Here is an 89,309-nt window from a genome sequence, read left to right as displayed (position 1 = left end):
GCACCGCACCCGACGCGGCCGCCCCGGCCGCCTCGCCCGGCACCGCGCCGGCCGGCCTGGCGGAGGCCGGGCGCGGCGCGACGGTGGCGCTCGCCCACGCCGCCTCGGCGCTGAACGCCGTGCCCACGCTGCTCGGCGAGGGCGCCAACATCGGCTCGAACTCCTTCGTCGTCAGCGGCCAGCACACCGCCTCCGGCAAGCCGCTGCTGGCCAACGACCCCCACCTGAGCCTCAGCGCCCCGGGCGTGTGGTACCAGGTGGGCCTGCACTGCACCGCCAAGCGGCCGGACTGCACCTTCGACGTCGCCGGCTTCAGCTTCTCGGGCATGCCGGGCATCGTCATCGGCCAAAACGCCGACCTCGCCTGGGGACTGACCAACCAGGGCACCGACGTCATGGACCTCACCCTGGAGCGCATCTACGAGGACGGCACCTACCTGCGCGACGGCGCACGCGTCCCCCTCGAGCAGCGGCGCGAGACCATCGACGTCAACGGCGGCGACCCGGTCACCCTGACGGTGAGCAGCACCGCGCACGGCCCCATCGTCTCCGAGGTGCTGCCGAGCACCGGCGTGGCCGGCACCGTGCCGGTGCCCGAGGGGGCCCCGCCCGCGGGGTTCTCCGGCTACGCCGTCGCCCTGCAGTGGACGGCGCTGACGCCGGGGCGGACGGCGGAGGCCGTCTTCGCGCTCAACCGCGCCGCCACCCCCGAGGACGTCGCCGCCGCGGCGGCCCTGCTCGAGGCGCCGGCGCAGAACATCCTCTACGCCACCGCCCGCGGCGACATCGGCTACCAGTCCTCCGGCCGCACCCCGGTGCGCGCCGCGGTGCCGGGCGCGCCCGTGCCCTCCGACGGGTCCTGGCCCCGGCCGGGCTGGGACTCGCGCTACGACTGGCAGGGGTTCGTCGCCCCGCAGGACATGCCGGCCGTGCGCAACCCCGCCGCCGGGTTCATCGTCGCCGCGAACCAGGCGGTGACCGCCGCCGGCCAGGGGCCCTTCCTCACCACCGACTGGGACGAGGGCTACCGCGCCGGGCGCATCCGCCAGCTGATCGAGCAGCGCCTGGACGAGGGCAAGCGCTTCGACGTCCCCGCGATGAACACGATCATGACCGACGACGCCAGCCCCTTCGGCCCCGTGGTCGTCCCGGCGCTGCTCCAGGTCGACGTCGACGACGACTTCGTCGCCCAGGCCGTCGACGAGCTGCGGTCCTGGTCGGCCGAGGGGTTCCCGACGAACACCGACTCCCCGGGCGCCGCCTACTTCAACGCCGTGTGGTCGGCGCTGCTGCAGCTAACCTTCGCCGACGACCTGCCGGCGTCCCAGGCCCCCGACGGCGGGGCCCGGTGGCTGCGGGTGGTCCAGCTCCTGCTCGAGGACCCGCAGAACCCCTGGTGGGACGACCGCACGACGGTCAACGTCGTCGAGGGCCGCGACGAGATCCTGCGCCAGGCGCTGGTCTCCGCCCGCCACCAGCTGACCAACTCCATGGGCAAGAACCCGAAGGACTGGACCTGGGGCCACGTGCACCAGCTGCGCCTGCAGCACCCGGTGCTCGGCGGGGCCACGGTGCCCGAGCCGGTGCGCCGGCTGGTCAACCCGGCCCCCATCGGCGTGCCGGGCGGCAGCGCGGTGGTCAACGCCATGAGCTACAACGCCGCCGCCCGCGACGAGCTCGGCCGGCCCGACTTCTCCGTCACCGCTGGCCCGTCGATGCGGATGGTCGTCGACCTCGCCGACCGGGACGCCTCGACCTGGGTGGCCGGGCCGGGCAACTCCGGGCACCCCGGGTCGCCGCACTACACCGACCAGCTGCGCGCCTGGGCGCGGGGGGAGACCTTCCCCTGGGCGTTCAGCCGGGACGCGGTGGAGCAGGCGGGCACCGAGACGCTCACGCTGGAGCCCGCGGAGGACCGGTAGGTCGCTCAGCGCTCGGTGGCGTCGTCCTCGAAGGAGGCCACCTCGTCCGCCTGCTCGGCCAGCGCCTGGGTCTGGAAGACCGACTTCTCGAGAAGGAACCACTCCTCGGGCGTCATCACGGCCGTCACGGGCTCGTCGTGCGGGGCCACCGGCAGCAGCACGTCGTGGACGAGCTCCTCGCCGTAGACCATCGCGAAGACCGGGATGCCGGGGCGGGCGTGGCGCAGCACCCGGTCGTACCAGCCGCCGCCCTGGCCGAGCCGGGTGCCGGCGGCGTCGATGGCGAGGGCGGGGGCGATGACGACGTCGGCCTCGGCGATGGCCTCGGCCGGCAGCACGTCGCCGGAGGGTTCCGGGGGGCGGCCCGGCGCGCGGACCTGCAGGTCGTCGGTGCCGTGGTAGACCCCCCACGTGCGGGCCAGCCCCGGCCCGAGCACCGGCAGCAGCACCCGGATCCCGGCCCGGCGCAGCGCCTCGAGCACCTCCAGGCTGTTCGGCTCGGTGCCCTGGGAGACGTAGGCCGCCACGCACCGGGCGTCGCCGATCGCCTCCAGCGCGTGGTCGGCGAAGGCGCGGGCGGCCGCCAGCCGCTCCTTCTCCGGCCGCTGGGCGCGGGCCTCGCGCACCAGCTGGCGGAGCATCTGCTTGGCGTCCTCCGCCTCGTAGCCGTCGGTGCGGGGCAGGGAAAGCTGCGGACGCTGCATGCCGCCAGTTTCCCAGCCGGGCCCGCGACGGACCCTCGAACGGCTGGCATTCCGCCCGGAGCGGACAACCTTGACGACGCCACTCCACGGCCGCGGTCCGCAGCGCGCACCACGGCGCCGGGCCGATAATGTCGGCCCCATGGCAGCCAACACCTCTCCCGCGTCCGCGCCCGTTCGGAAGGCGGTGGTCCCGGTCGCCGGCCTGGGCACCCGCTTCGTCCCCGCCACCAAGGCCATCCCCAAGGAGATGCTGCCGGTGGTGGACAAGCCGGCGATCCAGTACGTCGTGGAGGAGATCGCCGCCGCCGGCATCGACGACGCCGTCATGGTCACCGGCCGGGGCAAGGGCGCCATCGAGGACCACTTCGATTCCGCGCCGGAGCTCGAGGGCAAGCTCGAGGCCAAGGGCGACGACGCGCGCCTGGCCGCGGTGCAGGCCTCCACCGGCCTGGCGCACCTGCACTTCGTGCGCCAGGGTGAGCCCAAGGGGCTCGGCCACGCCGTGCTGCAGGGCAAGGACCACGTGGCGGGGGAGCCCTTCGCCGTCCTGCTCGGCGACGACCTCATCGACGAGCGCGAGACCCTGCTCAAGGACATGATCGCCGTGCGCGAGCGGCTCGGCGGGTCCGTCATCGCCCTGCTCGAGGTCGACCCGGCCCAGATCAACCTCTACGGCTGCGCCGCGGTCGAGCCGGTCGAGGGCGCTGCCGGCATCGGCTCGCTCGGCGAGGGCGACGTCGTCCAGGTCACCGAGCTGGTCGAGAAGCCCGCCGTGGACGAGGCGCCCTCCAACCTCGCCGTCATCGGCCGCTACGTGCTCGACCCGGCCGTCTTCGCCGTGCTCGAGCAGACGCCCCCGGGGCGCGGCGGCGAGATCCAGCTGACCGACGCGCTGCAGACCCTCGCGCGGATGGACCCGGCCGAGGGCGGCGGGGTGTACGGGGTGGTCTTCCGCGGCCGCCGCTACGACACCGGCGACAAGCTCGACTACCTCAAGGCCGTCGTGCGGCTGGCCGTCGACCGCGAGGACCTCGGCCCGGACTTCGGTGCCTGGCTGGAGAGCTTCGTCGCCGGCCGCCACGTCGAGCTCGGCTCCGACGCCGGCGCCGCCGGCCGCGCCGCCGAGCCGAGCCCGGGCACGCCGAGCGCCCGGTGAGAAGCGTCCAGGAGCACCTCGCCGCGTGCCTGGCGGCCGTGGGGCCGCTGCCGCCGCTGGACGTGGTGCTCCCCGACGCCGTCGGCTGCATCCTCGCCGAGGACGTCGTGGCCGGCGGGGACCTGCCGGTGGCGGACCTCGCCGGCCTCGACGGGTACGCGGTGCGGGCCGCCGACGTCGTCGAGGCCCGGCCGGACCGGCCGGTCACCCTGCACGTGACCGACGAGCTGCGCGCCGGGCAGGTCGACCAGCTGCGCCTGGTGGGCAGCGCCGCGGTGCGCATCGCCTCCGGTGCGCCCATGCCGATCGAGGCCGACGCCGTCGTGCCGGTGGAGCAGACCGACTTCGGCACCGCCGAGGTCGCCGTGCGCACCGCCGTCCTCAGCGGCGAGAACGTGCGCCGGCGCGCCGAGGACCTGCGTGCCGGGGAGGTGGTGCTGCCCGCTGGGGAGCGCGTGGGCGCCCGCCAGGTGGCCCTGCTCGCCGCCGTCGGGCGCGGGCGGGTCGCCGTGCACCCGCGCCCGCGGGTGGTCATCGTCTCCGTCGGCGACGAGCTGGTCGAGCCCGGCCGGCCGGCCCAGCCCGGGCAGGTCTTCGACGCCAACGGCCACGCCCTGGCCACCGCCGTCCAGGACGCCGGGGCGGCGACGTTCCGGGTGGCGGCGGTGCCGGACGAGCGGCGCGCCCTGCGCGAGACGCTCGAGGACCAGCTCGTGCGCGCCGACCTCGTCATCACCACCGGCGGGCTGAGCTACGGCGCCAACGACACGGTCAAGGAGGTCCTCGCGCCGCTGGGCACGGTCCGGTTCGACAACGTCGCCATGTGGCCCGGGCGCCAGCTCGGCGTCGGGCACATCGGCGAGGGCACCCCGATCTTCTGCCTGCCCGGCGACCCGGTCTCGGTGCAGGTGGCGTTCGAGGCGTTTGTGCGCCCGGCGCTGCGCACCATGGCCGGCTACGCCGAGCTGTACCGGCCCTCGGTGGCCGCCGAGGTGACCGGCGGCTGGTACTCGCCCTACGGGCGGCGCGAGTTCGTGCGCGCGCACGTGACCGGCACCCCGGCGGAGGGGTACCGGGCCGAGCCGGTCGGGGCCCCGGCGTCGCTGCTGCTGTCCGCGCTGGCCCGGTCCAACGCCTTCGCCGTCGTGCCCGAGGACGTCACCGACGTGCGGGCCGGCGACCGGCTGCACTGCCTCCTGCTCGACTCGTGAGCGCCGACGCCTGGCCGGTGCGCTGGCCCCTCACCCTGGCCGAGGACCGGCTGGTGCTGCGCCCGCTGCGCCGCCGCGACCGCGACACCTGGGACCTGCTGCGCCAGCAGAACGCCGCGTGGCTCGAGCGCTGGGAGGCCACCTCGCCCACCGGGGCGCCGCCGACGTCGTTTGGTGCCTACGTGCGGGCGCTGAACCATCAGGCCCGGCAGGGGCGGTCGCTACCCTTCGTCGTCGAGCTCGACGGGGAGATGGTGGGCCAGCTGACGGTCTCCTCCATCACCCGCGGGTCCTTCTGCTCGGCGTCGGTGGGGTACTGGGTGAGCCAGCACGTGGCCGGCCGGGGCGTCATGCCCACGGCGGTGGCCATGGCCTGCGACTACTGCTGGTTCGAGGCGGGGCTGCACCGCATCGAGATCAACATCCGGCCCGAGAACCACCCGTCCCGGCGGGTGGTGGAAAAGCTCGGCTTCCGCGACGAGGGACTGCGGCTGCGGTTCCTGCACATCCAGGGCGAGTGGCGCGACCACCGCTCCTACGCCCTGACCGCCGAGGAGGTCCCCGGCGGGCTGCTGCGGCGCTGGCGCGAGCGGGGCGGCGGGGTCCGGTAGCACCCGCCGTGCTCTATCACCGAAGCCGCTGGTCAGCACCCCGGGAGGCATGGGGCGCCCTCGTGCCCGAAACGTAAGCAGACACGCCGCAAAGGGTCACGTTTCGCGCGGCACGGCGCACCTAGCGTTGAGCCGTGGAGCTTCAGGGATACGTGGTCACCGCGCTGGCCCTGATGCTCTTGTGCTACCTGCTGCCCCAGCTCGTCCGCAGCCGGCAGCTCCTGCTCGACTCCCGCGTGGAGGACCGGTTCTCCGGCGACCTGCGGGTCCTGGCCACCGCCGGGGCCGGCGCGCCGGGGGCGGCCTCCGCCGGCCACGCACCGCACCACGGCCAGCCCGCGGCGCGGCCGTACCTGCACGATCCTGCCCGACGACCGGAGGCACCCGCCGTGAACAGGCCTCACGCCCGCACCGAGCGTCCCAGCGACGACGCCCGGGCGCTGGCGGCCGCCCGCGCCGCCCGCGCGGCTCGCGTCTCCCGCCGGGCGGCCGCCATCCGCCGGCGCCAGATCCTCACCACCGTGCTGCTGGTGCTCGCGGTGGGCGCGTGGGTCGCCGTGGCGCTCAAGGTCCTGCCCTGGCCGGTCGCGGCGGCGCCGACGCTGCTGCTGGTCACCGTGCTCGAGCTCGGCCGGCGCACCGCCGTCAAGGCCCGCGCCCACGACCGGCGTGACCGCGCCGAGATGGCCCGACTGGAGGAGCGGCTGCGCGCCCTCTCCGCCCGCGAGGGCGACGGCGCCCCCCGGCAGCCGCGTCCCGTCGCCCGCCCGGCGGGCCGGCCCTCTGCACGTGCGACGACTCCCGCCCGCGCTGCGGCGTCCCGGGCGACGGCCCGCCCGGACGTGGTCACGCCGGCTCGCACGGCTGCGGTGTTGTCGGAGGACGACGACGTCGCCGCCGCCCCTCCGGCCGCCGTCTCACCGGCTGTAGCCGGATCGCCCGGTGCGGCCGTGTCTCCGGCGGATGCAGTCTCGCCCGCCGTCGCGGTCTCTCCGGCCACCGTCGTCTCGCCGATGTCGCCGCCGTCGGCCCTCTCCGCCGCCTCGCCCGCCGTGGCAGCGTCGCCCGCCTCGCCCGCCGTGGCAGCGTCGCCCGCGACCGCCGCCGCGTCGGCTGCCTCTCCGGCCGAGGTCGCCGTCCCCGCGGTCGACGGCGAGGCCGAGGCCCCGGTAGCCAGCCCGTGGACGCCGGTGCCGGTGCCCGTCCCCACCTACACGCTCAAGCCCGCCGCGCCGCGCCGCGACGTCGCCCCGTACGTCGATGCGCCGTCCGAGGCCACCGTGGCCGTGCCTCAGCGGCCCACCACGGCCTCGCCCGCCGCCGCGGCGGCCGCGCTGACGGAGCCCGTGGCCGTCACGCTCGACCTGGACGCCGTGCTCGCGCGGCGACGCGCCGCGGGGGAGTGAGTGGCGAACGCCACCTCGAGCCTGCCCGTTCCGATTTCACACGGCGGGGCGAGCCGGTGCTAAACTCGTCGTGCTCGCGTTGAGCGGGCGATGGGGCTATGGCGCAGTTGGTAGCGCGTCTCGTTCGCAATGAGAAGGTCGGGGGTTCGAATCCCCCTAGCTCCACTCCTTGAAGGCCGTTGGTTCGGGTGAAAGCCCAGATCAGCGGCCTTCGGCATTCCCGGGAGTCCTCGACAGAGAGGACGTCGAGACCCGTGATTCCACGCGAGATTCCACGCGTACCTGTATCACCGCTGCTCAGCGATGCCCACGAACGACCACCGTCGCTGGTGGTCGGTGCGCACCTGACGGTCATGAGCGAGAAGAAGGAACCCCCACTCGACCGCACCCCGATGTGGACGCTCGACGAGCTGTGCGCGAAGCTCCACACCACTCCCGCCACCGTGCACACCTGGCGTAAACGAGGCACCGCCCCCAAGGCGTACCGCATCGGTCGGCACCTCCTCTTCGAGGAGGCCGACGTCCGCGCCTGGCTGGAGACCCGAGCCGCGACGCCGGACCACAAGTCACGGTCCGGCACCGATTCGGGGTGGTGACCGGGATGGCTCACGACAGGCTCGGGCCGGGCGAGCACGGCGAGATCTTCATCTCGCGGCACAAGAGCGGGTCGTACCAGGCGCGTGTGCGCATTCGCCTGCTCAACGGCGAGGTCACCCAGGTCTCCCGGAACCGGAAGAGCGGGTCGGCTGCGCGCTTGGCGGTGCAGGCCGAAATCGACACCTTGCTCAACGCGCCCAGGGGCTCGGCTCAGCTCAAACCGGACAGCAGGGTCGGCCTGGCTGCCCGCCAGTGGATCGATGACCTGCGGCTGCAATCAACCTGGCCCAATCCGCCTCGGCGCCCACAGACAGTCGACGAGTATGAGCGGCTGTTGGGTACGCACCTGATCCCGAAGCTGAGCAAGTATCGGCTGAACGAGCTGACGACGGCGGTCTGCCAGGACTGGGTCAACTCGATCATCGAGGCGGGCAAGTCGGGACCACACGACATGGTGGTGACGGCTGCACAGGCACGCGGCGCGTTCAAGGCGGTGCTCGACCGCGCGATCGTGCACGACGCCCTGCGGTACAACCCCATGGACAAGACAACTACCCCGAAGCGCAAGGTGCCCGATCCGAAAGCCATGACGGTGACCGACGTCTATCGCCTCCGGAAGGCGGTCCGCGACTGGGAGTGCGCGCGTGTCGGGCGACCCGGCCCGCGCCCCACTGGACACGTCCCCGCAGCAATCGACGTGATGCTCGGCACTGGGCTGCGAATCGGTGAGGTCCTCGCGCTCAACTGGGGGGAGGTCAACCTGAGCCGTGACGGGCTTCCGACCATCGCCGTGGACGCGACCCTCGTCGACATCAAAGGACAGGGCACGGTCCGCCAGGAGATGCCGAAGACCGATGCCGGCAGGCGGACCATCATCATCCCGCAGTTCACGGTCGAGTCCCTGGAGGCGATCCGACCGCCGGTCACCCAGCCGGATACGCCAGTGTTCCCATCGCGGCAGCTCAGGGCTGGTCGCGCATCGATGAAGCCACAGACACCCCACAACGTTCGCCGGTCCCTCCGTGCCGCGCTCGAGATCGCGAACATGACGGGCGAGGTCCATCCGCACCTGCTGCGATCGACCGTCGCGACCTTTGTCGCGCGAGAGCGGGGGATGGCCGACGCCGCCGCCCTGCTCGGGCACAAGGTCAACGGTGGGGTCACGGCCCGGCACTACATCGAGCGGCTGCGGCTTGCACCCGACACCTCCGCCGTGCTGCAGGCCATGGTCGAGATCGGCGAGGAGGCAGCAGCCAAGGAGACCGACCGATCCAAGACGCGCACCGCCGATCCCGGCGCCGGTGCGCCGTCGGCCACCGCCGAGAAGGTGGCGGTGGTCGACGAGGACTCTGGGTGGTGACGGCGGTCTTTCCGTCACAGGCCGGACGCAGGACCTTGGACATCATGGCCGGGCCCATGCCAACCGGATAGGCCGATCCCGGGGTACGTGACAGGCCCCGAGCGAAGTCGTTGTCCGCGGGACAGGTACCGGTCAACATCGTTGACCGCGTTCGGCCGGATGCCGTGGGACGGGGCAGGCTCTCGTGCCGGCGTCATCGTCAGCCCGTTGTGCAGCGCCTCCGCGGTGAGTTGCTCGAAGGCCGCGCGCAGCTCGACGGCGAATCGGTTGCGGTCGCCGGTGAGGGCCAGGTTCGTCGGTGGCGGTGACGTCGGGTCATAGGTGGCCCGGCCGAGCATGCGGTCGGGCCGGGTGTCGAAGTAGGTGTTGATGGTTACCCTTGCCCCGTCGAGATTGATACCGGGCGCCGTCTCGAAGTTGGCCCCACGTTGGGGCTCTCCCGGATGGCGACGACGGAACAGGAGCAGGTCGGTGGGCAGGTCGGTGCCGGGTTGGTGCCGGTGCGCTCCCGACGGCAGGCGAACGGCGCCGACGAGGTCGGCCATGGACGCGATCTCCCGCCGTGCAATGCTGACGGGGTCATCCATCAGGTCGTGCGAGGCGAGCAGTGCACTGAGCCCGCCGGGGCGGGTGCCACGCACGGTGAGAATCGCCAGGGCGACCTGGTCGGCACGCCGGGCGACAATGTTCGACGGGTCGCGCAGCGTGACGTCGTTTACCGGCATGGAGGTGATCGCGAGGTCAATCTCATCGGGCCCCTGCCAGCCCGGGTGCACGTTGAGTGGCCGAACTGGGGCGTGGTCAGGTCCGACGACCGCTGTCCCGGAGGCGCCGCCGGGCCACCGTCCGGGTGCCAGGCCGAGAAATGTCGCGGCGTCCTCTCCTCCTGCCAGCACCCGCCCTGAGGTGAAGCCGAGGGTGCGAAAGGCCGTCCACAGCTCACGCGCGATCGCGGCGTGAGCAGCGGCCGGGCTGGTACTGCGGTGCTCGCGCAGCGCGGCGAGATCGGCTGCCCGGCGCAGGTCCCGCGAAGGCCGGGTGCTCATGCCTCGCCTCCGTGCTGGTAGCGGTTTTGGATAGTGGCGTGCCGGGCGTGCTGTCGGGCGCGGGCACGGTCGGCGATGTCGTCGGCGACGAACCTCGCGAAGTCCTCATCGCGGTTGGTGATGACTCGCTCTTCCGGAATGTCGGCCGGCTCGTCTCCGGGCCAGGTCGTAGTCCGGGTGGGGCGGTCGCGGTCCAGGCGGGTGCCGGAGGTGGCCACCCACTCGCGTAGTCGGTTGCGGGCGTCCGCGAAGTCGCGGTGCCAGGCCATCGGGGCCGACGGGGACGCGTCCGACTCGTAGCATGCGAGCCAGTGGGTGTGAAGCGCGGACAACTCCCAGACCAACTCGTCGTGGCGGTGCCATAGCGGCGGGATCACGGTCGGCGGCAGTCCGTACGTGTTGCGCAGCCAGTTGACCCATACGTTCAGGTCTAGCCACGCGATCTGTGCCGTCTCCGGGGACAGAAGATTCCAGTTGATCGGGCGGAGCGGCTCCTCGCCCTCCTCCATGGGCAGGGCCGGGCCCGACATCGGTCCGCCCGATCCGGTGGCGAGCAGGTCTAGCCCGTCCTCGGGCAGCAGTGTTGGTTGGCCGGCGAACGGCCAACCAACACCCTCGGGGATTCCTTCGCTCATGGCGATCACCGCCCTGTGACCGCGCTCGACAGGTTGAGCGTGTCCGCCCGCATACGGGGGCGCTCGACGACATACCGGGTGCGGACGGCGTCGTGCCCGACGTGGTAGGCAACAAACAGCTCCCGCTGTCTTGCGATTCCGTCCACGTTGGGCTGGTCCATGCGAACGGCACCGGCGGCGATGACCTTGTCACCCTTCCTGAACCGCGCGAACAGCTCCTGGGCGACTTCGTCGAACGTGACCAGCGTGCAGTACGTGGCCTTGAGCGGCGTGTATCCACCATCGGGGTTGCGCCGCCAGTGCGGCAGCCGCACCCGAACCTGCACACGAGTCCCGCCCCGAGCCGTGGGCTTGGGACGCGGGATCGGGTCGGCGACGAACCCGACCAGGCACTGCTTGATGGGGATGGACATGGCGGCTCCCTATGTCAGCGGCACCCTTGGACGGGTACCGCGCTTACGGACTAGGTGTGAGCTGCCCGCCGGCCGCGACCGCGACCCCGGCGGCCTGGAGACAAGCCGAGTGCCTGGAGCAGGCAAGGGGCGAGGGCGTGACGCCTCTAGGCACGTGAATGCGCCTTGCTCGCACCGTCGTCGAAAACCTCGAGCCCCAGTTGGCGTTGTCACCTGTCCGTCCCTTGGCGCAGCGTGTTCTCGACCGCACGTCGTTCGGCCGCGAGCTGGTCCGCATCGGCTCTGGCGGTCCAGGGGCGCATTCGGGTGATCATCGGCGAGGCTGCCCGCAGGAGGGTGAGCGCGGTCCCGAACGGCATCGTTCGGATCGCCTCGGGCGGCATGACGGGCACCCGGCGTGTGGACCGCTGCACGGAACGGGAGCCGCCGTCGCCCACCGATACCGTGTCTGTGCGCTCGTCGCGCTCTCCGATGAGGGCGGACAGGTCTTGCAGGTCGCGGGCCACGGCGCCGCCGCCGAGCACGATCTTGACGATCGCGGCGTCCCACATGGTGCCGGCCCTCTGGTCACCCCACTTGCCGCGGGCCTGGGCGAGGGACTGCAGGACGGCCATGGGCGTGATCCCGGTGCCGCCGCCGTCGGACATCAGGTCAGGCAGGGACGGGATGGGGGCGAGGTTGCCGATCTCGTCCAGGGCAAGCAGGAGCGGCGGGTCCAGGCGCGCGCCCGGTGAGCGGGCGGCGAGTCGCTTGGCGGTCTCGACGAGGTCTTCGATGAATGCGGCGACGAGCGGCCCGGCGGCTCCGGCGCCGGCGGAGGTGGCCAACAGGTAGAGGGTGCCGTTGTCTCGCAGGAAGGTCACGGGGTCGAACTGCTCACCGCGGGATGGTGAGACGGCGTCCATCACACGCGGGTCGGCCAGGGACCGCAGCGCCAGTGAGACCCCCATCCAGACGGAGTCGCGGGTGCGGGGGTCGGCGTGGATCGTCGATTCCAGCGCGTCCGACCAGCCGGGCGCGGCGTCCGGATGGGAGGAGAGGATAGCGACGGCGTCGGCCGCGGCGGACGGGGACAGGGACCAGGCGAACAGCTCGCGGGCTCCGTATCCGCCGAGCGCCGCAGCGTGCAGGAGTTGTTCGAGCGCGGCGGCGGTCTTGCCTTCCCAGAAGCCGCCGGATTCGACTCCGCCCGTCGACAACCCAGTGGACGATGCGAGTCCTTGGGCGCGGGTCATTGCCGTCTGCGGGGACTGGCACCCGCGCACGGGGGACCAGCGCAGTCCGGCGGTGATGCCCTCAGCCAGATGCTGGGGGTCGAAGACGGCGACGGGACCAACTCGGCGGCGGGCGGTGATGGTGGTGGTGAGGTTGTCCGGGCGGGTGGAGGTCGTGATGACGGCTCCCGGCGCGTCAAGGATCGCATTGATGACGATGTGCAGGCCTTTGCCGGAGCGGGGCGGGCCGAGCAACAGCATCGAGTCCTCGACCGAGGCCCATACCTCCTTGCCCTGGCATCGTCCGAGGAAGTAGCCGATCTCGTGCGGTTCGGGCCGCTCGAGCGAGGGCCGGAGGTTCTTCGATTTGGCCAAGTGCGCCTTGGCCGAGGCGATCCTGACTACCTCCCGAGGGGTGGCCGTCCCCGGCACCTGCCGCGCGTCCTTGATCGGCGCGCGCAGGAATCCGATGAGCTTCCATATGACCCAGACGGTGACGGCGAGCAGCACCACCATGAGGCCAACCACAACCCAGAAGACGAGCCGGTTGAGCCCCGGAGCGTCGAGCGCGCTGGCGGGGTCCCCCGGATGGAGCAGAACCCGGACGCCGGCCTCCGCCCCGCCGCCCGGTGGGGCGGTGCGGGTGAGGAGCGCGGCCACGGTGCCCGCCACGCGGAGCAGACCAGCCAGGCCCGCGAGCAGGACCACGGCGATCAGGCCGAGGTTGGTCAGTTCATCGCCAGCGCTGCGCGCCCCGACCTGGCTGCTCATGCGGGACCCCAGCCGGTCTCGTCGCGGGGGTCGGAGACGACGATCGTGCCGGACGTCTGCCCGAACAGGACCAGCGGTCTGGGAGCTCGCGCGAGCAGCGATGGCGGCATGCGCAAAGACGCGTGTCCGTGAGCGTCGGCGTGCTGGGTCGAGACGACCACGGCCACGCTGACCTGCTCGCCAGGCAGGAACCCGGATCCGAGGACGCCGAACCCGAACGGAGGCGCGGCCGGTCCAGCAGTGCCCGGGGCCGCTGACTGCGCGATCGGCGCATCCTTGCGCTGCGGGGAAGCGGCAGGAGTGGGCGGGGTGACGATGTCGGTGAACGGCTGGGTGCCGTCCTGGCTGACCTCGACGCGGATGGGGCAATTCAGCTCGGCGGCGATGCCGTCGACGACGCGCTGCAGGTCTTTGGCGCGCAGCGGCCGGGTCGTCTCGGGCGCCTGCACCGGGGATCCGTCCACGGTGACGTCCAGGTGCCCGGTGGCGTCGATACGGGCGAGGACGTGCGGCAACACCACCGGCACTTTCGTCTGCGGGCGCCTCACAACGTCACCACCTGACGTGATGGTGGTGCCGGCCTCGCGCCGGTGCGCTGCGAGGGCTGCGGAACCTGCTGCAGGCCGGGGGGTGCGCCGTCGGCGACTTGAAGCGTGTCGAGCCGGTCGAGAATCTGAACTGCCATCGCCCGCACGCGGGAGGCCGTGGAGGCCACCAGCTCTAGCGGACTTCGTCCCTTGACGCTGTTCGCCCAGCCGGCCACGTAGGGGACCGTGTACTGCGAGCTGTCGACGCCGTGGGCGGCGAGCGTCATCAGCGCGACGCTCTCGGCCTCGACCTCCGCGATCCCGCGATGGCTCGGACCGTCCTCACTGGCCCCCTGCAACACGTGCCCCAGCTCGTGGGCGAGGGTCTTGCAGCGAGCCAGCTCGTCCATGTTCTCGCGGATCGAGACGATCTTCGTGGCGAAGTTCGTCAGCCCGTTCGCCCCGCCGATCGTGGCCGCATCCGGCACGTGGCTAAGCCGGTACCCCTGGTTCAAGACCTGGGATACGAGCCCGTCCCACAGGCCTTCGGGGGCCTGTCCTTCTAGGAGCTGGGGCACGGGCAGCAGTGGGATCGGGTCGCCCTCAGTCTGGGAGACGTCCCAGACATAGGTCGGACGGACGTTGACGAGTCTTGACTTGAGGGTTTCGCCGTCGGGGGGGCCTTTGCCTCGTTCCAACCGCCGCCACGACCCGGGGTTAGCAGGGTCATCCGATACGTATCTAGCGGTGACCGGCGCGAGGATCATGTACCCGGCCTGGCCCTTGACCACGTGCCGGCCCAGCCTCTGCCACTGGCGATAGCCGGCGACGTAGGTCGGCGTCGCACTGGGCACGCGGCCGGAGTCATAGGCGTCGTTGTGGGCCAGCCAGATCAGCAGCGTGTTGTTGAAACTGTGTGAGCGGAAACGTGCGGCGAACTCGATCGCGCGCTGGAACTCCGCCCCATTCATCAGGGCGCTCAGGGCATCGGCCAGCTTGGCCCGCGCTTCGTCGAGCTTCGCCTCCCGGGCGGCCACCTTGTCCGCGCCCGAGATCGACTTGCGGTACATCGTCTTCCCTCCCTTGCGAGCGATCTTCTGCAAGGGAGGTGTGTTGGGCGCCCCGAGCGGTCGGAATCCTGGGTTCAAGCGCACGGTGGTTGTTTCGAACGAGCGTTCGAGGGTGGCGGTATCGTGGTTCGCATGTCAGTCGAGCAGGTGCCGCTGAGCGAGCAGGCATACAGCCTCGGGCCCGCCCAGTACGGCACGCCGGTCCGCCCGGCGGGGGAGCCGCTGCCGATCACCGCGTGGATCCACACTCGGAAGGGTCACCAGCTCGTCGACGGCGTAGCGCTGGCCTGGACAGAGAAGGCGGTCCGGGTGCGCTACGTCGACGGCCACGGCCGCGAAGGATTCGCCTGGGTCTGGGCCAACGCCGTCACCCGAAGATTGCCGAGCGTGGGGGCGTGAACTGCCGGTTGTGGTAGCAGCCCCGCGTGCTCGGGCGCGAACCGTCCGGTCTTAAGCTCGATGGTGGCGTCGTAGCCTGGCGCGTGCTCGCTCGGATCACAGTCCCCGGGCACGCCGGCCAGTCTCGAACAGTCTCTCCTCGTCAGGATGGAGTTGGTGCTGGGCGAGAAACGACCGGTCCCGGATGCGCCAGAGCCCCTGCCCAACGCCGAGGGTGGGCAGCAGGGACACCTCGGTGCGATTCAGCCCGAGAGCGGCGGCGGTGGGGCCGAGCTGGTCGGTCTCCTGGCGGTAGATGATCCGGGTCTCCGCGTTCGCAAGCAGGCTAGAGGCCAGGGCGCGGTTGGCGGTGCCGAGGTCGCCAACGTTGTCGAGGTCGGACAGCTTGTGAAACACGAGCATGTTCGCGATGCCGTAGTGCCGCGCCAGGCGCCAGTGGGCGTCCATGCGCCGCAGCAGTGCGGGGTGCTGCATGAGCCGCCAGGCCTCGTCGTAGACGACCCACCGTTGCCCACCGTCGGGGTCGAGCAGGGCCGCTTCCATCCACGCTGACGCGCAGGTCATGAGCACCGAGATAAGCGTGGAGTTCTCCGTGACCCGCGACAGGTCCAGGGAGATCATCGGCAGGCCCGGGTCGAACGCGACGGTCGAGGGGCCGTCGAAGAGTCCGGCGAGGTCCCCTGCCACGAGGCGGCGCAGTGCGTGGCCGGCGTGTCGGCCGTCCTCGCTCAGGCGCCCCTCCAGGTCGTCTCGGCTATCCGGGTGGAGCAGGTGGGCGACGACGTCGGGCAGGACCGGCACGTCTCTCGCGCGGAGGGTGGCGCTCAGGGCGGTGTCGATCGCGGTGTGCTCGAGCGGAGTGAGGCGTCGCTCCAGCACGGTTTCGGCGAGGGCACCGAGCAGGTCGCGGCGTCGAGCGCCGACCTGTGCCGCCCAGGTGTGGTCGTCGATCCCCGCGGGGCGGTGGCCTTCGTCGAGGGGGTTGAGCCGGTGGGTCATGCCGTGGCCCAGCTTGATCGCGCGTCCCCCGACGGCCTCGGCGACCGGAGTGTGCTCGCCCTTGGGGTCGCCAGGCACGTACACGCGCCGCCCGAACGGGATGGACCGGGTGTACAGGGACTTGGCCAGCGCGGACTTGCCGGAGCCGACGATCCCGGCCAGGACCACGTTGGGGGCGGTGAGGAGGCCCCGGGAGTACAGCACCCAGGGGTCGTAGACGAACGAGGAGCCGGAGTAGAGGTCCTGTCCGACGAAGACTCCGTCGGCGCCGAGGCCGCCCTCGGCCAGGAACGGGTATGCGCCAGCCCAGGTGGCCGACGTGTCCTGGTGTCGGGGCATCCGCAGCCGACCTGGCGTGCGCAGCCCAGCCGGGCCGGGCTCGCCAGCGGCGGGCAGGAGCACTGTGGAGCGTCGTTCGGCCAGCTCGGCTTCCCGCTTGGCCTTAGCCTGGGCGGCACGCTCGGCCCGGTCGCGCGCCGCCACCTGTGCGGCCGCTCGGCGCCGGGCCTTCCGCAGCCGGCGGCGCTCTCCGTCGGGAGAGACCAGAACCGCCGCGTGCAGCCGCTGCCGGCTCACAGGGAGTGTCCGGGGCCGTCCGGGCGGCGGCTCACGCGCCGGAACGCCTCCTCTAGCGACACCGGCTCCTGCGGATCCCGTCGGGAGGCCGGAACCGACGCCCCCTCCCGACTCGGCTCGATCCGCTCGGGCCACCGGATTGCACCAGAGTGTTGAGCTGCCACGTCCAGGTGCGCCTCGACCTGCCCGAGCAGCCGGGCGGCCTGGCGCAGCTCGGCGGCGGCTGCCAGGGCGTGCCTCCGCCCGGTGGCCGGGCTGTCGTTCTCACCGCGTGCCTTGTCGCAGGCGTCGCGGTGCACGGAGGAAACCTGGTCGAGCACCTGCTCGAGACGGCAGGCGGTCGAAAGCAGCTCAGTCACCACGTCGTAGGAGTCAGCAAGCCTGTCGCCGAAGGCTCGCGTCGCGTGCGCCAGCGCCCTCGCGGCCTCCGCCGCCTCCTGTGCCGAGCGGACAGGGTTGTCGTAGTCGGGCATAAGGCCTCCTCAGCCGAGCCGGTGGTCATCTGGCAGGTGTGACACCTTCTCCACCCCTGCGGGCGGGGCAGTCGGCACGATGGCGAGATTCGGTCCGCAACCAGCGCGGGACCGAACCGCAGAGCACAGGCATGACCGCCGGGGCCACTGCGGGTCCGGGCGGCGGGTCACAATGGCCGGCACAAGGGAAGGGCTGCGGCGGTGAATGCTTGGGCCTGCTGACCCCAGAGGCGGCGGGTCTCGCAGGAGGCCTGGATCGCTGCCTGCTCCACGGCTGCGACCGCGTGCTCGAGCTCCTCGGGATCGGAGGCGGTGACGGTGATGAGCGCGGTGGTACGCAGGATGCTGTGCCCTGCCGTCAGGTCTGCTTCCTGCTGGAGCACGTCGGCGTACGCGGCGGTCTGGCGGGCGTCTTCGATCTGGCCGAGGCGTGCTCGTTGGGCGGCGTCGGAGAGGTACTCGGTCTTCTTCTTGCGGATGTCACGGGCGGCGGCGTCGACGCGGACGGGCGTGAACCTCAGGGTGAACGTGCGCCGCACCCCTGCGGCCAGGAGTAGCGGGGCGAGGAAGCCGGGATACACGTGCGAGCGAGGCCACTCGGAGATCCATAGCACGGCGTGGTAGGCGGAGTCTGAGCGCAGCGATCCCCACGACTCGGTAACGGCGACCGGCCCTGCGGTGGCCAGGTCACGGCCGAGGGACCCGTGCCGTTCGAGGGCTGCGCCGACGCTCGGGTCGTAGGCGGCGCGGAGGATGAGGGCGAGGTCGCCGGGCTCGAGCATTCCGGACGGTGCGAGATTGGCAGCCCGCAGGGCAGCGGTGAGGTTGTCGACCTCCTGCCGGAGCACCGCGGCCGCCCCCCGCGTGCCGCCGCCTGCGGCGCGGACGGCTCGGCTGGCCGTGTCCAGGTCGAGGGCGAGCGAGATAGTGGTGGCGTGTCGTTCGCCGGCGGGGCCAGCGTTGTCAACGAGTTCACCGTAGGTGCGTGCGGCCCAGGATCCGTCGTCGTGACCATGGGACTGCCACCAGTCGGCCAGGGACTTACCTGAGTCGGGAAGTGTCCGCTCGAGCACCTGGACGCCGGCGAGGTGCCCGGACCTGCAAGCCGCGGCCAGGACCGTGCCCCAGCCCGTGACGCGCCGCTGCTGCTCAGCCGGATCGAGCAGCACGAACGCGGGGTGCGAAATGCCGAGGATCGCGGTGAGTGTGTTCGCGTGCGGGTCGTGCACGAACACCGCCCCGGTCGTGGCGTCGACCTGCTGCCGCAGACCGGCTGCGTCCCCAGGCAAGGCGAGTGTCCCGGCGGGGCGCGGCTTACCGATCCGCGCGCGGTACTGGAGCTGGTCGGTCGCCGCACGGCCTCCCCACCGGGTCCCGAGCGCCAGCCACTCGACCAGCGGCCGTCCGCCCACCCGTGTCCATGTGAGTGCGGCCCCGACAACGAGGAGCGGTAGGACGAAAGCAATGGCCGTTCCGCCCGACACGAACGCGACGGCGACCACGATGATTGTGGTGCCGACGACGGCCAGCTGCGGGCCGGACAGTCCCAGCAGGACGCCGCGCCGGGGGAGCCGGGAGAACTTCACCGGGGCCAGCTCGGGTTCGGGTGCCGTGGTCATCGAGACCCTCCGGGATGCGGTGTGGACTCTTGGGGGGAGTTCGGTCCGTGCTGGTGCTCGACGGCTCCTGCGACCGCGGCGCCGGCCCTGGGTCCGGCGGTGGCCGCCTTGTGCGCGATGGAGGCTCCCGCCACGGCGAGTCCTGCACCGGCCGCTGCAGCCCCCGCCCCGGCCGCCCCACCGCCAGCGCCCGCGCCGCCAGACGCTGCACGTGCGGCGCCCGCGCCTCCGGACGCCGTTGACGCGGGGGTGGGCGGTGTCGCCGTGGGCGCCGCGCCCTTACTGGGAGCCGGTGGGCGCCCACCGCCCCCCGATGTGCTGGCGCCTGGGCCGCCCATGTCGAGCACCTTGGCAGGCTTGCGGGCCAGGAGGGAGGTCGGGACCGGCAGGGGACGGTTGAGGGCGTGCTTGGCCTCTTGTTCGGCACTCATCGCGTGGTACATGTCGAAGCCCATAAAGTTGATGGCCTTGTAGGTCAGGTACGGGGCGAACCCGGCCACGAGCAGCAGCACCACGCCGGCGAGCGGGTCGGCCAGTGACTGCACGTCGGCGTCGATCGGTGACGCGACCTGAGCGGTGGCGAGCAGGAACACCACGACGATCACGAGCTTGGACACGATCAGCGCGACCACGAACGAGGCCCACCGGCCGACCCAGCCGCGTGTGGCGTCCCAGGTCGCTCCGGCCAGCGCGACGGGCGCGAACACGACGGCGATGAGCAGCAAGGCCTTGCGCACCAGCAACGAGAGCCACACGATGAACGCGGCCCCGGCGGTCAGGCCGCCGATGAACAGGGTGAGCAGGATCGCGACCCCCGGCCCGCCCGCGGTGGTCAGCAGCAGGGATGCGGTGAGCAGGTTGAGCCGGTCGCCCATCTCGCTCATGGTGGTGCCGGTCGCGTGCACGATCCCGATGCAGAGCCGGTCGGTGATCTCGAGGCAGGCGGCGACCAGCGCGAGCACGACGAACGACCCGAGAACAGACTTCGCCAGCCCGAGCGCTGCCCGGGACAGTGCGGCCGGTTCGCGGCGGACCATGCCGCCGATGACTTGCAGCAGGAAGAAGCCGAGCATCACGAACACCGCGATGCCGAACACGATTGCGTAGACCGACCGGAAGTGCCCGGTGGTCACGTCGACAAACGTGGTGGTCTCGAACAGGGCCCAGACGGACTCGATCAGGACGGCCGCCACTCCCGCGACGGCGGAAGCGAGCCACTCGAACCCGGCGGCCAGCGCGGTGGCCGCACCGTCGCCCGCCGCCGAGCAGATCGTGGTGATGCCCGGCAGGTCGCACACGCTCATCTCGCCCACGTCCCTTCCGCCCAGTCAGACGGCCTGGCCGACGTTCCAGAAGAAGTTGACGAGCGCGACCGACGCGCCGCACACGATGGCGGTGCCGAAGGCGACCAGGACGCCGGTCTTGCCGCGACCGGCGAGGTGGGGGTTCGAGGAGTGGGAGCCGAACGCCCAGACGACCGCGGAGATGATCAGGGCCAGGACGGCAAGGATCAGCCCGATGGTCATGCCGGCGCCGACGATGGTGCGCAGCTGCTCGATGCCGGGCAGGCCTGTGGAGTTCGGGGTCACCGAGATGCCCGCGTAGACGGCGGGGATGGTAAGGGTGGGCATGGTGCGTGCTCCTAACTCGGGGCGGGTCAGAGGGTGGAGCCGGTGTGCACGAGCCAGTTGGTCCATGCGAGGGCCCCGCCGATCAGGGCGGCACCGCCGAGGGCGACCAGGACGCCGGCCCTGGCTCGCGCGGCGGAGTGCCAGGCACCGGACAAGGAGGCGATCGCCCACGTGAGCGCGCAGACTATGAGCATCCCGACGGCGGCGATCAGCCCGATCGTCAGCAGCGCGCCGATGATTTGGCTGAGCTGGTCGCTGGCCGCGACGGCGTCGAAGTCTGGTCTGACGGTCTGGGCTCGGGTCATGGGGTTACCTCCGTTGTCGGGCATGTCGGCGCGGCGGCGCGTGCGAGCGCCGGCTGGGTCCGCTCGGCTGCGCCGGTGAGCCAGGGTTCGGGATCGAAGGGCGAGCCTGCGTCCCCGCCCGGGTGGACCTGGAAGTGCAGGTGTGGTCCGGTGGAGTTGCCGGTCGAGCCGACGTCGCCGATGTGCTGTCCGGCGGCGACATGGTCTCCGACCGCGACGTGGGTGCCGCCGTCGCGCAGGTGTCGGTATGCGGTGACCGCCGGGGTGCCGTTGATGGTGTGCGCGATCTGGATGGAGTTGGCGCCTCCGGCCGTGCGGCCAGTGAAGACCACGCGGCCGTCTGCGACGGCGAGGATCGGGGTCCCAGACGCGGCGGCGTAGTCGACACCCGCATGGAGTTCGTAGACGCCGGTGACGGGGTTGACCCGCATCCCGAACCCGGAAGTCCGCTGCCACGTCCCGGCTGGGAGCGGGAACACGACCCGGGCGGTGGCCGGCGGCGCCGGGGCAGGCATGTCCGCGGGGACTGCGGATCCCGCCCTTGCGCTGGTCTGGGTGAGGGCGTCGAGGATTGCGACGGCGACCGGCTCGAAGGCGGCGTATCGATCTGGATAAGCAGACACCTCGACGGCCTGCGCCGCAGCACCTTTGGGCAGCTGCTCCCAACCTCGGACGTCGAGCAACCCGCGCGGGCTGCCGTTGTTGGGGCCGGTCGGACCGCCGTAGAACGCCGTGGCCTGATAGGTCGGGTCCATCAGCTCGCCCACCGAGCCCCACCCGGCGGCCGGCCGCATCTGGAACAGGCCGAGGGAGTCGTGGTCGGAACCGTCCCCGTCGTGCGGGAACGTGGCCGATGCGGAGTAAGCGGTGGTGTTGGCGAGCATGCGCAGTCGCGACTCAGTGAGCGCCGCCATGAGCGCCACCAGGATCCCGTCGCGGCCGACGCCCTCGGTGCGCGCCCCGATCGTGATGATCGTGGCCGCGTGAGTGAGCTGGACCCGGTTGAGGCGCACCAGTTGGCCGTCGGCGGCGCGCGCGACCAGCCCGTCGGGCACCTGCACAACCGCCGGCCCTGTGGGGCACCAGGTCCCGGCCGTGCGGCCGAGGACCAGCACGAGACCGGCCAGGACGGCGCTGGGGCCGATGAGGACCGCGACAAGGCCGACGACGATCGGAATGCGATGCATGAGTCCCGCCTCCATCACCGCAGCGGCCTGTCGAGCTGCGACAGGCGCAATAGCCGGCAGTCGGGATAGCTTGGAGCACACACCATGAACACCGTCATGGCGACCTCGTGTGTGCTGGAGATAGGGCGGGAGTCCCAGACCTCTGACCGGTGCCGGACGCCGCTCACCGTCAGCGCGGTCGTGCCCGGGGCGAACGATCCCTCCGGGGCATGTGCCACGACCTCGCCCCACCGCGCGGGGACGGCGACGTCGGCGACGTCCAGCCACTGCCGGGTGGCGTATTGGCGTAGGTGCTCCCACGCTGCCGCGGAGGGCAGGTAGCCGCTGAGGTCGGCAACCAGGCCCGGGGTCTCGACGCCAGTGGGGTCGGCGACCTCGATCACCGGGACCATGTAGTCGCCCGGAGCCAGTCCGCTGGTCGTGTCCCAAGCGAAGACCATCTTGGCGACTGATCGGGCGAACGCGCGCGGGTCGGCCGTTGCCGGGACGATCGCGATGTCCTCAACGCCAATCGCGGGGGTGCGGTCGGACGCCGTGGGGGCTGCGGCGGTGGGTGACGGGGGAGGAGTCGTCGTGCCCGCGGGTGCCGTTGTGTCTTGGTGCGTGACTGCGAACCCGTAGACCGTCGTCGCGACGACCGCGACCCCCAGAACGACGAGCAGCACGACGGGGATCCGCCGCCGGGTGCGTGCGCTAGGCCTGGTGACCATGACTGTCCCTACGCCGTGCTCGAGGCGGTGGCTTTGCGGGCTGCGACGACGTCGTCGATGAACCTGGCAGAGTCGGCGAGCACGCGCAGCACCATCGCCACCTCGTCGTCGCTCAGCGCATCGGCAACCTGGTGGACGTCGTAGTGGGCGGTCCACCCGTCCAGCTCCCGCCACGCCAGGACCAGGGCCTTGGGGCTGCGCAGCACCTTCTGTTGGGGCCGGGCCGCGGTGGAGACCAGCTCGATGCGGCGTGCTCGCTCTGACTTGGCCTTCTCAAGCGCCTGGCGGGAGAGCTCGGCGATCTCGTCCGGTGTGGGTGGGATCGGCGGTGTGACTGGCGCAACGGGGTGCTGTGCCGCCTGATCTCCGGCCCGGATGGTGTTCATCACGCGGAGGTAGGCGGGTGCGACTGGCCCGCCGGCGTCGATGTCGTCGAGCGCGGCCTCAGCCAGGCGACGGATATGTAGTGGGCGGTCCTCGTCCTCCATGACGGCACGGATCTTGAGGATCCGCTCGAGCCGCTGCGAGGAGTCCTCTCCGGTGACCATGGTGGCTGCCTGGGTCGCGGTCTTGGTCTCGTGCCTGCCTGGGCTGTCCGGTGGGCGTGAGTCACGCCCACCGTTCACTTCCCCGACGTCGCTGTCGCCTCCGAAGCGCGAGGCTTCCTGCCGCCGTCGCGCATCCTCCGCTAGGTGCTCTTTCAGCTCCCGGTACAACGTCGCGGCCTCCAGCGGGGACAGGGGTTTGCGCAGCGCGTTCTCGTCCTGTTGGGCCAGCAGCGAGGTGAGGGTGTCGGAGATGTTGGAGCGCACCCACACCCTCGTCGTGCGCCACCTGAGCTTGCGGATTGCTTCCAGGCGTCGTCGCCCACACACGAGCAACCCGGACGGGGTGACGGTGATCGGCTGCAGCAGTCCGAGCCGGGTGATCGAATCCATCAGTGGCTGGAGGTCACCAAGGTCCTGACGATGCCGAATCCCGACCTGGATGACCTCCACGAGCATCTCGCGGGTGAGAAAGTCCTTCTCAGGCATGGGATGCCTCCAGGTAGCCCGGGGCGGTGTCCACGAGAGCGCGCATGAGGCGGGCGTCGGCAGTGAGTTCCTCAAGTGGGCATCCGGCGGCCAGGCGCAGCAGCAGTCCGCGGCCCGCCGCAGTCCATTCCAGATCGGGGTTTGGATTGCCCAGCACCGCCGACAACAGCGCGGTCCAGCGGCGCTGGTCCAGGTCGAGCAGGACGGCGGTCTGGTGGTCGTGACGGAGGTACTCGTGCGCACGTCGCCGGGAGCCGGTCTCCGCCAGACGAGAGCAGACATGGCCGATCGCCGTACGGGCCAGGTCCCGTGGCCAGCCCGCGGTGACGAATAGCTCGACGGCGGCCCTGGACGCTCCCAGCAGCTCGAGAAGCTCCGCGTCGAGCTCGGGAAACACGTTCTCCGCCGGGCTGTGAAGGGCCGGGTGGTACACGGCCATGCCGTGCTCAGCGAACCGCTGCGCGTCATGCAGCTCGGACCTCATGAGGTGCCGAGCCCGGGAGACCTCGCACAACAGCCCATGCGCGCGGTCCTCCGCCATGAGGGTGACCTTGACCGCCCGCGTGACTACGCCCCACGGGTCGGTGGCCCAGCGGGTGGCCGGGGCGAGCATCGCCTCGAATGCCGCCGCGGCGGCGTCCAGCGGTTCCGCGCGGTACTTGCGGGCCAGCGGTCGATAGCGGTCCATGCAATGCCGCATGAGCTCGGCCGCCTCGTCGTCGTGCCGCCAGGCTCCGCGTCCGGCCCGGTGCAGCCGGAGCAGGAGGGTGCGCAGTCCCTCGGCGGTGACGAACGCGTGCTGCTGGGTGTTGGTCGACGCGGCGGTCATGACAACGTCAGCCCTTCGGTGGTCTGTGTTGGCGGTGTCGTCGGAGCCGGCGCGGTGTCAAGCTTGCGTCGTTCCTTTCGTGCGGCCAGCGTGCGGCGCACGGTGTCAGGGGCGTGGAACGGGGCGCGAGCCGTTGCGCGCGCCATGGCGACCTGGAGGTCGAGCCCGCGTCCGATGCCCCACCCGAGTGCGTGGTTCGCAGCGGTGGGTAGCTCGGACGGGTGGACCCATTCGACCCGGGTGCGGCCGGGTACTGCCGCGGCGATTTGCTCCGGCGTCCTGCCGTGTTCTTCAGCTCCCGGTCGTGACGGGTCGTCGTGCACGGCCATCGCCGGCGGGATGGACGCACCCTGCGGTGTCGCAATTGCTGGCGGATTCGGGGCAGCCGGTTCCGCGTCGAAGGGGTCGTGGGCGCTCATAACGTCACCGTCTCGGGTGGGAAAGGACGGCGGCCCTCGCCGCCCGTCGGTTGGGTGATGAGCGGAGAGGTGTGCTTGAACGCCGACTTGATCGTGGCGGCGATCTCCCGCTCGCCGAGTCCGGCCTGCAGTGCGGCCGGGCCGAGCAGTCCAGAGGTGGAGGCGTGGTCATGGCCCTCCTCGACCATCCGGCACGCGGCCCAGAACAGAGCGTCGTTCCGGCCGCCCTCTGGCTGCGCAGCGAGCCATGAGGCGAGCCGTTCCGGTGGCCGGGTGCCCACGGGTGCGGACCGGGCGGGACTTGGCGGCCGGGGCGGCTCGAGGAATGACCGCAAGGCACCGGCGTCGACCGGACGCGGTGCCTGCTGCGCGACGGCGGCAAGCACGTACAGGCGCGCGGTGCCGTCGACGAACACACGCGACGGTGGGGCGATGACGTACCCGCCGTCGCCGCGGAAGTCCACGTGAGTGCCCGGCGAAGCCCACGAGCGCTGCTCGGTCCCCCCTGGGTGCGGGTAGTAGGCATGTAGCCCGCCGGACGGGGTGCGTACCATCCACGCCCACCCGGTCGCTAACTGGGCGCTGAGCGCTCGCCTGAAGGCACGGAAGCCGGAGCCCGAGGCCTTGGCGTCGACGTCTACGACGTCAACGCCGGACACTGTCCCGGTCGGCAGGCCGAGGTTCGCGTCGGGCCAGCGCCGCCACCACACGGCCACCTGTCCGGCGTCCGGTGAAGCATCGAGAAACCCGCGCCGCGTCAGCGGCTGCTTGGCGCCCGAGACGCACGGGAACACGGGAACGCCTGCGCGTGCCAGGTCGAGTGCAGCGGACGCCGGCGATGGCGCACGGGCGGCGACGACCATCGCCTCTGGGGCCCAGTGTGCGGGGGCGATCTGGCTGTCCATGCCCTCACGCTGGCGAAGACCTGTACCTCATTCCGTCCCCCCAGACCGCGTCCCCCCAGCGTCCCCTTCGAGGGGGCGCAGCATCTATGCACGTCAAGGACGTCCCCCAAGTCGGCCGGGAGCGAGGGATGTCGCGGGCGGGAGGTGAGAGCTTCCCCGGAACGCTATGAGCAGGGGCATGGCAGCTGCGATCAGCGGGAGCCCTCTCAAGCCGGTTGCAGGCAGTCCTGGCATCTCCCAAGACAGGCCGTGTCAGCGTCGCCGTCACCCGGGGTTGGCCGCCGCGCTGGACTACATGCGCGACGGCATGGACACCCTCGTGGTGTGGAAGCTCGACCGGCCCGGCCGGTCCACCAAGGACATCCTCCACGGTCGCGGACAAGCTCAGTGACCGCGGGATCGGCCTGCGACGTAGGGCGCAGCGGTGTGCTGCGTCCGACGATGCGCAGCTGGCCCCCGATGATCAGGCCGGCGACGATCGCTCGGGGGCGCTCCAGCGGGCCCATGACGGCGGCACAGATGACGTCGATGGTCTCGCGGTGCTTGACCTTGAGCCAGGCGTGGCTGCCGCCGAGGTAGGGCTGAGCTGCGCCTTCGGCGATGAGGCCCTCGATTCCCGCAACGGCCTCGTTGAACCACTGCGGGGTCGGTGGTGGTGGGGGAGAGGCCAGTGGTGGCTTCCAACCAGCGGCGAGCTGCTCGAGCTCCTCGCGGCGCCGGGTGAAGGCTAGGTCGCGGGCGTCCGTGCCGGCGACGGCGGGGACGTCGAAGGCGACGTAAGGCGGCGGGCTGGCGGCGCGCCACCTGGGTCACGGCGCGGCCTGAGGTGGCGAGCCGCTCACAGTTCGTCTGCAGAAGCGGCCGGGCGGGTCCACGAATAGTTCCACGTTCCACGTGCACGCCCCGCGCCCGACCGCGCGGGGCGCGACCCCTGCGGGTCAGTGAGTTGCCAGTGTCCCGGCCCTGGACGACGCGAACGCCGCGTACTCCTCGAGCAGCGCCGCATCGTCGACGGCGCCGAGGTCGACGACGTCGGCCAGGGCAGCCGCCTGGATGAGCCGCTTGACGGGGACCTCGAGCTTTTTGCCGGTCTTGGTGTGCGGGATGGCCCGCATCACCACGATCTCGTCCGGCAGGTACCGCGCCGAGAGGTTCGCACGGATCGCGCGTTCGATGGCGGCCTTGGCCGCCTCCTCGGTGACGCCGTCGGGAATCGCCACGAAGAGCGGCAGGTAGTAACCCTCCGCGCCGATCTCCGCACCGACGACCATTGCCTCGGTGACCTCCGGCAGCGCCTCGACGACGGCGTAGATGTCCGCGGACCCGAGCCTGATGCCGTTGCGGTTCAGCGTCGAGTCCGAGCGGCCGAGGATGAGGATGCCCTTCTCGGAGATCTCGATGAAGTCGCCGTGCCGCCACACGCCGGGGAACGTCTCGAAGTAGCTGCCGTGGTATCGCGATCCATCGGTGTCGCCCCACAGGTACAGCGGCATTGACGGCATCGGTACCGTGACGACGAGCTCGCCCTTGCCGGTGGTCGGCTGCCCGGACTCGTCCCAGGACTCAACCCGGGCGCCGAGCGCCGGCGCCTGGATGTACCCAACCCGCACCGGTTCGGTCGGCGCGCCGCCCACGAAGCAGCCGGCGATGTCGGTGCCGCCGCTCATCGAGACCAGCCACACGTCGCCGACGTTGCCGTAGATCCAGCGGAACCCGTCCGCGGAGAGGGGCGAACCGGTCACCTGGATCTCGCGCAGCGCCTGCAGGTCGTGGTCGCGCTGCGGCACCAGGTCGGACTTGGCACAGGCATGGACGAACCCGGCCCCTAGGCCGAGCACCGCGGCGCGCGTCTGCGCCGCGACCTCCCAGACGCGATCGAGCGAGGGGAAGGTCGGGTTCCCATCGACGAGGACCGGCGTGGCGCCGACCCCCATCGCGCTGATGAGCGAGTTCCACACGACCCAGCTCGTGGAGGCGACGGAGAAGAACCGGTCGCCGGCACGCAGATCGCCCCCGAGCAGGAGCATCTTGAGCTCCTCGAGCAGGGCGCCGCCGTGGCCGTGGACGATGCCCTTCGGAACGCCGGTCGTGCCCGAGGAGAACAGCACCCACAGCGGGTGGCTGAACTCCACGTCGACGAACTCCGGCTCCACCGGCTCCGCGACGACGTCCTCCCACGCGACGCCCGGGACCGCCGTGCTCGGCATCGGGATCGAGGGGGAGTGCCTCGTCACCCAGACGACCTCCTCGACGGTGGGCAGCTGCTGCAGGATCTCGTCGAGTTCCGCCCGCCGGTCGCGGTCCTTTCCGGCCAGCCGGTAGCCCGGGGCTGCTAGTACGGCCTTCGGTTCGAGCTGCGCGAAGCGCGAGACGATGGCACCGGGGCCGAACTCCGGTGAGCACACCGACCACACCGCCCCGAGCGACGCCGCGGCGAGAAGCCCGACGACGGCCTCAGGGACGTTTGGCAGGACCGCGACCACCCGGTCGCCCGCACCGACGCCGAGCGAGCGGAGGTGGGCCGCGAGGGCACCCACCTGCGTCCGCAGCTCGTCGAAGGAGATCTCGTCCGTGGTGCCGTCCTCGGACACCGCAATCATCGCCGTGCCGTCGCGGCCCGCAAGCATGTGCCGGGCGAAGTTGAGTGTGCGGCCCGGGAACCATCGGGTCGCCGGCATCGGCTCGCCGTTGCGGGCCGGGCCGGGCTCGCCGCCGAGCTGAACGCCCGCAAACTCCATAAAGGATGTCCAGAACGCGTCCGGGTCCTCCACGCTCCACTCCCACAGCGCCTGGTAGCCCTCGGCGAGCGGGACGCCACGGGCGCGGACGAACGCGGCGAACCGCTCGGTTTGGGTGTCGGCGAGCGTGGCCGGGTCGGGCCGCCAGATGATCTCGCCGTCCGCGGCCGCAAGGTCGACGATCACGCCGGCTCCGGCGTCTTGGCGCCTGACCGCCGCGCGGCGATCTGGGCGGGGCTGATCGGGTCGGTCCCGTAGAGCACGAACATCATGCGGGCGACCTTGTCGGTGCGGTTCGACCATGCGTGAGCGGTGGCACGTTGGATCGCGACGTCCCCGGCGCGCAGCGTCACCTCGCCCTCGTCGACGAGGAGAGTGATCTCCCCCTCGAGGACGACGGCGTAGTCGATCGACTCCGTGCGGTGGAACCAGAAGTGCTTGCCGTCGCTGTGCTCGCTGCCGGCCTCGCGCTCCTCCTGGCCCTGGATCTCCTCGAAGACGGCGTCGCCGGCGTTCTGCGGGTAGGCCGCGTCCGGCGGGAAGTCCGCGATCCGCACGATGGTCTCGCCCACGGCGGGGAAGTTGAACTGCCGGCCGGCGGGTGCGGCGTCCTCGTCGGTCACATGGTCGACGGTGCCTGAGGGCGTGAACCACGCGACGGTGGCGCCGAAGCCCGGAATCGTCTCGGAGCTGAAGGAGTTGGGGGCGTCGGCGTCGTCGAACAGGATGACGGCACGGCCGGCGTCGTCATGACCGGTCACAACGCGGCGGACAGGCTTGCGCGAAGTCATGATCAGTCCTCCTCGAAGGGGAACGGCTGCGGGGTGGGCCACCAGCCGGGCTCTTCCTTCTCCGTGGCGATCGGGCTGCGCAGCACGCCGACCTTCTCGAGCTCGAGCTCAAGGACGTCACCGGGCTGGAGGAACTTCTGCAGCTCGGCGCCGGCGCCGAACGCCATCGTCCCGGAGCCGATGAGGTCACCCGGCTGAAGGCCGTCGAACTGGGACACGTACGAGACCGTCTCCTCCGGCGTCCAGATGAAGTCCTCAACCTTGGTGTCGGACCAAATCTCTCCGTTGACGCGCACCTGGCCGGTGAGGCCGATGATCGAGTCGATCTCGTCCAGCGTGACGATCCACGGGCCGATGCCGTAGGCGAAGTCCTTCGAGTGCTGGGCGCCCATGCCGATCGGGTTCTCGAGGACCTGGACGTCGCGCAGCGACCAGTCGTTGAAGATCGTGATGCCAAAGACGTGGTCGAACGCCTCCTCCGGCGCGAGGTTCCGCCCCGGCTTGCCGATGACGTAGCCGATCTCGAGCTCGTAGTCGAGCTTTTCAGTGATGCTCGGGTAGGGGATCGTCTCGTTCGTGCCGTAGAGGGTCGCCGTCGAGCCCTTGAAGAAGCCCGGCCGCTCGTACACGGCGCGCGTCGGCTTCGACTTCATGACATTGCCGAAGAAGTTCTTGATGTGGCCGTTGAACGTCAGGCTGTCGCGCAGCACCGGCGGCTTGATCGCCGCACGGAAGTCCGCGTCCCCGAGCGGGAGCGATGCATCGTCGGCCGCGTCCAGCGCCTTGTGCGCGGCCTCGAGGAAGAAGTCTCCGCTCGATACGCCCTGGGTCAGGTCACGGAAGGTCGCGTGGGCGAGGTGGCGCGAGCCCTCGACGGTGGCGCCGCCCTTCTGCAGCGCGAGCGCGTAGGCCTTCTTCAGGTCAATGACCCGGTCATGCTCCGGCTCGGCCGCGACTACGCGGATCTCCTCACCGTCAGGACCGCTGACGGCGATGCGTCCCAGCTTCATTGGTGGACCCTCCTTGGGTTGTTCAGCCTCGTCCATACGATACGCGCAGTATCGAATGACCTGCGCGACGCGCTGAGCTGAGCGTCGCGCCCGCGCCTCCTCGGGTGCGCGGTGACAGCATACGAGACGGATAGTATCGAATGGAAGCGTGTGCTTGCGGGAGGCGTTTGCGCGAGGCGGCCCCGGACTGACCGCGTGCGCGACACGGCCGGTCGCTCGTACGCGGGGATCGCTGAATGCCACGCGAGGGAGCCGTGAGGCTCACGCCCCACGGCTCCCTCGCAGTTGCTGCGCTATGTCACATGAAGGCGTGTGCCCCACCGTCGACGACGATGTTCGTGCCCGTCACCCATGCCGCCTCGTCGGAGGCGAGGTAGAGACCGGCGTACGCGACGGCGATCGGATCGCCGGGCTTGCCGGTGATCGTCCGCTCGACGATGGGCGCTACGGGGGCGTTCTCGCCGAGCGCCTCGTACATCGCGAGGATGGGAGGCGTGCCCATGACCCCCGGGCTCACCGAGTTCACACGGATCCCGTGGGCGACGCCCTCCGCGGCGAGCTGCCGGGTCAGCGCCAGCACCGCTCCCTTCGCGGCGGAGTGCGCCGCTTGGGGGAGCGCGCGGGCGCCCTGGATGCCGGCGACGGAGCCGATGTTGACGATCGCGCCGCCCACCTTCGCCAGGTGCGGCCACGCGAGATGGCAGGCGCGCCAGACAAGGTGCAGCTCGTTGTCGATCGTGAAGAGGTAGTCCTCGTCGCTCTGCGCCGCGAAGGGAGCGAAGCGGGGCATGCTGGCGTTGTTGTAGAGCACGTCGATCCTGCCGTGCTTCTCCGCGGCCTCGGCGACCCAGCGCTCGACGTCCTCCCGGCGGCCCAAATCCACGGGGACGCTCGAGTCGATGGCGCCGCCGGCGGCCTCGACGAGGCGGACCGTCTCGGCCGCACCCTCCGCGTTGAGGTCGCACCCGACCACCATCGCGCCCTCGCTGGCGAAGAGCTGAGCGGTGACGCGCCCCATCCCGCCCCCGATGCCGGTGAGCAGCACGACCTTTCCCGCAAGTCGACCCTGTGCCATGACTCTTGGTTTTCCTTCCACTTCGTCCGCGATGACGAGGGCATCGAATCACCGGCGGTACCTGCCGCCGTCCCGTCGTGCAGGGCCTGCACGACTCTGTGCACGGGCTGCACGACCGGCCACGAGGGCCGAGCGGCCCGCGTACAACGGGCAGCACCACTCCCACTTCAACGAAGAGATCGAGGAGAACGATGACTGACGTCACCCAGTCCACCCGACCGGTCCCGCCCGGCGTTACCGAGGCCGAGCTCGACCGTGCGTTCGCGGCGTTCTCCGCGGCGATCGGTGCCGAGAAGGTGGCCACCGATGCCGAGTCGCTGCAGGACTTTCAGGACCCGTACCAGGTGCCCGGCATGGCCACGAATGTGCCGTCCGGCGTCGTCAGCCCCACGTCCGTCGAGGACGTGCAGGCGATCGTGCGGATCGCGAACGAGCACCGTGTCCCGCTGTGGCCGATCGGCCGGGGCAAGAACAACGGCTACGGCGGTGCCGCGCCGCAGGTGCGCGGTTCGGTGATGCTGTCGTTCAAGAACATGAACAAGGTGCTCGAGATCAATGACGAGCTCGGCTACGCGATCGTCGAGCCGGGCGTGAGCTGGTTCGACCTGCACGATGCGATCAAGGCCGGCGGCCACGACCTCGTCGCCTCCATCGTCGACATCGGCTGGGGCGGCGTCGTGTCCAACACTCTCGAGCACGGCCTCACCTACATGCCCTATTCCATCGACCAGGCGTCGCACTGCGGCTTCGAGGTGGTGCTTCCCGACGGCGACCTCCTCCGCACGGGCTCGGGCGCGATGGACAACAACCCGACCTGGCCGCTGTACAAGCGCGGCCTCGGTCCGACGTCGACCGAGCTGTTCATGCAGTCCAACTACGGCATCGTCACGAAGATGGGCTACTGGCTGATGCCCAAGCCCGAGATCTACATGCCGCTGTGGCTGCGCCTGTGGGACGACACGCAGCTGCCCGCCGTGATCGACGCGCTGCGCGAGCTCATGCTCGCCGGCACGATCGACATGCGCCCGCAGCTGTCGAACACCCTCATCATGGCGTCGATGCTGACCACCCGCGCCGAGTGGTACGACGGCCCCGGCCCCATGCCCGAGGAGGTCATCGACAAGATCGCCAAGGAGCTCGGGCTCGGGCGCTGGATGATGCGGTTCGCGCTGTATGGCGACGAGGCCGTGGTGGACCACAACTACGCCAAGCTCAGGGAGCGCTTCCTGCGGATCCCCGGCGTCGACCTGACGGGTGAGAAGCACGGCGCCGACGAGTGGGAGAACCTCCCCAACCCGCACGAACGGGTCCAGATCGGTGTTCCCAGCCTCGACCTCTACAAGATGGCCTCGTGGTCCGGTGGCGACGAGGGCGGCCACGTCGACTTCTCTCCGGTGATCCCGCTCACGGCTCAGCACGCGCAGGCCGCGCAGAAGCTGATGAGCGAGATGTGCGCCGAGGCCGGGCTCGACTACCTGGGCGGCATGCTCCCGATCAACGCCCGGGCGACCACGTTCATCAACGTCATCCCCTTCGACACCAAGAACCCGGAGCAGGTGGAGAAGGCGTACTCGGCGGCGAAGACGATGGTCGCCAAGGCGGGCAAGATGGGCTACGGCGAGTACCGGGCACACCTGTCGTTCATGGACCTTGCCGCCCACCAGTTCGGGTTCAACAACCACGCTCAGCGCAGGTTCAACGAGGCGATCAAGGACACCCTCGACCCGAACGGGATCATCGCCCCCGGCAAGTCGGGCATCTGGGGCACCCGGCTGCGCCAGGAAGGTTTCCCGATCGTGGATGAGCGTTTCCCGCTCGACTAAGACGAGCCGCGCCAAGAGGCCCTTGCCCCTTCAGTGGGGCAAGGGCCTCGTGCCGTAACGGCGGGCTGGCCCTATGCGCCGGCGCGCACGTCCCGCGGCGACCGGCCGTGGGCCCGCCGGAAAGCACGGCTGAAGCTGGCGGCGTCCCGGTAGCCCCAGCGTGAGGCGACGTGCGCGATCGACGACTCGCCCGACTCGCGCAGCTCCTGCGCGGCACGCTCCATGCGCTGCTCGCGGATCCAGGCGGACACGCCGGTGCCTGCCTCGGCGAACACCTTGTGCACGTAGCGGGTGGAGACGAAGTGTGCCCGGGCGATCTGCTCGGGACCGAGGCCAGGGTCGTGAAGGTTCTCGAGCGCGTAGCGGCGCATCCGCGTCAGGAACGCCTCTGTGCGCGCGCCCCGGTCCTGCGAGAGCTCCTCGGCGTCGTCGTCACCGCAGAGCATGCGGAGCATCGTGCCGAGCATGTCCGACAGCCCCTCGCGCTCCTGCTCGGACAGGGTGCCGGCCTCAGCCGCCTGGGCGAACGCTGCCAGGAACGGCACCGCCATGCGGACCATCGGCCTGCGCCGCTGCGGCATCGGCGTGGCTGTCGCGCGGGCGATGTGGTCCGCCCCGGCGCCGAGGAACCACTTCGGGATGGAGAAGACGGCGACGTCGAGCCCGTCACGCGCCTCGAAGGCCGAGGGCCGTGAGGTGTCGTGGAATCCGATGTCGCCTGGCCCGAGCACCCAGGACCGCTCATCCTGCTCGATCCGGCACGCCCCGTGACGGAGCAGGTAGAGCAGGAGGTAGTCCGGGTCGGTCGCGGCGACCATCCGAGCCGTCCTCGTGATGCGGTGGGGAACGCCGCGGATGGAGTGCACCGCGATCGGGCCGACGTCACCGCCGGTGAGCCGGGCCGCGAACGGATGGTCGTCCGGGGGCTGGAGGGACGCCGGGAAGAAGTGCTCGGCGATGCCCGCCGACCAGTAGTCCGGGCGGTCCGACGGCGTGACCGTTCGAGTGTCGAGCAGGGTGCTCATCGTCCACACACCCCTGTGTCTGGTTCTGAGAGTGCCTTTAGGGGCGGGCCCGATCGTATCGGGCTCGCCCGGTGGTGGTGATGGTCGGTCCGGCTCAGAGCCGGTCACGCAGCCGCCGGCCGCGCCCGTAGGCGAGCACCACCAGGATGATCGCGATGCCGTAGAGGATGCGGGTGTCACCCTCGCCCAGGCCGAGCCCGGCGAGGATCGTCGTGAGGCCGGTCAGCGTCAGGGCTCCCAGCACGGTGCGCAGGAAGTCTCCCTGCGCGGTGCCGAGCGCCGTGCCACCCACGAGTACGGCCGCGAGCCCCGAGTAGAAGTAGGGGTCTCCGGTCGAGAGCGAGGCTCCGAAGGTGAACCCGGCGATCAGCATCCCGGTCAACCCGGTGCAGGCAGCCCCAAAGGCGAACGTGCCGATCCACACCCGCGCGGTGCGGACCCCGAGGCCCTCGGCGGCGCGCGGGTTGGCCCCCGTCGCGTAGAGGCGGCGCCCCGCGGGGGTGTGCGCGAGGAAGAGCCACGTGCCGACGACGGCGAGCACGGTCAGCGCCACCACGGGCGGGAAGGGCAACCCGAACGTCCGTCCCATGACGGCCGTCCAGCTGCCGAGGCTCGCGGGCGGCATGCCGAGGATGTTCGCCTTCGTGGCAATGAGCACCCCGCCGGTCAGCACGGCCGACATGCCGAGGGTGACCACCAGTGACTGCACCTTGAGGTAGTGGCAGATGGCGCCGCTGAGCGCGCCGGCCGCGCCGCAGACGGCGACGACGAACAGTGCGACCAGCCACAGCGGCCATCCGTGCGTGCCGCCGAGCACGACGGTCGCCACGGCTCCGACGGTGATGTATCCGGGGATGGCGAGATCGAGCCCGCCGATGATGATGACGAGCGTCTGCCCGAGCGAGGCGAGGGCCAGCAGACAAGCGATGACCGACATCGCCTTGAGGGAGGAGGGGGAGGCGAAGCCGTCCATCTGAATCGTCCCCCAGGCGAAGACGGCCGCCAGGACGACGAGCTGCACCACGGGGAGGCGTCGCAGCACCGAGGTCCGCACCGAGGGTCTCACCGTCGTGGCTGGGGATGTCACTGTCGCAGTCATGGGTTCCACCTACCGCTTCCTCGTAGCCAGACCGGAGAGCACGACACCGGCAACCAGGAGCAGGCCGTAGACGAACTGGACGTAGCTCGTGGGCACGCCGGCGCCGGCCAAGAGTTCCTGGAGCAGGTAGATCGCCGACGCTCCCAGGACGGATCCCAACATCCCGCCGATCCCACCCAGGAGCGAGGTGCCCCCGAGGGAGACCGCGGCGAGCGCGACCAGGGAGTAGGTCGTGGCGAGCGACGGCGCCGAGGTCTGGATCACCGCCGTCAGGGCGATCCCGGCGATCGCCGCGAAGAGACCGGCAAGGGCGTAGGCGCCGATGCGGACCTTAGCGACCGGGACACCGGCGGAGAAGGCGGCGACGTCGTCGCCGCCGACGGACTTCAGCGTCGACACGTACCGCAGCCGCCACAGCACCAGCCAGACGACGAGCGCGGCCCCGATGGTGATGAGCGCGCCGGGGACCGGCCCGACCATGCCCGACAGCTTGCTCGTCCAGTTGCCCGTGGCGGGCACCGGGTTCGGCGAGATCTTCAGGGCGATGCCGCTGAGGACGAAGAACGTCGCCAGGGTCGCGATCACCGGCTGCAGCCGGCCGAACACGACGAGAACGCCGTTGAGGACACCGATCGCCACCCCGACGACCAGCACGATCGGCAAGGTCACCCAGATGGAGGTCCACCCGTTCGCGAAGAGCACGGCGGCCAGCAGGCAGTTGGTCAGCGTGGCGGTGGGGCCGACCGAGATGTCGATGCCGCCCCCGCCGGCGAGGATCGGCACGGTGGACGCGAGGGCCACCAGCACGAACGGCGCCAGCGTGCCCAGCAGGGTGGGCCAATAGCTCGGCTCCAGGATGGAGCGCTGCACCGTGGCGTTCGCGATCAGCAGCACCACCACCAGCCCGGCCGCGAATACCCAGGTGTGCCTCGTCGCGATCGCGGGGAGCCGCTTCCGGGCCACGCGGGTGCGCCTCGCCGTGCGCGTGCCGTCGTCCTTCACCGGAATCATGCGCGTGTCCTTCGTCAGGGTCATGGGACGACCGCCCCGAAGTAGGCGCTCACGATGGCCTCGCGGGTGATCTCGTCCCGGGACAGGTCGGCGCTGATCGTGCGGTCCTCGAACACGAGCACCCGATCGGCGAGGTTGACGAGCTCGTCGACCTCGGTCGACAGCAGCACCACCCCGAGGCCACGGCGGAGGAGGTCGTCGATGAGCGCGTAGATGTCGTTCTTGGCGTTCTGGTCGATCCCCCGCGTGGGGTCGTTGAGCAGCAGGACGGTGGGATCGTCGGCCAGGGCCCGGGAGATGATCACCTTTTGCTGGTTGCCTCCCGACAGCGTCGTGATCCCGTCGGTGGCGTGGCCCATCTTCAGCCGCAGGCGTTCGCCGTGGGCCCCGAGGCGGGCACGGGTGCGTCGCGGGCGGATGACGCCCGCGACGGTGTCGCGGGCGAGCGTGGGCAGGGCGAAGTTCTCGGCGATGCTGAGCTGCTCGAAGATGCCCTCGGCGCGCCGCTCTCGCGGCACGTAGGAGACCGGGCCGGCCGCCTGCGCGGTGCGCAGCGACTTCAGGAACTCGTCCTGGCCCTGACCCTCGAGCCCGGCCAGCCCGACGACCTCGCCGGCGTGGAGCGTGAACAGCGGGGTCTCGAGCACGACGTCAGAGCTCACGCATCCGGTCCGGCGCCCGGAGGCCTTGGTCGTCCCCGACATCAGGTGGACGAGCTCGTCCGCGGTGGTCGAACCTGCATCCAGTCGGGCGGTGACGGTCTCGCCTGACCGCATGACGGTGAACACGTCCGAGATGGCGAACACCTCGTCCATGCGGTGCGAGATGAACAGCACGCTCGTCCCCGCCGCGCTGAGCTCACGCACCATGTCGAAGAGGCGGTCGCGGGTTGCCACGTCGAGCGCCGAGGTCGATTCGTCCAGGATCAGCAGACGAGGCTCGCTCACGAGTGAACGGGCGATACAGGCGGCCTGCCGCTCCGAGAGCGACAGGCTCTCGATGGGAGCGTCGACGTCGACCGGCGCGCCCACGAGCGTTTCGAGCAGGTGTGCCGCACGCGCTCGTCGCTCGGCCTTCCCCACGTGCGAGACCTTGGTTCCCAGCCACACGTTCTCGGCGATCGTCTGCCCGGGCACCGTGAGGACCTCTTGGAACACGGTCGCGACGCCGAGGGCGCGGGCCTGTGCCGGCGATTGCACGGCGCCTGCTGGGCGGCCGTCGATCAGCAGCTCGCCCTCGTCCGGGCGGTGCACTCCCGACAGCAGCTTCACGAGGGTTGACTTGCCCGACCCGTTCTCTCCCATGACGGTATGGACCTCGCCGGCGTGGACCTCGAGGTCCACGCCGGCGAGGGCGCGAGTCGCGCCGAAGGTCTTGGTGACGCCTCGGACTACGACCCGCGGCACCGTGACGTTCTCCGTCACTGGGCCGCTCGGTTGAAGAACTGGTCGAGGACGTCCGGCTCCATGAAGGTGTCGTCGGGGAACCACGCGTCGTCGCTGCCGTTAACGGTCCAGCCCTCCTGGTACACCTTGTCCAGGTTGGTGTTGTCAATGGGCTTGAGCTCGGTGAGGATCGTGCTGACCTTGGGCCCGTCACCGCTGAGGGTGCGCAGCGCGACATCGGCGGCCACCCGGCCGATCGCCTCGTCGGGGACCGAGCCTCCGAACTCCTTGTAGGTGTCCTGGTTCTCGTAGGCGTAGGCGATGCTGCCCTGGGTGGAGCCGAGGTCGGCGATCGCGGGCACCGGGCGGCCGAGCTGCTCGAACGCCTGGATGACGCCGGGGGTCATGACGCCCGCCTGGAACACGGCGGCGATCTCGCCCGGGTGCGTCGACAGGAACTGCAGCACGGCCGCCTGGGTGGCGGCGGTGGAGAAGTTGCCGGTCACCTCGCCGGCCTGCTTGATGTCGGGGCACAGCGCGAGCACGGACTCGAAGGCGGCGAACGCGTTGGTGTCGCTGGTGATGCCCGGAATTCCGTGCACCATGAGGGCGTCACCCTTGCCACCGATGCTCGCGGCGACGTTGGCGCTGATCTTCGCGGCGGCGAGCCAGTCGTTCTGGCTGATGCCGATCGCGGACTTCGTCGGCACGGGCAGCCACGGGGTGACCGTCGGGATGCCCGCCTCGGCGGCTGCCTCGATGGGCTCGATGAACGGTTCGGCCGCCAGCGGCATGAGGATGATCAGGTCCGGCTTCTGCGCCACGGCCTGGTTGAACTGCTGCAGCTGGCCCGGGACGTCGGTGGGGTCCTTGGGGGCGAGGTCGGCGACCACGTTGACGTTGCCGGACGCCTCCAGGGTGTCCATGAGGCCCTTGTGCGTGTTGCTCACGAAGGTGTTCATCGGTGGCTGCCAGAGCACGGCGACGTCCCACGGGCCGTCGTCACTGGGCTTCCAGTCCGCCCACGCACTGGCCTGCACCGGCTGGGGGAAACCGTTGTAGGAGGCCTGCAGCTCGGCCGGCAGTGCGGCGACGACCCCGTCGGGGTCCTGAGGGGCGATCTCCGGCACGCTTCCGCACTGCCCCTCGGCGGCAGGGGCGGCGGAAGCCGCAGGGGACGTGCTTCCGGCTCCCGACGGTGCTGGCTCCGCGGTGCCGCCGCTGCATGCGGCGAGGGTGAGCGAAAGGGCGAGGACGCCGGCGCCGGCGCCGAGCGCACGCAGGCGCTGAGTTCGACATGACTTCATTGACATGTGCTCCGTTCAGAGGGTGAGCATACGATACGCACCGTACCGCGTCGTACGAGACGCACCGTACTGGTTTGTGCCGGGGGATGTCTAGGGCCTCCATGGCTGGGATGCGACGAGGGGTGACGTCTTAGCCCTGACAGCGCGGGCGACGCCCGCCGTGAGGGCCGTCTGTCTCTGCGCGTGATGTCCCACTGACGCCCCAGGCACCGCGCCAAGACAAGAGTTGAGGCGGGCCCGCACCAGAAGGTACGGGCCCGCCTCGGCTCTGTGGTGTGTCAGTGCAAGGTGACAGGCTCCGTGATGAGCGCTGCTGAGAACGCCGGGTCGGTGAACCGCAGCTCGTCAGGTGCGACAACCTGCTTGTAATAGTCGCACGAGAACTCGGCGGTGAGCGCCTCGGGGGACTCGAACGTGATCGCCCCGACGCCGTCGTACCGCGTTCGTGCGAACCGTGCCGGAGGTGCGATCGGAGCCGGTGTGTTCTCGAGGCTGACGAGCCGGTCCTTCGTCTCCGGGCCACCAAGTGCGAGCTGGGCGTGCTGACTGGTCCAATGGTCGGCGAAGTCGGCAAATCGCATTCGCCGCAGGGCGACCGGCAGGACGAGGAGACGGACCGGTGCCGCGTCGACCGCGAGCTCGCGCTCCCAGATCAGCTCCGGGGCGCCGCCGATCGCCGCCGGCGGTTCGGCGAGGAGCTCGAGGTGGTCCGGGAGCCAGCGGTCCGCGAACTGTCGAGAGACCACCCAGTCGGCGGCGTCGTTCTTCCGCTCCCACCAGGTCTCGATGGCGGCATCGAACGGTGCTGCCTGCGCGGCCTTGATCGGGGAGGCGCCGGCGAGTGGCCGGTCGAAGGTGTGCCCCACCATCCCGGCGGCCCGGAGCGGATGCTTCTCCTCGAGGTTCAGCCAGGCGTCCGTGAAGTCCTCCGGGGCCAGCCCGTCACGCGCCTTGAGGAGGATCGTGAGCTTGTAGGCGATGCCGGTCACGTCAGCGCTTCCGCTTCGTTGCCAGGCGCGCGGCCTTGTCCGCCAGCCCCATCAGCACGGGGTTGCCCGCCGCCCAGACGGCCAGGTTCTGCCCCAGGTTCGCCTGCTTGGCGTGCGGGTCCTCGCGACCCATCTCCGGATTCTTGTGGCAGTGCACCGGGACGTTGAGCATGAGCCGGCGCATGCAGGAGTTGGCCTGGTCGCACCACACGATCTCCGACTCCCGACCCTCGACGACCTTGGTGGGGTAGTCGGGGTCGGCGAGCAGCTGCCGCGCGAGCATCGTCGCGTCGGCGTGCCCGGCTGCGATGGCCGTGGCGGCCTGCTGCGGGTCCGGTGTGCTGGACAGGAACAGCCGGACGCCGTCCCCGACGGCCTTGCGGAACGCCTGCGGCTCGCCGTGGGCGAGCATGTTGCCCGACGGCGTGGGCAGGTTCTCGCGAAGCGACTCGTAGTTGCCGTCGCTGAGCGCGATGTAGTCGACGCCGCCGGGCACGATGTGGGCGGCCACCTCGGCCCACCCTTCCGGCCCCTGGCCGCCGGGCATGTGGTCGTTCACGCTCATGCGAACGCCGATCGGGAAGTCGGGGCCGACCTCGGCCCGGACCGCGGCGACGGCGTCACGCAGGGCACGTGCCCGGTTCTCGGCGGAGCCGCCGTACTCGTCGGTCCGCTGGTTCGCCAGCGGCGAGAGGAACGACGAGTAGAAGTAGCACATGTGCGCGCCGATCTCGAGGCCGTCGAAGCCGGCGGCCTTGGCGCGTCGGGCCGCGGCGACGACGTCGGCCTCGATCCCCTTGATCTCTGCGACCGTGGCCTCGTGCGGCGGCGGGGTGATGCGGCCGCCGGGGACGTAGACGTGGTCGGGCAGCCCGGCCACGCCCAGGTTGACCGGCTTCGGGCTGGCTGCCGAGATCTGGTGGCCGTCCCGGGGAACGCCCATCCTGCCGAAACTGGGGAAGAGCTGGGCGAAGACCGGCGTGTCGTACTCGTGCACCGCGTCCGTGAGGCGCTTGAGGTCGGCGACGAACTCGTCCTTGTCGAAGCGAAGGTTGGGGGAGAACGGCGACTCCCGCCAGGCACGTTCCGTCGCCACCGAGCCGCCGACGATGATGAGCCCGACGCCACCGGCGGCGCGGCGCTTGAAGAACGCGATCGTCTGGGCGCTCGGGCGGCCGTCCTCCGTGGGGCGCAGCACCGACATCGGCCCGAGGACGATGCGGTTCTTGATCGGCAGCTTGTTGATCGTGAACTCGGAACCGAGCACCTCGCGGGCGCTACGGGCAGTGGTCACATCCATTCCTTCTCCTCGTTGAGTGTGGCCCGTGGGTGCCGGGCATTAAGACAAGAAATACGATACGGGACGGACCGTATTTGTGGTGCTCGGGCTGGTGCCAATGAGGCGTCGAGGATGCCGTCGAGTCCGGCGTATCCCAGGGGCAGGAGGTCGAGTTGGGCGCGCAGCGCCTCGACGAGCGAGAGGCCGGCGGCGTCGACCGCGATCGAGCGCGGGCGGGTACGCCACGCGTCAGCAGCCGAGCGTCCCGGGAACCCGTGGCGCTCGAGAAGGGCAATGCCGTCGGCGACGGTCATCGACTCGGTCGCCATGACCGCCGCGCGGAGCACCTCGAGGTACGCGCGGAGCTCGGCCGTCTCGTGCGGCGAACGCCGCGCTCGGACAACGACGCCCTGACCTGGCAGCGCGGGGAACGCCTCGTTGGCCGACGCGAGTCGAACCATCCCCGCCTGGTCCGCGAGCGCGTCGAGCGGGGGGCCGAGGAGCGTCGCGTCGGCGCGGCCGCCGAGGAGCGCGTCGAAGCGCTCCTTGACGCCGCCGGTCTCGACGTACCTCGCGCTGACACCTGCGCGCGCCAGGAGGGTGCGGGCGACGATCGCGAAGCCGTTGGTGAGCGCGTCGACGGCGAAGGTGGCGCCGTCGAGGTCGGCGAGGGTGCGGTGGTCGGGGCTGGCGTACACGCTCAGCACGGTGGTCTGCTCGACCTGCGCGACGATCCTCAGGTCCGCCCCGAGGTGGTTCCACACGAAGACGTTGTCCATCGCGGTCACCGCGACGTCGACGGTGTCCGACCGGAGCCCGGCGAGCTGCTCGGCGCTGGAGCGTGTCGGCCGCGACTCGATGTCGAGGCCGGCGGCGGCGAGCAGGCCGAGCTCCTCCGCGACGAGCAGGGGGACCGGTGGGACGAAGAAGAGCTGGCGGATCGTCACGCCGACACCGTGTCCGGGCGGGATGCCTGCCACGGCGGCAGGACCCCGCTCGGCCCGCGAACAACGTTCCGCTGCCGGCCCAGGCCGGTGATCGTCGACTCCATGACGTCGCCGTGGCGCAGGAACCGCTTCCAGTGGGAGCCGTTGCCGGCGGGCGAGCCGGTGATCAGCAGGTCGCCGGGCTGCAGGATCGCCACCGATGATGCGTAGGAGATCAGGCTCGGGACGTCGAACGCCAGGCCCGCCGTCGTCGCGTCCTGCATCAGCTGGCCGTTGAGCCGGAGCTGGATGCGCAGGTCGGCCGGGTCGGGGACGAACCGCGCCGGGACCAGGACGGGACCGGTCGGGAAGAAGGTCGGCTGGTTCTTGGCACGGAACCAGTCCGTGCCGATCTTCGCCATGTCGTCGCGCGGGACGAGCGTGCGGGCCGTGAGGTCGTTGACGATCGTGTAGCCCGCCACGTGGTCGAGGGCGTCCTCGACGGCGACACGGTGTGCGGTCCGGCCGATGACAACGCCGAGCTCGAGCTCCCAGTCGACGTCCGCGCCGACATCGGGCAGCTGCACGTCGTCGTAGGCCCCGCTCACGGCGGACGGTATCCCGGTCCAGACGTACGGGTCACCGGTGCGGATCCGGGCGTCGATCTCCGCGGCCGCGTCCTCGCGAAGCTCGGCGGCCGAGGCGCCGTCCCTGCCCAGCTTGTGCGCGACGCTCATCTCGATGATGTGGTCGCGGTAGTTCGCCCCGGCGGCCAGGATCGGTCCGACCGGCTGCACCGGGGGCAGCACCCGCAGCCGCCCGGCGGCGCCGAGCGCCTCGAGCGGCTGCGGGGCGCCCGTTGGTGCGGCGAGGTAGGCCGCGAGCCGGTCGAGGTGCGCCTCCCAGTCGGAGAACAGCTCCGAGGTGACGGAGACCGCGGGCAGCGCGGATCGCAGGTCGTGGAGCTCGTCGCCCTGAACCAGGCCCGGGACCACGGCACCATCGAGCACGAAGGTACCGATCGCGAACCGCGTCATCGCCATGCCTCTCTCCTCGTGCCTTGGAATCAGACCGGCGGTGCGACGAAGAGGCCGGTGTCCGGGTCGTTGAACATCTCCTTGGTGATGAACTCGTCCATGTCGCCGCCGGTGCCCCACTGGTCGGAGGTCTCCGGCTCCTGCACGTCGAAGATGTGCGGGTGCCAGCTGTCCTCGTCGATGGTCTCGAGCTCGGTGGTCATCTCCATCGTGTTCCCGTTGGGGTCGATGAAGTACGTGAACGTGTTGTCACCGGCGGCATGCCGCCCGGGGCCCCAGATCTTCCGGTAGCCGGCGCGGATCATGCGCCCGCTGCCGCGCATGTACTCGTCGAGGCCGCGCAGCTCGAACGAGGCGTGCTGCAGGGAGGCGTGCGGACCGCGGGCGATGGCCATCGAGTGGTGCTGGGAGTTGCAGCGCATGAAGTAGAACAGGTCGCCGACGTGCGGGTGGTTGAGCGTGTCGGAGAGGCGGAAGCCGAGGTGCTTCTCGTACCAGGCTCGCATCGTCTCCGGCGCGTTCGAGTTCAGCACGACGTGCGAGAGCCGGACCGGGATCGCCTCGCGTTCCTCGATCTTGCGGTGCTGGCGCACCTCGACGTCGGTCGAGACCTCTATGGTGCGGCCCTCGAGGTCGAAGAAACGGAAGCCGTACCCGCCGCCCAGGGTCTTGAGGTCGGTGGGCTCGGAGACCAGCTGGACGCCGGCGCGGCCGAGGTCCTGGGCGAGCGTGTCGACGGCCTGCCGGTCGGCGGCGCCGAAGGCGACGAGGTCGAGGCGCTTGTCGGCAGACCGGCGCACGCGCGTCACGTACTGCTCCGGGGACCCCTCGGCCGCGAAGTAGACGACGTCGCCGTCGTCGTGCTGGACGGTCAGGCCCCAGTGGTTCTTGTAGAACTCGACCTGCTTCTCGAAATCAGGCACCGCGATGTCGAAGTGCCGGATGTGGGTGATCGGGCTGAAAGCCATGGCGTGCTCCTAACGCGTTTCAGCGGTGACGGTGGTGGTCTGCGTGGCGATAACGGGGGTGGCTCGCGCGACGGAGGGGATCTTGTGCACCAGGCGGTCGAGATCGTCCGCGGTGTCTCCGACGCCGAGGATGTAGTGGTCGGGCCGGATGACAGCGGCCTTGGCTCCGACCGACGCGAGGAGCTGGCCGACCTTGAGCGGGTCGAGCAGCGTGACGACGTCGCCGTCGTCGTCGAGCGCGGCCTTGGTCGGGGCGGGCAGCTGGTGGTAGATCCCGCGGTCGGCGACGACGAGGAAGTGCGTCCCGACCATGTCGTCAAGGCGGGTGCCGTCCACGAGGATCGGCTGCATGCCGAGCTTCCCGGCGCGCTCGTCCCTGTCGCCCTCGTGCAGGCCGGGGCCGAGGGCGGGGGAGGTGGGGACGGCGCTGGCGGTGGGGTTCGCCCTGATGAACTCGTCGCGCCCCTCGGCGACCTTGGGGTCGGTGGTCTGGATGATGACTGCCTGGTTCGCGGCGGTCTCCACCCAGAAGGTGGCGTGCGGCTTGCGCTCGCTCTCGTAAGTGTCGAGCAGCTCATCGCCGGCGAGGCCGCGCTTGACGAGCTCGAGCTTCCAGGCGAGGTTCGCGACGTCGCGCAGCCCCGCGCACAGGCCCTGACCGAAGAGCGGCGGCGCCTGGTGGGCCGCGTCGCCCGCGAGGAAGACGTTCCCGCTGCGCCACTGCTGAGCGATCCGCCCGCGGAAGGTGTAGATCGCCTGCCGGTCCGGCGCGAACTTGTCCGCCGGCAGGGCGCCGCGGCTGATGCGCTCGACGGCGGCGGGCGTGACGATCTCGTTCGGGTCGTCGTCGGGCATGAGCATGAACTCCATGCGCACCCGCGTGCCGGGCAGCCGCAGCCAGAGCGCCGGCCGGGTGTGTCGGCCGAACTGAATCATGTCGGCCGCGTAACCGGGCGCGCCGACGAGCTGTCCGTCGACGACGAGCCACTGGGCGTCCTCGCCGTACTTGTCGTTCTGAATCCCGAGGCTCTGGCGGATCCCCGACCGGGCCCCGTCGGCGGCGATCACCCAGCGGGCGCGCACTGTCTGCGCCGTGCCGTCCTTCGCCACCGCGGTGACCTCGACGCCGCCGTCGACGTTCCGGAGGTTCGTCACGCTCACGCCACAACGGAGCTCGACGCCCGGAGTCTCGTCGACGACCCCGCGGATGAGGCGCTCGACGTCGGGCTGGTGGAAGCTGATGTGGTCGTTCCACGCCTGGTCGCCGAAGTGGTCGGTCGAGGCGTGGACGAGGACCTCGCCGGACTCGTTGATGACCTCGACATGCTTCATCGGGATCGTCACGGCCGCGAACTTCTCGGCGATGCCCAGACCCTGCAGCGTGCGCATGGTCTCGCCGTCGAAGTGCACCGCGCGAGCGGTCGGCCACATCTCCTCGTCCTTCTCCAGGCCCACTGCGGTCAGGCCCAGGCGGCCCACGAGGGCAAGTGCGGTCGCTCCGACGGGGCCACCCCCGATGACGACGACATCGACGTCGGTATTCACCAACACTCCTTCGTGTTCAGTACGTGTCGTATCGGATGCTACGACCGCGGGCATCTCCGCTGCAAGACACCATCCACGAAGTTCCGTTATGAGGGAATCGCGTTTTGGGTATCGCCGTCATGAGGATTTCGAATGACCTCGACGACGCGCTCGAGGACGTGACGCAGCCAGACGTGCTCCGCGTCGTAGGCGTGATCCGGATGCCACCAGAACGCGTCGCGAACGGGGGCGAGGTCCAGCGGTGGCACGACGGCCTGGAGTCGCGGCTCCAGCCGAACTGCCATGCGTGCGAACCCTTCGGGAACGAGGGCGACCCGATCGGTTCCGACGATGAGGGTCGGCATGACAAAGAAGTGGGGGGTGACCGCGGCGATCGAGATGTCGATGCCGCGGAACTGCAGCTGCTGCCTGGCCGGCCCCATGCCCTCGCGTGGTGCGAGATTGTGGACCCATGGGCGCGTCAGCAGCTCGTCGGCGGTCGGTCTGTCGCTGAGGCCGGACGCCGCGTCGACGAGGCACACCCATGCTTCGGTGGCCAGGTCGAGGCGCGGCTGATCGGTGACGTATCCGTGCGGCAAGATCGCGCCGTCGATGGTCTGGAGGGAATCGGGGAGGGCGTTCACCAGTGCCGCGTCGACGGTAGGGAACTCGAGCCGCACGTTCGGCGCCTCCCGCTCGACGATGCGCGTCAGTGAGGGCGCGATGCGGGCAATCGTGTAGTCGATGCCGGCGATCGCGAACGACCGGGTGCTCGTCACCGGATCAAACCGGGACTGCAGCCTGAATATCTGTTCCGTCTCGGCGATTGCCTGAGGCAGGGCGTGGAGGAGGCGCTCGGCGAGCGGCGTCAGGTCGTGCCGATTGCCTCGACGGACGAGCAGCGGGTCGCCGTAGTGCCGACGTAGCTTGGCGAGCGCGATCGACATGGCCGACTGCGAGACGTGCAGGCGTTCGGCGGCCCTCGTCACGTTCCGCTCTTCGAGGAGGGCACGTAGCGGGCGCAACAAGTTGTAGTCGGTGGCCGCCATGGCCTCAGTCACCCTCGCTCTCCGCAGAATCGTCTGGTGTGGCGGCAAGCGTCTCAGAGGCCACCGGAGGTGCGGGTGACGGCACGCTCTTGCGAGACGTTTCGTATCGGATACGCTGTGCCGCATGGTGGGCCGCAGCGAAGAGAGCCGTCAAGCGATCCTGAAGTCGACGCTGAAGCTTCTCGGCGTCGGTAACCGGCGCGGCACGACGATCCAGAAGCTCACGATCGAGGCGATCGCCAAGCAGGCCGGCGTCAGCAAGTCGACGATCTACCGCTGGTGGGACAACAAGGCGGCCGTCGTGATCGACGCGTTCGTCAGCGAGTACCTCACGCACACGCCCGTGCGCGAGGATGTCCCGTTCGAAGAGGCGCTCCGGGACCACGTGGCGGCCGTCGTGCACCAGTACGCCGGGCTCGACGGCAAGCTCGTCGCCCAGCTGATCGCGGAGGCCCAGTACGACCCGGCCGCGATGCAGGAGTTCCACAACAGGTTCTGGCTCGGGCGTCGCGCGGCCGTCGAGGCACTGATCCGACGCGGTATCGACGAGGGCGTCTTGCGGTCGGACGTCGAGCCGGGGATGCTCGCGAATCTCGCCTACGCCCCGATCTACCTGCGGCTGCTCCTGCACGACGGGCCCCTGGACGACAAGTTCGCGGGCGAGATCGTCGAGCTTGCGCTGCACGGCATCGGACTCCGGGCACACGCTCTCGAAGGTTCCTAGGCGGGTTGAGCCCGTCAGCCCGCGCGCGCGGCCTTGAGCGTGCGACCGGTGCCGCGGAAGATCGCAACCCTCCGGTCACCGGCGTGGACCATCACGTCGACGATCACGCGCCGGCCGTCCTGGAAGTAGACGTTCGCGTGGGCGACGAGATCCTCGCCCACGTGGCTCGGCGCGAGGTAGGTGATCTGCGCGTCCGTCGTCGCTACCCCCTCGAGCACGGAGTTGGCCGCGAACGCGAAGGCGGTGTCGGCCAGGGCGAAGACGTAGCCGCCCTGGGCGATCCCGTGACCGTTGGCCATCTCGGGCCGCACCGTGAGCGTGGCGACCGCCTCGCCCTCGGACGCCTCGACGATGGTGATGCCGAGGGTCTTGAGGCTGGTGTCCCCGGCCATGAGCTGCTGGGCGGACGCGGAGACGGTCACGACACGCGCTCCAGCACGAGGGCCATGCCCTGACCGCCGCCGACGCACAGCGTGGCGAGGCCCACGGTCTTGTCGTTGACCTGGAGGCTGCGCGCGAGGGTGCCCACCAGGCGGGCGCCGGTCATCCCGAAGGGGTGGCCGAGCGCGATGGCTCCGCCCTGCGGGTTGACCCGCTCGGGATCGGCACCGAGCTCTCGCACGACCGGCACCACCTGGGCGGCGAACGCCTCGTTGAGCTCGATGATGTCGATGTCGTCGATGGACAGGCCCAGCCGCCGCAGCAGGCGGCCAGAGGCCTCGACCGGACCGAGGCCCATGATCTCGGGGGACAGGGCGCTCGCGGCGCTGCCGAGGATCCGAGCGAGCGGGGGGATCCCGAGCTCCTGCGCGCGTCGCCCGCTCATCACGACGAGGGCTGAGGCGCCGTCGTTGAGCGGGCTCGCGTTGCCCGCCGTGACCGTGCCGTCGGGCCGGAACACCGGGGACAGGCCGGCGAGGGCCTCGCGCGTGGTGGAGGGCCGGGGCCCGTCGTCCGCCGCCACGACGGTGCCGTCGTCGCGGGTGTACGGGGCGATCTCGCCCGCGAAGTACCCCCGCTCGATCGCCTTCGCGGCCGCCTGCTGCGACTTGAGCGCCCACTCGTCCTGGTCCGGCCGGGTCGTGCCGGTCAGGCCGGCGACGAACTCCGCCGTCTTGCCCATGGTGATGTAGACATCGGGCGTCCCGCCGTCTTCGCGCGGGTCGTGCCAGGCGGTGCCCGACTCGAAGAGGCGGTCCGCCCGGGCGGCCGACTCTTCGGACCCGGGATACAGGCGGGTCGAGATCGGCGGTTGGTTGGACGTCGACTCGACGCCGCCGACCAGGTAGGCGTCGCCGTCGCCCGCCTTGATCGCCTGTGCGGCCATCGCCGTCGCCTGCAGGGAGGAGGCGCAGAAGCGGTTCACGGACGCCGAGGGCAGGAAGTCCATGCCGGCGAGCACGGCCACGCGGCGCCCGATGTTGTCGCCCTGCATCCCCTCGGGCACGGCGCAGCCCATGTAGAAGTCGCCCAGCTCGCGCGGGTCGAGCTGGGGAACCTGCGCGAGCGTGGCCCCGACGGCCGTGAGCGCAAGGTCCTCGGGACGCTCCTCAGCGAGCGAGCCCTTGCGGGCCCGGCCGATCGGGGTGCGCTGGTAGGCGACGACGACGGCGTCGTTCGGCGCCAGATGGTGGTTGGCCACGGCGTGTGCCTTTCAGGTTCGGTGGGGCGGCGGCGAGGGGCCAGCTCCCGCTAACGGGACCGGCCCCTCGCGCGCCGTGCTGGGGTGGGTCAGGCGGGGATCCGACCGCGCACGAACTCCTCGTCCGGGGCGTCGGTGACGGGCAGGCCGGAGGCGATGAGCGCGGCGCGTGCCTGCTTCATGAGGCGGTCCGGCAGGCGCCCGGCCGGGCCGCGCAGCGCTCCGCCGTTGAAACCGGCGAGCCACTCCTGGTACTTCCAGCCGGTGCGGTTGATGACGGTCGTGCCGACGGACGAGCCGGTGAGGATGGCGACGTTGGCGGCGCGGGCGGGCGCGACCTGCCACCACAGCTCCATCGCCTCCTCCCACCTGCCGTTCCGGGCGAGGTTGAAGGCGCGGGGGAAGTAGTCGGAGGTCCAGTTGGTGTTGCTGGTGCCGGAGAACTGGAAGTCGAGCACCGACATCAGCGGGATCGTCTCGCTCTCGATTGGGCAGCTGATGATCACCTCGCCGTTGAAGTGGTGGTACATCTCCATGATCCCGCCGATGGTGGGGTAGCCCTGCTCGGCCTTGATCGCGACGATGTTCGGGATCTCGTCGAGCACCTTGCGCACCCACTTGACCGGCATGCCGGCCGGGTGAATGCGCTCGAAGCCCCAGGCGGGCAGGCCGAAGAGCATCACGCCGAGGTCCGTGGAGTCGCAGAGGGTCTTGGTGTAGTCGAAGACCTGGTCGAGGCTCGTCGGCCAGTACGACGTGGGGTAGGAGAGCAGGACGGAGTCGACGCCCGCCTTCTCCGCGAGCTTGAGCGCCGCGAGGTTCTCCTCGAGCGTGTTGAACGAGCAGTGGAAGAACAGCTGAAAGTCCGGGCCGCCGACCTCACGGGCGACGGCGGTGATCCGCGCGTTCTCCTCGGGCGTGACGTTCAGCTCGGTGACCAGCAGCGTCCCGGCGAAGCCGAGCTCCTTGAGCTTGAGGATGTCGTGCGCGATCGCCTTCTCGTTGATGCCCGAGAAGTCGGCCGTGTAGGAGGGCATGGTGACGGCGATGCAGCCGTTCCAGTTCTGCTTGGCCCAGTCACGGGCCTCGCTCTTCGTGTACTCCACCATGGTGCTGTTGTTCCTCACTTCTTGGTTGTGACGATGCTGACGGGCAGCTCGTAGCCGAAGCCCTCGTTGCGGGCGCGGTCGTAGAGCATCTCGGCGACGACGATGTCCTGGAGGCCGGAGCCGGTGGACTTGTAGATCCGGATGCCCGCGTCGAGGTCGATGGGGACCTCGCCGAGCAGCACCGCGGACAGCGGGACGACGAGCGTGTCGACGTCGACGCCCTCGTGGCGTGCGGCGATGAGGTCGCCGCTGCCGTGCACGACCTCCTCCGGTGCGTCGGCGACGACGACCGCCGCGCGCGCGATGAGGTCGGCCGGCAGCTCGCGCTGCGCGGGCGTGGTCGACCCGATCGAGACGACGGTGGCGTTCGCGCCGATCCACCCGGCCTGCACCGTCGGCGACTCGTCACGTGAGCGGGCCGCGCACAGGATCAGATCGGCGCCCTCGGCCGCCGCCTGCGCGGACGCGACGGCGGTGACCGGGGCGTCCAGCAGGGCGTCGAAGTCCCGGGCGAAGGCCTCGCGGTTGGCCGGCGTGGGGCTGAACACGCGCACCTCGGCAAACTCGCGCAGCGTCGCCAGGGCGGTGAGGTGCGAGCGAGCCTCGAAGCCCGAGCCGATCACGCCCACGACCAGCGGGCGCGCCGGCGTGATGGCCTCTGTGCCCACCGCCGTCGTCGCCGCTGTGCGCAGGCCGGTGACACGGTTGCCGTCGACGAGGGCGAGCAGGTCGGCGCTCTCCTTGTCGAAGAGGGAGATCAGGTAGCTCACCCGCAGCTCGTCCCCGAACGACCCGACGATCGACTTCGTGCCGAACACCTTGCCCTCCTCGGGGACCGAGGGCATGACGCGAATCCACTCGCGGGGACTCTGCGCGAAGATTCGGCCCGGCGTGCGCTCGGCGCTCTCGGGCTTGGAGTATGCAGCCCGGATCGCGTCGATCGCGTGGGTCCAGCTGGACAGCGCCTCGACGTCCTTGTCGGTGAGGAACAGCGGCGGGCTGGCCGGGAGTCGGCCGTCAGAACTCATGGTGCGGGCACTCCTTCGAAGGTGGGGGTGGAGACCGAGGCCAGCGTCCGGGCGAGCAGGCCGTGCTCGGGGGTCGCGTGGCGGGACTGGACCAGCTGCGCGATGTGGCGCCGGGTGGCCTCCCCGGCCGACGCCGAGTCGCCGCGCTCGCAGGCGTCGAGGATCTCTCGGTGCTGTGAGTCGGCGCCGCTGCCGCGGACGTCGCTGTGCAGCCGCAGGCGGTCGGCCTCGGCTCCGAGCTGGTCGATCAGGCGCAGCAGCACGGGGGTGCCCGCGGCCGCGTAGATGATCCGGTGGAACTCGCGGTTGAGCGTGTTGAACCGGCCGAGCGAGAAATCGGGCGCGTCGGTCGCCTCGTCGAGCTCGACGAGGATGGCCCGCATCCGGGCGAGCTCGAGCGCCGTCAACCGGGGCGCGCCCAGCTCGGCGGCGAGCCCTTCGAGAGCCACCCGCAGCGCCGTGACCTCGTCGAGGTTCTCCTCGCTGAGCGCCGCGACGACCGAGCCCCGGTAGGGGAGTCGTTCGACGAGCCCGAGCGACTCGAGCTGGAGCACCGCCTCGCGAACCGGGGTCCTGCTGACGCTGAACTCCCGGGCGATGGCCTCGATGTCGAGCTTCTCGCCGGGGGCAAGGGTGCCGTCGACGATCCGCGCATGCAGGATGCCGAGCACCTCATCGGTCATCCTGCGCGCGCTGCGCAAGCCCTTCGTTTCGCCCATCGGACCTCCTCGTCGCCGTGAGACTAGCTGAGAATATCCGATATGCAAAACGCTACGTTTCGAATAGCATCGGCGCGGCAACCCCCACTCGACGAGGAGAAACCCCATGGCACTGGCAACCGTGAACCCGACCACCGGGGCGACGGAGACGATCATCGAACCGCACTCGCCCGAAGAGGTTGAGCAACGCATCGCCCAGTCCGCGGCCGCAGCCCGCACGCTCCGGACGACGACGTTCGCCCAGCGCGCGGCGTGGATGAACGCAGCGGCCGACATCCTGGACGACCAGGCCGAGGGGCTCGGCGAGCTCATCACCGTGGAGATGGGCAAGCCCATCGCGCAGTCCGTCGCCGAGGTCGGCAAGAGCGCGAGGTCCATGCGCTTCTACGCCGAGAACGCCGAGACGTTCCTCGCGGACCAGCCGCTCGACGACCCGTCGAAGGTGGGTGCCTCGCGAGCCTGGACGCGGTACGAGCCGCTCGGTCCGGTGCTCGCCGTCATGCCGTGGAACTACCCGCTGTGGCAGGTCATCCGCTTCGCCGCGCCGGCGCTCATGGCGGGCAACACGGGTCTGCTCAAGCACGCCTCGAACGTGCCACAGGCGGCGATGTTCCTCGACTCGCTGTTCGAGCGGGCCGGCTTCCCCAAGGGGTCGTTCCGCACGCTCCTCATCGGCTCGGCCGAGGTTGCCGCCGTGATCGAGGACCGGCGGGTGAAGGCGGTGACGCTGACCGGGTCCGAGCCCGCCGGCCGTTCGGTTGCCGCGACCGCCGGCAAGTCCATCAAGAAGGCCGTTCTCGAGCTCGGCGGCTCGGACCCGTTCATCGTCCTGCCCAGCGCCGACCTCACGACCGCCTTGGAGACCGCGGTGCGCGCACGTATCAGCAACAACGGTCAGTCGTGCATCGCCGGCAAGCGCTTCATCGTGCACGCCGACGTCTACGACGCGTTCGTCGCTGAGTTCACCGAGCGCATGTCCCGGCTCGTCGTCGGCAACCCGCTCCTGCCCGAGACCGAGGTCGGGCCGCTTGCCACCCGCGCGGGCCGGGACGAGCTTGCCGAGCTTGTCGACGACGCGCGAGCGAAGGGCGCCAACGTGCTCACCGGCGGCTTCATCCCGGAGGACAGCGGCTACTTCTATGCGCCCACGGTCATCGAGAACATCCCCGACGACGCCCGCCTCGTCCTGGAGGAGGCCTTCGGTCCGGTTGCGTCCGTCTACCGTGCGAAGGACAACGCCGACGCGCTGCGGATCGCCAACCAGACGACGTTCGGCTTGTCGAGCTCGGTGTGGACGAATGACCCGGACGAGGAGGCGTGGTTCACCGCGAACCTCGACGCCGGCGCCGTGTTCATCAACGGAATGACCGTTTCCTACCAGGAGCTGCCGTTCGGCGGCATCAAGGACTCCGGTTTCGGCCGTGAGCTTGCTGCCGTGGGAATCCGGGAGTTCTGCAACCTCAAGACGGTCTGGAAGGCCTGAGCCTTCCCGCGCTTCAGCCGCGGCAGTTGTGCCCTGGCGGTCCGCGCTGAGCGGATTGCCAGGGCACCGCATGGCGCGCCGCCGCACCCAGCGGCCAAGAGTGCGCTGGGTCCAACTGCCGCCGCGGGCGCGGCCCGCGGAGGGAGAGCACTGCGACGGATGCCCGCTGGCCAAGCGGCCTGCGCAGCAGCCCGGCCACCAGTGCTCGATTAACGACGGTCTTGTCTTGGTTCGTCTGTTGTAGCGCGGGGCGGGCCGTGTCGAACTGGGAACGGCCGGCGCGGCCGGGGGTACCGCGACATGCCGTGGCGTGTGCCGGGTCGCTGCGCTTCGTCGGGGCGTAGGCAACGCGTCCGAGAGGGGCCCATGTCGTCTGGCGTTTCACCTGTTGGTCGGTCTGCCCCTTTGACGGTGAGGTTTGCTGTTTGATGCGCCCGGGTTGTGAACCGCGGCATCGGGCAGAGATGTCGCCTCCGTTTCAGTGCAGAAGAGGAGAGTGTTTGATGCGCATCGGCATCCCCCGCGAGTCGCGGCCCGGCGAGACGCTGGTGGCCGCGACGGCGGTGACGGCAGGGCAGCTGGCGAAGCTCGGGTACGACGTGGTGGTCGAGGCCGGGGCCGGCCGGGCCGCGGACCAGCCCGACAGCGCGTTCCGCGACGCCGGGATCGCCGTCGTTGACGCGGGCGAGGTGTGGTCGAGCGACGTGGTGGTCAAGGTCAACGCCCCGACCGAGGCGGAGATCGCCCGTCTGCGGTCCGGTGCGACGGTGATCGGCCTGATGGCGCCGGCGCGTAGTCCCGAGCTGGTCGAGCAGCTGCGGGCGGCCGGCGTGACCGCGCTGGCGATGGACGCGGTGCCGCGCATCTCGCGCGCCCAGTCGATGGACGTCCTGTCCAGCATGGCGAACGTCGCGGGCTATCGGGCGGTAATCGAGGCCGCGCACGAGTTCGGCAGGCTGTTCACCGGCCAGGTCACCGCGGCGGGCAAGGTCCCACCGGCGCGGGTATTCGTGGTCGGGGCGGGGGTGGCGGGGCTGGCCGCGATCGGGGCGGCCGGTGCGCTGGGGGCGGTGGTGCGGGCCTTCGATGTGCGCCCGGAGGTGGCCGAGCAGGTGGAGTCGATGGGCGCGCAGTTCGTGACCGTCGAGATGGAGCAGGAGGTCTCCACCGATGGCTACGCGAAGGAGATGACCGCCGCGCAGGCGGCGGCCACCGCCGTGATGTACGACGAGGAGGCGCGGGCGGCCGACATCGTCATCACCACAGCGCTGATCCCGGGCCGCCCGGCGCCGCGACTGATCACGGCCGAGACGGTGGACGGCATGCGCCCGGGGTCGGTGATCGTGGACATGGCCGCGGCCTCCGGCGGCAACGTCGAAGGAACCGTCGCCGACGAGAAGGTCGTGACCGACAACCAGGTGACGATCCTGGGCTACACCGACCTCGCCGGCCGCCTCGCCGCCCAGACCAGCCAGCTCTACGGCACCAACGTCGTCAACCTGTTCAAGCTGCTCACCCCGGGCAAGGACGGTCGGATCGTCCTGGACCTGGACGACGTGGTCCAGCGGGGCATCACCGTCACCCGCGACGGGGAGATGCTGTGGCCGCCCCCGCCGGTCCAGGTCTCCGCCGCCCCCGCGGCGCCGCCGCCCGACAAGACCGCGCCGACCACCGAGATCGAGCCCGCCGCCCGCAAGTCCCCGCCGGACCCCCGGCGGCGGCTGTACGCCGCGGGGCTGGCCGCCGCGGCCTTCGCCGCCGTGGCGACGGCCGCCCCGCCGGCGTTCCTGAGCCACTTCACGGTCTTCGCCCTGGCGGTGGTTGTGGGGTACTACGTGATCTCCAAGGTCCACCACGCCCTGCACACCCCGCTGATGAGCGAGACGAACGCGATCTCCGGGATCATCGTCGTCGGCGGGATCTTGCAGGTCGGCAGCGACAACCCGGTCGTCGCGGCGCTGGCGGTCGTCGCGGTGCTGGTGGCCTCGATCAACATCTTCGGCGGCTTCTTCGTGACGCTGCGCATGCTCGACATGTTCCAGAAGGGCTGACCCGTGACCGATCTCCTCGCCTCCGCGCGCCTGACCGGCCTGGCCCAGGCGGCCTACATCATCGCCGGGGTCCTGTTCATCCTGGCCCTGGCCGGCCTGTCGAAGCACGAGACCGCCAAGCGCGGCAACGTCTTCGGCATGAGCGGCATGGCCCTCGCCCTGGCCGCGACGGTCGTGCTCGCGCTGCGCCAGACCTCCCTGCCGGGCTTCTCCTCCTCCGTGCCGCTCACGGTGCTGCTGATCGCCGCGCCGATGGCGGTCGGTGCGGTCATCGGCATCTGGCGGGCGCGCACGGTCGAGATGACCGGCATGCCCGAGCTGATCGCGATGCTGCACAGCTTCGTGGGCCTGGCCGCGGTGCTGGTGGGCTACAACTCCTTCCTCGCGGCCGGGCAGGCCACCGGCGCCGAGGCCAGCGGGATGGAGAGCATCCACGCCGTCGAGGTGTTCCTCGGCGTCTTCATCGGCGCCGTCACGCTGACCGGATCGGCCGTGGCCTACCTCAAGCTCAGCGCGAAGATGAACTCCGCGCCGCTAGTGCTGCCGGGACGGCACTGGCTCAACCTGGCCGTGCTGCTGGTCTCCGCCGGCCTGCTGGTCTGGTTCGTCCTCGACGACTCCGCCGCCGCGATCGTCCCCCTTGCGGTGATGACGGTGCTCGCGCTGCTGCTCGGCTTCCACCTCGTCGCCGCGATTGGCGGCGGCGACATGCCGGTGGTCGTCTCGATGCTCAACTCCTACTCCGGCTGGGCGGCGGCCGCGGCCGGCTTCATGCTGAGCAACGACCTGCTGATCATCACCGGGTCCCTGGTCGGGTCCTCCGGTGCGATCCTCAGCTACATCATGTGCAAGGCGATGAACCGCTCCTTCGTGAGCGTCATCGCCGGCGGCTTCGGCTCCGACGGGGCCGTCACCGGGGAGGCCCGCGACTACGGCGAGCACCGCGAGGTCCAGGCCAACGAGGTCGCCCAGCTGCTCGCCAACGCGAAGTCGGTCGTGATCACGCCGGGCTACGGCATGGCGGTGGCCCAGGCGCAGTACCCCGTTGCCGAGATGACCCGCAAGCTGCGCGAGAGGGGCGTCGACGTCCGCTTCGGGATCCACCCCGTCGCCGGGCGCCTGCCCGGGCACATGAACGTCCTGCTCGCCGAGGCCAAGGTGCCCTACGACATCGTCCTGGAGATGGAGGAGATCAACGACGACTTCGGCGCCACCGACGTCGTGCTCGTCATCGGCGCCAACGACACCGTCAACCCCGCCGCCCTGGAGGAGCCCGGCTCCCCGATCGCCGGCATGCCGGTCCTCGAGGTTTGGAACGCCAAAGAGGTCATCGTCTTCAAGCGCTCCATGGCCACCGGCTACGCCGGCGTCCAGAACCCCCTGTTCTTCAAGGACAACACCCGCATGCTCTTCGGCGACGCAAAGGAACGCGTCGAGGACATCGTCAAAGCCGTCTAGCTCACGTACAGACAACCCGATCGTTCGCCGGTTATCTGCCCAGCGGCTGCCCTGGGCAGGAACCCGGAAGTCTGATCGTCGCCCTCCGCTGGGTGGCTTTCCGGCCGGTGGCTGCGCACGACCTCCTCGGCGACATCGCCGGACATGAGGTTTCCAGGTTGGAGCCGTCCGTCAGCGCTGCGAGCATGAGCATCGGCAGTGCGGTGCCGACGTAGGCGAAGGCTAGGGTGTAGCCGGTGTAGCCGGTGGAGGCGATGTGGTCGCGGCCCACCCGCATGCCCCGGGAGAACAGCCGGCGTCGCGGCGATTCGCTGCGGAGCCCGCTGTCAGTTAGGGCGGCGCCGTGTGCCGGCCCAATCCCACCGGGAGCTTGCGTCACGCGTGTGTGTGGAGGTCGCGGGACCGGGGCGGTCGTCGTCGCTGCGCCTTGTGATGGCGTCGCGATAGAGCGCTTGGGCTGCCTCCTGGTTGCCTTCGCGGAGGAGTATCTCGACCTGGTGAAGGACGGGGTTCTCGTCGTGGGGTGACGCTTTGCGCGCGACCTCGACCGCCCACCTGGCAGTGACCAGGTCGTCGCCGCGCAGGGCGTCCGCCGCGACGATGCACGCGACGTCGACGACCGCTGCAGCGATGGTGAGGTCGAGTCGGCTGCCCTCGAAGACCCACATCCATCCCTTGGTGTCGGCGTGCTCGAACGGCTGACCGGTAATGAGCTTCAGAGCGGTGCGCAAGTCATTGATCCCCCTTTCGCCTCGTGCTTCGCCACGGGCCCGCAGCCGCCGGAACAGATCGAGGTCGACCAGGACGTCCTCGACGACGTACACCGGCACCCCTCGTTCTCTTGCGGCCTCACTCTTGTCAGCCGGCGGCATGTGTGCGGCGCCCGTACGGATGTTGGTGCCGAGCCACTTGCGGAGAACGGACATGTGGCCGCGTACCCGGTCAGGGTTGATGTCGAGGGCGTTAGATACCTGATCGGTCGTCGCGCCGCGTTCACCGCGCAGGGCGAGGTACGCCAGCGCTCCGGTGTACAGGCCGGGCCGCTTCGCGATCGGGGTCGGGTCCTCTTTGGTCCTGGCCTTGACGGGCCCGAGCAACCACACTCGTGGCCTGTGGATGGTCTTGTCGAACCAGTCGGCTACGTCGTCGTCGAGTCCTGGGTCGGTCTCCTCGACCTTGGCGGTGGTCTCTGGCGGGGCGACGGGAGCGAGAGCGGCGACGTCGTCGGTGGTGATGGGAGAGGCCTCCGCGTAATCCGTGGCGGCGGCAGCGAGCAGGGAGCCAGGCCCGGCCGGCTCCGCAGGGTCATCCGGCCGCGGGCTGACGAATTCCGCTCGCAGAGACCCGCCGACATCGACGAGGGCGCCGGGCCCTTCGGCGGCGCTCTCATCCACCGGATACGGGACGTTGGCGGTGTGGTCGTCGAGGTCGTCGACCAGCTCGACGACCGCGGCGATGGAGGTGGCCTCGCCTGCGGACAGGCCGGTGGCCCGCACTTCCAGCCCCAGCGACGGAACGCGGAGCCGGCCGTGGTCGGTCAGCACGATCTCCGCGTACCCGTCGCGAGGCGGCCCGCCCAGGACGACCAGCACGCCGGCTGGCCGGGTGGGATGGTGGGCGAGGTGCTGGGCGAAGGTGCGCACGCCCTCGTCCGCGCTGTGCTCGGCGCCGGTGAGCAGGACGTGGAACCGGTCGGGGTCGAAGCCGGGGGCCCGCGCGGGATCGACCTCATCGTTAACCCATGTAAGAAACGTCGTGTCGTCATCCACGCGGTGGAGGTAATCGGCAGACGGCATCGCCTGCCCGGGGTCGAGGACTCCGTAGGCGTCGACGTCGCAGATCTTGGCCCAGGGGCTGAGGGCGATCTCAGCGGCGAGGTGGCGCGCGAAGGCCTCGACCCGGTCGGCGGGCCCGGTGAGGGTGATGCGCCGCAGCTGCTCGAGGTTGAGCAGCCACACGTGACCGTCGGCGTCGTCGCCGACCGTCACCAGCAGCGGTGCGGGCGGCCAGTGTTCGGTGTCGAGTTGCTGTGCGTGCAGGGGAGCGGTCCACGTGCGTCCGGTCCCGGCCCACGGACCGGGCAGGTCGCCGTCGTCGGCGAGGCGCAGCGTCGCCGTGGTGTCGGTGAGCTCGACGGCAGTGATGCGGGGGAAGGACGTCAGGCCGGGGTAGGACGTGGACAGCTCACCGAGCATGGCCTGCAGGCGCTGTACCCGCCCGGCTGCGTCGGCCCCGGCGAGGTGGATGGACTTGTCGGTGTCGACAAGCTCGGGCGGAAGCGGCGCGATGGCGTAGCCGGGTTTGCGTAGTCGGAGTCGGGTGCGGCGCCGCGCTCGCACCGTGAGGTAAAGGCTGCCGGCAAGGATGGCCCCGGCTCCGGTCAATCCGGGCAGCAGCCAGGCGGGTCGCTGGTCGTCCTCTTCGACATCCGGGTCCTCCTCGGGGGCTTCGGCGTCCGCGACGTCGTGGCGGAGGGGCCCGGCGGTCGGTGCGGGCTCAGAGGGCTGCACGTCGGGGACGGGCGCCGGCTCGGCCTCACGTTCGGCGGCGTCAGCGGGTGCTTTCGGGGCCGTGGGCTCCTGCACCGGTGGAGCCTGTTCAGTGGCGGGGGGAGTGGTAGGCATGGCGGCTGGGTAGGTGATGACCCACCCCGGCCGGATGAGGTCGGGGTCCGACAGCTGGTCGCCGTCGGGCTGAATGGTGTGCTTGGACTCTTCGAGGAGTTCGGGCCACCGGTCCGCGTCGCTGAGGAGGTCTGCCGCGATCTGGGAAAGTGTGTCGCCGGGCTGGACGACGTACGCCCCGTCGGGCGCCGTCTGGATCGGGCGAGTGTCGGGGACCTGGAGGACCGTGCCGGGCAGGATGAAGCCGGGGTCGCGCTCGAGGAGCTCGGTGTTGAGCGCCACCAGCTCGTGGTAACGGCGTCCGTCGCCGAGGAGGTTCTTGGCGATCTTCCACAGGCTGTCCCCCTGCCGGACGGTGTACGGCACCGTGGCGGGCTCTGCAAGCGGCGGTGCCGGCTCCGCCGCGGCCGCGGTGGGCACGGCCGCAGCTGGGCGCATGGCCGGCTGCTCGCGGGCTGCCGGGGCGAGCGGCGCCTGGGCCACGACAGTGGCGTGGGCCGGTGCCGCCGTGAGCGGGGCGAGGGTGGGAACTGTGGCGAACAGAAGTGCTGCAACATCGAGCAGCTTGACGGCGACCCCATTGGAGAGCGCGAACCCGCGAACCTGTGGGGCGCGAATCCCGCGCGCCCGGGCCATCGCTTCGGCGATGAGGCCCCAGGCGAGGTACGCCCATCCCAGCCAGGCGACGATCGACAGCAGCAGCACGAGCAGGGTGCCGTCGTCGGCCATCCGTATGCGGAACCGGACCGAGCTCCAGTCGGCGGTCCACGGCGTCGCCCCGACGTGCAGGAGCAGAGCGGGCACGCCGGCCATGAGGGCGCAGATGATGAGCAGGGCGGCCAGTCCGATCAGGCGGCGTCGCAGGATCGTCATCTCTCGTCGCCTCCCAGGGTGCGGACCAGGCGGGCGCTGGCCGTGCTCGTGACCTCGAGGGCGTCGATGCCGATGATCCCGAGAAACACGGTGCGGTAGGTGTCGGTGACGGAGACGGTCACTGTGGTGTCGGTAGCAGTCACAGCCCCCGTGGCGTCCTTGGCGGCCAGGTACTCCTCGGCCCCGGCGACGGCGGCACCCGGGTCGACGGTCAGCGCCCGACCTTGGATCGCGGCCGAGGCGACGACCTGCTGCCCGCCCGCGCGAGCGGCCTGCGCCGCGACGTCCTGCGCGCGCTGCAGGGCATGGACGCGCCCGCCCAAGTCGACGGCCAGCCCTGCGCACAGGATCATCACCACCGAGCCGAGAGCGAGCCATGCGCTGATGGAGCCGCGCTCGCCGTCGCCCGCCCATCTAGATCTCCGATGGGTCATTGGCGTGTCCTCCAGACGTCCAGCGGGCTGGACATAGTGGCCCGGACGGCATGGCTGCCCGGGACGCCCGGAACCGACACGTCGGCCAGGTCCACGTGGCAGACGACAGTCACGGCTACCTCGCTCGCGGTGCCGATGGCCGTGGCGAACGCCGAGGTGTCTACGGACACGTCGACGGCCGCGCACTTGAGTGCCTGGTTGGCCAGGGAGACTTCCGCAGCCTGTTGTGCACTGGCTCCGGCCTCGGCGGCGGTGCGGGCGAGGGACGCGGATCGAGCGGCGGCGTCCGCTGCGGTCTGCACCGTCTGGTGAGTGACCGCCACTCGCCCGGCGAAGATGATCAGCCCGATGAACAGCATGAAGGCGGGCACGCCGATGGAGGCCTCGACGGACGCGGAGCCGCGCTCGCCGGGCCCGTCACGGGTGTACCAGCGTCGTAGCCGTCTCACGGTGCGGTGATCCTCTCGACCGGGATCGAGGCGGACTGGCGCACGGTGGGTGCCCAGCCGGGCAGGACGGACAGGGCGTTGCCCTCGACCCACACGGTCGCGGTGGTTGCCGACCGGTCACCCCACGCGGTCACGCTGGTGAGCACGTCGTCTCCGCCGGCGTCGGCGACGAAGCCGCCGGCCGTGGCGAGGCCGTCGGCGAGCGTGCCGTTCTCCAAGGCGGCCGCCGTCGCGCCCTGGGTGGCCGCGGCGATGGCGACCGAGCGTGCGTGGTAGTACAGCGCTGCCTGCACACCCAGGAACATCAGCACGAACAGCGCGGGCAGCACGACGACCATCTCGACCGAGGCCGAGCCGCGCTCGTCCGCCCACCGCCGCGGATGAGGGCGTAGCCCCTTAGCCAATCTTGGCGGCCTGGTTCTGCACATAGGTCGTGATAGCAAGGACGACGATGCCGACGATGGCGATGACGGCCACCGCCCACAGCACGTGCTCGACGGTGACCGAGCCGCGCTCGCGTTCCGGGTCGTGCACGGGTGGGTCAGTGAACCGGCGGTAGGCGAGAGGGGCCAGTGTGACGAGGGTGATCCACAGTCGGGTCATGATCGGTGTCCTTTGCTTCCAGTGGTTTCCTTCGGTGGTGGGTGTTCGGCGGGGCCCGCGGGCGGGGCCTCGTCGGGACGGTCAGGAGGCGGTGAGGATGCGGAGCAGTGCGGGCGCGACGAGCAAGGCCATGAAGACGACGCCGAGCAGAGAGCCGGGGATCGACATGCGTTCGACGGTGGCGTTGGCCTCGGCCAGCTCCTCGCCGAGCATCGCCGTGCGGATCGCGGTGGCGCGGGCGCGCAGGGAGTCGTAGGCGGCCGAGCCCTGCTCGCCGGAGAGGCGCATGATGTCGGCGAGGTCGGCCAGGTCGGGCAGGGCGAGCTCGTCGGCCAGCTCGCGCAGCGCGTCCCAGGGCGGAACTCCGGACCAGCGCGAGTGCATCAGCTCGGAGCTGATGCGGGTGAAGACCCAGGACTGGGAGACGGCGGCGGCCTGCTCCATGGACTGGCGCACGCCGGCGCCGCTGGTCCGTTCGAGCGCAACCAGGTCGACGTACGCTCCGAGCGCCCGGCGAAACTCGGAGCGTGCCTTCCTGGCGTCGTCCACGGCGTTGTAGTTCGGGATGAAGAACATGAGTGCGGCCAGCCCGAGCGAGGCGACGAATCCGAGCTGGAACGGCAGCCGGGCGCCCGCGGCGGTGAACACCAGGTTCAGCACGACAGGGATGGCCAGGCCGAGGGCGGCGAACGTGAGCTTGTCGCCGTAGAACTTCGCCAGCGGGATCTGCAGCAGCTTCAGCTCACGCTGCGGTGTGCGGACCCACATGCCTGGAGGCAAGGTCCGCAGGGCCCACTGCCCGAGCCGCTCCGTCCGGGTCGGGTCGGGTTCGAGGGCGCCCCACTGCGTGGGGACATACGGCTTGGGCGTCAGCCGGGCGACGGCGTCAACCGGGTCCGGTCTCGGGGGCAGCAGCCGCAAGACGGCGAGGGCAAGCCCGAGGGAGATCAACGATCCGGCGACGATCGCGCCGAGCAGCGTGGCGCTCATGGTCTGACTCCCGTCGCGAGGAACCGCGGTGGTGGCTTGCCGGTGGCCATCGCACGCAGCCTGATCAGCAGGGCGACGTAAGCGGCGAGCAGGACCGCGAGGATCACCTGCCCGAGTGGGGTCGCGTACGGGGTGACGTAGTCGCCGGAGAAGGTGAGCACCCCGAGCACCGCGACGGAGATGATCGTGACCCAGCGTGCCGTCGCCCTCGGCTTGGCGCGGTCGGCCTCGACCTGGCGCCGGGCGCGCACGTCGGCCTCGACTGACTCCGCCAAGGAGGTGAGCACGGCGGCCAGGCCGGCTCCGCGGCGCCGGGCGCCGAGGATGAGGTTCGCGGCGATCAGGTCACCGGTGGCGTCGTCGAGCTCGTCGGCGAACGCACGCAAGGCGTCCTCGGTGCGCCAACGAGACTGCAGGCGGGCCACGAGCCGGTTCAGCTCCGGCGCGATCGCTTCGGGCGCGGAACGCAAGGTGGCGGCCAAGGCGTGCTCGAGCCCGAGCCCCACGGTCAGCACCCCAGACAGCGAACGCGTCCATTCCGCCATCGCCTCGAGCCGCATGATCTGCGATCTCGCTTCCGACGTCGACAACAGCGTGGGCAGCCCGACGACAGCGAGCGGGACACCGACCAGGGCAAGCACCCACCCGGTGAGCGCCCACACCACCACCCCACCGGCCAGGCCCGCGAGCAACAGCAACCGCGTGCGGCGCGAGGTTCGAGAAAGACGCGCGAACCGGCCGGACGCCAGCTTCGCCCGGTCCTGGCGGAATCGCTCGAGCGCGAAGAAGACCAGCGTGACCAGGCCGTAGGCGATCAGCGCTCCGGAGATCGCGAAACCGACAAGGCGCATCTCAGGTCACCCCCCGGCGACCGATCTGCTCGGCCTGGGCGAGGTAGCCGGCGAGGTCGAACCCGTGCCTGGCCAGCGCTCGGTACTCGTCCGGCAGCGTGTGCGGGACCGCAGCCCCGTCCGGGCCGGGGGCGAACACGTGCGTGGCGGCGTACCCCGTCACGACCTCTCCGGGCGTCACGGCGACGATCTCAGCCACGCGCCGGCGCCGCCGCGGGGTGCCGTCGGTGTCGGTGTAGTCCTCCAGGTCCAGGTGGACGATGACGTCCACGGCGGCGGCGAGCTTGCTGGTGGCCAGGTCGTGGGTGACGTGCCGGCCGGCCTCCATCGCGCAGGTGACGAGCTTGCGGATCGCTGCCACGGCGTCCGAGGCGTGAGTGGTGGAGATAGAGCCGGTGCCCGACTCCATCGCCTTGAGCATCGTCCAGATCTCCTTGCCCCGGACCTCGCCGACGATCTGGCGGGAGAGGTTGAACCGGAAGGAGTCGTGCAGGGCGTCGTCGAGCGTGAACTCTCCGGCCTGCGATCCGTCGGCTGCGCGTTCGCCGGCTCCCGGCCGGGCCTCCCAGGAATGCACGTTCTGCTCTCGACCGGCCAGCTGGTCCAGGTGCAGCTCACGCTCGGTCTCGAACGTGCCGATCTCCTCGCTGGCGGGGATCTGCGCGCACAAGGCCCGCACCAGGGTTGTCTTGCCCGCGCCCTGGGCGCCGGAGACCACGATGGACTTGCGGGCTGCGACCGCAGCGGCCAGGAACGACGCCGCGACGGGGGACAGGGTGCCGCTGACCACGAGATCGTCGAGCGAGATGTCCAGCAGCCTGTGGCGGCGGATCACGATGAAGGGACGTGGCACGACCCAGGCGGTGGCGGCCAGGCGTGCGCCGCCGTCGAGCTGCAGGTGCAGGGAGGGCTGCGCCTCGGAGAAGCCCCGGGCCCCGTGCTGGGCGCGCGAGCCGAGGAAGGAGAGGAACTCGATCAGCTCCTCGTCGCTGCCTGCCACCGGTGGGCCCGGCACCTTCGTGCCGTCGGTCAGCTCCAGGCGCACCTGGTCGTGGCCGGTGACCATGATGTTCTCCACCCGGTCGTCGTCCACCAGCGGCTGCAACCGGCCCAGGCGGAACAGCGCATCGAACACGGCCGTCGCGGTTGCCCGCTGCCGGGGGAACGACCATGCCGGGCGCCCCGCGGTGGAGTCTTCGGCCATCGTCTGTTCGATCAGGTCGAGCACGATCGCCCGGCCGAGCTCCTCGCGCTCCTCGCGCGACAGCTCACCGCGGTCGGACGACACCGCTGCGGTCAGCTGAGCCGAGGCGCGCGAGCGCAGGCCGGCCACGACGGTCCAGTCGAGGAGCTCCGGCGCGTCGGCCGGATGGTCGCTTCCCGGCATCCAGCGGTTCGATGCGGCCGAGGTCTGCCGCGTCAAGCGCGGCGGGAGCGATGCCGCGGACACGTCCGGGGCCGCCGACAGGTACGGGATCGCGCCGGCGCCGGGACGGCGGCGCGGCTCGACGTCGTCGCCGATCGCGGTGGTCGGGACTCGGGTGTCGGTCACCGGGCGGCCTCCTCGGCCAGGGCGGCACGCCGCCGCGAGACGGTGGCGCCGATGGCCTCGGCAGCGGCGCGTAGGGACCGCACGTACCCGCCGTTCTCGAATCGGCGTGGTGCGGGCTCGCCGCGGTGGTAGACGGCTGCGGCCTCGGCGTCGTCGGCGACCTTGGCTACGACACGCAGCCCGAGGACCTTGGAGACCTCGGCGGTCGAGTACGGGTTACCGGCCCCGACGACGAGGAGCCCTGGTTCACGCCAGGGTGCTGCCTCCTTGCGCAGCGCCGCTGCCCAGGAGCGCGAGCCGGCCATCGACGGTAGGTGCGAGCGCACGACGAGCAGCGTCAGATCGGCCAGCACCACCAGTGCCTGCGGCCAACCGGGCAGGCCGAGCCGCCCGGCGTCGACGATGACGTCCTGTCCGGTGGACTGCAGGTCGTCGAGCACCGGCGACAGCCGGCCCCACAGGTCACCGAGGCCGGCGGCCTGCTGGTGGGCGGTCGTCCCAGCGAGAAAGGAGACGTTGGTGCCGTCGATAGGGCGGACCGCATCCCGCAGCGAGTCCGCCAGGTCCAGCGGGGAGCGGGCGAGCTCGACCGTGCCGGCCTCGTACTGACGCATGCCCTGGTAGAAACCGGCCAGTACCCCGGACCCGCCGGTGGGGTCAGCGTCGACGAGCAGGACGGGGCGCGGCCATAGCAGGGCGAGGCCGAGCGCCGTCGTCGTCACTCCGGGAGAACCGGACGCCGAGCACAGCGTGATGACCGCCATGGCCGCTCACCGTTCCCGGTTCTCGAGCACGACGGCGACGTTCCCGGTCGCCGCCTGCGCCGCCAGCACGGCGGCGTCGGCGGCCGGGACAAGCAGGTCGACGACGACCGACCCGGGCTGCGAGCCCGCGGTGACGCCCGCGACCTCGGCCGAGGTCGTGTCCGGGACCCCTTCCACCTTGCCGGACGGCCCTGGGGTGACCACGACCCGGACCCGATCGCCGACCAGCAGCGGCGTGCCCGGCGCCTTGCCGCCAGCCAGCTCAACACCGACCAGTGTCATGGCTTCCCGGGTGGTCGAGAATGGGGCCGCCGCCTCGCGGGTCAGGATTGCCCCCTTCGCGACGTCGAGCGAAAGCCGCTGCCCGGCCAGGGCCTCAAGGTCATCGGCCGGGACCGGGTCGAGCGCGGGGTCGACGCTGAGCTTGACGAGCATGAAGTCCTCGGCCGTGAGCTCCTCGCCACGGTGCAGGCTGTCCTTGGCGACCAGGACCGATGTCGTCGTCGACATCGACGACCACGTCGCCGCACCCAAGATTCCGCCGACCGCCACCGCGACGACGGACACTGCCGTCTGCCAGGGTCTGCGCCTGGCCCGTGGAGGCACCGGCGCTCGCCTCGCCGCCGGCGGCGTCTCCGTCGTGCTGCTTCGAGAAGTTGTGCTGGTCACGCGTCCCTCCCCTCGGTGAAGTGCCCGTCAACTCGTCACGAGCACCTGCGCCTCGCCGACCGTGATCTGCGTGGAACGGGACAGCCCGTCCATGCGGATCGTTCCGGCCTGGCCTGCCCCTTCCCACGTGATGACCCAGTCCGACGTCGCGGTCACCGTGAACTTCCGGTTCGGTTGGCCCGCGCTCGTCTGGTCATAGACGTGCCCACAGTCAGGCGATGCCTGGCCGCCGCGCGACGGGGCGTAGGGGGTGCCCTTGGTCGTGCACACCACCTGGTTGCCGTCCCCCATGTCCCACACGATCTTGTGCACCCTGGCTGTGGCCGTCACCGTGATGCCGGCGGCCGAGGCCGACGCCGTCACCGGGCCGAACGTGTGCTCGTCGGACCCGGCAACCCACATCCACACCGGCATGCCCACCACCCCGACCGAGTCGGCTCCGGGCTCGGGTGCGATGCCGATGTCAATCGCCCGCAGCTCCATCTGGTCTATCGCCAGCTCGGCGACCGCTCGAGGTGACGGGCCCGAACCCGAAGCCTCCGGCGGCGTCAGCAGCCACAGGTGCACGGAGTAGTCCGTGTACGGCTGCCAGCACTCGTAGATCTGGCCACCCTCGGACGGGTCGTGGCCCTGCCACATGGGGGCACCCGGCGCCGGCTGCGGGTCCAGCACGCGGATGTAGCAGTTGTGGGCGTTGCTCCAGTAGCCGGCGTCATCCGTGCACGGCACTGGGCCCGGCGGTGGGCTGGTGACACCCTGCTTCCTCGGGTCCCAGTAGCAGGCAGAGCCGGAGCCGGTGTCCTCGGGCCCGTCGACCGGTGCGACGTCCGGCGGGGCCGGGGCCTCGACCCAGACGAGGCACACACCGCTACGAGGCGAGTGCGTGGTGCAGACCGGCTCCGCCTGAGCCGTCCCCTGGGACACGACGGTCAGGCCCGCCGCGGCGAGCAGAAGTGTGGCGACCCACGTCAACCGGCGGCGCATGGCGGTCGCTCGAGATCCTGGCTTGAGGACACCCGCCAGCCGCCCGTGGGGTTCGAGTCCCCGTCGCGATTGACGACGATGTGGCGGATCCAGCCAAACTCGGGCCGGTCCGGAGTCACGGTCGAGGCGCCGCTGGCGTCAACGATGTCGACGGCGGAGACGTCGAAGCAGACGTCAACCTCGACGGTCGGCGGGTCGGCGCTGAGGTTCGCGCCCTGGACGACCAGCTCGGCGATCCGGGTGTCGCCCGTTTGGTGCAGGGCATCTGACCGTTCGGTCTCGTACAACCGCTGCTGTGAGCTGAGCTCGACGCCCTCCGCGTACTCCTCCAGCCGGCTCAGTGGCTGGCGCGGGTCCTGGCCGAGCTCGTCAAGCAGGCCGTAATAGTCGCGGACGAGCCGCTCGACGGACGTGGCCGCGGCCTCCGAGCCGCTCGTCGGGCTCGGGGATTGAGACACGCTTGGTGACGTCGCTCTTGAGGCACTCGGTGACGGGCTGGCGGTCCTCGACGGTGCTGGTCCGGGGTCACTCGTGCACGCCGGTACGGCGGCGAGGACCAGCATCGCCGCCACCGAGACGCCAAGTCTTTCTCGGAACCGCATACGCCCTCCGCCGTCCAGAGGGAACACCGTTAGTCCCCCGGAGACGCGAACGACTCCGCGCCGCGGTGCCCGCGTGGAGTCGTGCTGCCCCATGTATCCCATAACGCTCCTTCCCGCCGCAGGCGTTTGGTTTCCCGACTGTGGCTCCGCGGACGCAAGACCTTCGACTCCTTGTAGGTGCGCACTGCTCGCCACGTCGGGGTGATCGCCGTGCGGTGGCGGGTATGCGGGACGCTGGTCTCGACTCCGGAGCCGGTGCTTCGCGCGGCCGCAGCCGGTCGTTGCGGATCGCTGCCGTTGCCGTTACGCCCGTGCTGTCGCCGTGTCGCGATGCGGTTCCGGGCCGGCAGCTGGGGCGCCGCGCTGCGGCCGCCGCCCCCAATGCCGTCGTCGCCAAGCCGCTCCGCGTGTCACGCCGCCGCTCGGAGGCTGTTCACACGTCTGGCACTGAGGCTGGTCGAGTGGGCGCACCTTCGTCGTGGAGGTGTGCTCGTGACGGTCTCGATGCGGGTCATGTCGGCCGGCGACGGCTATGCGTACCTGCTGCGCTCGGTCGCCACCGGCGACGGCCTGGGGTCGCGGTCCTCTACGCTGACCCGGTATTACGCCGAGGCAGGCACACCGCCGGGGACCTGGATGGGTTCGGGCGTCGCCCAGTTCGGCGAGGGCGAACTGCAGGCGGGCATGACCGTCACCCCGGAGCAACTGCAGGCGCTCCTGGGCCGCGGGTGCGACCCGCTGACCGGGACCGGCCTCGGACGCCCGTACCAGCGGTACGTGACCGTGGGGGAGCGCATCGCTGCCCGCGTCGCGGGGGTCGACCGCAAGCTGCCCGCTGCCGAGTACGACGCCGAGGTCGCCCGGATCGAGTCCGAGGAGACCGAACGAGGACCGCGCACCTCGGTGGCCGGTTTCGACCTGACGTTCTCCGTGCCGAAGTCTGTCTCGGTGCTGTGGGGGGTGGCCGATGCCCGCACGCAGGAGCTGATCGTCGAGGCCCACCACTCTGCGGTCGCGCAGGTGCTGGACTTCGTCGAGCGCGAGGTCGCCGCCACCCGTGTCGGCTCCGGGGGCGTCGCGCAGGTCGACGTCTTGGGTGTCGCGGCGGTGGCATACGACCACTGGGACTCGCGCGCCAACGACCCGCAGCTGCACACGCACCTGGTGGTCGCGAACAAGGTCCGTACCGCGGCCGACGGCGAGTGGCGCACGCTGGACTCGCGGGCGATCCACCACGCGACCGTCGCCCTGTCGGAGTACTACAACGCCGTGCTCGCCGACCGCCTCAGTGGGACGTTGGGCATCGAGTGGCAGCAGCGTGCCCGGGGCAAGGATCGCAACCCGGCTTGGGAGATTGTCGGCGTCCCCGATGAGCTGATCGCCGAGTTCTCCAGCCGGTCTCGTGACATCGAGCTCGTCAAGGACCGCCTGATCGCTGAGTATGTCCGCACCCATGGGCACACACCGTCGGCGGCGACGATCGTGCGGCTGCGCGCCCAGGCCACGCTGGACACCCGCCCGGACAAGACCATCCACCCCTTGGCCAACCTGACCGAGGCCTGGCGCGAGCGAGCGCAGCAAGTCCTGGGGGCCGACCCGGTTGGGTGGGCACGGCACCTGACCGTCTCTGGCCACGCACGTGCGTTCACCGCCGAGCAGGTTCCGACGGACGTCATCGCAGAGGCCGGGGCCCGGGTGGTCACCGCGGTCGGGGAGCGGCGCTCGACCTGGCGGCACTGGAACCTGTGGGCCGAAGCCTCCCGGCAGACGATGGGCTGGCGGTTCGCGACCATCGAGGACCGTGAGGCCGTGGTCGCCATGATCACCGACGCCGCGGCCGGCCAGTCCCTGCAGCTGACCCCACCGGAGATCGCAACCACCCCAGCGCTGTGGCGGCGGCCCGACGGGACCAGCATGTTCCGTCCCCGGCACGGTGCGTACTTCACCTCCGAGGACCTGCTGGCCGCCGAAGCCCGACTGCTCGACCGTGCGGCCGACCGCACCGCACCCCGCGTGCCCGCCGGCGTGGTCGCGCCGGCCGCCGCGGTCCGACACGACGGCAACATGCTCACCACCTACCAGGCCGGGGTGCTCGAGGCCGTCGCGACGTCCGGGCGGCGGGTGGACGTCATCGTCGGCCCGGCGGGCGCAGGCAAGACCACCGCGATGCGCGCACTCCGAACCGCGTGGACGGCCCGGCACGGCACAGGCTCGGTCGTCGGACTCGCGCCATCCGCCGCAGCGGCCGCGGTGCTCGCCGAGGACCTTGGAATCGCGTGCGACAACGCGGCCAAGTGGCTCTACGAGCACGCCCGGGGCCGCGCCGAGTTCCGGGCCGGACAACTCGTCATCATCGACGAGGCCACCCTCGCCGGCACCCGCGCCTTGGACCGCATCACCGCCCTGGCGAAGGCCGCCGGAGCCAAGGTCGTGCTCGTGGGGGACTGGGCACAGCTGCAGTCCGTCGACGCCGGCGGCGCCTTCTCGCTCCTGGTCGACGCGCGCGGCGACGACGTCCCCGAACTGAACGAGGTACACCGCTTCACCAACGACTGGGAGAAGCGCGGCTCGCTGGAGCTGCGCCGCGGCGAGGCCGACGTCATCGGCACCTACGCCGCCCACGGCCGGCTGCGTGAGGGCACCACCGCCCAGATGATCGACGCCGCCTACCAGGCCTGGCGCGCCGATATTGCCGCCGGGCGCACCAGCATCCTGGTCACCGACTCCGCCGAGTCGGTGCGCCAGCTCAACGAGCGCGCCCGCGCCGAACGCATCCAGACCGGGGAAACCTCGGCGGGCCGCGACGTCGCCCTCGCTGACGACGCGCGGGCTTCGGTCGGCGACCTCGTCATCACCCGCCGCAATGACCGCACGCTGCGCACCGGCCGCACCGGTTGGGTCCGCAACGGCGATCGGTGGAGGGTCATCGACGTGCGCTGCGACGGGTCCGTCCACGTGCGCCGCGCTGGGCGGCGGCTCGGGGCCAGCGTCGTGCTGCCCGCCGCCTACGTCGCCGAGCACGTCGACCTCGGCTACGCGGTGACCGCACACCGCGCCCAGGGGCTCACCGTCGACACCTCCCACGTCGTGGTCTCCGGGTCCACCACCCGCGAGAACCTGTACGTGTCCATGACCCGCGGCCGGAACGCCAACATCGCCTACGTCGCGCTCGACGAGCCCGACGATTCCCATGGCACCCCGCAGCCGGCGGACGTCTCGGCAAGGACAGTGCTGTACGGGGTGCTCAAGCACTCCGGGCTCGAGCTGTCCGCACACCAGACCATCAGCGCCGAGCACGACAGGTGGACAGGGAGCGCCCAGCTCGCGGCCGAGTACGACCTCATCGCTGCCACCGCCGAACGCGACCGGTGGCGAAAACTCGTGCTCGGTGCCCTCACCGTCGCGGGCCGCATGAGCGAGGCCGAGGCGGCGGGCGCGATCGCCTCCGATGGCTTCGGCGCGCTCGTGGCGGAGCTGCGCCGGGCCGAGGCCAACCACCACGACGTGCGCACGCTCCTGCCACGCGTGGTCGCCGAACGCAGCCTGCTCGACGCCGAGGACGTCACCGCTGTGCTGTCCCACCGGGTGGCCAAGGCCGCCGCGAGACCGATCGGCAGCCGAATGCGGGATCTCATTGCCGGGCTCATCCCCAAAGTCCGCGGCCACGTGCCCGCCGACGTGCGCGGTGCGCTCGACGAGCGCCGCGACCTGATCGAAGCGCGCGCCCAGGCGCTCGCCGAGACCGCCGTCCGCCACCGCGCGCCCTGGGTGCTGCGGATCGGTGAACCACCGCTCGGACGCAGCGACCGCCAGCGGTGGCTGCGACACCTGGCGGTCGTGGCCGCGTACCGGGACAGGTATGGCGTCACGAGCCGCAACCCGGTGGGACCCGAAGCGGAGTCCCCGGCGCAGCGGCACGATGCCCAGCTCGCCGTGGCGGCATTGCGCAGCGCGCGAGCCATCGCAGGCACGAGGACGCCGGTGGTCGAGGCCTCGCTCCGTGCGGGTCTCAGCCTCCGGTAGCGCTCGCACGGCGCTCTCGACGTAAGACATGGGCCCGACCATGGCACCTGATGGTCGGCGTCGACCCGCACCGAGGCGGATCTGGGGATGACTCTCGCCGCTGCATGGAGCGGCCGGAGAGTGCGCCGGCGCCCACGTCACGCGCGGGGTGACGCGAGTGCTGTCCACGTCTCGCCCTGTCCATAGGGCAGTTCGGATGAGTGGTCGTCCACAGATTGGCGGGGGAGCGCCCCGTGGTCGCGGCTGACCTCTGGACCTTGGGTTCACGGGTCGGCTCGACCGGAGCCGCCAAGAACTCGAGGTGCTCCGATGGTCTTCCGACTCAGTTTTGCGCTCACCAGGATGGTCATCGCCGCCTTCCAGCTATGGATGCCGACGAACCAGCTGGTCCGCTGGATCTACACCGACCGCGGCCTGAAGTGGGGCGCGCCGATCGCCGTCGTGCTCGCGCCCGCCTACTTCCAGCTCGGCCACCTCTTCCAGGAGCGGATCGAAACGGGCGGGAGCGGCTGGTGGTGGCTGGCACTGGCGTGGGCAGTCATCAACTGCTTGAAGTTCGTCAGTGTCGCCGTACGTGCACCGCTCATGTGGGCATACCGGGCCGCCCGTCGGGCGATCCGTCGCGGTGCGGCCGGCCCCACTCGAGCCGCCGTCTGAACCCATGACGTCGGCTCCGGAGGCGTCTGCGCACCTGTGAAATACCCAGCCGCGCTGTGCCGCCGGTGTCGAACGACGGAAGAGAACCATGAACCCGAAACAGTTGCCTCTGCTCACCACTGCTCGCCAGTGCCTGGCGCGGCTGTGCGCCGGCCGGGACGCGCCAGCTCCGGCGTTGGCGCTGTACGAGAGCGCGCTTATCAAGCTCGCGGCTGTCCACCAACCGTCCGGTGAGGCGTTCGTCGCTGGCGTCGACCTGCCCGTGAACGCCGGGCGCGGGACGTTGTATGCCACCGCATACCAGGGCATCGGCGCTCTGATCGGCTTCGGCGTCCCGTGGGACAACTTGTACCCGATGCTGGCCGATCTGTCGGAGGCGTGGGGGATTGAACAGGTTTCGAGCTGCCCCGAGTGCCGGGCGGAATACGAGCGGGTAGCTGCCGAAGACGGCGGCACGCTGCCGTCGGGCCACTACCTGCTGTACCGCGTCGCCAGGACGAACCTGCACGCCCTGGCCGCCAGGGTCCCGGCGACGAGCCTGGTCGACTATTGGCTCGTCCTCGAGATCCTCGACTCCCTGTACGACCCGGCCGACAGGGTGGCCGCCGAGTCGCCCATCATCGGCTCGAAGCGTCTGCTGTACGCGACAGCCCGCGCAGCGCTAGAAGAACTCGCGGCATTCGGGCTCGACGAGCGGCTCCTGGAGATCCGCGACGTGCTCGACAGCAGCTGGCGGCAGGACCCGGATCACTCCGGGATCCTCATGGACGGGCAAGCCTAGTGTACGGGCAGGTCGCTGCCTCGCTTCGCGCGACGATGACCGAGCTGCTGCACATGAAGCGCGTCAGCGCCTACCTCGGTGGACCGCACGGCAAGCTGGGCGAGACCACCACCCGGACCGAGCGTGAGGCCGCCGCGCACAAGATCCTGCGGTACCGCGCCGTCGTCTGGAACTACGCCCTGCAGACAGCGACGGCGGTCATCCCACCTGCAGCCAGCACGGGTTGGGAGGCCCCGCTGCGACTGATCAGCTGGCTCGAGAAGGAACAGCCCACGCCGGAGGCTCTGCCAGGCGGGCGCGGCGTCAGCGCGCTCGAGCTCGGTACGGTGCAGGACATCCCACTCGTCGAAATCTGGCGGCGACTCGCCGTCGCCTCGCTAGTAGGGCGAGAGCGCGAGCTGCCTGTGCTCGCCGACAAGATCGACAACGACCAGGCCAGGGTCGTCCTGCGGGATGTCGCCGACCTGGTACGCGCACTGGTCATCCTCGACGTCCGCTACTCCGCCATCCCCGGCTGGCAACGATTGGGACTCAAGAGTTCTTCTCACAATATCGACCCGACCAAGCGCGTCCTGGTGAACTCGACCATCGCCGCAGCCCAGCTATGCAGTCAGTGGGTGGGGAACCTGTCGCCGGAGGATGCCGTTCGGACCGACAGGCTCGGCTACGTCGACCGTGCTCCGCTGTTGCCGATGCCATACCCGTTCGGCATCGACGGCGCGATCGCCGCACTCCACAACACCTACGTCCGGCTTGGCCTGGAGTTCCCACGAGCCGACGTCCTCACCGCGATCGTGCGCGTCCAACGGCGACTGTCGGTTCTCGCCCTGGAGCTGGCCCGGGCGGCCGTCGACGAGGAGCACACCAACGCGTTTGAGGACCGCGCCGAGCGGTGCGCGCGTGTACTTCAGCCGCTCGCGAAGGACGTCGGAGGGAACCTCGGCGACGGCCGGGCAACGATGGCCGATTCTCAAGCCGCGCTGTTCGCGCTCGCTGACGCAGCACAGATCGGCGATACGGCGTCCACCGAGGACCTGCAGTCGATGAACCGGCTATTCACCATGATTGACAAGCGAGTAGCCACCCGAATCCGCCAAGGCATCCACGACCGCCGCTACTTCGTGAGCCGAGAGCTCGGCCTCTCTAGCGAGCGGGTCGGGGGCGTGCGCCGGGCCATCAGGAAGTACGAGCCGATCACAAAAGTTTCACACCCTGACCTCATCGCTGCGGTGAAGCGCCTGGCCCCGCATGCGCCTAGCGGAGTCGTGAGTACTGACGCGCTGTCGGCGCGGACTGAGTTCACTGCGCTCGTCGGGAGTCCCGAGAAGCACCGGAGCGGAAGGCGAGTGTCGCAGAGGACTGTCGCTCCTGACGCGGCTCGGCTGCGCGGGCTTAGCGGGCACGCGGGCGTAGGCGGCCAGTTTGAGGGGACATCTATCTGAAAACCTGAGCCAATGCCGACGCTGCCACTTGGCGACGGCACTGGCATTGGTAGCCAGAGCCGTGTGGCGACGGACGCCGTACCAAAGGCGGACATCTCGCCGTCGTATATATGGGTCAACCTGGTGGCGTGTCACCGTCGTGTGAGAGATTGCTGCAGTTGGGTCAATCAGCCCATGCAATGGTGAGCACGGAGGACTGACATGAGCGAGCGCGACAGGGCATCCCGCACGACCGAGAGTAAGCAGCAGCTCGAGGAGAAGAGCCTTCTCGGGTCTTCTTACTCCTACGTGGACGTCGGGCAGGTAAGTTCCCAGACGCTGAAGGATATTGCTGACAACGGCGACGATTGATTCCTAACAGCGTCGCAGCTGTCGTCTCTTTCCTGCTGCTGCTCGCACCAGGCATCGTCTGGCAGGTCCAACGCGCCCGTTACCGGCCCGCGGTCAAGGAGACCGCGCTCGTCGAGGTCTCGCGGGTCATCCTTGTCTCCCTGTTTTCGACAGCAGGTGCTGCGGCCCTCCTGATGGCATGGGTTTGGCTGCCGCTGTACCGCTCCGCCATCGAAGACGGAAGTGGAGCGTTGAACTCACCCGCCTCCGCGGTGCCTTACATCGGAGCGGTCGTCGCGACCTCGATGCTTGCGTGCGCGCTGACCTATGCCGTGGCTGCATTCAAGTGGACGGGTAAGCCACCTATCAGCGAGGGGCGGGTGTGGAGCCAAGCGTTCGTCGATTGGAGGCCCCCGGCAGCCGGGCCACCGTACCTGACCGTCGAACTCCTCGACGGAACGGTCTGGCGGGGTCAACTCTTGGGCTTCGATTCCGACCCAGAGGACGACCAGCGCAGTCTCGCCGTCGGTCGTCCACTTCGTCGCAAACGCCCGGGTGACGAAGACTTCGAGGAGAAGGACGACGAGTGGCGAGCCGTCATCCTGCCGGAGTCTCAGATCAAGTCGATCCAAGTGGTCTACCCCCGAAGGGCGTGAAGGTCACGAATTGCGGCCTCCGCCAGCCCGGCTACAAGTTACCTCTGCAACTGTGGCTAAAGTACAGGCCGGCCGCCGTGTTGTTGAGGGTTAGTAATTCCCACAGGGCAGGCTCGATCAGGTCGAAGGCGTCAGGAGGGTTGGGCGTCCCTGACGAATCAGATCTCCATCCAGTGCCGAGCCGGTGGCAGTGGGGTTGCGCGCAACGGCTGCCCGGGGCCCGACGAGACGCTGTCGGCGAGCGCCGGGGCCGCACACCGGCCGACCTCCCCAGGAGCTGTACGAGGAGATCCGCATCGCGTACGACCCGGCCTCGACGGCGCTGATCGACGTCGCCCACTGTCGAACACGCACGCGGGCCCCGCCCTTGGCGCGCACGCCGCGGGTGCCGTCGACGATGTCGTGCTTGTTTGACGTGACCAGGACTGCACCGGGGCGTCGAGGGTCGCGGACACCGCCCGGGAGGGCGTGATGATGACAGTTCCAACTCGTTTTAGCGGTCGGCGCCGCACGTCTTCGTACGACTAACCCTCGGTACTGTGACCCCCGAGTCGCTCCAAAATTAGCGAGTCGAGACTCTTAGGCGTCCAAGGCTCACTTGCGAGCAGGTAGTTTCGGAGCAGCCTTCGCAGCAGCAGCACTCCGATGTGATTCGTCCCGAACTCCGAATCTGCAAGCCTAACCTTCGAATTTTTGGGCGTGCTCCCGTGGACGATCTGAGATCTCTGGGAATACACCTGCTTTAGGAGTTCGTAGATGATGTTGGGTTGGAACTCGGTTGCGAGAGCTGCCGCCGCTCGTTGTGACATGCGGTGCGTCAGTTCGTCGCGACCATGGCTGAGCAGAGCCTCAATGCCGATTGTGGCATCAAGGATCTCGTCTTCTATGTCAGCGCGAAATGTCGATCGGAAGCAGCGCCTAGCCGCGAGCCGGACGTTGGTTGGGCTCCCTTCCAAAGCGGCGACCATCGATGCAACCTCCGAAACCTCGTCAGCCGTGATGGGCTCCTTTGGCCGCAGCCATCCGCCATCGAAATCGTCCGGATAGGCCTTAACGGTGGCGGCACGCCAAACATGGGGAAGATCGCCGAGCCATCCAGAAGACGAGACCCAGTTGTCGGAGCGAACCACTATCTGGGCATAGCCAGACTTCTTGCCGGTCGCGATGTGCAGGCACTCGAGAATGCGATCGACCGTTTCGAGGGGTACTGGCGCCGGCGTGGGACCGCGCCTCAAATCCGGCGGCCACATGCTATTCGGAAATGTGCTGTTTCGCTGAACAATCGCGTGTGTCGCCGCTGCGGCGATCCACGGGGAGACCGCGTCATTGTGAAGCATATTGAGCGCCCGGGTGCGGTGGAGCGATTCATCCATCGGCTCCAGCCAATACGAGTCGATTAGGTGGACGGGCTCTGTCGTTTCAAACGCGGTCATGACAAGGGGTACGACGACATCGCCCGTGAGCTCTCGTTCAAACCTCCCACGCTCGACTTGGAGGTACAAATCGAGCAGGCCTGCCTCGTCTTCAATTCCGAGGGCCTCGGCCCGGCCCAGAATCATGCCAATGATGGACAAAAAATCCATCGCCATGTACAGGTGGCGCCGCTCAGGATCCTCAATGTGCCACAGGTAGCTCAAACCCGTTGCGAACTCCTGGTCTTGCTCGGCGCGTTCGATCGCACACCGCATACTCTCGGCCAGCTCGGGAACTTCCTCAACAACGACGTTGGAGAATTTGCCGGGCTTTAGCGAGAACATCGAAGTCCAATCAGCAGGGCCACTGGCCCCGACACGATCGGCGACCACGAGGGGCCAGCCGAGGTCGCTCTCGTGGTACTTCCTGGTGTCGACCGTCGTCACATATCGGCCGGAATCAAGGTATGCCTTGCCAGCCGCACGCGCAGGGCCAAGAGCCCGTCGAACAAGATCCCAAAGGTCTGGCCGGATAGGTTCGGACACTCCTCGAATCTACCGGGCTCGGTGTGGCTGGCGACCGCGCCGAGGCTCTGCGCGGCCCCACCGTGCTGGCCGAACAGCTCATCCGACGGCTGTCACCGGCCGTCAGACCTGGTCAGCGGCAGGAGCGGTCAGGCCGGTGCGCGAAGTCGGCCTGCGGCCGTTCCCGACCTCGGCTCAACTGCACTTCACCGCCACCGGCTCGGCCACCACCGGGCCACACACGGATCCTGAAGAGGGACAAGTCGTGCAGCACACCAAGGGCGGCGGCGAGCGGTTTCGGTGCTTCTTCGGGGATTCGCAGCACCCACGCGCTCCCCGAGAAGTCCAGGTTGGCTCCCGGTCCGTTGAGAACCGCGTCCTCCTCTGCCAGGTCCAGTGCCTCGCACTCGACGACGACCTCGAACCACATGCCATGTCTCCGAGCAGAGGCTCATCATGCGAGGGATGTTCTGCTGTTCGGATTTCCGGGATGGGGACCAGGAACGGTCGAGGCGCCCGGAGGCATGGGGACGCCCCGGCCGGATGTGGAGCCGGGGCGCGGCTAACGCCGCGTGAGGCTCTCGCTCGTCAAGTTCCACGTCTGACTCGCTCGGGGGAAGGGAAGGCCCCGGGTTGAGTGGATTCCACGCGAGTTCCGCGGGTGAGCCCGGATTCCACGCGAGTTCCGCGGGTGAGCCCGGATTCCACGCGAGTTCCACGGGTGAGCCCGGATTCCACGCGAGTTCCACGCATCTGTGGCTGGCGAATGACCGCCGTTGACCACGCTGAGAAGAGGTGCAACCCTGGTGTCGGCTCACTGAGAAACGTTGGTATTGCACCGATTGTGGGAGGTTGCGACGTTCTTGTGAGCGTTCGTGACAAACGGACTCCGGGGAGTGCCGGGAGTTGTGAACCGGCGGGGAGCTGAGCGCGGGGCGAACGGTGTGGCTATCGGCATAACGATGTAGTCGCCGAGCGCGGTACGTGGCGGGACGGAACTATCCGCTAGGAGCTTGACGCATGGCCACCGAATTATGAGCACGCGTACTTGAGACTCGACTTCCCAGGAGCAATGGCGAACCAACACCCCACTAGGAGCGGGCGCGGCGCCGAGTTTGACCTGAGGTAGAGGAAGGTGAACTCAGCGGTTGAGCGTCTTCCCTGGTCCTTGTACCACTACCGGACAAGATTGGGGCTTCCGCCGCTGCCGGCCTATCCCGCTCCCATGTGAACCTAGTTCACGGGTTGACCGCGTTGGGAGCCCATGTGTAGTGTCACGGTCGAGGAAGGGTGTGAATCGGGTACACAAGTAAAGGCGGTGGAGGTTATGGGCAGGCACAGGGGTGGTAGGTTCCACATGGAGCGCGAGTTCGGAGCTGTCGGTCGTCGGCTGGTCCTCGTGGACATCGAGAACTACCTCGGTCGACGCTACGTGACCTGCGAGGCGACCCGCTGGGTCGCCAGTCAGCTGGACACGCTACTCGGGCTGCGCGAAAACGAGCTCGTTGTCGTCGGCACGAGCCACGCGCAGAACCTCCTGGCCGCGCGCGCTGCGTGGTGCCACGTGCGGCATGTGGCGCGCCTTGGTCAGGACGGTGCGGACCTGGCCCTGCTTGATGTGCTTACCGAGGACGTCGACGAGCGGTTTACGGAGGTCGTGATCGTCTCCGGTGACGGCATCTTCGCGGCCGCGATTGCTTCCCTCGCTGGAAGCAACATCACGACGACCGTCATTGCCCGCCCCGAGGCGCTCTCCGCCCAGCTCCGACTGGCCGCGCAGCGTGTGCTGTGCCCGACGGTCCAGTTCTTCGGTCCTGTTATCGACGGGGTGGTGGCGTGATGACCGCTCAGGCTCAGCGGGTCATTCGGGCTAGTGACATCGCCAGCCTCGCTGGCGTGAGCCCTGCCGCGGTCGCCAACTGGCGCGATCGCCACAAGGACACGTTCCCGACACCGACGGGTGGAACCACCGCGCGGCCTCTCTACGACTACGACGAAGTAGTGAGATGGCTGCGAGACAATGGCAAGCGGGTTCGCGAGGTGACTTCGAGTGACCTTCTGTGGTCCGCGATGGACAGCCTGCGAGGCGTCCTTGAGCCCGAGTCGTTCGGCCGGTTCGTCCTGACCCTGCTCGTCATTCGCAAGCTGTCTTTCTCGAACAGCACGGTCCAGAGCCTCTGGGGCAAGGCGCGCTCGGGCGCTAGTTCGCCTCGCGCCGCGCACCTGCTCGACCAGCTTCTCCACGGCGCTCGCTCGGCCGCGCCCGAAGCCAGCGAACTCCTTGAGGGGGAGTGGCCGCGCGATGAACTGCATGGGGGGCATATCCGACAGCTGATTGACACCGTCGACTCCATGGCCGAAAACGACCTCCCTGATGCTGCTTCCGCAGTCTTGGTGCGCGTGACCCGTTCGCAGGCCCGTCGCGGCGGCGAGTCGGGCGCCGTTGGTTCCGCAACCGCGCAGGTCCTGGCGTCCCTGGCAACCCGCACCAACCTCGTCGGGGCGAAGTCCCACGCCGGACTCCACTCCGCCATGCCGGAGGTGCTCGCTCTGCTGGAGCCTGTTAGTGAACTAACGTCCGTCTATGACCCGGCATGTGGAATCAGTGAGGCGCTGCTCACGGTTCACCAGGCGCACCCGAACGCCCAGCTGATTGGCCGCGAGAGAGTCCGAAGCGTTCTCACGATCGCGCAGCAGCGGGCGTACCTAGCGGACATTGACGCAGACCTCGCGCAAGCCAATACGTTTGAGACGGACCCGTGGCCGGCCGGACGTGCCGACGCTATTGTCGCCGAGCCACCGTTCGGGATGCGACTGACCGAGAAGCTCGCGGACTGGGACAAGCGTTGGCAGTTCGGGACACCAAACGGCGGCGCGTCGGATTTCGCATGGCTCCAGGACGCGATCGCGCATTTGAAGCAGGAAGGCCGTGCCTACGTACTGCAGGCCGGTGGCCCACTGTTCCGGGGAGCGCACGCGGGCTCGATTCGGCGTGGTCTCGTGAGCGCCGGCTGCGTCGAGTCAGTCATCGCTCTCCCCAGCAACCTACTGACCTACACGTCGGTACCCCTGTTTGTCTGGGTACTTCGAGTCCCGAGAACGACTGCTGAGGCCGTGAAGTTCATTGACGCGTCACTCGAGAAGGACGAGATCCGAGCCGTGGACGTGTCCATCGCCGATCTACTCAACGAGGGCGCCAACCTCACTCCGAGGCGGTGGTTGGCTGACGTCGCACTCGAGGACGTCGACGTCGCGGCAGAAGCGCGTCGGGCAGAGGGGGCTCTGAATCGGGCGCTCGACGCGGCTGCGACCCGTAACGGCGGAACACTCCCCCCGATCGATTTCGACGGAACGCGGGTGCTTTCACTCAGCGACCTTCTGAAGTTCGGTTCGGTGTGCGAACTCCGGCGAGGGTCGGTCGTGCCTGGAGAGAAGGGGGACACTCCCACGGGAGTTATCCGCCCAAGTCACCTGCGCGAAGGGCTGCCCGAGCACCGCCCGGCCCCGGGGATCGCTGACCCCGCGAAGCTCACCCAGCCGGGCGATGTGCTTGTGACCACACGGCACAGTGTTCAGGCCGCTGTGGACACAGTTGGTGGCTACGCGGTGTCGAACCAGGTCTGGATCCTGGCAGTGAACACGAACGTGCTGCTGCCTGCGTACTTAGCCGTGGCCCTCACCGGAACGTGGAATAACAAGTTCCAGGTGGGCACCGCGATTAAGCACGTCAATTTGAAGGACCTCGAGATCCCGGTCCCAAGCCTGGAAGAGCAGGAGCAGATCGTTAGAGCGATTGCCGGGGCCGAGATGGCCCGCCGTACAGCGCTTCAGGTAGCGGATGCTGCTGTCAACTTCACCGAAGGGCTGCTCAACGCAGTCCGCTACGGAGCGGATCTGACGACCGGGTGAGATCCCGATCGACTCCCACTCCGACCTCGTTGTCAGTGCTGACTAGCACAATCACCTCTTAGACCGAAACGACGAAGGAACACTATGAGCCCCGCCAATGTCAATAAGATTGCCTCTTTCATCTGGGGCATCGCTGATGACGTCCTGCGCGACCTGTACGTCCGCGGCAAGTACCGCGACGTCATCTTGCCCTTCACTGTGCTGCGCCGGCTCGACGCTGTCCTCGAGCCCAGCAAGCAGAAGGTCATGGACTTGAAGAAGGTGCTCGACGACGCCGGCATCATCGACCAGGACCAGTCGCTCCGTGCCGAGGCTGGCCAGGCGTTTTGGAACACCTCCCCGTTCACGATGCGCGAGCTTCGTGGTCGGTCGTCACAAGCCCGCCTGCAGCAGGACTTCATGGCGTACCTGGACGGGTTCAGCCCAAATGTGCAGCGCATCATCGACAACTTCGAGGTGCGCCAGCAGATCCCCAAGCTCGCAAAGGCCGACGCCCTCGGCGCGCTGATCGAAAAGTTCCTCGACCCCGCCATCGACCTCAGCCCAGACGGGCTGGACAACCACGCCATGGGCACCGTGTTCGAGGAACTCGTGCGCCGCTTCAACGAGGCCAACAACGAGGAAGCCGGCGAGCACTGGACCCCGCGCGACGCGGTGCGCCTGATGACCAGGCTCATCTTCGACCCCATCGCCGACCAGATCCCCGACGGCACCTACACCCTGTACGACGGCGCCATGGGCACCGGCGGCATGCTCACCGTCGCCGAGGAGACCCTCCAGGGGCTCGCCAAGAAGAGCGGCAAGCGGATCGTCACCAACCTGTTCGGCCAGGAGATCAACGCCGAGACCTACGCCATCGCCGTCGCCGACCTCCTGCTCAAGGGCGAGGGCGCAAACGCCGACGGCCTCGTCGGCGGCCCCGAGTACTCGACCCTCTCGAACGACGCCTACCAGGGCAAGTCCTTCGACTTCATGCTCTCCAACCCGCCCTACGGCAAGAGCTGGGCGACCGACCAGCAGCGCATGGGCGGCAAGAAGGAAATCATCGATCCCCGTTTCATCGTCGACCACGACGGCGATCCCGAGTTCAGCCTCATCACCCGATCCAGTGACGGGCAGATGCTCTTCCTGGCCAACATGGTCTCGAAGATGAAGAAGAACACCCCGCTGGGCAGCCGCATCGCCGAGGTCCACAACGGATCCTCCCTCTTCACCGGCGACGCCGGCCAGGGCGAGTCGAACATCCGCCGCTACATCATCGAGAACGACTGGCTCGAAGCGATCATCGCCCTGCCGCTCAACATGTTCTACAACACCGGCATCGCCACCTACATCTGGGTCCTGACCAACCGCAAGCCCGAGCACCGCAAGGGCAAGATCCAGCTCATCGACGCCACCGAGTGGTACACGCCCCTACGCAAGAACCTCGGCAACAAGAACCGCGAACTGGGACCCGACGACATCGAACGGGTTCTCCAAGCGTTCCGCGACTTCGAGAGCGCTGGCGACGACGGCGACCGCTCCAAGGTATTCGTCAACGCCGAGTTCGGGTACTCCAAGGTACAGGTCGAACGGCCCCTGCGGCTGGCGGGCCTCGACCCGAACACGATCTACAGCGCCGCCCAGATCAACAAACTCCTCAAGGACGGCGCCAAGCGACACCCGAATGCCGCGCCCGCCATCACCAAGGTCCACCCGAAGGGCACCGCACCGGACCCATTCCTCGGGCTGTTCGAGGCCGACTTCCGCGGCACCACCCGGGTCGTCTCCTACATGCCCGACCCCCAACTCCGCGACACCGAGCAGATCCCCCTGCTTGAGCCCGCCGGAGAGTGGCGCGACGGCATCGAGGCATTCGTCCGCCGCGAAGTGCTGCCCTACGCGCGTGACGCATGGGTCGACGAGTCGAGGACCAAGATCGGCTACGAGATCAACTTCACCAAGCACTTCTACAAGCCAGCCCCACTGCGCACTCTCGACGAGATCCGCGCCGACATTCGCGCGCTCGAAGCCGAGTCCGACAACCTCATCGCGGAGATCGCCCACTGATGTTCCAAAACCTCAAGCCGTATCCGGCGTACAGCGGCGCGGGATTGCCCTGGCTCGACCGCTACCCGTCGCATTGGGACAAGCGGCGGTTCAAGCAAGTGCTGCGATCCGTTGACTCACGTTCAACGACCGGCGAGGAGGAGCTTCTTACTGTCTCGTCTGCGCGAGGAGTCGTCCCCCGGTCGTCTCAGGCAGTCACCATGTTCAAAGCCGCAAGCTATGTCGGCCACAAGCTTGCGTCCCCTGGCGACCTCGTAATCAACTCCCTCTGGGCCTGGGGCCGAGGGCTCGGGGTGTCGCGCCACTTTGGGATCGTCAGTACCGCGTACGGCGTGTATCGACAGGTCGAACCTGGACTTGTTGACCCTGACTATCTCCACTTCTACGTCCGCTCGGAGCCATACAATTGGGAATTGCGCGAGCGTTCCCGTGGCATCTGGATCTCCAGGCTTCAACTGACCGACGATCGGTTTCTCACGAGCCCGTTTGTCGCGCCTCCGATAGAGGAGCAGCGGGCAATCGTCACCTACCTCAGCCACGCGCACCAGCGGATCAACAGGGCGATCGCTGCAAAGCAAAGCTTGATCAAATTGTTGCGGGAACAAGAAGAAGCAATCATTCGCGAGACCATTAGCCGCGGCGTGTCGGCAGCGAAGGTCAAGGAGTCGGGGCTCGGGTGGCTCCGGGTGATCCCGGAGCACTGGTCAGTTGTGGCTCTGCGCTACCTCGCAACGCTTGGGAATGGCAGTACGCCAGCTCGCTCAAATCCGGCCTATTGGACTGACGGGTCGTTTCCTTGGCTCAACTCGGCTGTGGTCAATCAGGGTGTCGTCCGGAAGTCGGACCAATTCGTCACGGACATAGCGCTCGCCGAGTGCCATCTGCCCATCGTGGCGCCTGGCAGTGTTCTAGTCGGCATTACAGGTCAGGGGCGCACCCGCGGTATGGCGGCGCTACTTGAGGTACCGGCTACGGTCAACCAGCACCTGGCATATATGACTCCTGACCGAAGCCAACTCGTGAGCGACTATTTGCTTTTGGTGCTGAAGGCGGCCTACGGGGAACTTCGGCGAATTAGCAGCGACTCGGGTAGCACGAAGGGTGCTCTCACTGTCGCCGACCTGAAGGCGTTCCGCATCCCATTGCCCCCCATCGAAGAGCAGTTCGCGGTCGCCCGCGCCGTCGAGCGACAGGTAGCAGCTACGCGCAGTCTGTCGGCTCGGGCAGAGCAGGAAATTGCTCTTCTTGTGGAATTCAGGACTCGGCTTGAGTCGGAGGTCGTGACCGGTCAGGTTGATGTGCGCGAAGTTGCGGCAGCGCTTCAACCACTTGACGAAGCTGAAGTCGTCGCCGGGCTTGACCAGGCACCAATGGAAGGCGACGACGAGATCGTCGTCGAAGACGTCATGGAGGACGCATGAATGCGACGCTAATGAATGAGGAGAGCTTGGAGGCCCTCATCGTCAAGCAGATGGTCGACGTCAACTGGAAGCAGGGCATCATCAACCCAGCACTGGCGGTGGTTGCGCCCGAGAAGCAGGTCGAGGTGTCTTTTAGCCCAGGTTACGGGCTCGACATCCGGCAGCTCGCTGCGTTCCTTCAGCAGACTCAGCCGGCGATCGCTGAGGCTGTCGGCTTGGGGGAGGCGTGGGCAACGGAGAACCCCGCTCGGACGAAGTTTCTGGCGAAGCTCCAGGGCGAGATCACCAAGAGCGGGGTGGTGCATGTTCTGCGGCACGGGTTCGGGCACGCCGCTGTGCCGCACATCAACTTCTACTACCCGATCCCGACGCCGGGGAACACGATGGCCGAGGCGCTCCACGCGGCGAACGGGTGGGTCGTCGCCCGGCAGGTGCACTATTCGCCGGTGGACGCCAGCAGGTCTCTCGACCTGGTCGCGTTCGTCAATGGTCTGCCGATCGCGACGTTCGAACTGAAGAACTACATCACCAAGCAGACCGTGGCGGACGCTGTCGCTCAGTACCAGATCGACCGCAATCCGAAGGAGCTACTTTTCCAGCCGGGGCGGTGCCTGGCGCACTTTGCGGTCGACGACAAGCGGGTCAAGTTCTGCGCTGAGCTCGCCGGGCCCAAGTCGTGGTTTCTGCCGTTCGATAAGGGCTACCAGGACGGCGCGGGCAACCCGCCGAACCCCAACGGGCTGATGACGGACTACCTGTGGCGGCAGATCCTCGCGCCGTCGTCCCTCGCGGACATCATCGAGAACTACGCGCAAGTGACCACCACCAAGGACGCGAAGACGGGCAGGAAGTCCCAGAAGACCATTTTCCCGCGCTACCACCAGCTCGACGTCGTCCGTCGGCTGCTCGCCGACGTCTCGACGAACGGCGCCGGGCGCCGGTACCTGATCCAGCACTCGGCCGGGTCAGGCAAGTCGAACTCGATCGCGTGGCTGGCCCACCAGCTCATCGAGGCGAAGCACGATGGCACGAACGCCGTCGACTCAGTGCTGGTCGTGACCGACCGGCGGATTCTGGACGGTCAGATCAAGGAGACCATCAAGTCCTTCACCCAGGTCGGGTCGACGATCGCGCACGCCGAACATTCCAGCGACCTGAAGAACGCGATCGAGGCGGGCAAGCGGATCATCATCACGACGGTCCAGAAGTTCCCGTACATCGTGGGGAGCCTGGGCGCCGAGCACCGGGGACGGAAGTTCGCCGTCATCATCGACGAGGCGCATTCGTCACAGACAGGCAAGGCGGCTGCTGCGCTCTCGGGATCTCTGTCCGCTGAGGGAGCGCAGGGTGAGGACGAGTCGGCCGAGGACATGCTGCTGCGGATGGTTGAGCAGAAGAAGCTGCCGGCCAACGCCTCCTACTTCGCGTTCACCGCGACCCCGAAGAACAAGACGCTCGAGCTCTTTGGCGAGCCGGTTCCCGGTGAGGTGGGCAAGCGGCCGTTCCACTCGTACACGATGAAGCAGGCGATCCAGGAGGGGTTCATCCTCGACGTCCTGCAGGGCTATGTGCCCGTGGATAGTTACTACAAGCTGGTCAAGACCGTTGAGGACGACCCGGAGTTCGACGCAACCAAGGCGTCGAAGAAGCTGCGTGCGTACGTCGAGGGTCATGAGACCGCGATCCGCAAGAAGGCGGAGATCATGGTCGATCACTTCCATACGCAGGTGATCGGCAAGCACAAGATCGGCGGCAAGGCACGCGCGATGGTCGTGACCAAGACCATTGCCCGGGCGATCGACTACTACGAGGCGATCCGCGACTACCTCGTCGAGCGCGGCAGTCCGTACAAGGCCATCGTGGCGTTCTCGGACTTCGAGCGTGACGGCAAGAAGGTCACCGAGGCCGACTACAACGGCTTCCCCGGGAAGGAGATCCCGGACCGCATCCAGGAGGACCCGTACCGGATCCTCGTGGTGGCCGACAAGTACCAGACCGGGTACGACGAGCCGCTGCTGCACACCATGTACGTCGACAAGCCGTTGTCGAGCGTTCTCGCGGTGCAGACGCTGTCGCGCCTCAACCGCGCGCGGCCCGGGAAGACCGACACCGCGGTGCTCGACTTCGCCAACACTGCCGATGAAATCCGTTCCGCGTTCGAGCCGTACTACCGGACCACCGTCCTGGCTGGCGAGACCGACCCCGACAAATTGCACGACCTCCAGAGCGCGCTCGCGCGGGCCGGCGTGTACTCGGACGAGGACGTCGACCGTTTCGTGGCGCTGTTCCTTGACGAGAATGTCGACAGGTCGCAGCTCGACCCAATCCTCGACCACTGCGCCGCGGAGTACATCGAGCAGCTCGACGAGGACGAGCAGATCGAGTTCAAGAGTCAGGCCAAGGCGTTCGTGCGGACCTACTCGTTCCTCTCGCTGGTGCTGCCGTTCAGCAATGTGGGCTGGGAGAAGCTCTCGATCTTCCTCGGCCTACTTATCCCCAAACTGCCGGCGCCGGAGGAGACCGACCTGTCGGCCGGCATCCTCGAGACGATCGACATGGACTCCTACCGCATCGAGAAGCGCGAGGAGGTCTCGATCGCTCTCGCCGATGCCGAGGGGGAGCTGGAGCCAGTACCTACCGGCGGAGGGGGACGGGGCATCGATCCGGAGCTCGAGCGCCTATCCGAGATCCTCAACCAGTTCAACGACCTGTTCGGCAACATCAACTGGGACGACGCCGACCGCATCCGGGACCGGATCACCACCGAGATCCCCGAGCGGGTGCTCGCTGATGAGGACTACGCCAACGCCCGCGCCAACAATGACCCCGACAACGCCAAACTGGCGATGACCGCCGCCCTCGGGAAGGTCATGCAGGGGATGCTCCGTGACGAGACGCAGCTCTTTAAGCAGTTCGTCGACAACCCGGACTTCAAGGCCTGGCTGACTGACGCGGTGTTCCGGTCGACCTACGACAGGAAGGCCGCATGATGACAGGACGGCGGGTATTGGTCCGACCGTCAGAGGAGGAGCGTTAGTGCCTAGGCGCCATGCATGGCAGTACACGCTGGAAGAGGCGCGACGGCAGGCGCTGATTGCGATCGACTTCTACAACCGCCCGGGTGATCGGCGAAGCTTCTCGGACTTCATCGCCCACGTGCATCTTGCATGGCAGAACCTGCTCCACGCTGGCCGCATGCGTCGCAAGGCCGAAATCTTCTACCGCGAGGCTGGTCGCCAGCGCCGCTTCAGAAGGAATCCTGACGGTTCCAAGAAGACGTGGGGCCTCGCTCAGTGCTTGAAGTTCGAGTTCAAGGACGGTGACCCGATCCGGGCCAACATCGAGTTCATTATTGGGCTGCGAAACCATGCAGGCTGGCGGCCGCTACTCCAGGAGTCTGCAGGGCTGTCCGACTAATGCCTCTATTATCCGACCATCTTTCACCGGACGACGCCGAGGAACTGCGCCGGCTGGGGACCAGGGAGGAGCCTTCGCGGCCACCAGCCCCGCGGGCGCCGGCCGCGGCAGTGAGGGCTGTTCCTCCAAGTGAGGCCGGCGAGCCGAGCCAACGGTTGGCGCAGAAGCCCGCAAAGATGCCCGCGGTGATGCCGCTCGCCGATCTTCCCCAGGGGTGCTCGTTGAAATTCCCCACCCGGAGGCGGTTGTCAATGTAGCGGTCGCGGGTTGCCGGTGGTGGCTCGGCGGAGGGTGTCGGTGGCGGCGTGGTGGG

80 protein-coding genes and 1 tRNA gene are annotated in these 89,309 nt (G+C 69.6%); 27 read left to right on the top strand and 54 right to left on the bottom strand.

Annotated elements, in window-relative coordinates:
- On the top strand, positions 1 to 1,922 hold a 1,922-nt coding region (locus GD970_RS10015; protein WP_152202741.1), incomplete at its 5' end, for a penicillin acylase family protein.
- Between the two features lie 5 nt (positions 1,923 to 1,927).
- Here GD970_RS10015 and GD970_RS10010 read toward each other — a convergent pair.
- Positions 1,928 to 2,626, bottom strand: a complete 699-nt coding sequence (locus tag GD970_RS10010; protein ID WP_152202740.1) for a 5-formyltetrahydrofolate cyclo-ligase — start codon at positions 2,624 to 2,626, stop codon at positions 1,928 to 1,930.
- 139 nt (positions 2,627 to 2,765) lie between these two features.
- Between GD970_RS10010 and GD970_RS10005 the strand changes: the two genes are divergently transcribed.
- From GD970_RS10005 to GD970_RS09970, 7 genes are all read left to right on the top strand, one after another.
- Positions 2,766 to 3,782, top strand: a complete 1,017-nt coding sequence (locus tag GD970_RS10005) for a UTP--glucose-1-phosphate uridylyltransferase (RefSeq protein ID WP_152202739.1) — start codon at positions 2,766 to 2,768, stop codon at positions 3,780 to 3,782.
- Positions 3,779 to 4,993, top strand: coding sequence for a molybdotransferase-like divisome protein Glp (gene glp, locus GD970_RS09995; RefSeq protein WP_152202738.1), 1,215 nt, complete (start codon positions 3,779 to 3,781; stop codon positions 4,991 to 4,993). Before GD970_RS10005 ends, glp begins: the two co-directional genes overlap by 4 nt.
- Complete coding sequence (locus GD970_RS09990; protein WP_226925264.1) at positions 4,990 to 5,604, top strand: GNAT family N-acetyltransferase; 615 nt, start codon at positions 4,990 to 4,992, stop codon at positions 5,602 to 5,604. Before glp ends, GD970_RS09990 begins: the two co-directional genes overlap by 4 nt.
- A gap of 134 nt (positions 5,605 to 5,738) precedes the next feature.
- Entirely contained in the window at positions 5,739 to 7,010 is a 1,272-nt protein-coding gene (locus tag GD970_RS21610; RefSeq protein ID WP_155524128.1) for a hypothetical protein, read from the top strand.
- Positions 7,011 to 7,102: 92 nt separating this feature from the next.
- A tRNA-Ala gene (locus GD970_RS09980) sits at positions 7,103 to 7,175 on the top strand.
- Between the two features lie 188 nt (positions 7,176 to 7,363).
- Positions 7,364 to 7,606: a helix-turn-helix transcriptional regulator gene (locus GD970_RS09975; protein WP_152202737.1), complete on the top strand. Its 243-nt coding sequence runs from the start codon at positions 7,364 to 7,366 to the stop codon at positions 7,604 to 7,606.
- A gap of 5 nt (positions 7,607 to 7,611) precedes the next feature.
- Positions 7,612 to 8,967, top strand: coding sequence for a tyrosine-type recombinase/integrase (locus GD970_RS09970; protein WP_152202736.1), 1,356 nt, complete (start codon positions 7,612 to 7,614; stop codon positions 8,965 to 8,967).
- Positions 8,968 to 8,981: 14 nt separating this feature from the next.
- Here GD970_RS09970 and GD970_RS09965 read toward each other — a convergent pair whose 3' ends face one another.
- The 6 genes from GD970_RS09965 to GD970_RS09940 form a co-directional block, all read right to left on the bottom strand.
- A complete protein-coding gene (locus tag GD970_RS09965; protein WP_152202735.1) occupies positions 8,982 to 10,013 on the bottom strand; it encodes a hypothetical protein in 1,032 nt (343 codons plus the stop codon).
- Positions 10,010 to 10,543, bottom strand: a complete 534-nt coding sequence (locus tag GD970_RS09960; protein WP_152202748.1) for a hypothetical protein — start codon at positions 10,541 to 10,543, stop codon at positions 10,010 to 10,012. Before GD970_RS09960 ends, GD970_RS09965 begins: the two co-directional genes overlap by 4 nt.
- A gap of 110 nt (positions 10,544 to 10,653) precedes the next feature.
- Positions 10,654 to 11,061 carry a single-stranded DNA-binding protein gene (locus GD970_RS09955; protein WP_152202734.1) on the bottom strand — a complete coding sequence of 136 codons (408 nt, stop codon included), beginning with the start codon at positions 11,059 to 11,061 and terminating at the stop codon, positions 10,654 to 10,656.
- A gap of 209 nt (positions 11,062 to 11,270) precedes the next feature.
- On the bottom strand, positions 11,271 to 13,046 hold the full coding sequence (locus tag GD970_RS09950; protein ID WP_152202733.1) for a type IV secretory system conjugative DNA transfer family protein: 1,776 nt from the start codon (positions 13,044 to 13,046) through the stop codon (positions 11,271 to 11,273).
- A complete protein-coding gene (locus GD970_RS09945) occupies positions 13,043 to 13,564 on the bottom strand; it encodes a hypothetical protein (protein WP_152202732.1) in 522 nt (173 codons plus the stop codon). Before GD970_RS09945 ends, GD970_RS09950 begins: the two co-directional genes overlap by 4 nt.
- Before the next feature lie 26 nt (positions 13,565 to 13,590).
- Complete coding sequence (locus tag GD970_RS09940) at positions 13,591 to 14,643, bottom strand: ArdC-like ssDNA-binding domain-containing protein (protein WP_152202731.1); 1,053 nt, start codon at positions 14,641 to 14,643, stop codon at positions 13,591 to 13,593.
- Positions 14,644 to 14,775: 132 nt separating this feature from the next.
- Here GD970_RS09940 and GD970_RS09935 point away from each other — a divergent pair, with 132 nt between their 5' ends.
- Positions 14,776 to 15,042: a hypothetical protein gene (locus tag GD970_RS09935; RefSeq protein ID WP_152202730.1), complete on the top strand. Its 267-nt coding sequence runs from the start codon at positions 14,776 to 14,778 to the stop codon at positions 15,040 to 15,042.
- Between the two features lie 96 nt (positions 15,043 to 15,138).
- Here the strand turns inward: GD970_RS09935 and GD970_RS09930 are convergent, their stop codons facing one another.
- The 11 genes from GD970_RS09930 to GD970_RS09880 form a co-directional block, all read right to left on the bottom strand.
- Entirely contained in the window at positions 15,139 to 16,380 is a 1,242-nt protein-coding gene (locus tag GD970_RS09930) for a TraC family protein (RefSeq protein ID WP_226925263.1), read from the bottom strand.
- Positions 16,381 to 16,613: 233 nt separating this feature from the next.
- On the bottom strand, positions 16,614 to 17,090 hold the full coding sequence (locus GD970_RS09925; protein WP_152202728.1) for a hypothetical protein: 477 nt from the start codon (positions 17,088 to 17,090) through the stop codon (positions 16,614 to 16,616).
- 167 nt (positions 17,091 to 17,257) lie between these two features.
- A complete protein-coding gene (locus GD970_RS09920; protein ID WP_152202727.1) occupies positions 17,258 to 18,709 on the bottom strand; it encodes an SCO6880 family protein in 1,452 nt (483 codons plus the stop codon).
- The gene (locus GD970_RS21605) at positions 18,706 to 20,013 is read right to left on the bottom strand and encodes a type IV secretion system protein (protein ID WP_226925265.1); all 1,308 of its coding nucleotides are present in this window, start codon (positions 20,011 to 20,013) and stop codon (positions 18,706 to 18,708) included. The genes GD970_RS09920 and GD970_RS21605 overlap by 4 nt, the downstream gene beginning before the upstream one ends.
- Positions 20,014 to 20,037: 24 nt before the next feature.
- Positions 20,038 to 20,340: a DUF6112 family protein gene (locus GD970_RS09910; protein ID WP_152202726.1), complete on the bottom strand. Its 303-nt coding sequence runs from the start codon at positions 20,338 to 20,340 to the stop codon at positions 20,038 to 20,040.
- Positions 20,341 to 20,366: 26 nt separating this feature from the next.
- On the bottom strand, positions 20,367 to 20,645 hold the full coding sequence (locus GD970_RS09905; protein ID WP_193314914.1) for a DUF6112 family protein: 279 nt from the start codon (positions 20,643 to 20,645) through the stop codon (positions 20,367 to 20,369).
- Positions 20,642 to 21,913, bottom strand: a complete 1,272-nt coding sequence (locus tag GD970_RS09900; RefSeq protein ID WP_226925262.1) for a M23 family metallopeptidase — start codon at positions 21,911 to 21,913, stop codon at positions 20,642 to 20,644. The genes GD970_RS09905 and GD970_RS09900 overlap by 4 nt, the downstream gene beginning before the upstream one ends.
- Positions 21,847 to 22,497, bottom strand: coding sequence for a hypothetical protein (locus GD970_RS09895; protein ID WP_152202725.1), 651 nt, complete (start codon positions 22,495 to 22,497; stop codon positions 21,847 to 21,849). Before GD970_RS09895 ends, GD970_RS09900 begins: the two co-directional genes overlap by 67 nt.
- 53 nt (positions 22,498 to 22,550) lie before the next feature.
- Entirely contained in the window at positions 22,551 to 23,576 is a 1,026-nt protein-coding gene (locus GD970_RS09890; protein ID WP_152202724.1) for a ParB N-terminal domain-containing protein, read from the bottom strand.
- A complete protein-coding gene (locus GD970_RS09885) occupies positions 23,569 to 24,405 on the bottom strand; it encodes a serine/arginine repetitive matrix protein 2 (RefSeq protein ID WP_152202723.1) in 837 nt (278 codons plus the stop codon). Before GD970_RS09885 ends, GD970_RS09890 begins: the two co-directional genes overlap by 8 nt.
- A gap of 415 nt (positions 24,406 to 24,820) precedes the next feature.
- Positions 24,821 to 25,729, bottom strand: a complete 909-nt coding sequence (locus GD970_RS09880; RefSeq protein WP_152202722.1) for a bifunctional DNA primase/polymerase — start codon at positions 25,727 to 25,729, stop codon at positions 24,821 to 24,823.
- Between the two features lie 274 nt (positions 25,730 to 26,003).
- Between GD970_RS09880 and GD970_RS22210 the strand changes: the two genes are divergently transcribed.
- The gene (locus GD970_RS22210) at positions 26,004 to 26,120 is read left to right on the top strand and encodes a recombinase family protein (RefSeq protein WP_282958493.1); all 117 of its coding nucleotides are present in this window, start codon (positions 26,004 to 26,006) and stop codon (positions 26,118 to 26,120) included.
- Positions 26,121 to 26,667: 547 nt separating this feature from the next.
- Here GD970_RS22210 and GD970_RS09870 read toward each other — a convergent pair.
- From GD970_RS09870 to GD970_RS09855, 4 genes are all read right to left on the bottom strand, one after another.
- On the bottom strand, positions 26,668 to 28,653 hold the full coding sequence (locus GD970_RS09870; protein ID WP_170297196.1) for an acetoacetate--CoA ligase: 1,986 nt from the start codon (positions 28,651 to 28,653) through the stop codon (positions 26,668 to 26,670).
- Entirely contained in the window at positions 28,650 to 29,258 is a 609-nt protein-coding gene (locus GD970_RS09865; RefSeq protein WP_152202719.1) for a cupin domain-containing protein, read from the bottom strand. Before GD970_RS09865 ends, GD970_RS09870 begins: the two co-directional genes overlap by 4 nt.
- A gap of 2 nt (positions 29,259 to 29,260) precedes the next feature.
- Positions 29,261 to 30,268: a fumarylacetoacetate hydrolase family protein gene (locus tag GD970_RS09860; protein WP_170297208.1), complete on the bottom strand. Its 1,008-nt coding sequence runs from the start codon at positions 30,266 to 30,268 to the stop codon at positions 29,261 to 29,263.
- A gap of 298 nt (positions 30,269 to 30,566) precedes the next feature.
- The gene (locus tag GD970_RS09855; protein WP_152202717.1) at positions 30,567 to 31,343 is read right to left on the bottom strand and encodes an SDR family NAD(P)-dependent oxidoreductase; all 777 of its coding nucleotides are present in this window, start codon (positions 31,341 to 31,343) and stop codon (positions 30,567 to 30,569) included.
- A gap of 191 nt (positions 31,344 to 31,534) precedes the next feature.
- On the opposite strand from GD970_RS09855, the gene GD970_RS09850 reads away from it, so the two are divergent.
- Positions 31,535 to 33,166, top strand: a complete 1,632-nt coding sequence (locus tag GD970_RS09850) for an FAD-binding oxidoreductase (protein ID WP_152202716.1) — start codon at positions 31,535 to 31,537, stop codon at positions 33,164 to 33,166.
- A 71-nt stretch (positions 33,167 to 33,237) separates the two neighbouring features.
- On the opposite strand, the gene GD970_RS09845 is transcribed toward GD970_RS09850, so the two are convergent.
- The 12 genes from GD970_RS09845 to GD970_RS09790 form a co-directional block, all read right to left on the bottom strand.
- On the bottom strand, positions 33,238 to 34,191 hold the full coding sequence (locus GD970_RS09845; protein ID WP_152202715.1) for a helix-turn-helix domain-containing protein: 954 nt from the start codon (positions 34,189 to 34,191) through the stop codon (positions 33,238 to 33,240).
- A gap of 94 nt (positions 34,192 to 34,285) precedes the next feature.
- The gene (locus tag GD970_RS09840) at positions 34,286 to 35,233 is read right to left on the bottom strand and encodes an ABC transporter permease (RefSeq protein WP_170297207.1); all 948 of its coding nucleotides are present in this window, start codon (positions 35,231 to 35,233) and stop codon (positions 34,286 to 34,288) included.
- Positions 35,234 to 35,299: 66 nt separating this feature from the next.
- Positions 35,300 to 36,301 carry an ABC transporter permease gene (locus GD970_RS09835; RefSeq protein ID WP_170297206.1) on the bottom strand — a complete coding sequence of 334 codons (1,002 nt, stop codon included), beginning with the start codon at positions 36,299 to 36,301 and terminating at the stop codon, positions 35,300 to 35,302.
- Positions 36,302 to 36,321: 20 nt separating this feature from the next.
- Positions 36,322 to 37,725 carry a sugar ABC transporter ATP-binding protein gene (locus GD970_RS09830; protein ID WP_152202712.1) on the bottom strand — a complete coding sequence of 468 codons (1,404 nt, stop codon included), beginning with the start codon at positions 37,723 to 37,725 and terminating at the stop codon, positions 36,322 to 36,324.
- Positions 37,722 to 38,816, bottom strand: coding sequence for a substrate-binding domain-containing protein (locus tag GD970_RS09825; RefSeq protein WP_170297205.1), 1,095 nt, complete (start codon positions 38,814 to 38,816; stop codon positions 37,722 to 37,724). Before GD970_RS09825 ends, GD970_RS09830 begins: the two co-directional genes overlap by 4 nt.
- Positions 38,817 to 39,271: 455 nt before the next feature.
- On the bottom strand, positions 39,272 to 39,982 hold the full coding sequence (locus GD970_RS09820; RefSeq protein ID WP_152202710.1) for an EthD domain-containing protein: 711 nt from the start codon (positions 39,980 to 39,982) through the stop codon (positions 39,272 to 39,274).
- 1 nt (position 39,983) lies between these two features.
- On the bottom strand, positions 39,984 to 41,276 hold the full coding sequence (locus GD970_RS09815) for an oxidoreductase (protein ID WP_170297204.1): 1,293 nt from the start codon (positions 41,274 to 41,276) through the stop codon (positions 39,984 to 39,986).
- Positions 41,273 to 42,208, bottom strand: coding sequence for an ABC transporter substrate-binding protein (locus GD970_RS09810; protein WP_170297203.1), 936 nt, complete (start codon positions 42,206 to 42,208; stop codon positions 41,273 to 41,275). The genes GD970_RS09815 and GD970_RS09810 overlap by 4 nt, the downstream gene beginning before the upstream one ends.
- Positions 42,205 to 43,230, bottom strand: coding sequence for a fumarylacetoacetate hydrolase family protein (locus tag GD970_RS09805; RefSeq protein ID WP_152202707.1), 1,026 nt, complete (start codon positions 43,228 to 43,230; stop codon positions 42,205 to 42,207). The genes GD970_RS09810 and GD970_RS09805 overlap by 4 nt, the downstream gene beginning before the upstream one ends.
- Positions 43,231 to 43,253: 23 nt before the next feature.
- A complete protein-coding gene (locus GD970_RS09800; RefSeq protein ID WP_152202706.1) occupies positions 43,254 to 44,192 on the bottom strand; it encodes a VOC family protein in 939 nt (312 codons plus the stop codon).
- Between the two features lie 9 nt (positions 44,193 to 44,201).
- A complete protein-coding gene (locus GD970_RS09795; RefSeq protein WP_170297202.1) occupies positions 44,202 to 45,737 on the bottom strand; it encodes a bifunctional 3-(3-hydroxy-phenyl)propionate/3-hydroxycinnamic acid hydroxylase in 1,536 nt (511 codons plus the stop codon).
- An 86-nt stretch (positions 45,738 to 45,823) separates the two neighbouring features.
- Positions 45,824 to 46,765, bottom strand: coding sequence for a LysR family transcriptional regulator (locus GD970_RS09790; RefSeq protein WP_170297201.1), 942 nt, complete (start codon positions 46,763 to 46,765; stop codon positions 45,824 to 45,826).
- 124 nt (positions 46,766 to 46,889) lie between these two features.
- Between GD970_RS09790 and GD970_RS09785 the strand changes: the two genes are divergently transcribed.
- Complete coding sequence (locus GD970_RS09785; protein ID WP_152202703.1) at positions 46,890 to 47,489, top strand: TetR/AcrR family transcriptional regulator; 600 nt, start codon at positions 46,890 to 46,892, stop codon at positions 47,487 to 47,489.
- 14 nt (positions 47,490 to 47,503) lie between these two features.
- On the opposite strand, the gene GD970_RS09780 is transcribed toward GD970_RS09785, so the two are convergent.
- The 5 genes from GD970_RS09780 to GD970_RS09760 all read right to left on the bottom strand — a co-directional run bounded on the left by GD970_RS09780 (position 47,504) and on the right by GD970_RS09760 (position 51,987).
- Positions 47,504 to 47,911 (bottom strand): PaaI family thioesterase, encoded by a 408-nt coding sequence (locus GD970_RS09780; protein WP_152202702.1) that lies wholly within the window; start codon positions 47,909 to 47,911, stop codon positions 47,504 to 47,506.
- Positions 47,908 to 49,131, bottom strand: coding sequence for an acetyl-CoA C-acyltransferase (locus GD970_RS09775; RefSeq protein WP_226925261.1), 1,224 nt, complete (start codon positions 49,129 to 49,131; stop codon positions 47,908 to 47,910). Before GD970_RS09775 ends, GD970_RS09780 begins: the two co-directional genes overlap by 4 nt.
- A gap of 89 nt (positions 49,132 to 49,220) precedes the next feature.
- Positions 49,221 to 50,240 (bottom strand): dihydrodipicolinate synthase family protein, encoded by a 1,020-nt coding sequence (locus tag GD970_RS09770; RefSeq protein ID WP_152202744.1) that lies wholly within the window; start codon positions 50,238 to 50,240, stop codon positions 49,221 to 49,223.
- A 14-nt stretch (positions 50,241 to 50,254) separates the two neighbouring features.
- A complete protein-coding gene (locus GD970_RS09765; protein ID WP_152202701.1) occupies positions 50,255 to 51,268 on the bottom strand; it encodes an ornithine cyclodeaminase family protein in 1,014 nt (337 codons plus the stop codon).
- The gene (locus GD970_RS09760) at positions 51,265 to 51,987 is read right to left on the bottom strand and encodes a GntR family transcriptional regulator (RefSeq protein ID WP_170297200.1); all 723 of its coding nucleotides are present in this window, start codon (positions 51,985 to 51,987) and stop codon (positions 51,265 to 51,267) included. Before GD970_RS09760 ends, GD970_RS09765 begins: the two co-directional genes overlap by 4 nt.
- Before the next feature lie 106 nt (positions 51,988 to 52,093).
- Between GD970_RS09760 and GD970_RS09755 the strand changes: the two genes are divergently transcribed.
- The 3 genes from GD970_RS09755 (at position 52,094) to pntB (ending at position 56,979) form a co-directional block, all read left to right on the top strand.
- Positions 52,094 to 53,470 (top strand): aldehyde dehydrogenase family protein, encoded by a 1,377-nt coding sequence (locus GD970_RS09755; RefSeq protein WP_152202699.1) that lies wholly within the window; start codon positions 52,094 to 52,096, stop codon positions 53,468 to 53,470.
- A gap of 503 nt (positions 53,471 to 53,973) precedes the next feature.
- Entirely contained in the window at positions 53,974 to 55,521 is a 1,548-nt protein-coding gene (locus GD970_RS09750; RefSeq protein WP_152202698.1) for a Re/Si-specific NAD(P)(+) transhydrogenase subunit alpha, read from the top strand.
- 3 nt (positions 55,522 to 55,524) lie between these two features.
- A complete protein-coding gene (gene pntB / locus GD970_RS09745; RefSeq protein WP_152202697.1) occupies positions 55,525 to 56,979 on the top strand; it encodes a Re/Si-specific NAD(P)(+) transhydrogenase subunit beta in 1,455 nt (484 codons plus the stop codon).
- A 31-nt stretch (positions 56,980 to 57,010) separates the two neighbouring features.
- Here pntB and GD970_RS22205 read toward each other — a convergent pair whose 3' ends face one another.
- From GD970_RS22205 to GD970_RS09680, 13 genes are all read right to left on the bottom strand, one after another.
- The gene (locus GD970_RS22205) at positions 57,011 to 57,256 is read right to left on the bottom strand and encodes a YibE/F family protein (protein WP_319593459.1); all 246 of its coding nucleotides are present in this window, start codon (positions 57,254 to 57,256) and stop codon (positions 57,011 to 57,013) included.
- A gap of 49 nt (positions 57,257 to 57,305) precedes the next feature.
- Positions 57,306 to 60,476, bottom strand: a complete 3,171-nt coding sequence (locus GD970_RS09735; RefSeq protein WP_152202696.1) for a LysM peptidoglycan-binding domain-containing protein — start codon at positions 60,474 to 60,476, stop codon at positions 57,306 to 57,308.
- Positions 60,473 to 60,910 carry a pilus assembly protein TadG-related protein gene (locus tag GD970_RS09730; RefSeq protein WP_152202695.1) on the bottom strand — a complete coding sequence of 146 codons (438 nt, stop codon included), beginning with the start codon at positions 60,908 to 60,910 and terminating at the stop codon, positions 60,473 to 60,475. The genes GD970_RS09735 and GD970_RS09730 overlap by 4 nt, the downstream gene beginning before the upstream one ends.
- Positions 60,907 to 61,359 carry a TadE family protein gene (locus GD970_RS09725; protein ID WP_152202694.1) on the bottom strand — a complete coding sequence of 151 codons (453 nt, stop codon included), beginning with the start codon at positions 61,357 to 61,359 and terminating at the stop codon, positions 60,907 to 60,909. Before GD970_RS09725 ends, GD970_RS09730 begins: the two co-directional genes overlap by 4 nt.
- A complete protein-coding gene (locus GD970_RS09720; RefSeq protein WP_152202693.1) occupies positions 61,356 to 61,787 on the bottom strand; it encodes a TadE/TadG family type IV pilus assembly protein in 432 nt (143 codons plus the stop codon). The genes GD970_RS09725 and GD970_RS09720 overlap by 4 nt, the downstream gene beginning before the upstream one ends.
- Positions 61,756 to 61,962, bottom strand: a complete 207-nt coding sequence (locus tag GD970_RS09715) for a hypothetical protein (protein WP_152202692.1) — start codon at positions 61,960 to 61,962, stop codon at positions 61,756 to 61,758. Before GD970_RS09715 ends, GD970_RS09720 begins: the two co-directional genes overlap by 32 nt.
- 81 nt (positions 61,963 to 62,043) lie before the next feature.
- Positions 62,044 to 62,952 (bottom strand): type II secretion system F family protein, encoded by a 909-nt coding sequence (locus GD970_RS09710; RefSeq protein ID WP_152202691.1) that lies wholly within the window; start codon positions 62,950 to 62,952, stop codon positions 62,044 to 62,046.
- Positions 62,949 to 63,803, bottom strand: coding sequence for a type II secretion system F family protein (locus tag GD970_RS09705; RefSeq protein WP_152202690.1), 855 nt, complete (start codon positions 63,801 to 63,803; stop codon positions 62,949 to 62,951). The genes GD970_RS09710 and GD970_RS09705 overlap by 4 nt, the downstream gene beginning before the upstream one ends.
- A 1-nt stretch (position 63,804) precedes the next feature.
- The gene (locus tag GD970_RS09700) at positions 63,805 to 65,355 is read right to left on the bottom strand and encodes a CpaF family protein (protein ID WP_226925259.1); all 1,551 of its coding nucleotides are present in this window, start codon (positions 65,353 to 65,355) and stop codon (positions 63,805 to 63,807) included.
- Positions 65,352 to 66,119 carry a P-loop NTPase family protein gene (locus GD970_RS09695; RefSeq protein WP_152202689.1) on the bottom strand — a complete coding sequence of 256 codons (768 nt, stop codon included), beginning with the start codon at positions 66,117 to 66,119 and terminating at the stop codon, positions 65,352 to 65,354. Before GD970_RS09695 ends, GD970_RS09700 begins: the two co-directional genes overlap by 4 nt.
- Positions 66,120 to 66,125: 6 nt before the next feature.
- Positions 66,126 to 66,686, bottom strand: a complete 561-nt coding sequence (locus GD970_RS09690; protein WP_170297199.1) for an SAF domain-containing protein — start codon at positions 66,684 to 66,686, stop codon at positions 66,126 to 66,128.
- Positions 66,687 to 66,815: 129 nt separating this feature from the next.
- A complete protein-coding gene (locus GD970_RS09685; protein WP_211489702.1) occupies positions 66,816 to 67,760 on the bottom strand; it encodes a hypothetical protein in 945 nt (314 codons plus the stop codon).
- A complete protein-coding gene (locus GD970_RS09680) occupies positions 67,757 to 68,230 on the bottom strand; it encodes a hypothetical protein (RefSeq protein ID WP_152202686.1) in 474 nt (157 codons plus the stop codon). Before GD970_RS09680 ends, GD970_RS09685 begins: the two co-directional genes overlap by 4 nt.
- Positions 68,231 to 68,866: 636 nt before the next feature.
- Here GD970_RS09680 and mobF point away from each other — a divergent pair.
- The 6 genes from mobF to GD970_RS09655 all read left to right on the top strand — a co-directional run bounded on the left by mobF (position 68,867) and on the right by GD970_RS09655 (position 76,263).
- Positions 68,867 to 72,397: a MobF family relaxase gene (gene mobF, locus GD970_RS09675; protein ID WP_319593458.1), complete on the top strand. Its 3,531-nt coding sequence runs from the start codon at positions 68,867 to 68,869 to the stop codon at positions 72,395 to 72,397.
- Between the two features lie 309 nt (positions 72,398 to 72,706).
- Positions 72,707 to 73,054, top strand: coding sequence for a hypothetical protein (locus tag GD970_RS09670; protein WP_152202685.1), 348 nt, complete (start codon positions 72,707 to 72,709; stop codon positions 73,052 to 73,054).
- Between the two features lie 88 nt (positions 73,055 to 73,142).
- Entirely contained in the window at positions 73,143 to 73,835 is a 693-nt protein-coding gene (locus GD970_RS09665) for a hypothetical protein (RefSeq protein ID WP_152202684.1), read from the top strand.
- 35 nt (positions 73,836 to 73,870) lie between these two features.
- A complete protein-coding gene (locus GD970_RS09660) occupies positions 73,871 to 75,277 on the top strand; it encodes a hypothetical protein (RefSeq protein ID WP_152202683.1) in 1,407 nt (468 codons plus the stop codon).
- 201 nt (positions 75,278 to 75,478) lie between these two features.
- Positions 75,479 to 75,628, top strand: coding sequence for a hypothetical protein (locus GD970_RS21600; protein ID WP_155524110.1), 150 nt, complete (start codon positions 75,479 to 75,481; stop codon positions 75,626 to 75,628).
- A complete protein-coding gene (locus tag GD970_RS09655) occupies positions 75,625 to 76,263 on the top strand; it encodes a DUF6338 family protein (protein ID WP_152202682.1) in 639 nt (212 codons plus the stop codon). Before GD970_RS21600 ends, GD970_RS09655 begins: the two co-directional genes overlap by 4 nt.
- 524 nt (positions 76,264 to 76,787) lie before the next feature.
- Here GD970_RS09655 and GD970_RS09650 read toward each other — a convergent pair.
- Complete coding sequence (locus GD970_RS09650; protein WP_152202681.1) at positions 76,788 to 78,122, bottom strand: HEPN domain-containing protein; 1,335 nt, start codon at positions 78,120 to 78,122, stop codon at positions 76,788 to 76,790.
- 211 nt (positions 78,123 to 78,333) lie between these two features.
- A complete protein-coding gene (locus tag GD970_RS09645; RefSeq protein ID WP_152202680.1) occupies positions 78,334 to 78,630 on the bottom strand; it encodes a hypothetical protein in 297 nt (98 codons plus the stop codon).
- 927 nt (positions 78,631 to 79,557) lie between these two features.
- Here GD970_RS09645 and GD970_RS09640 point away from each other — a divergent pair.
- The 6 genes from GD970_RS09640 (at position 79,558) to GD970_RS09615 (ending at position 88,996) form a co-directional block, all read left to right on the top strand.
- Positions 79,558 to 80,040, top strand: a complete 483-nt coding sequence (locus GD970_RS09640; protein ID WP_170297198.1) for an NYN domain-containing protein — start codon at positions 79,558 to 79,560, stop codon at positions 80,038 to 80,040.
- Between the two features lie 56 nt (positions 80,041 to 80,096).
- Positions 80,097 to 82,109 (top strand): N-6 DNA methylase, encoded by a 2,013-nt coding sequence (locus GD970_RS09635; protein ID WP_170297197.1) that lies wholly within the window; start codon positions 80,097 to 80,099, stop codon positions 82,107 to 82,109.
- A gap of 84 nt (positions 82,110 to 82,193) precedes the next feature.
- Positions 82,194 to 84,158, top strand: coding sequence for a type I restriction-modification system subunit M (locus tag GD970_RS09630; protein WP_152202677.1), 1,965 nt, complete (start codon positions 82,194 to 82,196; stop codon positions 84,156 to 84,158).
- On the top strand, positions 84,158 to 85,579 hold the full coding sequence (locus GD970_RS09625) for a restriction endonuclease subunit S (protein WP_152202676.1): 1,422 nt from the start codon (positions 84,158 to 84,160) through the stop codon (positions 85,577 to 85,579). Before GD970_RS09630 ends, GD970_RS09625 begins: the two co-directional genes overlap by 1 nt.
- The gene (locus tag GD970_RS09620; RefSeq protein ID WP_152202675.1) at positions 85,576 to 88,569 is read left to right on the top strand and encodes a type I restriction endonuclease subunit R; all 2,994 of its coding nucleotides are present in this window, start codon (positions 85,576 to 85,578) and stop codon (positions 88,567 to 88,569) included. The genes GD970_RS09625 and GD970_RS09620 overlap by 4 nt, the downstream gene beginning before the upstream one ends.
- Before the next feature lie 46 nt (positions 88,570 to 88,615).
- On the top strand, positions 88,616 to 88,996 hold the full coding sequence (locus tag GD970_RS09615; protein WP_226925258.1) for a DUF3644 domain-containing protein: 381 nt from the start codon (positions 88,616 to 88,618) through the stop codon (positions 88,994 to 88,996).
- Positions 88,997 to 89,309: the final 313 nt, after the last annotated feature.

Source organism: Georgenia thermotolerans, assembly GCF_009193185.1.
GTDB lineage: Bacteria > Actinomycetota > Actinomycetes > Actinomycetales > Actinomycetaceae > Georgenia > Georgenia thermotolerans.
Note: the sequence above shows the minus strand (reverse complement) of the source record. Positions and strands in the feature narration are given on the sequence as shown.

Bases quoted from the DNA above. Each gene is read 5' to 3' on its own strand.
- GD970_RS10010 (WP_152202740.1), bottom strand. From the start codon at position 2,626: ATGCAGCGTCCGCAGCTTTCCCTGCCCCGCACCGACGGCTACGAGGCG.
- GD970_RS10005 (WP_152202739.1), top strand. From the start codon at position 2,766: ATGGCAGCCAACACCTCTCCCGCGTCCGCGCCCGTTCGGAAGGCGGTG.
- GD970_RS09975 (WP_152202737.1), top strand. From the start codon at position 7,364: ATGAGCGAGAAGAAGGAACCCCCACTCGACCGCACCCCGATGTGGACG.
- GD970_RS09970 (WP_152202736.1), top strand. From the start codon at position 7,612: ATGGCTCACGACAGGCTCGGGCCGGGCGAGCACGGCGAGATCTTCATC.
- GD970_RS09965 (WP_152202735.1), bottom strand. From the start codon at position 10,013: ATGAGCACCCGGCCTTCGCGGGACCTGCGCCGGGCAGCCGATCTCGCC.
- GD970_RS09960 (WP_152202748.1), bottom strand. From the start codon at position 10,543: ATGTCGGGCCCGGCCCTGCCCATGGAGGAGGGCGAGGAGCCGCTCCGC.
- GD970_RS09955 (WP_152202734.1), bottom strand. From the start codon at position 11,061: ATGTCCATCCCCATCAAGCAGTGCCTGGTCGGGTTCGTCGCCGACCCG.
- GD970_RS09950 (WP_152202733.1), bottom strand. From the start codon at position 13,046: ATGAGCAGCCAGGTCGGGGCGCGCAGCGCTGGCGATGAACTGACCAAC.
- GD970_RS09940 (WP_152202731.1), bottom strand. From the start codon at position 14,643: ATGTACCGCAAGTCGATCTCGGGCGCGGACAAGGTGGCCGCCCGGGAG.
- GD970_RS09935 (WP_152202730.1), top strand. From the start codon at position 14,776: ATGTCAGTCGAGCAGGTGCCGCTGAGCGAGCAGGCATACAGCCTCGGG.
- GD970_RS09930 (WP_226925263.1), bottom strand. From the start codon at position 16,380: ATGCCCCGACACCAGGACACGTCGGCCACCTGGGCTGGCGCATACCCG.
- GD970_RS09925 (WP_152202728.1), bottom strand. From the start codon at position 17,090: ATGCCCGACTACGACAACCCTGTCCGCTCGGCACAGGAGGCGGCGGAG.
- GD970_RS09920 (WP_152202727.1), bottom strand. From the start codon at position 18,709: ATGACCACGGCACCCGAACCCGAGCTGGCCCCGGTGAAGTTCTCCCGG.
- GD970_RS21605 (WP_226925265.1), bottom strand. From the start codon at position 20,013: ATGAGCGTGTGCGACCTGCCGGGCATCACCACGATCTGCTCGGCGGCG.
- GD970_RS09910 (WP_152202726.1), bottom strand. From the start codon at position 20,340: ATGCCCACCCTTACCATCCCCGCCGTCTACGCGGGCATCTCGGTGACC.
- GD970_RS09905 (WP_193314914.1), bottom strand. From the start codon at position 20,645: ATGACCCGAGCCCAGACCGTCAGACCAGACTTCGACGCCGTCGCGGCC.
- GD970_RS09890 (WP_152202724.1), bottom strand. From the start codon at position 23,576: ATGCCTGAGAAGGACTTTCTCACCCGCGAGATGCTCGTGGAGGTCATC.
- GD970_RS09885 (WP_152202723.1), bottom strand. From the start codon at position 24,405: ATGACCGCCGCGTCGACCAACACCCAGCAGCACGCGTTCGTCACCGCC.
- GD970_RS09880 (WP_152202722.1), bottom strand. From the start codon at position 25,729: ATGGACAGCCAGATCGCCCCCGCACACTGGGCCCCAGAGGCGATGGTC.
- GD970_RS09865 (WP_152202719.1), bottom strand. From the start codon at position 29,258: ATGACTTCGCGCAAGCCTGTCCGCCGCGTTGTGACCGGTCATGACGAC.
- GD970_RS09860 (WP_170297208.1), bottom strand. From the start codon at position 30,268: ATGAAGCTGGGACGCATCGCCGTCAGCGGTCCTGACGGTGAGGAGATC.
- GD970_RS09855 (WP_152202717.1), bottom strand. From the start codon at position 31,343: ATGGCACAGGGTCGACTTGCGGGAAAGGTCGTGCTGCTCACCGGCATC.
- GD970_RS09850 (WP_152202716.1), top strand. From the start codon at position 31,535: ATGACTGACGTCACCCAGTCCACCCGACCGGTCCCGCCCGGCGTTACC.
- GD970_RS09845 (WP_152202715.1), bottom strand. From the start codon at position 34,191: ATGAGCACCCTGCTCGACACTCGAACGGTCACGCCGTCGGACCGCCCG.
- GD970_RS09835 (WP_170297206.1), bottom strand. From the start codon at position 36,301: ATGATTCCGGTGAAGGACGACGGCACGCGCACGGCGAGGCGCACCCGC.
- GD970_RS09805 (WP_152202707.1), bottom strand. From the start codon at position 43,230: ATGGCGATGACGCGGTTCGCGATCGGTACCTTCGTGCTCGATGGTGCC.
- GD970_RS09800 (WP_152202706.1), bottom strand. From the start codon at position 44,192: ATGGCTTTCAGCCCGATCACCCACATCCGGCACTTCGACATCGCGGTG.
- GD970_RS09790 (WP_170297201.1), bottom strand. From the start codon at position 46,765: ATGGCGGCCACCGACTACAACTTGTTGCGCCCGCTACGTGCCCTCCTC.
- GD970_RS09785 (WP_152202703.1), top strand. From the start codon at position 46,890: ATGGTGGGCCGCAGCGAAGAGAGCCGTCAAGCGATCCTGAAGTCGACG.
- GD970_RS09770 (WP_152202744.1), bottom strand. From the start codon at position 50,240: ATGGTGGAGTACACGAAGAGCGAGGCCCGTGACTGGGCCAAGCAGAAC.
- GD970_RS09765 (WP_152202701.1), bottom strand. From the start codon at position 51,268: ATGAGTTCTGACGGCCGACTCCCGGCCAGCCCGCCGCTGTTCCTCACC.
- GD970_RS09760 (WP_170297200.1), bottom strand. From the start codon at position 51,987: ATGGGCGAAACGAAGGGCTTGCGCAGCGCGCGCAGGATGACCGATGAG.
- GD970_RS09755 (WP_152202699.1), top strand. From the start codon at position 52,094: ATGGCACTGGCAACCGTGAACCCGACCACCGGGGCGACGGAGACGATC.
- GD970_RS09750 (WP_152202698.1), top strand. From the start codon at position 53,974: ATGCGCATCGGCATCCCCCGCGAGTCGCGGCCCGGCGAGACGCTGGTG.
- GD970_RS22205 (WP_319593459.1), bottom strand. From the start codon at position 57,256: ATGCGGGTGGGCCGCGACCACATCGCCTCCACCGGCTACACCGGCTAC.
- GD970_RS09735 (WP_152202696.1), bottom strand. From the start codon at position 60,476: ATGACGATCCTGCGACGCCGCCTGATCGGACTGGCCGCCCTGCTCATC.
- GD970_RS09730 (WP_152202695.1), bottom strand. From the start codon at position 60,910: ATGACCCATCGGAGATCTAGATGGGCGGGCGACGGCGAGCGCGGCTCC.
- GD970_RS09720 (WP_152202693.1), bottom strand. From the start codon at position 61,787: ATGTGCAGAACCAGGCCGCCAAGATTGGCTAAGGGGCTACGCCCTCAT.
- GD970_RS09715 (WP_152202692.1), bottom strand. From the start codon at position 61,962: ATGACCCGACTGTGGATCACCCTCGTCACACTGGCCCCTCTCGCCTAC.
- GD970_RS09710 (WP_152202691.1), bottom strand. From the start codon at position 62,952: ATGAGCGCCACGCTGCTCGGCGCGATCGTCGCCGGATCGTTGATCTCC.
- GD970_RS09705 (WP_152202690.1), bottom strand. From the start codon at position 63,803: ATGCGCCTTGTCGGTTTCGCGATCTCCGGAGCGCTGATCGCCTACGGC.
- GD970_RS09695 (WP_152202689.1), bottom strand. From the start codon at position 66,119: ATGGCGGTCATCACGCTGTGCTCGGCGTCCGGTTCTCCCGGAGTGACG.
- GD970_RS09670 (WP_152202685.1), top strand. From the start codon at position 72,707: ATGGTCTTCCGACTCAGTTTTGCGCTCACCAGGATGGTCATCGCCGCC.
- GD970_RS09665 (WP_152202684.1), top strand. From the start codon at position 73,143: ATGAACCCGAAACAGTTGCCTCTGCTCACCACTGCTCGCCAGTGCCTG.
- GD970_RS09660 (WP_152202683.1), top strand. From the start codon at position 73,871: ATGACCGAGCTGCTGCACATGAAGCGCGTCAGCGCCTACCTCGGTGGA.
- GD970_RS21600 (WP_155524110.1), top strand. From the start codon at position 75,479: ATGAGCGAGCGCGACAGGGCATCCCGCACGACCGAGAGTAAGCAGCAG.
- GD970_RS09645 (WP_152202680.1), bottom strand. From the start codon at position 78,630: ATGTGGTTCGAGGTCGTCGTCGAGTGCGAGGCACTGGACCTGGCAGAG.
- GD970_RS09640 (WP_170297198.1), top strand. From the start codon at position 79,558: ATGGAGCGCGAGTTCGGAGCTGTCGGTCGTCGGCTGGTCCTCGTGGAC.
- GD970_RS09630 (WP_152202677.1), top strand. From the start codon at position 82,194: ATGAGCCCCGCCAATGTCAATAAGATTGCCTCTTTCATCTGGGGCATC.
- GD970_RS09625 (WP_152202676.1), top strand. From the start codon at position 84,158: ATGTTCCAAAACCTCAAGCCGTATCCGGCGTACAGCGGCGCGGGATTG.
- GD970_RS09620 (WP_152202675.1), top strand. From the start codon at position 85,576: ATGAATGCGACGCTAATGAATGAGGAGAGCTTGGAGGCCCTCATCGTC.